Source organism: Amycolatopsis thermoflava N1165, assembly GCF_000473265.1.
In the GTDB taxonomy this organism is placed as follows: Bacteria; Actinomycetota; Actinomycetes; order Mycobacteriales; family Pseudonocardiaceae; genus Amycolatopsis_E; species Amycolatopsis_E thermoflava.
Genome location: NZ_KI421511.1, coordinates 4,949,785 through 5,062,676, shown reverse-complemented (window position 1 = coordinate 5,062,676; position 112,892 = coordinate 4,949,785). Strand labels below are relative to the sequence as shown.

The window sequence follows — 112,892 nt, the reverse complement described above, 5'->3', positions numbered from 1 at the left end:
AGTCGCCGGGCGACCTGATCCTGGTCAACGGCAAGCAGTTCAAGACCTACCGCGGCATGGGGTCGCTGGGCGCGATGCAGTCCCGCGACGGGCGCAAGTCGTACTCGAAGGACCGCTACTCGCAGGACGACGTGCTGAGCGAGGACAAGCTGGTGCCGGAGGGCATCGAGGGCCGCATCGCGTTCCGCGGACCGCTGGCCAACGTCGTGCACCAGCTCGTCGGCGGGCTGCGCTCGGGCATGGGCTACGCGGGCGCGGAGACGATCGAGCAGCTGCAGAAGGCGCAGCTGGTGCGGATCACGGCCGCGGGCCTCAAGGAGAGCCACCCGCACGACGTCACCATGACGGTCGAGGCGCCCAACTACACCTCTCGGTGACCCCCTGCGCGCGGGTCACACCGATGGCCTAGCGACAATGGGCCGTCAACTACTGGCGGCGAGAAGGGACCTGACGTGCGCGATCTGGTCGAGATCGGCATGGGACGCACCGCGCGGCGGGCGTACGACCTCGATGACGTGGAGATCGTCCCGTCCCGGCGGACCCGGTCGTCGGCGATCGTGTCCACCGCGTGGCAGATCGACGCCTACCGGTTCGACATCCCGCTGGTCACCCACCCGACGGACGCGGTGGTGTCGCCGGACACGGCGGTCGAGATCGGCAAGCTGGGCGGGCTGGGCGTGCTGAACGCCGAGGGCCTGTGGGCCCGGCACGCCAACGCCGAGCAGGCGCTGCTTCGCCTGGTGGACGCCGCGAAGGACGAGGACCGCACCGCGCTGGTCCGCACCCTGCAGGAGCTGCACTCCGCGCCGGTGCTGCCGGAGCTGCTGACCGAGGCGATCCGCCGGGTGCGCGAGTCGGGCGTGACCGTTGCGGCGCGGGTGAGCCCGCAGCGCGCGGCCGAGCTGACGCCGCACCTGATCGCGGCCGGGGTCGAGATCCTGGTCGTGCAGGGCACGATCATCTCCGCGGAGCACGTCGCCCACGACGACGCCGACCCGCTGGACCTCAAGGACTTCATCGGTGGCCTGGACGTGCCGGTGATCGCCGGTGGCGTGTCCGACTACCGCACCGCGATGCACCTGATGCGCACCGGCGCGGCGGGCGTGATCGTCGGCCACGGGTACACGCCGGGCGTGACGAGCACCGACCGCGTGCTGGGCATCGGGGTGCCGATGGCGACGGCGATCATCGACGCGGCCGCTGCCCGGCGTGACTACCTCGACGAGACCGGCGGCCGGTACGTGCACGTGCTGGCGGACGGCGGGATGACCAGCTCGGGCGACATCGCGAAGGCGATCGCCTGCGGCGCCGACGCCGTGGTGGTGGGCGCCCCGCTGGCCGCGGCGTCCGAGGCGCCCGGCCACGGCCTGTACTGGACCGCGGCGGCCGCGCACCCGAACCTGCCGCGCTCGCGGGTCGCCGCCGGGCCGGACATCGAGGTGGACCTGAAGACGCTGTTGTTCGGCCCGTCGTCCGACGCGGAGGGCTCGATCAACCTGTTCGGAGCCCTCCGCAGGGCGATGGCCAAGACGGGCTACTCGGACCTCAAGGAGTTCCAGCGGGTGGGCCTGTCGGTGCGCGGCTGACGGTCGCTGGTCCCCTGCGCGTCACGGCCGCGTCAGCGTGCCCTCGACGAGCGTCGTCTGGCCGGTGACGTACTCGCTCCACACGCCGGCCGCCACTTCGGACCCCGGCTTCGCAAAGCTCTGCACGAAGCTGTGTCCGTTGTGGACCGCGCCGAACGTCACGGCGAACGCCGACGTGCTCGGCCGGTCCTGCGGCGGCGTGTCGTTCGGCGGCACGATCTCGTTCAGCCCCCAGCCGTAGTCGTCGCGGTAGTCGCCCACCACGCGCTCCAGCGTGTTCTCCAGGATGGCCCCGCTGACCGGGATGTGGATCAGCACGCCGCGCCTGCCGTGGTCGAACGTGGTGTTGAAGACCAGCACCTCGCCCGCCCCGCCGCGGTAGAACTCCGCCCGCCCGGAGCCGACCAGGGAACCGTCCGGGCACGCCGCCGCGCCCTGCGTCTCGATCACCGACCGGTCGCACGTCGGGAACAGGTGCGGGTTGAAGCGCACCGACCGGTCGAACAGGAACACGAACTCGCGCGGGGCGGCCGGCTCCACGCCGGTCGTCGTCGAGCGCCGGGCGTCGAACGTGATGGTCACGCCGAACCGCGAACCGCCATCCGGGGCGTACACCGCGGTGCCGGTGTCGATGTTCACCGGCCCCGCCACGTCGGGCTCGTACGGCCGCTGCGGGCCGTAGGGCGTCGGGTGCGGGTGCGTCTCGGCAGCCGCGGCCGGGGCGATGGTGAAGGCGAGGGCGGCGGCCGTCAGGCCGGTGAGCAGACGTGCACGCATGATCGGTTCCTCCCAGTCTGTCTGTTTTCGACGTGTCTCGAATAGTCCTCCGGAGCAGTAGAGTCTTCGTTAAGTGTCGAAGAGAGCTGAGAACATCTTCAGGAGGACAAGCCCGTGCCACTCGGCCGCTGGTCCGGCATCGCGCACCCGGAGCTCGACGAGATCACCGTCGACGACGTGCTGCACGCGCTCGCCGACCCCACCCGACGGGCGATCATCCGCCTGCTCCAGGCCGAGGGCGACCGCCCCTGCGGCACCTTCGGCCTGCCGGTCGCCGCGTCCACGCTCAGCCACCACTTCCGGGCCCTGCGCAAGGGCGGCCTGATCCGCCAGTACGACGAGGGCAGGCAGCGCATGAACACGCTGCGCACCGCCGAGCTGGAGAAGAGGTTCCCCGGGCTCGTGGACGCGGTGCTCGCCAACGCCGGCTGAGTCAGCCCCGCACCTCCGCGCACGGCGCCACCACCGCGAACAGCAGCGGCTCGCCGGGCGGCGGCACCGGCGCGACGACGATCGTGACGTCGCCCGGTCCCGGGACGATCGGCACGGCGTAGCGGCCGTCTTCCTCCGCCACCAGCGGCACCGGCTGCGGCGGACGGATGGGCGTTGCGCACGCAGCCCGCGCGTCGGCCACCGAAGCACGCCACGACGGCCCGCCCGTGCGCACGCTCGGAGCCGCCCAGTCGCTCAGCACCTGCACGCCGAGGAACACCGCGACCGCCCCGCCGACGACCGTCCGCGGCCGCAGCCGGTCCAGCAACGCCGCCACCGCGACCCACAACAACAGCAGCGGCACGATCGTGTAGCGCGACCCGTTCAGCGAGAACTCCGCGCGCTCCAGGAACCCGCCCGTGCCACGCAACCCGACCGGCACCACCAGGTACGCCACCGAGCACACCAGACCGACCGCCGCGACCTGTCGCGCCACCCGGTCCGCGCGCCACAGCAGCAAACCCGCCACGAGCGCGGCCACCGCACCGACGACAGCGACCAGCACGAGCCCGGCCCACTGGTACAGCGGCCCCAGCAACCGGTCCCCGGTCAGCGCGCTCAGCAGCACCCGCAGCCCGTAGATCGACGGCAGCTCGCCCAGCACCGTCTCGCTCGCCCGGTACCCGGCCGCGCGGGTCAGGTGCACCCAGCCCTGCACGGCCAGCGCCACCAGCATCACCGCGGGCGTGACGCACGCGAGCAGCCGCCGCGGCGACCGCACGATCCCGACGATCGCCGCCGGCAGCACCAGCGCGGTCAGCGGATCGGACAGCGCCGCGAGCGCCACCACCGCCGCCGAACCCACCTGCCCGGCCGCCGACCGCGGAGGCGCCAGGAGCACCCAGAACGCCGCGTACGCCAGGTACCAGTGCAGGTCGTTGACCGCCGCGTTCACCTCGAACCCGGCCTGCGGCAGCAGCGGCACGACCACGGTCACCAGCACCCGCGCCCACGGCGACCGCAGAACCCGTCCACTGTGGAACCACACCAGCAGTGAGATCAACGCGACCACCAGCGCCGCGCCCGCGGCCAGTGCGGCCGCCGCCCACGCGAGCGGCAGCGCCGCGGCCGGCTGCGCGATCAGCTTCGCGATCACCTGCAGGTACCCGGCGTGCGGCGTGACCAGGTTGTGCCACAAGGAATGCCGCATCGCCTGGTTCAGGAAGACGCCGCCGTCCTCCGCCCACACCACGTCGTAGGCACGCAGCCCGGGGCCCCGCATGAGCTGCAGCCAGGTCGCCGCCAGCACCCAGGCCACGCTCGCCGCGATCGTCGCGGTGCGGGTCCGGTTCACTGCCGTCGCAGGACGCGGTCGGCCAGCGTCGCCGGACGCTCGTCGAGCTGCGCCCGCAGCCGTTCGTTCTGCCTGCGCAGCTCGTCGGCCTCGGCACGCAGGTCCGCGGCCTCCGTCGCGAGCCGGTCGAGCTCACGCCGCTGCGCGGCGATCGTCTCCGCCATCGAGTCCGCGTTCTCCGCGTGCGCCACCGCGTCGAACTGCAGCTGCAGCAAGCGGGTGTAGAGGGCGATGCGGTTGTTCTCCAAGGTGTAGAGGAGCCGCGAGTCGCGGTAGGGCCGCAGCGCGTCGAGCAGCGCCTCGTCCCGGGTGACCACGCCGACGCCGAAGATCGCCGGGATGATCGCGAGCTGCCAGCCCTCGGTCAGTGCGTCCTCGACCGCGGTGAGCACGCCGTTGCGCTCGCCGCCGGCCTCCTGCGCGCACGTGAACGCGCCGAGGCCGACGAACCCGGCGCGGGTCAGCTCGTCGTGCCACACGGTCGGCCCCTCCGAACTGGACGGATGCCGGTCCTCGGGGCGCAGCCGGGACGGCAGGTAGTACTGGTCCCGCCGCGAACACGGCCACAGCACGTCGTGCAGCACCGCGACCGCGTCCGGCGCGTTCGCCAGCACCCAGGCCAGCTCTGCGCGCACGGTCGCGTAGTTGTGGTCGCCGTCCAGCACGTAGAGGTCCGCGACCGGCAGGTGCGGCAGCACGTCCGGCGAGCGTTCCTCGACCAGGTGCAGCGCCGGGTTCCCGGCGATCGCCGCGCGCAGCGACTCGGTCGGGGCCGGGTCGACGCAGTACACCGCGCGGGCGCCGAGTTCCGTGTAGATGCCGCTGACCTGGCCGGACTCGACGCCGACCTCGACCACCGTGGAGATCGGCCGGTGCGCGTAGACGACCTCGAAGACCTCCCGGAAGCAGGACAGCGAGTGCAGCAGCAGGGGTGTCTGCCGGGCCGCGCGGGCCTGGGCGTGCGGATCGGTGCGGGTGCCGTAGTCGTTCACTTGCCGCTCCGCAGCTGCCGCACGGCGATGCGCGCCGCCGACGTGGCCAGGCCGACCGGTCCGTGCGTGCGGATCTCCTCCCGCACCCGGCTGCGCATCCGCGTCAGCCGGGGCGCTGACGGCGGGTGGGCGCCGAGCCCGGTCCGGGACTTCGGCAGCACCGCGAAGGCGACCGTCACCTGCCCGGACGTCACCGGCGCGCCGAACCGGGCGGCGACCGGGAACCACACCGCGCCCTCGTCGGCCTCGAACTCGAACAGCGTGCCGCCCAGCCACCGGCACGCGGCGTGGATCAGCCCGGCGAAGTCGGCGGGGTGTTCCCAGCGCTCCACCCGCGGCACGCTCTGACCGGGCACGATCGCCTTGACCTCGACCCAGTCGATCCGCACCAGCGCGGGCCGCCCCGGCACCGCGAGAGCCACGTCGGTGACGTCGGCGGAGCGGAAGTCCAGGCGCGCGAACGAAAGCCCGTTGTGGTTGATCCGCACCCGGCGGCGCGGGCCGTCGTGCCATTCGCCGTCGCCGGTGCGGAAACTCAACCTGGTCTCGGCCGGATCGTCGGACGGCTCGAACAGGTCCGCGTCCACCTGTCTGTCGGCCAGCGCGCGAGCGCCCGCGGCCAGCCGGGTGTCCGAGGCCGCGAGCAGTGCGGGCCAGAACGCGTCGCGCATCTCCAGATCGGCCAGGTCGGCGGGGGAGAGGTAGGGGATCGCGGGCAGCAGGTCCTCCGGCACGACCCGGGTGATCAGCGCGGACCCGAAGTTGTCCTCGTGCGCCCAGTTGCCGAACACCGCGGCTTCGGCGGCTGTCGGCGCCTTCAGCGCGGACACCAGGATGTTCGCCAGCCGGTGCCGCGCGGTGCCGGTCAGGTCCGGCCAGCCGCCGTCGGCGTAGCGGTACCACTGGGTCTGGAACTCGCGGATGCCGTCCTGGACCGCGCGCCGTTGCGCCAGCTGGGCCTCGCCGTCGGAGGCCGGGCCGAGCACGGGGGAGCCGTCGTCGGCGAAGTCCAGCAGCGAGCCGCAGAAGTCGTTCACCGACTGCTCCAGCACCTCGGGGCTGCGGCTGATGGTCCGGGCGATCTCGGGCGGCTGCCCGCCCTGGCTGAGGTAGCTCTCGATGCGCAGCCCGGCCCGGTACACGCGCACCGACCGGTCGTCGGTGGCGAGGTAGAAGCCGGCCGGGCGGACCTGCGCGCCGGCCACGTCGAGCAGCCGCCCCAGGTAGTACTGGATGGTCCCGCCCCAGCCCAGGTCGACCAGCGCGGGCTCGGGCGCGTCGAGCATCCCGGCCCGGCGCAGCTCGCCCAGCACCCGCTCGCGGATGCGGGTGACCGTGACGGCCAGCCGGTTGCGCAGGTGGGCGGTTTCGGTGAGCACGTCGGTGACCAGGTCGATCTCCCGGTCGTTGTCCAGGACGGTGTCCAGGGCCTCGGCCAGCGGCGGCACGTCACCGGGGCGCAGGTGCAGGGCCTGCATCAGCTGGCGGACGGTGAGCCCGTGGCGCTGCTGGATGAACTGCCGCAGCGAGTCCGGGTCGGCCGGGTCGAGCGCGGCCAGCGAGGTGACGTGCCGGGACAACCAGACCGGCCGGGCCTCGACGTTCCAGCCGCGGGCCTGCGCGGCGTTGTTGATCAGCGCCGAGAGCAGGGTGCCCTCGCGCATCGGGCACCACAGCACCGGGATCCCGGACTGGTGGGCGCGCAGCGCGACCCACTCGGCGAACCCGGTCAGCACGGGGCCGAGCACCGCAGCGCCGTACCGCCAGGCCGTGCGGACCGGGGTTTGGGCCGCCTGGTCCACCCGCTGGAGCGTCTTCGCGCGCAGGCTGGTGATGCCGTAGTCGCCCTGATCGGTGTCGAGGTGCTCGCCGAGCGGGTCCTCCAGGCCGAGCGGCTCGCGCTCCCGCTCCAGCACGGCGAGGAACTCCTCGTCGAGCCGCTCGTAGTAGACGGTCCGGACACCCAGCTCCTGCGGCACCTCGATGTCGGCGACCGCGTTGTCCCCGATGTGCACGACCTGCTCGGGGTGCACGCCGAGGTTGTCCAGGACGATCTCCCACAGCCCGGACGCCTTGTCGAGCCCGTGCTGGTGCGAGCGGAAGACCCGGGCTTCGCGCAGCGCGCCGAGGCCGGGGCGGTCGAGCAGTTCGGTGAGGTGCTCCTCGGTGAAGTAGGTGTCCGACACCAGCACGGTCGGCACGTGGTGCTTCGCGGCCAGTTCGACCAGCTCGGCGATGTCCAGGTCGGGCACCGTGAAGTCGCGCTCGCAGGTCACCTCGGCGCGGACCAGCTCGGGCAGCTCGGCGCCGAAGATCCGCATCGGCATGTGCTGCCAGATGTCGAACAGCGACACCTCGGTGCCCAGCGCCTCCTCGCTCTGGCGCGCCCGCTGTTCCGCGACGATCCGCATGCGCCGGAACGCGGCGGGCGTGACCCAGTCCGGGCACCGGCCGTCCCGCACGAGCCGCGCCCCCAGCACGGCGAACACGTCGGTGGGCCTGGGCGTGCGCCGCCACAGGATGGTGTCGAAGACATCCAGCGACAGCACGGCGCAGGAGCCGTCGGTGATCAGCCGGCGGACCCGGTCGAGCGAGGGCGGCAACGACAAGGCATCTCCCCAGATTTGTGATGTGATTTACAACGATAATCACTCCGATGGGGGAAATACGTTACGCGCGGCGAAGAGGTTGCCCGAACTGATCGGTAACTTACTACTGGTCAGAACCCTGTGGTGGTGGTTACGCTTTACCTGTGACCACGCGTAACAGCAATGCGGCTGACTATGACGTCATCGTGGTCGGATCGGGGTTCGGCGGCAGCGTCGCCGCGCTCCGGCTGACCGAAAAGGGCTACCGGGTGGCCGTCGTCGAGGCGGGCCGCCGGTTCGCCGACGACGAGTTCGCCAAGACGTCCTGGGACCTCAAGCGGTACCTGTGGGCGCCCGCGCTCGGCTGCTTCGGCATCCAGCGGATCCACCTGCTCCGCGACGTGATGATCCTGGCCGGCGCCGGTGTCGGCGGCGGGTCGCTGGTCTACGCCAACACGTTGTACCGGCCGCTCAAGCCGTTCTACCAGGACAAGCAGTGGGCGCACATCACCGACTGGGAGTCCGAGCTCGCGCCGTACTACGACCAGGCGAGCCGGATGCTCGGGGTGGTCACGAACCCGAGCGTCACGCCGTCGGACGAGGTCATCCAGAAGGTCGCCGCCGACATGGGCGTCGCCGACAGCTACCACCCGACGCCGGTCGGGGTGTTCTTCGACAAGCCGGGCGAGCGCGTGCCGGACCCGTACTTCGGCGGGGCCGGGCCGGAGCGGACGGGCTGCACCGAGTGCGGCTCGTGCATGACCGGCTGCCGCGTCGGCGCGAAGAACACGCTGGTCAAGAACTACCTCTACCTCGCCGAACAGGGCGGCGCGCAGGTCATCCCGCTCACCACGGTCACCGCCGTCCGCCCGCGCGGGGACGGCTCGTTCGAGGTCGACGTCCGCAAGACCGGCACCAGGTCGAAGCGTTTCCGCACCACGCTCACCGCGGGCCAGGTCGTGCTCGCCGCGGGCACCTGGGGCACGCAGCGGCTGCTGCACGAGATGCGCGACCAGGGCACGCTGCCCCGCCTGTCGTCGCGCCTGGGCGAGCTGACCCGCACCAATTCCGAAGCCATCATCGGCGCGGGCCGCCCGACCGTGGACCCGGAGCGCGACTTCAGCCGCGGCGTGGCGATCACGTCGTCGTTCCACCCGGACGAGTCGACGCACATCGAGCCGGTGCGCTACGGCAAGGGCAGCAACGCGATGAGCCTGCTGCAGACGATCGCGACCGACGGCTCGGTGCCGACGCCACGCTGGCTGCAGGCGGTGCGGTTCCTGGTCAAGCACCCGGTGCAGAGCGCGAAGCTGCTCAACGGCTACCGGTGGAGCGAGCGGACCGTGATCCTGCTGGTGATGCAGAGCCTCGACAACTCGATCACCACCTACACCAAGCGGGGCCTGTTCGGGCGGCGCAAGTACACGTCCAAGCAGGGGCACGGCGAGCCGAACCCGACGTTCATCCCGGCCGGGCACCAGGCCAACGAGCTGACCGCGAAGCACATCGACGGCACCGCGGGCGGCACGTGGGGCGAGGTGTTCGACATCCCGCTCACCGCCCACTTCATCGGCGGCGCGCCGATCGGCACCAGCGCCGAGGACGGCGTGATCGACCCGTACCACCGGGTGTTCGGCTACCCCGGACTGTCCATCGTGGACGGCACCGCGATCACGGCCAACCTGGGCGTGAACCCGTCGCTGACCATCACCGCGCAGGCGGAGCGGGCGTTTTCGTTCTGGCCCAACAAGGGCGAGGCCGACAAGCGGCCGGACCAGTCGAAGGGCTACCGGCGGATCAAGCCGGTCCCGCCGAAGGACCCGGCGGTCCCGGCCGACGCGCCGGCCGCCCTCCGACTGCCGCTGGTGTCTACAGGTCGATCCCGGCGAACACGGTGACCCGCTCCTCGGTGAGGTCGTGCATGGCGGCGAGCACGCCTTCGCGGCCCACCCCGGAGCCCTTCACACCGCCGTAGGGCATCTGGTCCGCGCGGTAGGACGGCACGTCGCCGATGATCACGCCGCCGACCTCGAGCTCGGCGGAGGCGCGGAACGCGAGGCGGACGTCGCGGGTGAAGACGCCGGCCTGCAACCCGTAGGCGGAGGCGTTGACCGCGGCGAAGGCCTCGTCGGCGTTCTCGACCACGGACACGGCGAGGACCGGGCCGAAGATCTCCTCGGACCACGCCTTCGTCTCGGCGGGCACGCTGGTGAGCAGCGTGGGTTCGACGGTCGCGCCCTGGCGCGACCCGCCGGCCAGCAGCTTCGCGCCGGCGGCGACGGCCTCGTCGACCCAGGCGACGATCCGTTCCGCGGCCGCCTCGTCGACGACCGGGCCGACGTCCACCGTGGAGTCGTACGGGTCACCGGTCCGCTGCGCGGCGATGGCTTCGGCGAGCGCGGGGATGAACTCGTCGGCCACCGAGCGTTCGACGATGACCCGCTGCACCGCGATGCACGACTGGCCGGCCTGGTAGTTGCCGAAGGTCGCGATGCGCTGCGCGGCGCCGGTCAGGTCCGTCCAGTCGCCGAGCACGACCGCGGCCGCGTTGCCGCCCAGTTCCAGGACGACGTGCTTGCGCGGGGCGGCGTCGGCCAGCGACCAGCCGACCGGGCCGGAGCCGGTGAACGACACGACCGGCAGTCGCGGGTCCGCGACCAGTTTCGCGGTGTCCTCGTTGCCCAGCGGGAGGACCGAGAACGCGCCCTCCGGGAGGTCGGTCTCGGCCAGGATCTCGCCGAGGACCAGCGCGGACAGCGGGGTGCGCGGGGCGGGTTTGACGATGATCGGCGCGCCGACGGCCAGCGCGGGAGCGACCTTGTGGGCGACGAGGTTGAGCGGGAAGTTGAACGGCGCGATGCCGAGGACGGGGCCGCGGGGCACGCGGCGGACCATGGCGAGGCGGTTCTCGCCCGCGGCGTCGGTGTCCAGGCGCTGGAGGTCGCCGGAGAAGCGGCGGGCCTCCTCGGCGGCGATGCGGAAGACCGACACCGCGCGGCGCACCTCGGCTTCCGCCCACTTCAGGGGTTTGCCGTTCTCGGCGGTGATGAGTTCGGCGAGCTCCTCGGCGCGCGCGGCGAGTTGTTGCGAGGTGTGTTCCAGCGCGGCGGCCCTGACGTGGGCCGGTGTCCGGCGAAGCACCGGCGCGACGGCGACCGCGGCGGCCACCGCACGCTCGACCTGATCCGGCCCCGGCACGGCGACGGTCGCCACGTCGCTGCCGTCGAAGGGGTGGTGCACGTCCAGGGTGGCCGTCCCCTGCTCCGCCCAGCCGGCGATCCAGGCCGGCCGCGGTTCCGGCGTGATGGTGTCCATGCGGACCAACTTAGAGCGCCGGAGGAAAGGTCGTTTCACGTTCCACGCGTGCCGCGAGCATCGCCCCGATCGGGTGATCAGCGGGGAGGTTCCCGAGCCGGATTGCGCGCTGGAGGTGGTTCCGGTGCCCGGGGCGGAATACCCGGCGCACCGCCCCCGTTGTACGTGCTGGTCGGTGCGGTCCGTGTCCCCCGGGCCTCACCTGTTTCGCCGTCAGGGAATACCGGTGTGAGCCGGAGCCCTGTTCGGACCTTTCGCCGAGAGGCGACCGCCGTGCCGGCCATCCATACGTCAGACAGGCCCCGGGCCACGCGTCCGGGGCCTTCGTCGTTACCACGTCCCCGGGCGCACGTGACCCAGCCCACCTGGGACGATGGAAGACACACGTCGTCCTGATGGAGGTCCGGTGTCCAATCCGAGCGGTCCGGTGCTCGTCGTCGACTTCGGCGCGCAGTACGCGCAGCTGATCGCCCGCCGTGTCCGCGAGGCGCAGGTCTACTCCGAGGTGGTGCCGCACACCGCCACGCGCGACGAGATCCTCGCGAAGAACCCCTCGGCGATCGTCCTGTCCGGCGGCCCGGCCAGCGCCTACTCGCCGGACGCCCCGGGCATGGACCCCGAGCTGGCCAAGTCCGGCGTCCCCATCTTCGGTATCTGCTACGGCTTCCAGGTCCTCGCCCAGGCGCTCGGCGGCACCGTCGAGGCCACCGGCAACCGCGAGTACGGCCGCACCGAGGTGCACATCCCGGCCGACGGTGGCATCCTGCACCGCGAGCTGCCCGAGCGGCACCAGGTGTGGATGAGCCACGGCGACAGCGTCACCAAGCCGCCGGCCGGCGCGAAGGTCACCGCGACCTCCGAGGGCGCCCCGGTCGCCGCCTACGAGAACGTCGACGACCGCATCGCCGGCGTCCAGTACCACCCCGAGGTCCTGCACTCGCCGCACGGCCAGGAGGTCCTGCGCCGCTTCCTGCACGACATCGCGGGCATCAAACCGCAGTGGACCACCGCCTCGATCGTCGAGGAGCAGATCGCCCGCATCCGCGAGCAGATCGGCGAGGACGGTCGCGCGATCTGCGGCCTGTCCGGCGGGGTCGACTCCGCCGTCGCCGCCGCGCTGGTCCAGCGCGCCATCGGCGACCGGCTGACCTGCGTCTTCGTCGACCACGGCCTGCTCCGCACCGGCGAGCGCGCCCAGGTCGAGCGCGACTTCGTCGCCGCCACCGGGGTGAACCTGGTGACCGTCGACGCCCGCGAGCGCTTCCTCGGCGCCCTCGCCGGCGTCACCGACCCGGAGCAGAAGCGCAAGATCATCGGCCGCGAGTTCATCCGCGTGTTCGAGCAGGCCGAGCGCGACCTCAAGGCGCAGGGCGACTACCGCTTCCTCGTCCAGGGCACGCTGTACCCGGACGTCGTCGAGTCCGGCGGCGGCACCGGCGCGGCCAACATCAAGAGCCACCACAACGTCGGCGGCCTGCCGGAGGACCTGCAGTTCGAGCTGGTAGAGCCGCTGCGGCTGCTGTTCAAGGACGAGGTCCGCCGCGTCGGGCTGGAGCTGGGCCTGCCGGAGACGATCGTGCACCGGCAGCCGTTCCCCGGCCCCGGCCTCGGCATCCGCATCATCGGCGAGGTCACCGCGGACCGGCTGGAGACGCTGCGCGCCGCCGACGCGATCGCCCGCGAGGAGCTGACCGCGGCGGGCCTGGACCGCGACATCTGGCAGTGCCCGGTGGTGCTGCTCGCGGACGTCCGCAGCGTCGGCGTTCAGGGCGACGGCCGCACCTACGGCCACCCCGTGGTGCTGCGCCCCGTGTCCAGCGAGGACGCCATGACAGCCGACTGGACCCGCCTGCCCTACGACGTGCTGGAGCGCATCTCCACCCGCATCACCAACGAGGTCCCCGAGGTCAACCGGGTCGTGCTGGACGTGACCAGCAAGCCGCCGGGCACCATCGAGTGGGAGTGATCCGGGACTGACCTGGGGGCGGCGTGTCGCTGGCCGGCATCGCGTTGATCGTCGTGGCGGTGTTCCTGTTCCGCCGCGCGCGCAAGGCGGGCGCGCAGATCCGGGCCATGACCGCCACGCCCACCCTCACGGTCGCGCAACTGGAGCAGATGCGGCGGATGGTCCCGCGGCCGCGACCCGAGGGCGGCTTCCGCAAGATCACCGAGGTGATCGGCGGCGCTCAGCCGGGTGCCGGCGGACTGCTGACGTCGGAGCTCAGCAAGACCCCGTGCGTCTGGTACAGCTACCGCGTCCGGCGGCGCTGGTACTACCGCACCCGCAAGGGGCACCGTCGGGTGCGCTGGGACACGGTCGCCGAAGGGCAGGCGCCGCCGAGTTTCGTGCTCGTCGATCCGCAGCGCCGCCCGATCGAGCTGGTCGTGGACGGCGCCCGGCCGGAAGCCGTGGAAAAGCCGGTCGATTCCTACCAGACCGATTTCCGGGCCGAGACGGTCGAGTTCCTCGGTCTCGAGTGGCCGCGGGGCCGGGGCACCCTCGGCTTCCACTACGAGGAGTGGATCATCCGGCCCGGCACCTGGCTCTACGTCCTCGGCGAAGCGCGCGACGTGACGGGCTCGCTGGTCATCGGGAAGCCGGAGGACGGCAGCGATTTCATCATCGCCGCGAAACCGGAGGGCGAGCTGCGTGCAGGCCGGGGCCGTCGCCACCGCCTGCTCGGAGCCGCCGCCTGCGCGCTGGTCCTGGTGGGCCTCGCCCTGATCGTGACCGAATTCTGGATCATGGCCTGAAAAAAGGGAGCCGCGGACACATCCGCGGCTCCCTTCTGGCCTGGCAGTCTCCGGCGTCAGTCCCGCCGGCCTCCCCGCATCGACGCGCCCAGCATCAGCACCCCGACGAGCACCGCGCCGCCGGCGAGCACCCACTTCAGGTCGAAGGAGGGCAGCCACGTGGCGCCGTCGGACAGGACGTAGGCCGACACCAGGAGCGTCGCGATGCCGAGGATCAGCGTGACGACGTCCACCCCGCGTCGCCGCTCCGGCGGCGCCGGCGTCTCCGTGTCGTGGGCGTAGGGGTTCTCAGCCACGGCGCACCTCCAAGCTCCCGACGCCCTGGTCGGCCTTCAGCGTCAGCTGCAGCCCGCCCGGACCGTCGATCCCGTAGTCCACTCCGGTGATCGGGGCGATCCCGACCCCGTTGCTTTCGCGGCCGAAGCAGCTCACGTCACCGGCCTGCGACTCGCAGGAGTACGTGACGTCCGCCGTCGCGGGCACGCGGATCGTCGTGTCGCCCGCGCCGAGGTGCACCTCGGTCGTCACCGGCACGTCGGCGGGCAGCCTGGTCAGGTCCAGGTCCACGGTCCCGGCCGTGCGCTGGTAGCTCGGCAGCACCTCGGCCGCGCTCACCGGCGTGGCCCGCAGGTCGCCCAGCCCGCCGGAGTAGTCGGCGACGGGGACCGTGGTCAGCGCGACACCCGCGATCGACAGCGGCACCGCCAGGATGGCCAGCTTGCGGCCGCCACCGGCGAACGCGCCTGCCACCATCCCGACGCCCAGCACCCCGAGCACCAGCCCGATGACGTGCTGCGGCGAGAACCACGCGTCGCCGGACGAACCGATCGCCGCGCCGATCCCGGCGACCAGCAGCGCGATGCCGAAGGTCGCGACACCGATCTTGCTCGTCCGCCGCGGCGCCCGCGGCGGTGGCGGCGGGGCCGGCGCCGGAGGCGGAACCGGGTCCGGCAGGTCCCACGCCATCGGGTCCGCGCCCAGCGGATCCCACCCGGACTCGGCCCGCTCCGTGGTGCCCGGCGCGCTCATCGAGAACGCGGCGGGGCCGACCTCGGTGGCCACGCGGGTCACCGGCGCCGGCCGGTTGACGTGCCCGCGGCCGCGGTGCAGCAGGTACAGCGCGGTGACCATCATCGCCGCGCCGATGATGCCGCCCCCGTCGAACCAGCCGCCGGCGAACGCCCAGCTGGACAGCGGGAAGAACAGGATGGCCAGCACGATCGTGATGTGTTTGGACATCGAGCTGCGGCCCTGCCCGAACAGCGACTCGATGGGTGACACCTCGTCGCCCTCGGCCGGGAACAGCAGCCAGCACAGCAGGTACAGCGAAGCGCCGACGCCGCCGAACACGGTCGCCGTCACGAACGCCACCCGCACGATCACCGGGTCGATGCCGTACCGGTTGCCGATGGCCGCCGCGACGCCGCCGATCTTGCCGCCCCTGGCGGGACGGCGCGGCCGGCTGGCCCAGAAGTCCTTCACGGTCTCCTCGAAACCGCCCAGGCCTTGCGGTTTCGGAGCCTCTGCCGTGTCGTTCATGGTGCCCAGCATGCGTCAGCGGTCCCGCGCGCACATCGGGGAACGACCCTGAGTTTGCGGCGGCCGCGATCCCCGGGGTTTTCCCCGATGAATCGTGGTTGCGGCCGTGTGACCATGGCAGAACCATGGATCACGTGCAGGAGAAGCCGCGCACCGAGACCGGCATGCCGCTCCCGCGCCCACCGGGCGAGGGCGCGGTCGTGCCTGCTGCCGGGAGCACGCTGGCGGAGGTCGACGAGCGGCCCAAGATGTACCGGCGCCGGTCGAGCCGCGTGGTGGCGGGTGTCGCCTCGGGCCTGGCCGACCACCTCGGCATCAAGGTGCTGTGGGTGCGCGCCACGTTCGCGATCCTGGCCGCGTTCGGCGGGGCCGGGATGGTGGCCTACGGGCTGTTGTGGGTGTTCGTGCCGCAGCGGCGGCGCGAGGAGACCGAGGCCCCGGCCACGCCGAGGGAGAAGCAGCAGGCCATCGGTCTGCTCATCCTGGGCGTCGGGCTGCTCGTCGCGGGTGGGGCGATCACCGGCGCGATCAACGGGTGGGTCGCGGTGCCACTGGCGCTGGCCCTGGTCGGCGCCGCGGTCGTGTGGCGGGAGGCCGACGAGTCGCAGCGCCGCCGCTGGCGGGACGGCGCGCGGTCCGGCGTCGCGGGCATGGTGCTCGGCGGCGGCGGGTGGTCGGCCGCGATCCGGATCCTCGCCGGTGTCGCGCTGGTGATCACCGGCATCGGTGTCGTCGTGCTGCGCAGCGGATCGCTCGATCAGGTGCAGTTCGCGCTGCTCGCCGTGCTCGCGACGCTGGTCGGGGTGGCGGTGCTGACCGTGCCGTTCTGGCTGCGGATGGGCCGCGACCTGGGGGAGGAGCGCCGGGCCCGCATCCGCACCGAGGAGCGCGCCGAGATCGCCGCGCACCTGCACGACTCGGTGCTGCAGACCCTGGCGCTGATCCAGAAGCAGTCGGAGTCGCCGAAGGAGGTCGCGCGGCTGGCCCGCAGCCAGGAGCGCGAGCTGCGCGGCTGGCTCTACGGCCCGTCCGGCTACGGGACGCCGGAGAAGAAGGGCGAGGACCGGTCGGTGGCCTTCTCCCAGGCGATCGCAAACGCTTGCGGCGAGGTGGAGGACACCTTCGCGATCTCGGTGTCGCAGGTCGTGGTGGGGGAGGCGCAGCTGGACGACCGGCTCACCGCGCTGGTGCTCGCGGCTCGCGAGGCGATGGTCAACGCGGCCAAGCACGCCGGGGTCGACGAGGTGAGCGTCTACGCCGAGGTGGAGCCCACCGCGGTCACCGTGTTCGTGCGGGACCGGGGCAAGGGTTTCGACCCGGAGACCGTGTCGGAGGACCGGCATGGCCTCGCCGACTCGATCCGGGGGAGGATGGAGCGCAACGGCGGCACGGTACGGCTGCGCACGGCGCCGGGAGATGGGACCGAAGTGCAGCTGGAGATGCCGGTGAAGGCCGATTCTGGAGGGACGCGTTGAGCGAGACACCGCAGCCGAAGGCCCCGATCAGCGTGTTCCTGGTCGACGACCACGCGCTGTTCCGGGCCGGGGTGCGTACCGAACTGGACTCGATCACCGACGAGGTGCGGGTGGTCGGCGAGGCGGGTTCGGTCGCCGAGGCGGTCGCCGGCATCGCCCGGACGAAGCCGCAGGTCGTGCTGCTCGACGTGCACATGCCGGACGGCGGTGGCGCGGAGGTGCTCCGCCGGGTCCGCACCGACCTGCCCGACGTCGTGTTCCTGGCGCTGTCGGTGTCGGACGCGGCCGAGGACGTCATCGCGGTCATCCGCGCCGGCGCCCGCGGGTACGTCACCAAGACGATCTCGTCGAAGGAGCTGGTGCGGGCCATCGCGCGGGTCGCCGAGGGCGATGCGGTGTTCTCGCCGCGGCTGGCCGGGTTCGTGCTGGACGCGTTCGCCGACCGCCCGGGCTCGGCGCCGATCAGCGACCCCGAGCTGGACCTGCTGACCCCGCGCGAGCGGGACGTGCTGCGCCTGCTCGCGCGGGGCTACGCGTACAAGGAGATCGCGTCGGAGCTGTTCATCTCGGTGAAGACGGTCGAGACGCACGTGTCCAGCGTCCTGCGCAAGACCCAGCTGTCCAACCGCTACGAGCTTTCGCGCTGGGCCTCGGACCGCAGGCTGGTCTGAACGAGGACCCGGCGCCGCACGCGGGTCAGGGCGACTCCGGCGAGCACGACGGCGACTCCGGCGAGGATCCGCGGGTTGAGGTCCTCGCCGAGGAAGACCGCGCCGAGCGCCAGCGACACGATGGGCATCAGGTAGCCGACGGTGGATGCGGCGACCGCGCCTTCGGTCGCCAGCAGGCGATAGCTCAGCGCGAACGCGACGCCGGTGGAGAACACCCCGAGGATCACCACGGCGATCACCGGACCCGCGGACAGGTGCACCGGCGTGGTGCCACCGGCGGGCATCGCGAGCAGCGTGAACCCGCTCGCCGCGGTCATCTGCGCGCCCGCCAGCGCAACCGGCGACGAGCCGGTGCCGGACAGGTGTTTGCCCTCGTAGACGAAGACGAACCCGTAGCTCACCGCGGCGGCGACGCAGGCCAGCGCACCCCAGCTGAGCAGGCCGGATTCCTGCCACGGCGCGAAGATCAGCACGGTGCCGGCGAGCCCGGCGAGCAGGCCGACGAGCTTCGGCGGGTCGAGCCGGCGTTCGACGCCCATCAGCATGGCCATGAGCAGCGTCCACAGCGGCGTGGTCGCGTTCAGCACGCCGGTCACACCCGAGCTGACGGTCTGCTCGCCGATCGCGAACAGCAGGAACGGCAGCGCGTTGTGGAACAGGGCGGCGACGAGCAGGTGCTTCCAGATCCGTCGTCCGGCCGGCAGGCGGTCACGAGCGGCGTAGCAGAGCCCGACGAGGACGGCGCTGCCCAGGACGGTGCGGATGAGCACGATCTGGACCGGCGTGAACGCCTGCAGCCCGATCTTGATCCACAGGAAGCTCGATCCCCACATGAGTGCCAGCGCGGCCAGGCGCAGCAAGGTTTTCGTTTCGGCCACGGCCTTCACGATCGCGCCGGTGATCTGTAAGGACAAGCGAAAATCCCTACACGGTGCTGTTAGCAGAACTGTATCCTCGGGGGATGCTCGACGTCCGCCGGCTGTAGGTGCTGCGGGCCGTGGTTTCCAGCGGGTCGATCAGCGCGGCCGCCCGGAACCTCGGCTACACCCCGTCCGCGATCAGCCAGCAGTTGTCCACTTTGGAGCGTGAGGCAGGCACGGCGCTGCTGGAGCGGGTCGGCCGCGGAGTGCGACCCACACCCGCGGGCGCGTTGTTGTCCCAGCATGCCGAGGTCGTGTTCGCGCAGCTGTCCAAGGCCGAGTCCGAGCTGGCCGACCTGAAGGCGGGCCGCACGGGCAGCCTGGCGATCCGTTATTTCGCGACGGCCGGAGCGTCGCTGGTGCCGCCCGCGGTGGCGGCCATCCGCCGCGACTACCCAGGCGTGAAGCTGGACCTGCGGCTCCTGGAGCCCGGCGAGGCGTTGCCGCAGGTGGAGAACGGTGACGCCGACGTGGCGATCGTGGTGTTCTCGGGCTCGTACTCGAAGCCGGGTGTCGAGCTGTGCCACCTGTTCGACGACCCGTACCGCGTGGCGCTGCCGACGAGCCACCCGCTGGCCCGCAAGCGGGTCGTGGACCTGGGCGACCTGGCCGACGAGCCGTGGATCAGCAACGAGGGCGTGCCCGGCCCCTGCCGGGACGTGCTGATGGCCGCCTGCGGGGCCGCCGGTTTCGTGCCGAACTTCGTGATGGAGTGCGAGGACTACGCGACCGCGCAGGGCTTCGTCGCGGCCGGTCTCGGCATCAGCCTGGTCCCGGTGCTGGGCCTGGGCGCACCCCAGCCCGGCGCGGTGATCCGCCGGATCCGCAACCCGGAGCCGATCCGCCCGATCCACGCCGCCGTGGCCACCCGCTCACGCGACCAGCCCGCCGTCCGCCACCTGTTGCAGGTGCTCAAGGACATCAAAACCGACGTCGCCGCATAAAAGCGCCACCCAACACACAAACCGCCACCCGGCAACGCAACGCGCCAACCCCCCGAGCCACCCCTCTCCCGCAACCCGATCCCCAGCCAAATCGGTTGCCGAGCCACCGGGTCAAGGCACGCTTTCCCGCCTTGACGCGGTGTCTCGGCAACCGAACACTGAAAGATCGGGTTCGGAAGGGGCCCTCTCAATCCGGGCGTAGCGAAGCGAAGCCGGTGCAGTAGAAACCCGCGTAGCGCCACCTCAAAGAAAAAGAAGCTGCGTAACCCCGATCCCAATAGCAGCCGCAACCAGCACAGCCATGGTCGCGAGGATCAACTGCCGCGCCCGGACCGGCGAGATCCGCACCAATGGTTGCTTCGGCGGAGGAGGCGGCGGCGACGGCGGCCGGAACGCGGGCACCGTCGGCAGCGCGGGCGCGGTGGGCGGGATGAACGCCGTCTGCCGTCCCTGCGTGATCGCCTGGAACGAGGTGATGCTGTCGCCGAGTGTGGGCCGGCTCAGTGGGTCCTCGCGCAGCAGCTTCATCAACGCGGGCGCGAGCACACCGGCCTTCTCCGGCTGGCGCAGCGGCCCGCCGCCGTGGTCGCCGTAGGGCGGCACGCCTTCGACAGCCGTGTAGAGGGTGGCGCCGAGCGAGAACGCGTCGGTGGCCGGCGCGGCGGTCGCGCCCCGCGAGAGTTCCGGCGCCCGGTAGGCGGGGTTGAAGCCGGCGCCGGTGAACCCGATGTCGGTGACCTTGACGCCACCGTCGTCGGCGAGCAGCACGTTGCCCGGCTCCAGCCCGCGGTGCACCACGCCGGCCCGGTGCGCCGCGGCCAGCGCGGAGGCGAGCTGGATGCCCAGGAACGCGGTCTGGTCGGGCGTGAGCGTCCCGTACTCGGCGAGGAAGTCCGCCATGTTGCGGGAGGGCACGTACTCCATGACCACCCACGGGTCCGGCCCGTCGCGGAGCACGTCGTAGACCCCGATCGCACAGGCGTGCTGGATCCGCATCGCGGCGCGGCCCTCTTCCAGCGCCGCGGCGATCGACTGCTCGCTGTGCCCCGGCGCGACCGGCATCTTCTTGGCCGCCACCGTGCGGTTCAGCTGCGTGTCGTACGCCAGCCACACGATTCCGGCGCGGCCACGACCGATCGGTTGGTCCAACCGGTACCGGCCGCCGACGAGTGCGCCCTCAGTACCCACAACACCCTCTCGTCGTCCCGGCCTGTCGGATAGTCACCCACCACCCTACTGACCGATCCTGAACGTTTCCGGCAGTCGACTCAGCCGTTGGCCCCGGACGTCGGGGTCTCCTCCGGCGTGCTCGTGGGGGTCCTGCTCGACGAGGACGACGAGGAGGTCGGGCTCTTGCTGGAGCTGGGTTTGCTCGCCGAAGTCTCCTCGCTGGAGCTGCGCCGCGAGGGGGAGGACTTCGTCGGCTCGTTGGCCTGGCTCGACCGCGTCGCGGTCGGCGTCGAGCTCTCCGTCGTCTCCACCGACGAGCTGGTCACCGGCGGCGGGAGCACCGGCGGGCTGGTCTCGGTGGTGTTCGTGGTGTTGTTGTTCGCCGGCGTGAACAGCCAGATGCCGAGCGCCACGAGACCGGCCACCACGACGGCGCCGATCGCGGCCGGCACCTTCCACCTGCCCGGCTTCTCGTCCTCGTCGTCCGCCGCGGCGGCCCGGGGCTCGTCGTCGTAGCCGTCGTACCCGGCGGGCACCGCGCGCGTCGCGCCCTGGCGGTCGTAGTCGTCCGTCGGGTACGCGGCGGTGGCGGCGTACGGGTCGTCCGAGTAGTCGTCGTACTCGTCGTAGAACTGGTCGCTCGCGCCGCCGGCCAGTGTGCCGGAGTGCGCGCCGAGCTCGTCGCCGCGGAAGGCCCGCGTGGCGCCCGCGCCTGCCGCTGCGCCCAGCGCCCCGGCCGCGAGCGCGCCACCGGCGAGCGCTCCGCCGGACGGCGAGAACTGCGTCTCGTCCGAATTCCCGCCCAGCGGTGTCTCACCGCGCGCCACGGCCGCGAGCAGCTCCTCGGCCTCCGCGGCGGTCGGGCGGTGCTGGACCTCCGGGTGCAGCAGCACGGCCAGCACGCTGGCGAGCGGACCGGACTGCCGCGGCGGGTTGATCTGCCCCGCGGCGACCGCGTGCAGCAGGCTCAGGGTGTTCTCGCTCAAACCGAACGGCGGCTGACCCTCGCACGCCGCGTACAGCGTGGAGCCCAGCGAGAAGACGTCCGCCTCCGGGCCCGGATCGCCACCGATCGCGACCTCCGGCGCCAGGTAGGCGGGGGTGCCCGCGATCATGCCGGTCTTGGTGACCGTGACGTCGTCCTTGGCCCGCGAGATGCCGAAGTCGGTGATCTTCACCACGCCGTTGTCGGCGAGCAGGATGTTGCCGGGCTTGATGTCCCGGTGCACGATCCCGACCGCGTGCGCCTCCTTGAGCGCGGCCGCGATCTGGGCGCCGATGCGCGCGACCTCGCGCGGCGGCAGCGTCTTCCGGTCGCGCAGCAGCTCGGCGAGGCTCGTCGACGGCAGGTACTCCATCACCAGGCACGGGTGGCCGTTGTCGTCGGTGACGACGTCGAAGACGGAGATCGCGTTCGGGTGGTGCAGCCGGGCGGCGATGCGGCCCTCGCGCATCGTGCGCTGCTTGGCGTCCTCGGCCTCGTGCTGGTCCAGCCCCGGTTGCAGAAGCAACTGCTTGATCGCGACCGAACGGCCGAGTACGTCGTCGTGCGCCTGCCACACCGCACCCATGGCGCCGGTGCCGATTCGCCGCTCGATCCGGTACCGGCCGGCGACCAGGCGACCCTCGTCGCTCACGCGACCTCCTTCGGGGGCTGTTTCAGGGCGCGACAGTGCCGCACGCCTGGAAGCCTATGCACGTAGCTCGGCCCGTGGGCCGGGGGTTGGGCCAGATCCGTCAATCAAGGCTAGGGTGCTCACTCTGCGCGCATGCATCCGGCACTGTATGGGGCGGCCCGACCACGCCTGGTATGGCGTCCGCTACAGCTCCTCGGCGGCCAGCAGGACCGCTTCGGAAATGCTGTGTCCGGCCTGGTCGAGACCCAGCTGCTGCGTCACGCGGAGCCGGGTGCCGTCGTCACGGCGCATCAGCACCACGGCGAGCACGGACCCATCCGGCTGCACGCGCGCCTCGACCACCTCGACCTGACGCATGGTGCTCCACGCCCGCACCAGGTCGCCCGCCTCCTCACCGGCCAGCGCCGGGCTGAGCAGGTCCAGCGCCTTCTCCGGTGCGGAGTCGACCCGCCGGTAGAACTCGTTGACCACCGCAAGCCTCTCCGCGTCGGTCAGCGTGGGTGCGGTGGTCGTCGCGGTCGCGGAGCCCTCGGCCGTCTGGGGCACGGCGGTCTCCGCGGGCTGTGTCTGGGCCACCGGCACCTGCGCGAGCGGGGTGCTGGTCGCCTGGGCGTGACCGACGGTGTTGCTGCCCTGCTTGCCCCCCGGCGTGCCGCCGACGGCGAAGCCGCCCAGCGCGGCCGCACCGGTGATCTGCGGCGGGGCCGGGCTGACCGGCGCGGCCGACTGGTCCCGGCCGCGGGTGAGCACCGACGACGCCACGACCGCGCCCACGAGCAGTGTGCCCGCCATGGTGAGCCCGGTGAGCTTGGCGAGCTTCGCGCCGCGGCTCTCCGGCTCCCGCTGCGGCTCGGTCCTGGGGCGGACGCGCGGCGGCGGCAGGTACTTCCGCGGCTCGCGGAACACCTGTGTGAGGTACTCGCGGTCGACCATCTCGTTGTCGAGGATCTCGGGGGAGATCAGCTCCTCGACGTGGAGTGCGTCCGGCGTGCGGGTGGCGCGACGCCGTTCGTGTGCGACTCTCATGGACCTGTCGTCTGGATCTTCCGTCTCGGGGACTGGCCGGGGCTGTCTAGCTGTTAATCAGCGAACCCCCGTACCGCGTTACCGGCCAACCCCCGATCGGTGGAGGGGCACCGGGGAACGACGAACGGCAGTTACCGTCACCCACCTGGCGCAGTCCGGTGGTCAGGCACCGTCACTGGTGATCTTGTCGCCGGAGAACTCCAGCGTGCGCTCCTCGGTGACCTCGCGGCCGTCCTTGTAGACGGTCTGCACGGTGCACACCGTCTTGCCGTCGTACTGGTGCACGCGGATGTGCTTGACCTGGAAGTACGCCACCTCGGCGTACTTGCGCTCCAGCCCCTGCGGGCCTTCCTGCTTCAGCTCGCCGTCGGTCAGGCTCGCGGCGGCCTCGGGGTTCTCGGTGACCGTGTCGAGGTAGGTCTGCGAAGTGCTGGCCAGCGTCTTCGGGTCCTCGTCCGGGTACATGGTGAACCGGTACGGGTCCGCCTCGTAGGGCGCGGGGGAGGGCGCCGGCTTGGGCGGCACGCTGCTGGTGGTCGGCGTCGCGGTGGTCGTGCCGCTCGCCGGGCCGCCGGTCGCCGAGGTGTCGCGGACCGTGGTCGAGCCCGACGGCGCGCGCACGCCCGCGCTCTCGGTCGGCCGGACACTCGTCGCGCCGGTGTCCGGGATGTCGTCGCGGGACGTGCTGGACGTGTCGCTCCCGTCGCCGCCGGAGCTGGGCGGGGCGATCTGCTCGCCGGAGAGGGTGGGCACCCCGCCGCCGAGACCGGGCACCCACGCGCCCCCCGCCTGGTCCGGCGCCGGTTTCGCGACGAACGCCGAGCCGGCGAACATCAGCGCGACGACGACGCCGCCCGACGAGGCGGTGGCGAACCAGGCGGCCTTGCGCCAGCTCCGCGGCGGGGTGACCGACGCGGGCACGTTGCCGAGGTCGAAGGAGCCGAGGCCGGTCACCGGAGCGGCCTCGTACACGCGCACGTCGGTGTCCTCGGCCTCGCGGCGGCGTGGCGGGGTGAGCTTGACCTTGGTCCGCTGGGGCCGCTGCGACGGCTTCGCGGCAGGCGGCGCGGACTGCTCGGGCAGGGCGACCGGCTCGGGCAGGGGCAGCTCGCCGTGCGCGGCGGGGAAGACGTCAGTGGTGGAGATGCGCTCGGTCAGCGGCAGCGAGCCGCGGGCGGGGGCGTCGAACGGCTCGGCGCGGACCGGGTTCACCGGCATCGGCCGGAACGGCTCCGGCGCGCGGCGGCCGGCCTGCCGGTGCGCCGGGACGACCGGGGTCCAGGTTCCGGCACCACGGCGGTGCCGGCCGGTCCGGGAACGAGAGCTTTCCGTGAAATCGGCCCCGCTTGTCATGCCGTGTGGACACCGCCCTCTGCGTCATCTGACGCCGGAAGGGGGCCGATTCGACCGAATGGAGCAGGGCGTGCATGTGCGGGTGCACGTTCATCTGCACGCGCACGGCCTGTCGCCGGGCGCGCGGAGCCGAATCTGGGGCATCCCACGCCCTAAAGAGTAAGAGCCCACGCCGGTCGTCAAAGCGTGATCCCGCAAGTTCACTCTGTTGGGGCGTCGGCGCTCCCGTCACCCACCGCTTCGGTAGCGTGCCTGGGTCGACTGCAGCGCCTTGGTGGCGACGGCGCCGCTGCCCGCGGCGACGATGATCGCGAGGATGTCCATCCCGGCGTTGCCCGAGGTGAACAGCCACGCGAGGAGCGACGCGGCGGTCGTCCCGCCGGCGAGCGCCCACCGGCTGCGGACGTACTGCGCGACCGGCGCGCCGCCGGCCCGCTTGTTCGCCGCGTTGTTCAGCAGCGCCAGGTAACCCACATGGGCTAGCGAGGCGAGCACACTGGCGATCGCGATGATGACCGCGATGACGTTAATCATGTCTCCAGTGTGCCCGTCCGCCGAGCCGCCGGGCCTCCGGGAAGCCCCGGAAATCGGACGATTTTCAGCGGCCGAGCCGGCCGCGCCCCAGGTTCAGCAACGCCATCGCGAGCTGGCGGCCGTCCGGGCCGAGTTCGCGGTAACGGGCGAGCACGTCCATCTCGCGGTTGTAGACGATCCGGGTGCCGCCCGCGGCCATCCGCGCGGCGCCGATCGTCTGGGAGACCTCGACCCGGCGCTTGACGAGCCGCAGGATCTCGGAGTCGAGCCAGTCGATCTCCTTGCGCAGCTCGGCGATCTCCTCGGCCGAGGCGACGGGTTCGCCGGAGGTCTCCGGCGGGGTGGCTTTCTCGTTCGTCTGTGCGTTCATCGGGCCCTCCGGTCGGTTCCCGGACCCGCACGGCCCCGAAGCCGACGAAAGCCCCGGGTCCGTGGACTCCGGGGCTTGTGGTGACGGTTTGGTGTGGGCACCTACGCGATCACGGGAGCCGGAGTCCGGGTCCCGTAGAAAAATCGGTACGCGTGGTGCTGCACGAGATCAGTATGGCACAACTCGCCCCCGTGCGCGGACGGCCGCGTGTGCGACCAGGCTCACGCCGAGCCAGAACAACGGGAACACCGGCCAGAAGAACTCCGCGCCGGACACCACGAACCGCGCGATGAGCAGCGCGGACAGCACGGCCACCGCCGCGGCGTGCACCCGCAGGGGCACGGGGAAGCGGGAGGGGCGCGGCGGCGTTGGTTCCGGTAGGTCCCGCGTGAGCGCGGACAGTTCGTCGACGTAGGTCGCGGCGTAGGCGGCGGCGAGGCGATCTTCCGCTTCGCCTAGGGTCAGCCTGCCCTCGCCGCTCGCTTCCTGCAGCCGGGTCGCCACGCGCTCCCGGTCCTGGTCCCCGGCGCGGATCCGGTTCGATGGTGCGTCCATGCCGTCGATCCTCCGCCGCGGCGAGCGGGCGCGCGTCCGTCCGCCGACGACACCTGGCGGTACGTCCGGCGCGGTAAACCGTCAGTGCCCCCGAGTAGCGTGGAGAACCGATGAGCACCCTGTTCGACCTCCCCGCCGAGCCGCCCGCGCGCCCAGCGCCGGGCCGCCACGCCGACCTGCTCGCCGACCTCAACCCCGCGCAGCGGGAGGCGGTCACGCACGCGGGCGCGCCGCTGCTGGTCGTCGCGGGCGCCGGGTCGGGCAAGACCCGGGTGCTGACCCGCCGGATCGCCTACCTGCTGGCCGAACGCGGCGTGCACCCCGGCGAGATCATGGCGATCACGTTCACCAACAAGGCCGCGGCCGAGATGCGCGAGCGCGTCAGCGACCTCGTCGGCAGGCGGGCCAACGCGATGTGGGTCTCCACGTTCCACTCGATGTGCGTGCGGTTGCTGCGCCGCGAGGCCAAGACGCTGGACATGTCGTCGAACTTCTCGATCTACGACGCCGACGACACGCGGCGGCTGGTCACGCTCGTTGCGCGCGACCTGGACGTCGACCCCAAGCGCTACCCGGCCCGCGCGCTGGCCGTGCACATCTCCAACCACAAGAACGAGCTGACCGATCCGGAGGACGCCGCGGCGAAGGCGTCCAACGACCTGGAGCGCCGCGTCGCCGAGGTCTACGCCGAGTACCAGCGGCGGCTGCGGCTGGCCAACGCGTTCGACTTCGACGACCTGATCATGCGCACCGTCGAGCTGTTCCAGGCCTTCCCGGACGTGGCCGAGCACTACCGCCGCCGGTTCCGGCACGTGCTGGTCGACGAGTACCAGGACACCAACCACGCCCAGTACACGCTGGTGCGGGAGCTGGTCGGCACGTCGACGAGCGAGTCCGGCGTCGAGCCGGCGGAGCTGTGCGTGGTCGGTGACGCCGACCAGTCGATCTACGCCTTCCGCGGCGCCACGATCCGCAACATCGAGGAGTTCGAGCGGGACTTCCCGGACGCCCGCACGATCCTGCTGGAGCAGAACTACCGCTCCACCCAGACCATCCTGTCCGCGGCCAACGCGGTCATCGCGCGAAACCCCAACCGCCGGGACAAGCGGCTGTGGACCGACTCGGGCGACGGCGAGAAGATCGGCGTGTACGTCGCCGACAACGAGCACGACGAGGCGGCGTTCGTCGCGGGCGAGATCGACGCGCTGGTCGACCAGGGGCAGGCGAAGTACTCCGACGTCGCGGTCTTCTACCGCACCAACAACCAGTCCCGCGTGTTCGAGGAGATCTTCATCCGGCTCGGCCTGCCCTACCGGGTGGTCGGCGGCGTCCGGTTCTACGAGCGCCGCGAGGTCCGGGACGCGCTGGCCTACCTGCGGGTGCTGGCCAACCCGGAGGACACGGTCAGCCTGCGCCGCATCCTGAACGTGCCCAAGCGGGGCATCGGCGACCGGGCCGAGGCGTGCGTGGCGACGCACGCCGAGCGCGAGCGGATCTCCTTCGCGGCCGCGCTGCGCGACGCCGCGGCGGGCCGGGTGGCGCTGCTCAACCCGCGCTCGGCCAAGGCGATCGCCGGGTTCGTCGAGCTGCTCGACGGGCTGATCGAGCTGGTCGACAGCGGCGCCGAGGTCGCGGACGTGCTCGAAGCGGTGCTCGAGCGCACCGGGTACCGGGCCGAGCTGGAGGAGTCCGACGACCCGCAGGACGCCTCGCGCGTGGACAACCTGACCGAGCTCGTCACCGTCGCCCGCGAGTTCACGGAGCAGGCGGCCGAGATGGCGCCGCTTGCCGAGGACGACGACGGGGTGCCCGAGCCGGGCTCGCTGGCGGCGTTCCTGGAGCGGGTGTCGCTCGTCGCGGACGCCGACTCGGTGCCGACGCCGGACGAGGACGGCGAGGAAGAGGACTCCGGCGTGGTCACGCTGATGACCGTGCACACCGCCAAGGGGCTGGAGTACCCGGTCGTGTTCTGCACCGGCTGGGAGGACGGGGTGTTCCCGCACCTGCGTGCGCTGGGCGAGCCCGCCGAGCTGGCGGAGGAGCGGCGGCTGGCGTACGTGGCGATCACGCGGGCGCGGCAGCGGCTGTACCTGAGCCGGGCGATCACCCGGTCGGCGTGGGGGCAGCCGATGACGAACCCGGCGTCCCGGTTCTTCGACGAGGTGCCGTCCGAGCTGCTCGACTGGCGCCGCGAGGAGCCGTCGTCCGCCGCCGAGTCGTCGTTCGGGTCCCCGCGCGCCGCGACCACCTGGGGCCGCCGCTCGCGCTTCGGCGAGGATTCCGCGCAGGCAGGCATCGCGGCCCGCGGCATGCGGTCGACGCCGTTCAAGGGCTGGCAGAACACGGTCGCGCTGAAGCTCGAGGTGGGCGACCGGGTCAACCACGACAAGTACGGGCTCGGCACGGTGGTCGAGGCGTCCGGCGAGGGCCCCCGCGCCACGGCGACGATCGATTTCGGCAGTGCGGGCAAGGTGAAGCTGATGCTGATCGGCAGCGTGCCGATGGTGAAGCTGTAGGTCCTGTTCGCCGCGGTGGCGTGCCGTGCGCCGGCCGCCGCCGTGGCGGTCTTCTTTGCCGCCGTGATGTGCCGTTCGCTGGCTGCCAAGCTGTTGGTTGCTTGTGCGGTGCTTGCTGCCGACCGCGGCCTGCGATCCATGCTGTTGGGCCCTCTGCGCCGCGGTGGCGTCCCGCTCCCCGGCAACCACCACAACCGGCTGCCTATGCCTGCCTGACCACCCGCAACTCGAGCGTGCGCCCGGACCGTTAACCCGTTCGAGCGAACGTCGAGCCCCGCTGCCCGAGCACGCCAAAACTGTCAGACCCCTCCGATACAACTGTCTCGAACGAAAGTTCGAACCCTCGGGAGGTCATGGTGTGGGCAGGCAGTGGTTCCCGTACGTGCGGGCGGGCGTCCTGGAACGCGTCGAGCGCATGGTCGCGCGTGCGGCTCGCGACGGTGCACTACCGGCCGCGGAGGCTCTCGTCGTCCTCGGAGCCTGGCAGGCGCTGCTGGAGCGGCACGGCGGGCCGGACGGCCGGTGCGTCCTGTGCCGGCGCACTTCGCGGCGGCTGTGCGGGGTCTGGCAGGTCGCGGTGGCCTATTTCGTGCGGCCGGACGCCCCGTGAACGAGCACGGGAGGGGCCGTCACAGGTAGACGCCGCGGGCGGCGAGCCAGGTGCGCGGGTCGACCTTCTTGGTGCCGTTGAGCCACACCTCGAAGTGCAGGTGCGGGCCGGTGCTCTGGCCGCGGTTGCCGATCTCGGCGATCTTTTGGCCGCACTTGACCTTCTGGCCCTCGCGCACCGAGTAGCTGTTCATGTGGCCGTACACCTGCACGGTGCCGTCGTCCAGCTGGATCTTCACCCACAGGCCGAAGCCGCTGGCCGGGCCGGCCTCGATCACGGTGCCGTCGGAGGCGGCGTAGATCGGGGTGCCGATCGAGTTGGCGATGTCGATGCCGTAGTGGCTGGTGCCCCAGCGGGCGCCGAAGCCGGAGGTGTACGTGCCCTTCGCGGGCAGGCAGGTCTTCGGGCGGGCGGCCTCTTCGGCGGCGGCGCGGGCGGCTTCGGCGTCCCGGGCCTGGCGGGCCATCGTGACGTTCTCGCTGTCGGTGAGGCGCTGCACCTCGGCCGACGCGTCCGTGAAGTTGGCCGCGGGAAGGATCTCGGGAGCGCCGGTGGGAGCGTCACCACCGACGGCGAACGACGCGCTGGCGTCCTCGGCGTTGGCCAGCGGGGTCACACCGGCGTCGGAGGTCTGCACGGCCTGGAGGGTCTGTCCTGCGGCGGCAGCGGCGAACGCGCCGGCCGCGACAGCGGCGACGACGACCCGGCCGCGCAGCGCCGACGAAGGCGCGGGGAGCCGGTGGGCGCCCCGGACCCGGACGACGGCGCCGTCCTGAGCGTCGTCGTCGAGTTCCGGGGAAGGAGCTTGGCCGCCGGGGGAGCGGTATCGAGCCAAGTCAGGGCCTTCCGTTGCTCGGGGGGTCAGACCGTAGGCGCCGGGCGGGGGATCCCGGTGGGCAACCGTTCGGGGGGTTGGCTGCCCGTCGCCCACATCGTGACCTGACCGTGATGGGGACCGGGGGACAGTAACGAAGGGATGTGGTCGTCGGCAAGAACCGGCCGCCGTCTGGGCCGAACGTGGGGCGCGGGCCGGCCGTCCAGCAGCGGCGATGACACTGGGTAGAGGGGATATTCCGCCGTTGGTGTGACGTCCGACACGGTTTGTTAGTTCGTGGGGTTCCGGGGGCAACCTCGGAGGCTTGCTAGCGTCGGCGCCGGTGTCGGTAGCGAGACCGCGCGGGCCCGCGCTCGTCTGTGAGGCGGTGGTGCCGGGCGCCGGTGTCAGGCACAGGCTGCGGTGCGCCGCGGCTCTCGGACGCCGAGGCCGGCCGTCCCGACCGCTCCTCCGACCCTCGACGACGTGAGAACACATGGACACTGACAGCACCGGCGGCGCGGCTGCCGTGCAGCTCGACGCCATCCCCGACACGGCCGCCGCGGGCCGCTCCCCGTCAGTCGCGGCCTACGTGGTGGGTGCGGTCTCGGCCGTGCTGCTCGCCGTGGGTGCCGCCGTGCCCGTTGTGAACGGCGTGGCGCGGGGTTTCCACAGCGTGCCGTTGCTGGTGGTGCTCGCCGTCGCGCCGATGGCCGTGGTCGCGGTGCTGGCGCTGAAGGGACGCCACCAGACGGCGGCGGGAGTGCTGGCCGCCGTGGCGGCGCTCGCCCCCGGGCGGCTGGTGCTCGACCTGATCCTGCTGACGGACCCGGTCCGCGCCGCGCGTCCGGAGCTGTTCCGGCTGCACTCACTGGCCGACCCCGGCACCGCGCCCGGCCTGTGGCTCCTGCTGGCCGGCCACCTGGCGGCGATCGCCGCGGGGGTGATGGCAACACGAGCCGCTGCCCCGAAGGCGGACACCCCGTGGACGCCGAGGGCCTCCGCCGCAGCCGAGGCCGCCGCCGCCCGAGCCGGAGGCCCTGGCCCGGGCGGCCCCAGCACCGATCCCGTGGCCGATCCCGGCAGCATCGCCCGGACCGCCGACGGTGACGCACCCGGCGGTGCTGCCGCAGTGAACGGGGGAGCCGCAGGCGGCGAGGGCGAGTCGCGCTCGATCGACGAGCCGGCTGGTGACAGTGCTGACGAGAAGGCGGCTGGTGAGCCGGACGCAGTCAGCGCGGGAGACGCGAACGACCGCGCCGGCGCAATCCCTGCTGTGAAGCCGAACACCGAATACACCGCCCGGATCGGCAGCTCTGGCCGCGCCCCCGCCGCCAGCCCGGGCCGAGCCGCCACCCCCGCCGACGCCGCTGACCAGGCCTCTGCCCCTGACGACGACTCTGGTCGGGCTTCTGCCTCGGGCGGTGGTTCTGCCGGGGCTGCTGGTGCCCGCCGTTGCCCGCGCCCCCGCCGCCGACTCTGGCGGAGCCGTCACCCCCGCCGACGCCGCTGATCAGGCCTTTGCGCCTGACGATGACTCTGGTCGGGCTTCTGTCTCGGGCGGTGGTTCTGCCGGGGCTGCTGGTGCCCGCCGTGGCCGCGCCCCCGCCGCCAGCCCTGGCCGAGCCGCCACCCGTGCCACCCCGGCTGACCAGCCCGCTGCCTCCGAGGGCGCCTGGCCCGAGGCGGCCGACGTGAGCCGCGCGGGGCTGATCTTCGGGATGTTCGCCGCGGTCGTCGCGGGCGTCGGGGTCATGATGGCGCCCTTCACCTCGACCGACGCGTTCCTGCCCGCGGGCAGCGCGTTCGAGAGCCCGGGCCTCGTCCTCGCCGGCAGTCTGCTGCTCGCCTTCGCGCTGCCCGTCGCCACCGTGTTGCTCGCCGGCTCGGGCACGGCCGTCGCCCGGGGTGGGTTGCTCGGGCTCGGCGTCACCGCCGCCGTCGTCGGGTTGCCGAACCTCGTCTCCGGGCTCAGCCTGCCCGGGGTGCGCCTCGCGGCGGGGCCGATCCTCGTGCTCGTCGGGGCGGCCGGGATGATCGCCGCCGCGTTCCTGCCCACCGCCACCACCCCGGACGCCGCCCAGGACGACGAGGCGGGCGAGATCACCCTGCCCGGCATCCGCCGCCTGCGGATCGTCACCGGCGTCCTCGCCGTGCTCACCGCCGCCGCGGCCATCGCCGGCGCCCTCACGCCCCAGGTGGTCATCACCGAGACCCTCAACGGCCCGCAGAGCCCCTCCCGCTCCGCACTGCTCGTCGCGGGGCTGCTGGTCGGCCTGCTGGGCCTCGTCATGTTCACCGCCGGCCCGGCCGCCTACGCCCGGCCCGCCCTCTCGGTCGCCTGGGTCACGATCCCGCTCGCCGGCACCGCCGTCCTGACCATGGCCGTCACCGCCACCGAGCTGGGCGCCGGCCTCACCCCGGGACCCGGCGTGCTCTGGACCGCGCTCGCGATCGTCGGGTCGGCCATCACCGCCTGCTGCTCCGTCGTCGCGGGCATGGTCGAACGCGACGAGACGACCGACCCGGCCACCGCGTTCGGCGACGGCCCCGCCCTGCCCGGCGCGGACCTGCTCACCCCGCTGGTCGCCGCGGGGATACTCGCCATCGGCGCCTTCGGCACGCCCTCGATCCTCGCGCCGGACTACGTTGAGCCCGCCCTGTGGTCGAGCTTCGGCACCCCCTCGTGGGGCCTGCTGGTCGCGCTGCTCACCGTGCTCGGCGCGTGCGTCCTCGCCCCGCGTTGCCGTCCCGCCCGCGCCGCGGCGCTGCTCGCCGGCGCCGCCTGCGTCGCCGGGCTGCGTGCCGCGGAGTTGCCACTCGTGGGTGATGAGATCGCCGGCGCGCACGCCGGGCTGGGCTGGTGGCTCGCGCTGGGCTGCGCACTCGCCCTGGTCATCGCCGCCGTTCTGGCCGCGCGTGGCTCGATTCACACCCCGAAACCACGCTCTGGATCCATACGGTGACCGAGTTCACCGGATGCGCCGCCCCGAGCCAAAGCCCAGGTCGCTAGGGTCGTCTCCGTCCGGCAGCATGGTTTGCAACAAGCACCCGCCTGCGGATCGCCCCTCGCGAGACGACCGGTGACTCAGGCGGTGTGTGTCGTCAGGAGACTGGAGTAGTGGACCTCTACGAATACCAGGCGAAGGACCTCTTCGCCGCCCACGGCGTGCCGGTACTGCCCGGCGCCGTAGCGAGCACCCCGGAAGAAGCCCAGGCCGCCGCCGAGAAGATCGGTGGACAGGTCGTCGTCAAGGCCCAGGTGAAGACCGGTGGCCGCGGCAAGGCCGGTGGCGTGAAGCTCGCCAAGGACCCGGCCGAGGCCAAGGAGAAGGCCGAAGCCATCCTCGGCCTCGACATCAAGGGCCACATCACGCACCGCGTGCTGGTGACCGAGGCGTCCGACATCGCGGAGGAGTACTACTTCTCCTTCCTGCTGGACCGCGCCAACCGCACCTTCCTGGCCATGGCGTCCGCCGAGGGCGGCATGGAGATCGAGCAGCTGGCCGTGGAGCGGCCCGAGGCGCTCGCCAAGGTGCCGGTCGACGCGATCGCCGGTGTCGACAAGGCCAAGGCGCTGGAGATCCTGACCCAGGGCAACTTCCCCGAGGCCATCCGCGACCAGGCGGCCGACGTGGTCGTCAAGCTGTGGGAGACCTTCGTGGCCGAGGACGCCACCCTGGTCGAGGTCAACCCGCTGGTCCGCGACCCGCAGGACAAGATCGTCGCCCTCGACGGCAAGGTCACCCTGGACGAGAACGCCGCCTTCCGCCAGCCGAAGCAGGAAGAGCTCGTCGACAAGCAGACCGAGGACCCGCTGGAGGCCAAGGCCAAGGCGAAGGACCTCAACTACGTCAAGCTCGACGGCGAGGTCGGCATCATCGGCAACGGCGCGGGCCTGGTCATGTCCACCCTGGACGTGGTCGCCTACGCCGGTGAGAAGCACGGCGGCGTCAAGCCCGCCAACTTCCTCGACATCGGCGGTGGCGCCTCGGCCGAGGTCATGGCCGCCGGCCTGGACGTCATCCTGAACGACCCGGCCGTCAAGTCGGTGTTCGTCAACGTCTTCGGTGGCATCACCGCGTGCGACGCGGTCGCGACCGGCATCGTCGAGGCCCTCAAGATCCTGGGCGACGAGGCCACCAAGCCGCTCGTGGTCCGGCTCGACGGCAACAACGTCGAGGAAGGCCGCCGGATCCTCAACGAGGCCAACCACCCGCTGGTCACGCAGGTGGACACCATGGACAACGCAGCGGACAAGGCTGCCGAGCTGGCCGCGGCAGGAGCGTAAGAGACATGTCGATCTTCCTCGATTCCAGCAGCAAGATCATCGTTCAGGGCATCACCGGGTCCGAGGGCACCAAGCACGCGACCAAGATGCTGCAGGCCGGCTCGAACATCGTCGGCGGCGTGAACGCCCGCAAGGCGGGCCAGACCGTCACCATCGCGGGCAAGGACCTCACCGTGTTCGGCACGGTCGAGGAGGCCATGAAGGAGACCGGCGCCGACGTGTCGGTCATCTTCGTGCCGCCGAAGTTCGCCAAGGACGCGGTCATCGAGGCCATCGACGCCGAGATCCCGCTCGCCGTGGTGATCACCGAGGGCATCCCGGTGCACGACTCGGCCTACTTCTGGGCCCACGCGGTCGCCAAGGGCAACAAGACCCGCATCATCGGCCCGAACTGCCCGGGCGTCATCTCGCCGGGCAAGTCCAACGCGGGCATCATCCCGGCCAACATCACCGGCCCTGGCAAGATCGGGCTGGTGTCGAAGTCGGGCACGCTGACCTACCAGATGATGTACGAGCTGCGTGACATCGGCTTCTCCACCGCCGTCGGCATCGGTGGCGACCCGGTCATCGGCACCACGCACATCGACGCTCTGGAGGCCTTCCAGGCCGACCCGGAGACCGAGGTCATCGTCATGATCGGTGAGATCGGTGGCGACGCCGAGGAGCGGGCCGCGGCCTACATCAAGGAGAACGTGACCAAGCCGGTCGTCGGCTACGTCGCGGGCTTCACCGCCCCCGAGGGCAAGACGATGGGTCACGCGGGCGCGATCGTGTCCGGCTCGGCCGGCACCGCGCAGGCGAAGAAGGAGGCCCTCGAGGCCGCGGGCGTGAAGGTCGGCAAGACGCCGTCCGAGACCGCCGCGCTGGCCCGGGAGCTGTACGAGAACCTGCACTGACCTAGCGGTCCACACGCCGGCCGGGCACCGTTCGCGGTGCCCGGCCTGCGTGCTTCCCGGCCCCCGAAATTCGACGCAACCGTTTGCCGCCCCGGCACGTCGGATAGCCGGATGGGGTGACCGGGAACCCCGGGACGTGTTGCATCGTTCCCGGACATATCGGCACCCCGGTTCGGGCGAAGACAGGAGAGCAAGCGCGATGACGTTCCCCAGTGGTGGACCGGGATACCCGCAGCAGGGCGGCGGTGGCCAGCCCCCGGGGACCGGCGGGGTTCCCCCAGCAGCAGCCCCCGGCGCAGCAGGGCCCGAGCCTGTCGCCGGCGAACCTGAGCATGATCCTGACGCTGTTCATCGCCCTGCTGGGCCTGGTGAACTACTTCATCGGCTTCTCCGAGGAGGCGCAGGGCGCCGACCAGCCGGTCCTGTTCCTGCTCGTGGGCGGCCTGCTGGCCGGCCTGGCGGTGCTGCCGAGGGGCCCGCGGACGCTCCCGTTCGCGGTGCTGTTCAGCGTGCTCGGCGCGCTCACCGCGATCCTGGTGGTCGTGCACATCCCGGAGCAGGCCGAGACCCCGGGCATCTACACGGTGATCCTGATCCTCGGCATCCTGCAGATGCTGGTCGCGGTCGCGGCGCTGCTGTTCGACGCGGGTGTGCTGAAGATGCCGCAGCCGCAGCAGCCGCAGTACGGCCAGCCCTACGGTCAGCCGGGCCAGTTCGGCCAGGGCCCCGGTGAGCAGAAGGGCGGCCCGTCGGGCACCCAGTACGGCCCGCCGGTGACGCCGCCGCAGCAGCAGTCCACGGTGTACGCCCCGCAGCAGGGCCAGTTCTACAACCCGGCGGCCAAGCCCGAGGGCCAGCAGGGCCAGCACCCCGGCACCCCGCCCGGTGGCAGCCCCCAGGGTTGATCTTCCGCGCAGGAGCGCCCCTTCCCGGTCCGGGAAGGGGCGCTTTTCAGTTCGCGTGTGACACCGCCGTCGTGTGGCTTAACCCGCATGAGGGAGGAACGGCGTGGCTCACCCGGGCGGAGCAGTGTTGGTGCGAGGGTGCGAAGCATGCAGGTGCTCACCTCGTACCGCCGATCCGGGAAAGGGGTGACGGACCCGGGACACCGGGGCGAGCGCTCACCGGTCGTCCGGGCGAGGGTGTTCGCCGCGGCGGTCCTCGGTCCCATCGTCGCCGGGTACGTCGTGGTCGCGGCCCTGTTCGGGCTGGTCACGGCCATGGCCCCGGCGGGGGAGTTCGCGATCGGCGGGGTGCTGCGTGCGGCCGGGCCGGGCTGGCTCGCCGCCTACCAGGTGCCCGTGGAGATCGCCGGGCGCCCGCTCGGCGTGCTGCCGTTGCTGGCGACGATCGGCGCGCTGGCGCTGGTCGCCCGATCGGCGGCGACTGCGACGCGGCGTCTCGGCTATGCCGAGCCCGGCGCCACCGTGCCGTTGATCGCCGCGGTGACCAGTGGGCACGCCCTCGCCGGGCTGGGGATCGCGTTGTTCGACGACAGCGCCGGGGTACGCGTCGAGCCGCTGTCCGCGTTCGCCGTGCCCGCGGTTCTCGCGGGTGTCGCCGCCGCGGCCGGCGCGGCGTCGCAGTCCGGTGGCGCGGCAGCTGCCCGCGACTACCTGGACCCGCTCGCGGTGCGCGGGCTGCGTGCCGGCGCGCTGGGCCTGGCCGGGCTGCTCGCGGTCGGCGCGCTCGTGCACACCGTTGCGCTGGTCCTCGCCTCGGGCACGATCCGCCAGCTGTTCGCGGCGAACGCGCCGGGGTTCGGCAGCGGCGCCGGGATGCTGTTGCTGTCGCTGGGGTACCTGCCCAACGCGGTCGTCGGCGGCCTGGCCTTCGTCACCGGTCCCGGCTTCTCGATCGGGTCGTTCTCGGCAGGCGCGTTCTCGTTCACCGGGGGTCCGGTGCCCGGCCTGCCGGTGCTGGCCGGCGTTCCCGAGCACGCGGCGCCCTGGTGGCCGGTCCTCATGCTGCTGCCGGCCGGGGTCGGCGCGCTGCTCGGCTGGTCGCTGCGCCGAGCCGACGAGAACCCGTTCGCCCGGCTGCGGATCGTCGGCATCGCGGGCGCGCTCGTCGGGTTCGGATGTGTGTTGCTCGGCACTCTCGCCGGCGGCAGGCTCGGCGGCGGCGCGTTCGACCCGGTGAGCATCCCGGTCGGGCTGGTGTCCGTCGCCGCGTTCGGCTGGATCGCGGTGCCCGGCGGTCTGATCGCCTGGTTCGCCGGCCCGCACGCGCGTCCCGAGCCCGCGCCCGAGCCGGAAGAACCCGAGGTGGAGCCCGAAATCGAGGCCGAATTGGAGAACCTCGACGCCGAGCTCGAAGAGCTGGAATCCGAGGCCGAGGAAGAGGCCGGAGAGCCTGCCGAGGAGGACCCGGAATTGGACTCCGAAGAGGAGCCCGAGGACGAGCCGGACGACAGCGAGGAGCAACCGCCCACCGACGGGAAGCCCGACGAGCCCAGTTAGTCTGGTCGGGACATAGGCACGGGCGAAGGAGAGGCGTTGAACTCCAGCCGGTTGGAACTGCCCGTCCCGGTCAAGCTGGTGGTGCTCGCCTCCGGATCGGGCACGCTGCTGCAGTCGCTCCTGGACGCGACCGAGCGCATCGACTTCCCGGCGAAGATCGTCGCCGTCGGCACGGACCGCACGGGCGTCGAGGCGCTGGCCCGCGCCGAGCGCGCCGGGGTGCCGTACTTCACCGTCCGGCTGAGCGACCACCCGGACCGCGACGCCTGGGACAAGGCCCTCACCGAGGCGGTCGCCGCCTACGAGCCGGACCTGGTCGTGTCGGCCGGCTTCCTGAAGATCCTGGGGACGAACTTCCTCACGCGCTTCCCGAACCGCGTGATCAACACCCACCCGGCCCTGCTGCCGTCGTTCCCGGGGATGCACTCCGTGGCCGACGCGCTGGAGCTGGGCGTCAAGCTGACCGGCTGCACGGTGCACTTCGTGGACGCCGGGGTCGACACGGGTCCGATCATCGCCCAGGAGGCGGTGGCGGTCGAGCCGGACGACGACGAGGACAGGCTGCACGAGCGGATCAAGGTCGTGGAACGACGGCTGCTCGTGGACGTGGTGGAACGACTCGGCCGGGCCGGTGCCACGGTCGAGGGACGGAAGGTGAGGTTGCGGTGACGGTGGAAGACCGGCGTCCGGTGAAGCGCGCGCTGATCGGCGTTTCGGACAAGACGGGCCTGCTGGAGCTGGGCACCGCGCTGCACGCGGCGGGTGTGGAGATCGTTTCCACCGGCGGCACGGCGAAGGCGCTGGCCGACGCCGGGGTGCCGGTCACGCCGGTCGAGCAGGTCACCGGGTTCCCGGAGTCGTTCGACGGGCGCGTGAAGACGCTGCACCCGCGGGTGCACGCGGGCCTGCTGGCCGACCGCGACCGGCCCGAGCACGTCGAGCAGCTGCGTGAGCTGGACATCGCGCCGTTCGACCTGCTGGTCGTCAACCTCTACCCGTTCCGGGAGACCGTCGCCTCCGGCGCGAGCCCCGAGGACTGCGTGGAGAACATCGACATCGGCGGTCCGGCGATGGTCCGCGCCGCGGCGAAGAACCACAACAACGTCGCCGTCGTGGTCGACCCGGCCCGCTACGACTGGGTGCTGGAGCAGGTCCGCGCCGGCGGCTTCGCGCTGGCCGACCGCAAGCGCCTGGCAGCCCAGGCGTACGCGCACACCGCCAGCTACGACATCGCGGTCGCGTCGTGGTTCGCCAACGCCTACGCCCCGGCCGACGACTCCGGCTTCCCCGACTTCACCGGCGCCACCTGGGAGCGCGGCGAAGTGCTGCGCTACGGCGAGAACCCGCACCAGCGCGCCGCGGTCTACCGGCACTGGCGCGGCGGGCTGGCGCACGCCGAGCAGCTGCACGGCAAGGCCATGTCCTACAACAACTACGTCGACACCGACGCCGCGCGCCGGGCCGCCTACGACTTCGAGGGCCCCGCGGTCGCGATCATCAAGCACGCCAACCCGTGCGGCATCGCGGTCGGCCTGGACATCGCCGAGGCGCACCGCAAGGCCCACGCGTGCGACCCGGTGTCGGCCTACGGCGGCGTGATCGCGGCGAACCGGCCGATCACCCGTGCGGCCGCCGAGCAGATCGCCGAGGTGTTCACCGAGGTCGTGCTCGCGCCGGACTTCGAGGACGAGGCGCTGGACGTGCTCAAGCGCAAGAAGAACGTGCGTCTGCTGAAGCTGCCCGCGCTCACCGACGCGGACCCGATCGAGTTCCGGCCGATCTCCGGCGGCGTGCTCGTGCAGACCGTCGACCGGATCGACGCGCCCGGCGACTCGCCGGCGAACTGGACGCTGGCCACCGGCGAGGCCGCCGACGCCGACACGCTCGCGGACCTGGTGTTCGCGTGGCGGGCGATCCGCGCGGTGAAGTCGAACGCGATCCTGCTGGCCAGCGGCGGTGCGACGGTCGGCGTCGGCATGGGGCAGGTCAACCGCGTCGACTCGTCCCGGCTGGCCGTGCAGCGCGCCGGTGACCGGGTCAAGGGCGCGGTGGCCGCGTCCGACGCGTTCTTCCCGTTCCCGGACGGGCTGCAGGTGCTGATCGACGCCGGCGTGAAGGCCGTCGTCCAGCCCGGTGGCTCGGTGCGGGACGCCGAGGTGATCGCGGCGGCCGAGGAGGCCGGCGTGACGCTGTACCTGACGGGCACGCGCCACTTCGCCCACTGACGGCTTAGAGCCGGGTGGCGGTCCCGGTGATCGTCACCCGCTCGTCGCCGGGGTGGACGTCGACGAGCAGTTCGCTGCGCCGCCCCATGTCCTCGCCCTGCACGATCGTGAGGCGCCGGGGTTCGGTGACCTTGCCGAGGGCTTTCAGGTAGCCGCCGAAGGCTGCGGCTGCCGCGCCCGTCGCGGGGTCCTCGACGACGCCGCCGACCGGGAACGGGTCGCGGGCGTGCACGACGTTCTCGTCTTGCGCGTGGAACAGGTGCACGGTGGTCCAGCCGTGCTCGCGCATCACGCCCGCGAGGCGGTCGAAGTCGTAGTCGAGGCGGGCCAGGCGGTCCCGCGTGGCGGCGGCGAGCACGAGGTGGTCGTTGCCCGCGAAGGCGACGTGCGGCGGCCAGGCCGGGGCGAGGTCGTCGCGGGACCAGCGGAGCGCGTCCAGAGTCTGGCTCAGTTCGTCCTCGGTGGCGGGCCGGGAGCGTGCGGGGACGCTGGTGAAGCCGGCGGTGATCGCGTCTCCGCCGCTGGTCCGGAGCGTGATCGGGCCGGCCGGGGTGTCGAAGAGCAGGTCGCCGGTGCCCGTCCGTTCGGCGAGCGCGACCGCGGTGGCGATGGTGGCGTGCCCGCAGAAGGCGACCTCGGCCAGCGGGCTGAAGTAGCGCACGCGGTAGTGGCGGGGGCCGTCCGGGATGGCGAAGGCGGTCTCCGAGTAGCCGACGTCCGCGGCGATCTTCTGCATGTCGTTGTCGGTGAGCCCGGTGGCGTCGAGGACGACACCGGCCGGGTTGCCGCCGGTGGGGTCGCTGCTGAACGCGGTGTAGCGGAGGACCTCGGTCATGAGGTCGATTCTGCCGGATGGAGGGGCGCGATGGTCGGTATTATCATACCGTCCAAACAATACCGTTCCCTGAACAAGAGGTACCCGTGATCGAACTGAAGACGCCTGCGGAGATCGAGCGCATGCACGTGACCGGGCGTTTCGTGGCCGAGGTGCTCACCGAGGTCGGCAGGCTCGCCGACGTGGGCGTCAACCTCCTGGACCTGGAGCACCACGTCCGCGGCATGATCAAGCGGCGCGGGGCCGAGTCCTGCTACTGGGACTACGCCCCGTCCTTCGGCGAGGGCCCGTTCCGCAACGTCATCTGCCTGTCGGTCAACGACGCCGTCCTGCACGGCCTGCCGCACGACTACACGCTGCGTGACGGCGACGTGCTCACTGCGGACCTCGCGGTGACCATCGACGGCTGGGCGGCGGACTCGGCGCGCACGGTCGTCGTCGGGACCGCGGCCGAGGAGGACCTGCGGATCATCCGCGCCACCGAGGAGGCGCTGGAGGCCGCGATCGAGGCGGCCCGCCCCGGCAACCGCCTCGGCGACATCTCGGCGGCGATCGGGTCCGTGGCCGAGGCGTACGGCTACCCGGTGAACACCGAGTTCGGTGGTCACGCCATCGGCCGCACCATGCACGAGGACCTCCATGTCCCCAACAAGGGCCGGGCGGGCCGCGGTCTGAAGCTCCGGCCCGGGCTGACCCTCGCGCTCGAACCGTGGTTCGCGCGCACCACCGACCGCATCGTCCACGACCCCGACGGCTGGACGATCCGGTCGGCCGACGGCTCCCGCACGGCGCACTCCGAGCACACGGTCGCCATCACCGAGGACGGCCCGCTGGTGCTCACCCGGCGTGACGAGGAGGGCCGCGCCTCGGCTTGACATCGCACAGGTGTTCGAGGCAAACTAGGCGCATCGAACAGCAGTTCGAACAGTCGCCGGCTTCCCCACGGTGACGTCCGCAGGTTCTCGCAGGCGCGTCGTGGGGAGGTGGCATGTCGGTCGCGACACTGGCAGCTCTGCCCGGGGTGAGCACGGCGAGCGGGGTGGCCGCCGCGGCGGAGCACGCCCAGCTGACCGGGCGCGTCCTGCCGGTGCTGCCGGAGTTGCGCCGCCTGCTGCCGTCGGCGGGCCTGCGGCGCGGGAGCACGATCGCGGTGCGCGGATCGACGTCGTTGCTCCTGGCGCTGCTGGCCGAGGCGACGGCGACCGGATCGTGGGCCGCGGCGGTGGGGATGCCGGACCTCGGTCTGGTGGCCGCCGCGGAACTTGGGGTCGAGGTGAGCCGGCTCGCGCTGGTGCCGCGGCCAGGGGCCGAGTTCGCCGCGGTCACCGGCGCGCTGCTGGACGGGGTGGACGTGGTGGCGGTCGCCGCTCGGGGCGCGGCGCCGCAGGAGGCACGGCGCCTTTCGGCGCGGGCACGGCACCGGGGCGCCGTGCTGCTCTCCCTCGGGCCGTGGCCAGGCGCCGAGGTGGAGCTGAACTGCGTGGCCGGCCGCTGGGCCGGTCTCGAAGGCGGGCACGGGTACCTGCGTGAGCGGCGGGTCCGTGTCCAGGGTGCCGGCCGGGGCGCGGCGACGCGGCCCCGGCGGGCGGATCTGCTGCTGCCGGGGTCTGCGGGGGCCCCGGCAGCAGCACCCGAGCCGGTGCTCGAACTGGCCAGGGAGGTGGGCTGATGCGCGGCGATCTTCCGGGGACGAGCGCCGTTGCTTCGGGCCACGGGCCGAGGCGCGCAGGCGGCTCGGGAACGGCGGTGGCGCGGCGCGGCGCCACCGGTGGGGTGGTGTGCTGTGGCGCGGCCGGTGGGGTGGTGTGCTGCGGGGCTGCCGGTGGGGTGGTGTGCTGTGGCGCGGCCGGTGGGGTGGTGTGCCGCGGGGCTGCCGGCGGGATGGCCTGCCGTGGCGCGGCCGGCGGGGTGTGCCGCGGGGTCGCCCGGCGCGGGAGGTGCGCCGGGCGGCCCCGGTCGGCCGGATCGCGAGTCCTGCTTTCGGTGGCGCGAGTTCTGCACTCCCGCCCGGGAGTTCTGCCTTCGGTGGCGCGAATTCCGCGCTCGGGCGCGCCAGTCCTGCCCACGGGTGGGCGGGCGCCGGATCGCGGCGCGCGAGTCCCGCAGTGTGGTGCGCGAATTCCGCGCTCGGGCGTGCGAGCGGCCCGAGCTCGAAACCCCAAGCCGGCGCAACGCCCCGGCGCGAGGAGCGCGCTATGTCCACTGTAGACAAACCGCCGCGCATGCTGGTTCTCTGGTGCCCGGACTGGCCCGCGGTCGCCGCGTGCCTGGCCGACGGCGCGCCCCTGCACCTGCCTGCCGCGGTGTTCCACGCCAACCGCGTCGTCGCGTGCACCGCTGTCGCCAGGGCGGCCGGCATCCGGCGCGGCATGCGCCGCCGGGACGCGCAGTCCCGCTGCCCGGAACTCCAGGTCTTCGGCCCGGACGAGGACCGCGACGCGCGCCTCTTCGAGCCGGTCGCGGCCGCCGTGGAGGAGCTGGTCGTCGGGGTCGAGGTGGTCCGCCCCGGCCTGGTCGCGGTGCCCGCCGACGGCGCGTCCGGCTACTTCGGCGGCGAGCTGCGCCTCGCGGAACTGCTCGTCGAGCACGTCTCCCACCAGGTGGAGTGCCAGATCGGGATCGCCGACGGCTTGTTCGCCGCGACGCTGGCCGCCCACCGGTCCCGCATCGTCGACCGCGACCGGGCCGCCGACTTCCTCGCGCCCCTGCCGGTCGACGAGCTGGACCAGCCGACCGCCGACCGCGCCGAGCTGGTGGACCTGTTGTGCCGCCTGGGTTTGCGCACGCTCGGCGCGTTCGCCGACCTCGCCGAACGGGACGTCGCCGCACGGTTCGGCCGCGCGGGCCTGATCGCGCACCGGCTGGCACGCGGTCTCGACGAACGGCCACCGCACCGGCGACGGCCGCCGCCCGAGCTCACCGTCACCAAGGCCTTCGACCCGCCGCTGGACCGGGTCGACGCCGCGGCCTTCATGGCCCGCACCCTCGCCGAGCGGTTCCACGGCGGCCTGGCCCGGCACGGCCTGGCCTGCACGCGCCTCGGCATCTACGCCACCACCGAGAACGGCGAGGAACTGAGCCGCGTGTGGCGGTGCGCGGAACCGCTGACGCCGCAGGGCATCGCGGACCGCGTGCGCTGGCAGTTCGAGGGCTGGCTGCGCGCCGCGCCCGGCGAACGGCCCAGCGCCGGGGTGGAACGGCTGCAGCTGGCGCCCGAGGAGACCGTCGAGGGGCACTCGCTGCAGCTGGGGCTGTGGCAGAAGGGCCTGCGCGGCCTGTCCGACGAGACCACCGAGCGGGCCGGCCGCGCGCTGGTGCGGGTGCAGGGCCTGCTCGGCCCGGACAACGTCTTCACCGCGGTGCTCGACGGCGGCCGCGGCCCGGCCGAGCGCGTCCGGCTGGTGCCGTGGGGCGACCCGCGGACCCCGCAGAGCCCGCCGGACGTGCCGTGGCCGGGCCGGCTGCCCGCGCCGTCCCCGGCCACGGTCTACGCGCAGCCGCTGCCCGCGCGCGTCCTCGACGCCTCGGGCGCGGAGGTGCACATCACGCGGCGGCGGGAGCTTTCCGCGCCACCGCACCGGGTTTCGGTGGGCGACGGCCCGCCGCGGGAGGTCCTGGACTGGGCCGGCCCGTGGCTGGTCGACGCGCACTGGTGGACGCCGGGTGGCGACGGGGTGCGCACCCGGGTGCAGGCGGTGCTGGCCGGGGAACCGGAAACGGCGGTGCTGCTGACGAGAGTGGGCGGATCGAGTCCGCATTGGACAGTGGAGGGAGTGTACGACTGATGGACGACGAGTACTTCCGGGACCTGCAGCACTGGCTGGCCCTGCCGCGCAAGGTGGTCGAGTCGCTCGACCCGGTCGAGGACGAGCAGATGCTGCTGCCGATCCCGGTGCCGCGCCGCCCGGTGGACTGATGGGCTTCAACAACCCGCCCGTCCCCTGGGAGGAGCTGGAGCGCAGGCTGGCGGGCAGACCGGAGACGGCCGACGGCGGGGACAGCCCCGCCTGGAGCCGGAAACGGGAGGGCTACGTCCGGCCGAGCACCGTCGAGGCCCCGCGCGGGGACGACCACGCGGGCGGGCGGCGCCGGGTGCCCTACGCCGAGCTGCACTGCCACTCCAACTTCAGCTTCCTGGACGGCGCGAGCCACCCCGAGGAGCTGGTCGAGGAGGCGGCGCGGCTGGGGCTCGACGCGATCGCGCTCACCGACCACGACGGCATGTACGGCGTGGTGCGGTTCGCCGACGCGGCGCGCGACCTGGGCGTGCGCACGGTGTTCGGCACCGAGCTGAGCTTCGGCCTGTCCGGCCCGCAGAACGGCGTCGCCGACCCGGAGGGCGAGCACCTGCTCCTGCTCGCCAAGCAGCAGGACGGTTACGCCGCCCTGTGCCGGGCGATCACCGCGGGGCAGCTCGCCGGGCACGACCACGCCGCGTCGGCGGACCGGGCGGAGAAGGGCCGCCCGGTGTACGACCTGGACGCCGTCGCGAGCGAGGTCGCGGGCAAGGTCGTGGTGCTCACCGGCTGCCGCAAGGGCGCGGTCCGGAAAGCGCTGGCGCGTGGCGGCCCGGAGGCGGCCGGACGCGAACTGCACCGGCTGCGCGACCGGTTCGGCTCGGTGTACGTCGAGCTGACCGACCACGGCTACCCCGAGGACGGGGTGCACAACGACGTCCTCGCCGCGCTGGCCGCCGAGCAGGGCCTGCCGACCGTGGCCACCACCGCCGCCCACTACGCCACCCCGGACCGGGGACGGCTGGCCGGCGCGATGGCCGCGATCCGCGCCCGCCGCGGCCTCGACGACATGGCGGGGTGGCTGCCCGCGTCCGGCATGTCGTTCCTGCGTTCCGGCGAGGAGATGGCGCAGCGGTTCGCGCGTTACCCCGGCGCGGTGCAGCGGGCCGCGCTGCTCGGGCTGGAGTGCGCCTTCGATCTGAAGCTGGTCGCGCCCGAGCTGCCGCCCTACGACGTCCCCGCCGGCTACACCGAGGCGTCCTTCCTGCGCGAGGAGGTCTACCGCGGCGCCGCGCACCGCTACCGCGACCGGCCGGAGGCGCTGGACCAGATCGAGCACGAGCTGCGGATCATCGAGCAGCTGGGCTTCCCCGGCTACTTCCTCATCGTCTGGGACATCGTCGAGTTCTGCCGTCAGAACAACATCCTGTGCCAGGGCCGCGGCTCGGCGGCGAACTCCGCGGTCTGCTACGCGCTCGGCATCACCAAGGTCGACTCGGTGCGCTGGAAACTGCTGTTCGAACGCTTCCTCGCGCCGGACCGGGACGGCTACCCGGACATCGACCTGGACATCGAGTCCGACCGCCGCGAGGAGGTGATCCAGTACGTCTACCGCAAGTACGGGCGCACTCGCACCGCGCAGGTGGCGAACGTGATCACCTACCGCGCCAAGTCCGCGATCCGGGACGCGGCAAGGGCTTTCGGGTACTCGCCCGGCCAGCAGGACGCGTGGAGCAAGCAGATCGACCGCTGGGGCCCGCTGCACGACACCAAGGACGACACCGATCACGACATCCCGCTGCCGGTGCTGCAGGTGGCCGCCGCGCTGGAGGACTTCCCGCGGCACCTGGGCATCCACTCCGGCGGCATGGTGATCTGCAACCGGCCGGTGAGCGAGGTGTGCCCGATCGAGTGGGCGCGCATGGCCGATCGCAGCGTGCTGCAGTGGGAGAAGGACGACTGCGCCTCCGTCGGTCTGGTCAAGTTCGACCTGCTCGGCCTCGGCATGCTCTCCGCGGTGCACTACATGCTCGACCTGGTGCGCGAGTTCGAGGGCGTCGAGGTCGACCTCGCGAACCTGGACCTGGAGGACCAGGAGGTCTACCGGATGCTGCAGCGCGCGGACGCGATCGGCGTGTTCCAGGTGGAGAGCCGGGCGCAGATGGCGACCCTGCCGCGGCTGAAGCCGAAGACGTTCTATGACCTGGCGATCGAGGTCGCGCTCATCCGGCCCGGCCCGATCCAGGGCGGCTCGGTGCACCCCTACATCCGGCGCGCCACGAAGAAGGAGAAGTGGCAGCATGACCACCCGCTGCTGTCCAACGCGCTGGACAAGACCTTGGGGGTGCCGCTGTTCCAGGAGCAGATGATGCAGATCGCCCTGGACGTCGCGAACTTCACCGCCGCCGAGGCCGACGAGCTGCGGCACGCGATGGGCTCGAAGCGGTCCACGCGGAAGATGGAGCGGCTGCGGGAACGGTTCTACGACGGCGCCCGGCGCAACGGCCTCGACGACGAGCTGATCGCGCGGATCTTCCACAAGCTGATGGCGTTCGCCAACTTCGGCTTCCCGGAGAGCCACGCGCTGAGCTTCGCCTACCTGGTGTTCGCCAGCGCCTACTTCAAGCGCTACCACCCGGCGGCGTTCTGCGCGGCGCTGCTGCGGGCCCAGCCGATGGGGTTCTACTCGCCGCAGTCGCTGGTCGCCGACGCCCGACGGCACGGCATCACGGTGCACGGCCCGGACATCAACGCGAGCCTGCCGCACGCGACGCTCGAACCCGGGGAGTCCGGGTTGGCGGTGCGGATCGGGCTGGCCACGGTGCGGATGATCGGGCAGAAGCTCGCCGAGGAGATCGTGGCGGAACGGCAGCGGGGCGGGGCGTTCGCCGACATGGCCGACCTGGCGCGGCGCGTGCGGCTGACCACGCCGCAGATCGAGGCGTTGGCGACGGCGGGGGCGTTCGGCCGGTTCGGCGAGATCGACGGCGACCGGCGGCGCGCGCTGTGGGCGGCCGGGGCGGTGGCGCAGGAACGGCCGGAGAAGCTGCCGGTCACGCTGGCCGGGGCGCACGCGCCGACGCTGCCCGGCATGGACCACATCGACGAGGCGGTCGCCGACGTGTGGGCGACCGGGCTGTCGCCGGACAGCTTCCCGACGGAGTTCATCCGCGAGCGGCTGGACGCGCTGGGCGTGGTGCCCGCCGCAAAACTGATGGACGTCGAAGACGGCGCCCGGGTGCTGATCGGCGGAGCGGTGACGCACCGCCAGCGCCCGGCGACCGCGGGCGGGGTCACGTTCCTGAACATCGAGGACGAGACAGGGATGGTCAACGTCGTGTGCAGCGCCGGGTTGTGGCGCCGGTACCACCGGGTGGCGCGGGGCAGCGCGGCGATGCTGATCCGCGGGGTGGTCGAACGGGCGGACGGGGTGGTGAGCGTGCGCGCGGACCGGTTGCAGCACCTGTCGATGCGGGTGCCGTCGAAGTCGCGGGACTTCCGGTGAACGGCCTGCCGATCACCGACGCGCGCGGGAACACCCTGGTCAGCGTGCGGTTCGGGGTGTCGACGGATCCCGCGGTGCCGATGCCGCTCGCGCTGGTGGTCGTCGAGGTGGACGAGCGTGTGCTGCTCGTGTTCGACCGGCGGCGCGGGCAGTGGGAGCTGCCCGGCGGGATGATCGAACCGGGGGAGACGTCGCACCACGCCGCGGTCCGGGAACTGGCCGAGGAGACCGGGATCGTCGTGACCGGGCTGCGGTTCGCCGCCGTGGCCCGGTTCGTGCTGAGCGACCCGGCGCGCCGCGAGTACGCCGCGGTCTACCGGACGGGGTTCGCGACCGAGCCCGCGGTGACGCCGCGGGAGGACGAGGTCTCCGCGATCGCGTGGTGGAACCCCCGCACGCCCCTGCTGCGGGACCAGGGCGTGCTGGACGCCGAGATCGCCCGGCGGGTCACCGGGTTGAGCTGAGGGCCCGGACCGCCGCGGTCTCCTCGCGCCACACCAGGCTCCACTCCACCGGTGGCGCGTCCGAGAACGGCACGAACGCCAGGTTCGGGCGCGCGAAGTACCGCGTCGCGTGCTCGGCGAGCGGGCTGATGCCCTCACCGGCTTCGACGGCGAGGAACAGTTCCTGGATCGTCCCGGGCGCGGGGCCGAGTTCGATGGGACGGCCCGCGGGCGTGGTCCACGGCAGCTGTGGCGGCCAGAGGGCGCGGAGCACGGTGTCGCGCGCCAGGTCCTCCAGCGACACGGATTCCTTGCGGGCGAAGGGATGTTTCGCGGCCACGGCCAGCACCAGCGGCTCGGTGTGCATCACCACCCCCGGTTCCGGCAGCAGCGTGACCAGGGCGTCGACGTCGCCGTCCCGCAGCGACCGCAGGGGATAGTCGAACGCGGCTTCCTTGACCTGCACGTGGAAGCCCTGTGCGCGCACGGTTTCCAGCCGGTCCGCGATGAGGTCGGCCACCGCGGGCGCCGCGAAACCCAGGCGCAGAACGGTGTTCCGCTCGCGCCCGGCGGCTCTGGCCCGCTCGAACGCCTCCTGGATCTGCCGGTGGGCGGGCGCGACCTCGTCCCGCAGCCGCTGCCCGATGGCGGTCAGGGCGACCCGCCGGCTGGTCCGGTCGAACAGCCGCGCGCCGATGCGCCGTTCCAGCGTGCGGATCGTCTGGCTGACCCGCGCCTGCGAGACGCGCAGCAGCTCGGCTGTGCGGCCGAAGTGCAGTTCCTCGGCGAGCACGAGGAAGATCTCGATGTCCCGCCGCTCCACATCCATAACACCCAGGTTATCGATCGCGCCCGGTTTTGTCGTTGGTCGGCGCGTTCGGGACGGCGAGAGTGAAGGCATGAACTTGATTCGCGCCACCGAAGCCGAAGTCCTCGCCGACGCCCCGGGCAGCCGCATCACGCTGCTCACCGACACGGCCACGCTGACCAGCAACCGGGCGACGTTCGAGCCCGGCGCCACCGGCGCGCCGCCGCACTTCCACACCAAGGCCACCGAGGTCTTCTTCGTGCTGAGCGGCCGCTTGGACGTCCTGCTCGACGAGGAGGTGGTCACCCTCGGGGAAGGCGACTTCCTCACCGTGCCGCCGCGGGTGCCGCACGCCTTCGCGCCCGCGGCCGGTTCTCCCGCGGACGTGCTCGTGACCTTCACGCCCGGGATGGACCGGTTCGACTACTACCGGCTGCTGCACCGGGTCAACCGCGGCGAGGCGGACCCGCGGGAGATCCGGGAGTCGCAGGAGCGCTACGACAACCACTACGTCGACAGCCAGGTGTGGCGGGTGTGATTAGCTCGCCGGATGGAGATCGCCGAGGACTACCGGGACGCCGTGCTGCCTGGGACGACGTGGGAGAAGCGGCAGTTCAGCCGGTGTGACTTCAGCGGCGCCGACCTGCGCCGGCTCGTCACGCAGGGCTGTACGTTCGACGAGTGCGACTTCTCCGGCGCGGACCTGGGGGAGTCCCGGCACCAGGCGTCGGCGTTCCGGTCGTGCGTGTTCGACCGGACGGTGCTGGCGGACAGCACGTGGAGCGCGTGCTCGTTGCTCGGATCGTCCTTCGTGGACGGTGGGTTGCGTGGGATGTCGGTGCGGGACAGCGATTTCTCGCTGGCGAACTTCAGCCGGGCGAACCTGCGGCGCCGGTCGCTGTCCGGGTTGCGGTTCCGGGAGGCCAGTTTCGTGGACGCGAACCTGACCGAGGCCGACCTGCGGGACAGCGACTTCCGCGGCGCCCGGTTGGGCGGCGCGGACCTGACCGGCGCCGACTTGCGTGGCGCCAAGCTCGACGCGAACGCCCTGGTGCAGGCGAAACTGCGCGGCGCGCGGGTCGACCTGGAGACGGCGGTCGCCTTCGCCGCGGCGCACGGCCTGGTGGTCGACTGACCCCGGGCCGCACACCGGGCCGGAGCTGGGCGTTTCGGAAAGGCCTGCGTGGCGGTGCGGGTCGCGGTCCGAGCCCGCCACCGCCCTCAACGGACACGCTGCGCGCCGCGGCGCACAGGCCGTGCGCCAGGGCGGGGCTAGTCGATCGGCGGTTCGCCCGGGTCGAGCTCGATCAGGTCGCCCGAGGCGAGCAGGTCCTCGATCGACGCGGGCAGCAGGTACGCCGCGCCGCCGCCGGGCTGGTTGAACCACGGGATCGCGACGCCGGCGAGCGCCTCGATCGGCCGCTGCACCCGGTACACGTGGTACGGGCGGGTCACCCACTCCGGCACCAGCGAACGTTCCTCGAACGGGGTCCCGGCCGCGTAGGTCAGGTTGCCGTTCGGGCCGCCGAAGCGGTCGAGTTCGCTGCCCGCGGGCAGTTCGCGCATTTCCTTGCCGCGGAACAGGGTCAGCGGCGGCTCGCCGGGCAACGGCTGGATCGGCCACTGCTGGTTGCCGCCACCGGAGGCCGCCGAGGCCGTGGCTGCCACGGGGGCGGGCGCGGCCGGTTCGACCCGTCGCGGCGGCGGTTCGCGTCGCGGCGGGGCGGGCGGGGGCGGCGCGACCGGGGGCGCGGCCAGCACGGTGGGCGGGCCCGCGGGGTCCGGCTCGTCGAGGCGGTCGCTGAGGGCGCGCTGTGGGAGGTCGTGCCGCTGCGGCTCGGCCTGTTCCTGGGCCGGGGTGAGCGGCACCTCGGTGGCGTCCATCTCCGGCCGCGCCGGTGGGGCGGTGCGGCCGCCCGGGTTGAGCAGCAGCTTGCCGAGCATGAACGCGGCGGCGTCGTCGGCGTCGCCGAAGACCGCGGGGCTCGTCAGGGCCTCGTCGTACCAGCCGACGCGCCAGCCGTCGTCGACCTTCTCGAGGCTCCAGCCGTGCTCGGCCGGCTCGCCGATGCGATAGGCCCCGTCCGGAACGCCGAGGTCGGCGAGCTTCGAGCGCAGGTTGTCCAGCGCCGGCTCGGTGGGGCCGGACGGCTTCGGCTCGGCCGGGGTGGGCGGCGGGGGCACCCGGGCGGGCCAGCATGGTCGGCGGACCGTCGGCGCTCGAGGGCCGCTCACCGCGCGGCGCCTGCCCCGCGAACGCCCTGGACCCACCGCGCGGGTCGCCGCCCCGCTCGAAGCCCGGACGCCCCTCCAGCGAGCGACCGTCCGCGCCGGGGGGAGTGTCCTCCGGGCTTTCGGGGCTGGTGAAGGCGCGTTGGTCGGGGCCTTCGGGGCCGGTGAAGCTGCGCTGGTCCGGGCCTTCGGGGCCGGTGAAGGCGCGTTGGTCGGGGCCTTCGTGGCCGGTGAAGCTGCGCTGGTCCGGGCCTTCGTGACCGGCGATGCCGCGTTGGTCGGGACCTTCGGGGCCGGTGAAGGCGCGTTGGTCGGGACCTTCGTGGCCGGCGAAGGGGCGCTGGTCACGGCCTTCGGGGCCGTCCGGGCCGGTGAAGCCGCGCTGGCCGCGGCCTTCCGGTGCCTCCGGCCCGAAGCCCTCCGAACGGCGGGCGTCCAGCCCCGCGGCGGGCATCTGGCCGGGGGCTTGCCCCTCCGGGCCGAAGCGCTCCGGGCCACGCGGGTCGAGGCCGCGCCCCTCGGGAGCTTCCTGCCCGAAGCGCTCCGAACCGGCGAAGCCGCGCTGGCCACGCCCTTCCGGCGCCTCCTGTCCGAAGGCGTGCGGTTCGGACCGGGGGCCTTCGTGGGGCACGCCGTGGTGGCCGCGCCCCTCGGGTGCTTCTTGGGCGAAGGCGCGGGGTTCGGACCGGGGGCCTTCGTGGGGTATGCCGTGCTGGCCGCGCCCCTCGGGCCCCTCTTGACCGAAGGCGTGCGGTTCGGACCGGGGGCCTTCGTGGGGCATGCCGTGGTGGCCGCGCCCCTCGGACGCCTCCTGACCGAAGCCGCGGGGGTCGGACCCCGGGCCCTCGTGGGGCATACCGTGCTGGCCGCGTCCCTCGGGCGCCTCCTGGCCGAAGCCGCGGGAGTCGGGTCCAGTGCTGCGCCCCTCCGGGCCTTCCTGCCCGGCGAAGCCGCGCCCTTCGGGGCCGGCAAAACCGTGCTGGCCGCGCCCCTCGGGCGCCTCCTGGCCGAAGCCGTGGGACTCAGGCCCAGCGCCACGGCCTTCCGGCGCTTCCTGGCCGAAGCCACGCGATTCGGGCCCGGCGCCGCGGCTTTCCGGGGCTTCCTGGCCGAAGTTACGGGACTCCTGCCCGCTGCCACGGCCTTCCGGACCTTCGTGGCCGAAGCCGGGCCCGGCGAGCCCCTCCTGGCCGGGGATGCCCTCGGGGCCCGCCTGGCCGAAGCGTTCCTGGCCCCGGGATTCCGGTCCGGGCCGTCCTTGCGGCAGCCCGCGTCCCTCGGGGGCTTCCTGGCCGAAGCGCTCCGGCCCGCGAGCCTCGGGGGTGAGCCCGCGCCCCTCCGGCCCCTCCTGACCGCCGAAGCCGCGCCCCTCCGAGCCGAAGCCACGCGCTTCCGCACCCTCCGAGCCGACGCCACGCGCCTCCGGCCCCTCCGGACCAGCACCGCGAGCCTCGGAACCAGCCAAACCACGCGCCTCAGCGCTTTCCTGCGCGGCGTACGCCTCGCGGCCGTCCCAGCCCCGGCCCTCCGTGGGCTCCTCGTCGGCGGCGGAACCGTCCCGCGGCTCCCAGGACGGCTCCCACGTCCGGCCTTCCGGCGCCCCTTCCGCGTCGTGCGGCGAGTCCGTGAACGCCTCGCGCGCGTCCCAGCTGCGGGTCTCGTCGCCGGCCTCGTCCGCGGGCTCCGGCTCGGCGTCCTTCACCGGCGGCTGCACCAGCATGGTCGGCGGCCCGGCGTCGGGGTCGATCACCGGCGTCAGCGTCGTCGGCTGCTCGACCGGCTCCCCAACGGCGGGCTCGGCAGGCGGCGGCGCGGCCTGCTCCGGCACCCGGCGCGGCGGCTGCGCGGGACCGCGGTTCAGGTACGCGCCCGCGGCCTGCACGGTCTGCTCCGGCACCTCCGGCAGCGTGTGCCCGGCCGCGGCGATGTGCGCGACCAGCTCGGCCTCCGGCGCGACGCCGTACTCCTGCAGGTAGTAGTTGACCGCGGCGGGCCAGATCCACACGCCGTCGGTGTGGAAGGCCACCGGCACGGTCGCGGCGGGCTGCTGCGCCAGCCGGTCCAGGTCGAACCCGCGCTCGGCGCGCACGACCGGCGCGTTGTTCAGGTATTCGAGCACCCGCTGCTGCTCGTCGGCGTCCAGCTCGGGGCGGTTGAGCACCGGGCGGCCGTTCGGCTCGTGGCCGTCGAAGATCCGGGCGATCCGGAAGCGCGGGCCGGGCTGCTCGGGCGCGAGCCCGGCCATGCGGCGCATCAGCCACTCCGGCACGTTGTCCTCGGAGCGCGGGAACATCCGCAGCTCGTCGGCGTAGGCCTGCGGCGGGGGCATCAGGTCCCACCGCGGCTCGTCGCGGTCGTACTCCAGGTTGTAGCTCGATGGGTGGTCGAGCTGGTAACGCGCGTTGAACCAGGTGCCGCGGCCCTCGCGGTACATCCCGGCCCGCAACCGGCCGAACAGCGTGGCGATGTCGTGGGTGGCCATCCACTCCTGGGCCGACCCGTCTTCGAGGAGCACCTCACCGGACAGCTCGTGGTAGCGGCCGACCGCCCGGTAGGTCGCGGTCACCCGCCGCCAGTCCCGCGGAGCGGCCCGCAGCAGGGCCAGTCCGATCTGCTTGACCAGGGTGTCCTGCTCGGTCGCGTTCAGCTGGGTCGTCGGTTGCGCCACCAGGCCATTTTGACTGGTCACTGATCCGATTGCACACCACCCGCACCAATAGGGGCAATGACCAGTGCAGATACATCAATCGAGGTACTAAGCGTTTCAGCGGAACTACCCATAGTGTCCTCCGCCGTCCTCGCGTGAGGCCCCGTTCATTCCTTTGCCAGAATGGGGGCCGTGACTGCGACGGTTCTCGACGGCAAAGCGACCAAGAACGCCATCTTCGAAGAGCTCAAGCCGCGGGTGGCCGCCCTGGCCGAGCGGGGCGTGACGCCCGGGCTGGGAACCGTCCTGGTCGGCGACGATCCCGGCTCGCACTCGTACGTGCGGATGAAGCACGCGGACAGTGCGAAGATCGGGGTCAACTCGATCCGCCGCGACCTGCCCGGCGACATCAGCCAGGACAAGCTCGAGGCCGTCATCGACGAGCTCAACGCCGACCCGGCCTGCCACGGCTACATCGTCCAGCTGCCGCTGCCCAAGCACCTCGACGCGGGCCGCATTCTGGAGCGCATCGCGCCGGAGAAGGACGCCGACGGCCTCGCCCCGGTCAGCCTCGGCAGGCTGGTGCTCAATGAGGCAGGCCCGCTGCCCTGCACCCCGTACGGGATCCTCGAACTGCTCAAGCGCCACGACGTGCCCATCGCCGGTGCGAACGTCACCGTCGTCGGCCGCGGCGTCACCGTGGGCCGCACGATGGGGCTGCTGCTGACGCGCCGCAGCGAGAACGCCACCGTGACCCTGTGCCACACCGGCACCAGGGACCTGGCGGCCGAGGTCAAGCGCGCGGACATCGTGATCGCCGCGGCCGGGGTGCCGCACCTGATCAAGCCGGACATGGTGAAGCCGGGCGCCGCGGTGTTGGACGTCGGCGTCTCGCACGTCGACGGCAAGCTCACCGGCGACGTGGACCCGGCGGTCGCCGAGGTCGCCGGGTGGCTGTCGCCCAACCCCGGCGGGGTCGGCCCGATGACCAGGGCGATGCTGGTCACCAACGTCGTCGAGGCGGCCGAGCGTGCACTCGCCACGGCGTAACCGCGCGGCTCTCCTGGAGCAGCTCCCGTTCGCACTGGTGATGCTGCTGGTGGCGGTCGCGGGCGTGCGGATCTGGCAGTACCACTGGCGGCAGGGCGCCGCGATCATCGGCGGCGCCCTGCTCGTGGCGGCGATCCTCCGGGCCGTCCTGCCGGGCGTGCGAGCCGGCCTGCTGGCCATCCGCGGCCGCCCGGTGGACGTCCTCAGCTACGCCGGGCTCGGCGTGCTCATCCTCTTCCTGGCCTTCACGATCACCGACGGGCCGTTCGGCACCTGACTCACGCCTCGGCCATCGCCGGGGCGCGCGTGGCCTCCTCGCGGCGGTCCAGCGAGCCGGACACCACGGCGATCGTCAGGCCCACGATGGCCAGCCCGGCGCCGACCCAGTTCGGCGAGACCAGGCCGAGGCCGCCCGCGATCACCAGGCCGCCGAGGTAGGCGCCGATTGAGTTGGCGACGTTGAAGGCGGACTGCACCGCCGCCGACACCATCGACGGCGCGCCGCCGGCCTTGACCATGACGCGGGTCTGCATCATCGGGCCGATCATGAAGCCGGCGACGCCGACCAGGAAGATCGTGATCGCCGCGCCGACCTTGTTGTGCGCGGTGACCGTGAAGACCGCGAGCACCGCGGCCAGCGCGAGCAGCGCCACGTACAGGCTCGGCATCAGCGCCTTGTCGGCCAGCCGCCCGCCGAGCAGGTTGCCGATCGTCATCCCGACACCGGCCAGCGCGAGCAGCAGCGTCACCGCCTGCGGGTCGTATCCGGCGACGTCGGTCATCATCGGCGTCACGTAGGACAGGCAGGCGAACACGCCGCCCAGACCGAACGTGACGATCGCCAGGGCCAGCCACACCTGCGGGCGGCGGAACGCGCCCAGCTCACCGCGCAGGGACGGGGATTCGGGGCGGCCCTGGTGCGGCACCAGCTTCGCGATCGCCAGCACGGCGACCAGCCCGATCACCGCGACCACGGCGAACGTGGCGCGCCAGCCGACCTGCTGGCCGAGCAGCGTGCCCAGCGGCACGCCGACGACGTTGGCCAGGGTCAGGCCGAGGAACATCAGCGACACGGCCTTCGCGCGGTCGCCTGGCTTGACGAGGCTCGACGCCACGACCGCGCCCGCGCCGAAGAACGCGCCGTGCGGCAGCCCGGCGAGGAACCGGAAGACCACGCCGAACTCCTGGTTCGGCGCGACGGCGAACAGCAGGTTGCCCGCCGTGAACAGCGCCATCATCGCCAGCAGCATCGTCTTGCGCGGCAACCGGACGGCGACCGCCGTCAGCAGCGGCGCGCCGACGACCACGCCGAGCGCGTAGGCGGAGATGAGGTGACCGGCGGTCGGGATGTCCACCCCGAACGTCGCGGCCGTCTGCGGAAGGACACCCATCATGACGAATTCCGTGGTGCCGATACCGAAGGCACCGACGGCGAGCGCGAGCAGCGCGATGGGCACGGTTCTCCTCTCCAGGGTTGTCTGCATCGATACAGTCAACGGACATGAATAAGGACAGCCCATCGCCGTCCATGGCGGCACGAGCTGTCCCTCGATCAGTGTCAACCAGGCGGGAGCCCGGTGTCATCCCGCCGGCTGGGTGACCATGCCCACGTGCGGGGCGCGGTCAGGCGTTGTGCTCCTGCTTTTCGTGACTGACCTCGCAGTCCGAGCCGGGGAAGATCAGGCCTTCGTGGCCGTCGGCGAAGCGCACGAGGTAGGGCGGCCCGCCGTTCTCCCCGCGGACTTCGACGATCTCACCGCGCTGCTCGGCCGCTCCGACGGTGCGACCGTGGACGAGGATCCGGTCTCCTACGGTTGCGTGCATCATCGACCACCTCCCGCGGGAACCAGGGTAAATCGGGCTCCCGGCAATTGTCACTGGACCGGGAATTGATCAAGTTGCCGGGTTTCCGGGAGGCGAGCAGGCTTCGATTCATCCCGACGCGAAAAGGAGTTCTGGCGATGGCTAGCTGCGTGGTCTGTGGAAACGACTACTGGATGTCCTTCGAGGTCCGGACGGTCAGCGGGGACACCTACACGTTCGACAGCATCGAATGCGCGGCGCAGAAGATCGCGCCGTCGTGCGAGCACTGCGGGTGCCGGATCCTCGGGCACGGCGCCGAGGTCGAGGGCCGGTTCTTCTGCTGCGCGCACTGCGCACGGGAGAGCGGTTCGGGACTGGGCGCCGAAATCCGCGACACGGTCGGCGCCCACCCCGGCTGATCAGTTCTTCGCGGCGGCCTTGGCGGCTTTCTTGAAGGCGCGGACCTCGGCGAGCGTCTCCGGGCTGACGACGTCGGCGATGGAGCGGCGCGAGCCCTCCTCGCCGTACGCGCCCGCGGCCTCCCGCCAGCCCTCGGGCTGGACCCCGCGCTGCTTGCCGAGCAGGGCGAGGAAGATCCGCGCCTTCTGGTCGCCGTAGCCGGGCAGCTCCTTGAGGCGGCGCAGGACTTCCTTGCCGTCCGGCTTCCCCTGCTTCCAGATCCGGTCGGTCTTGCCGTCGTAGTGCTCGACGATGTGGTTGGCGAGCGCGTGCACGCGGCGCGCCATCGAGCCGCCGTAGCGGTGGATCGCAGGCGGGGTCACGCACAGCTCGACGAACTCGTCGAGGTCGGACTCGGCGATCTTGCGCACGTCGAAGCCGTCCATGCGGTCGGCGATCTTCTTCGGCCCGATGAACGCGGTCTCCATCGCGATCTGCTGATCCAGGAGCATCCCGGTGAGGAGGGCGAACGGGTCCTCGGAGAGGAGCTTGTCCGCGTCGGCGTCACCGGTGAGACGGAGCTTCTTCGGCATGGGCCAATGGTCGCACCAGTGCCCGTCAGCGCGCACTTCCCGACCTGATCAGCGCGTCCGCGAGTGGCTCGAGCAGGTCCGGCCCGGCGCGGTGGGGCAGGTTCAGCACGACCACGTCGACCCCGGCCTCGCCGTACGCCGCCGCCTCCTCGGCCGCCGCTTCGATGCCGTCGTCCAGCCGGACGTTCACCGAGCACGCGATCTCCGCCGGGTCCCGGCCCACCTCCGCGCAGCGCTCGAGCAGCACCGACCGCAGCTCCAGCCACTCCGCCGGGCTGCGCGTGATCGCGTGCCACTCCTGCGCCCACAGCGCCGCCGCGCGCAACGTCCGCTTGGGCCCGCGTCCGCCGATCACGATGGGCGGGTGCGGGCGCTGCACGGGTTTCGGCTCGCAGTAGGCCTCCGTCAGCCGCACGTACCGGCCCTCGAAGGTGGTCACCGGGTCGCGCAGCAGGCCGATGATCGCCTGCACGCCCTCGTCGAACCGGTCGAACCGCTCCTTCAGCGGCGGCAGGTCGATGCCGTAGGCGTCGCACTCCTGCTGGTTCCACCCGGCGCCCAGGCCCAGTTCCAGCCTGCCGCCGGAGATGATGTCGATCGTCGCGGCCATGTTCGCCAGCACCGCAGGGTGCCGGTAGATCATGCCGGTGACCTGGCAGCCGAGCCGGATCCGCCGGGTCGCCTCGGCCAGCGCGGCGAGCATCGACCAGCCCTCCAGGTTCGGTCCCGACGGCTCACCGGAGAGCGGGTAGAAGTGGTCCCAGTTCCACGCCGACTTGAACAGTTCGACGTCGTCGGCCGCCACCCACACGTCCCGGATCTCCTGCCAGGTGGTGTGCTCGGGCCGGGTCTTGATCGCGAACCGCATGCCAGGGAACCTACTCCGCGAGGGGCGTGACTTCTGCCACTTCGGGCCTTTGCGAGACTGAGGTACGTCACCACCTAAGGCGTTCGTCTCCTAATAGCAGTACGCTTGTACCGCATAGACGTGCTGCACAGACACGCGCAGATCCGCGAGAGGAGCACCGCGGCTCATGGCCAAGATCAAGGTCGAGGGCACCGTCGTAGAACTCGACGGCGACGAGATGACTCGCATCATCTGGAAGTTCATCAAGGACAAGCTGATCCATCCGTACCTCGACATCAACCTCGAGTACTACGACCTGGGTATCGAAGAGCGCGACCGGACCGACGACCAGATCACCGTCGACTCCGCGAACGCCATCAAGAAGCACGGCGTCGGCGTCAAGTGCGCCACCATCACGCCGGACGAGGCCCGGGTCGAGGAGTTCGGCCTGAAGAAGATGTGGCGGAGCCCGAACGGGACCATCCGCAACATCCTCGGTGGTGTCGTCTTCCGTGAGCCGATCATCATCCAGAACATCCCGCGGCTGGTCCCGGGCTGGACGAAGCCGATCATCATCGGCCGTCACGCGCACGGTGACCAGTACAAGGCCACCGACTTCAAGGTTCCCGGCCCCGGCACGGTGACCATGACGTACGTGCCCGAGGACGGCTCCGAGCCGATCGAGTTCGAGGTCGCCCGCTACCCGGAGGGTGGCGGCGTCGCGATGGGCATGTACAACTACCGCAAGTCGATCGAGGACTTCGCGCGCGCCTCGCTGCAGTACGGCCTGGACCGCGGCATGCCGGTCTACATGTCGACGAAGAACACCATCCTGAAGGCCTACGACGGCATGTTCAAGGACACCTTCCAGGAGATCTTCGAGACCGAGTTCAAGGCCGACTTCGACGCCAAGGGCCTGACCTACGAGCACCGCCTGATCGACGACATGGTCGCCGCCTCACTGAAGTGGGAGGGCGGCTACGTCTGGGCGTGCAAGAACTACGACGGTGACGTGCAGTCCGACACCGTGGCGCAGGGCTTCGGCTCGCTGGGCCTGATGACCTCGGTGCTGCGCACGCCGGACGGCAAGACCGTGGAGGCCGAGGCCGCGCACGGCACGGTCACCCGGCACTACCGGCAGCACCAGCAGGGCAAGCCGACCTCGACGAACCCGATCGCGTCGATCTTCGCGTGGACCCGGGGTCTCGAGCACCGCGGCAAGCTGGACGGCAACTCCGAGCTGGTCGGCTTCGCCAACAAGCTCGAGCAGGTCGTCATCGAGACCGTCGAGAGCGGCAAGATGACCAAGGACCTGGCGCTGCTCGTCGGCAAGGACCAGCCGTTCCAGACGACGGAGGAGTTCCTGGCGACCCTGGACGAGAACCTGGCGGCGAAGATCGCCCAGGGCTGAGTCCGCGTTTTTCCGGCCACAGCGAGAGGCCCGGTCACCGCACGGTGACCGGGCCTCTTCTTCGTTCGCCGGTGGTCTCGGGTATGACTGCGCGGGTGCAGGTGATCCACCCCGACGACCACGTCTGGACGCTGACGCGCCGCTTCGCGCCGTGGAAGCGCGTCGTCCAGCCGATGAACATCGCGTCCGGCGAGTACGACCGCTACCGCGCCGTGCGGACTGATCCGAGGCGCACCCCGTCGGAGTGGCGCCAGGAGCGCCGGGAGCAGCGCAAGGCCAAGGACCGGGAGATCCGCGGCTGGGAGTGGCTCTACCTCGCGCCGCTGCTGCTGGTCGCCGGGCTCGCCGGGCAAGCCCTGGAGGCGGTCGTGGCCGGCCTGCAGCTCCTCGTCTGGCTCGTGCTCGTGCCGTTCGCGCTGCTGGAGATGCTCGCGCAGCTACTGTGCGGGCTGGTGCTCGGCGCGTTGCGGCTGACCGGCGCCGCGCGCAGCCGCCTGGACGTGGTCTGCCGCGTGCCGGGCGACCGGATCGTCTCGCTCACCGTCCTGACCGTCCGCGGGTCCGGGGCGGCCGGACAGCTGGCGAAGGTCCTGTCCGGTCACCTGTGGCAGGCGCAGCGTCCGTTCGATCCGTACCGGGATCCGGTGGTCGTCGCCCTGCTGGCCCGCGCCGGCACTCACGTGGTGCGCCACGACAGCGTCTGGCAGACCGTTTCGTCACCGAGCGTGCCCGCCTCGTGACGCCTCTCGGGTGGTTCGCCCGCGCGGGCCTGTCGGGGGTGCTGAAGTGTGGCTACCCTTACCCGGAACGAACTTTCGGCTGGTGAGGAGCACCCGTGTTCCTGGGCATCCCCAAGCGCGCACTGATCATCGTCGCGATTCTGGCCGGCGTCGGGCTGATCTACGTGATGGGCAGCGACAAGCAGGTCTCGGAGGGCGCCACCGGCGGCTCGGGCGGCTGCCGCGTGACCGTCACCGCGGACGTGCTCAACGTGCGGGCGGCGCCGGACGCCGGTGCGGACATCGTGGGCAAGTTCAACCAGAACGCCGAGACCGACGCCCAGGCCGAGGTCCAGAACGGGTTCCGCAAGATCGCCGAGAACAAGTGGGCGAAGACGGAGTATCTGCAGCCGGTCAGCGGCAACTGCTGACCTCAGAGGGCCACGACCAGACGCTCCTCGGCGACGATCACCTCGCCGCCGAACACGGCGCGCGCCTGTGCCGCGGAAATCGCCCGATCGCTGCCCGGCCAGAAGTGGGTCAGCAGCAACCGGCGCGCGCCCGCCGCAGCCGCCCAGGTCGCCGCCTCCGTGGCGGTCATGACCCCGCGCGGGCTGCCCGGCGGGGGTTCTTCCTGCAGCGTCGCGTCGGCGATGAAGAGGTCGCTGTCGCGCGCCAGCTCACGCAGCGCCTCCGTCGGTCCACAGTCACCGGTGTAGGCAACGGTGAGGCCCGGCGCCGCCAGACGCACGCCGTAGTTCGGAACGTGGTGCGGAAGCGGGAACGGGGTCAGTGAGAACGGCCCGACCCGCGCCGGGCGGCCGAGGTCGTGCACCTCGAACACGGTCGCCGGATCCGGCCGGGGCTCCAGGGCGCGCAGGACGTCGAGCACACCCGGCTCGCAGTAGACGGGGATCCTCGGCGAGTCCGGGGCCTCGTAGTGCCGCACGCGGGCCAGTGCGCTGAGGTCCACGCAGTGGTCCGGGTGGCGGTGGGTGACGATCACGGCGTCGACCTCGCCGCGTGGGCAGTGGTCCAGCAGAGCACCGACGGTGCCGTAACCCAGGTCCAGGACGACGCGGAAGTCCTCGTGCGTGAGGAGGAAGCCGGCGCACGCGCGGCCCGGCTCCGGCCACGCGCCGCAACTGCCGAGGACGATGAGTTCGCTCATGGCAGCAGTGTCCGGGAACGTCGGTGGGGGCCGGTAGCGTGCTGGGCGTGTTCACCGTCTCCACAGTCAACGTCAACGGCATGCGCGCCGCCGCCAAGAAGGGGTTCGTCGAGTGGCTCGCCGCCAGCGGGTCCGACGTGATCCTCTGCCAGGAGGTGCGCGCCGAGGCCGGGCAGCTCCCCGAGGACGTCGTCGCCCCGGCGGGGTGGCACGCGCACCACGCGCCGTCCGCGGTGAAGGGCCGCAACGGCGTCTCCGTCTACAGCCGGGCCGAGCCGTCGGAGGTGCGGGTCGGCTTCGGTGAGGCCGAGTTCGAGGACAGCGGGCGCTACCTCGAGGTGCACCTGCCCGGCGTGGTCGTGGCCAGCCTGTACCTGCCGAGCGGCGACGTGGGGACGCCGCGGCAGGACGAGAAGGAACGCTTCATGGCCGCGTTCCTGCCGTACCTGATCGAGCTGCGCGGCAAGGCCGAGGCGGCCGGCTGCGAGGTCGTCGTCGGCGGCGACTGGAACATCGCGCACGCCGAGATCGACCTGAAGAACTGGAAGGGCAACCAGAAGAACTCCGGCTTCCTGCCCGAGGAGCGGGCCTGGATGAGCCGCGTGTTCGGCGAGGCCGGGTACGTCGACGTGCAGCGCAAGCTCGACCCGGAGGGGCCCGGCCCGTACACGTGGTGGTCCTACCGCGGCAAGGCCTTCGACAACGACGCGGGCTGGCGCATCGACTACCTGGTCACGACGCCCGGCCTGGCCGAGAAGTGCACGTCGGTGGTGGTGGAGCGGGCGCCGAGCTACGAGCTGCGCTGGTCCGACCACGCCCCGGTGACGGCGACATTCGACTTTTCCCCGGAATAGCCGGAATGTCTGGATGAGCACGGGCGTTGCCCCTGGCACACCGACTGATTGGGGGCAGCTCGTGTCGTTCGTGATGACCGCTTCCGAGCGCGAGGACTTCCTGGCCGGCGTGCACATCGGCGTGCTGGCAGTCGAGCGGGACGGACGGGCGCCGCTGGCCGTGCCGATCTGGTACGACTACCGGCCCGGCGGCGACGTCCTGCTGTGGATGGAACGCGGGACGGTGAAGGAGAAGCTGGTGCGCAAGGCGGGCCGGCTGAGCCTGACCGTGCAGAACGAGAACTGGCCGTACAAGTACGTGACGGTCGAGGGCCCCGTCGTGGCCAACGACGCCCCGCCGACGCGCGAAGAGGCCCTCGCGATTACCGCCAGGTACCTCCCGGAGCCCGACGCGCGCGCCTACGTGGACGGCGCGCTGGGGGAGAAGTCACTGCTGGTCCGCGTGCGCCCGGAGAAGTGGCTGAGCAACGACCAGAGCAAGTCCTGATTTGCCGCTCGCTGGGCAAGCTGCGGGTGCCCGGACGTTGCGGGTGCACCGCCGCGCGGCGGACGAAGAGGACCTCGTCCTGACCACGTCGAGCCGGGCCGAGCAGGCGGACGAAGCCGCGTCCGCCACCACCCGGCTGTTCCTGGCGCTGATGAAGCACGACGACCAGATCCGGTCCCTGGTCACCGAGGTCGTGCCGGAAGCCTTCCCGTGGGTGCGTTTCCTGCCGCGCGAGGACGTGCAGGCCTTCGTCGTCGAACTCGTCGACGCGCTCGAAGGCGCGGAGGCCTTGCGCAACCCGGCTCCGGTGGCTCAGGTCATCACCTCGTGGCGGCACACGGCGGAGGTCCACGCCGACCCCGAGCTGGTCGCCGTGCTGCAGCGTGACGGAGACGACTTCGGTCCGGTGCCCGCGCCGGGGGCAGCGGACGCGTGAGCCCCAAGCTTGGTGACCCGGTCGCTCCGCCTGCCGTCGGCGGCGAGTGGGAGATCAGGTTCGGCACCACGGAAGCCGTCAAGGGCTGGCCCGAACTCGAAGCGGCCGCTCGGGGGGACCTGCGGAAGGCCGGGGAGACCATGCGGACGGACCCCGGTCCGGGCCCCGGAAAGCCGACCAGCCGCCACCACCAGCTCAAGGGCGTACTCGCGCACGGGACGCACCAGGGGCGCAGTCTCCCGCGGTGGCAGTTGGAGGTGACCGGCGCGGCCCGGGTCTGGTACCTCCTCGACGAACCGCGGCAGACGGTCTGGGTCCAGCACGCGGGGGTCGGGCGCCCCAAGCAGACCGACCAGCTCCAAGCCGTCTGAGCTGGCACGTCGTCCCCGGGGGTGGCCAGGGTGTGGCCCCCGTGTCCCCGGCACTCCGATGGGCGCTACTCTCTGCCCCGCACGTGATCAAAAACGATCGGCCTTGACACGGTCGGTAGTTTTCACGCTGGTAACCGTCGCCCATTAGGGTGACGGCCACCTTGGAACGGCAGTCTCGTCTCAGGAGGCACACCGGTGCGCAACCGAACAGTGCACGTACTGCGGGCCGGCCTGGTCCTGGCGGTCCTCGCGACCGCGACCACCACCGGCGTCGCCGCCGCGTCGCCGGCCACCCAGGCCGAACCGACCGGCGTCTCGTTCGGCCTGCTCGGCCCCGTCGGCCTCGCCGCGGTCCTGCTCGGCATCATCGGCATGGCACTGGGCATCGTGCGCCAGCGCCGCAAGGCCCAGGCGGAGGCCGTCGTCCCCGTCGTCGTCGAGACCCCCGAAGAGCCCACGCGCCCGGCCCTGACCCCCTACCGGCGTCCCCAGGTCTGACCCGTCCGCAGTACGACGGTTACCCAGGCGCCCACGAGCAAAACGTAGAGCGCCACCGCGGCCCCGCCGAACAGCGCCGAACCGGTCACCGCGGCCAGCGCGCTCGTGCCGGTGACACAGGTGCCGACGGGGAACGTGAAGCTCCACCAGGTGAGTGAGAACGGCATCCCGGCGCGCACGGTCCGCAACGTCACCGCCGCCGCGATCGCCAGCCACAACATCGCGAACCCCCACGCGGCGAGGCCGTAGAACAACCCGAACGCCTCCGCCGCGGCCCCGAACGGCAACACCCCGGGCGCGGCCGCGCCCAGCAGGTTCGCCGCGGTGATCGACTGGCCCAGCGGTCCCAGCACGATCCACAGGGCAGGCACCCGGGCGGCTTCCGTCCCCGCGGTCACCAGCCGGTGCCAGATCTGCGGCAGCAGCACGACCGTCGCGAACAGGCTGATCCCGAACATCGCGTAGCACGCCAGCAGCAGCGCCAGCCGCGGCTGCCCGGCAGGCAGGTGCGGCACGAGCGCGGCGCCGGTGGCCGCCGAGACCATCGGCGGCACGACGGGCATCAGCCACCCGGCGAACGGTTCGGCGGCCGGGATGCGGCCGGTGATCATCCGGTACGGCACGCCCACCGCGGTCACCAGCCCCAGCGCCGTGCCCGCGGTCCACAACACCGCGCCGGCCACCAGCGCCGGGCCGGTGCCGATCCAGTCCCGGCCGAGCGCCACCGCGCCCGCGCCGATCGTCAGCAGCGCCATCGGCGGCGCGCCCCAGAAGTGCACCAGCACCGGGTCGCGCAGGTGCCGGTGCTGCCGCCGCCGGTCCGCGACCAGCTGCCAGACCAGCACCACCAGCCACACGGCGGCCAGCGCCCACACGACCGTGACCACCGGCCGCAGCACCGACAGCGGCGCGGGCAGGGCGGTCGCGACGATGCCACTGCCCATCACGGAGGCGAACCAGTTCGGGGTGGTGCCGGGGCGGGACAGGCGCGGCGCGCGTTCGAGCATGCCTCCACGTTCGGTCCACGACGCCGCATCCGGTAGGGATCACCGGCCGATGAGCTCATAACCTGTGCCTATGCCCCTGCGTGTCACCGACCTCGCCGGCTTCGAGCTGCTGCTGTCCGTCGCACAGCTCGGCAGCATCGGCGCGGCGGCGCGCGCCCACGGGATCTCCCAGCCCGCGGCCAGCGCCCGGATCCGGCAGCTGGAGGCGCAGATCGGCGTCGCGCTCGTCGACCGGTCGCCGCGGGGCTCCCGGCTCACCGACTCCGGCGCGCTGGTCGCCGACTGGGCCCGGCCGGTCGTCGAGGCCGCCACCGACCTGGAAGCCGGGATCGCCGCGCTGCGTGCCCGCCGCGACGAGCACCTGCGCGTGGCGGCCAGCCTCACCGTCGCCGAGTACCTGCTGCCCCGGTGGCTCGCCGCGCTGCGCCGCGTCGACCCGGGGACTGCGGTGGCGCTCACCTCGGGCAACTCGGGGGAGGTCGCGGCGCAGGTCCTGGCCCGCGAGGTCGACCTCGGGTTCGTCGAAGGGCCCGACCTGCCCGCGGGACTCGATGCCGAGACGGTCGCCGTCGACGAACTCCGGCTGGTCGTCGCGCCCGGCCACCCGTGGGCCCGGCGACGGCGGCCGACGCGGCCGGACGAGCTGGCCGCCACGCCGCTGATCAGCCGGGAACGCGGCTCCGGCACCCGCCGCGCGCTGGAAGTCGCGCTGGCGCCCGCGGAGCTGGCCGAGCCGCTGCTGGAACTGTCCTCGACGACGGCGATCAAGTCGGCGGTCATGGAGGGCATCGGCCCGGCGGTGCTGGGCGCGCACACCGTCGCCGCGGAAGTCACGGCGGGCACGCTCGTCGCCGTCGACGTCGGCGGACTCGACCTGCACCGCGAGCTCCGGCTGGTCTGGCGCGCCGGGTCGCGGCTGCGCGGCCCGGCGGCGGACCTCGCTGCGATCGCCGTCCGCGGGGCCTGAGACAATCGGGGTCGTGTCCGAAGCGCCAGAAACCACCGCCCGCCCGCGCGTGCTCTCCGGGATCCAGCCGACCGCCGACTCGTTCCACCTCGGCAACTACCTCGGCGCGCTCCGGCAGTGGGTGCGCATGCAGGACACGCACGAGACCTTCTACATGGTCGTCGACCTGCACGCGATCACGGTCGAGCAGGACCCGAAGGTGCTGCGGCAGCGCACCCGCGTCTCGGCCGCGCAGCTCCTCGCGCTGGGCGTGGACCCGGAGCGCAGCGCGTTGTTCGTGCAGAGCCAGGTGCCCGAGCACGCGCAGCTGTCCTGGGTGCTGGAGTGCCTGACCGGATTCGGCGAAGCCAGCCGGATGACGCAGTTCAAGGACAAGGCCGCCAAGCAGGGCACCGACCACGCCAGCGTCGGCCTGTTCACCTACCCGGTGCTGATGGCCGCGGACATCCTGATCTACCAGGCGGACGCGGTGCCGGTCGGTGAGGACCAGCGCCAGCACCTGGAGCTGACCCGCAACCTCGCGCAGCGGTTCAACCAGCGCTTCGGCAAGACGTTCACCGTGCCGGAGCCGCACATCGTGCAGGGCACGGCGAAGATCTACGACCTGCAGGACCCGGCGGTGAAGATGAGCAAGTCGGCGTCCTCGCCGAACGGCATCATCGAGCTGCTGGAGGACCCGAAGCGCTCGGCGAAGAAGATCCGCTCGGCGGTCACCGACACCGGCCGCGAGGTCAGGTTCGACCGCGAGAACAAGGCGGGCGTGTCGAACCTGCTGTCGATCTACTCGGCGCTGACCGACCGCACGATCGCGGACCTGGAGGCGGCCTACGAGGGCAAGGGCTACGGCGACCTGAAGAAGGACCTGGCCGAGGTCCTCGTCGAGTGGGTCACCCCGATCCAGGAGCGCGTCCAGTCCTATCTGGACGATGTGGCCGAACTGGACAAGGTCCTGGCCCGCGGCGCGGAGAAGGCGCGCGAGGTGTCCTCGCGGACGCTGGCGCGGGTGTTCGACCGCGTCGGATTCCTGCCGCCCGCGTCCTGACGTCCACAGTGGACCCGGCCCGGCCCCGAATTGCGAGGTCGGGGCGGGGTCGTTAGCGTTTTCCCGTGGCGGAAGAGAAGGAAAAGCTGGTCCCGCGGCTGCGCCGGAAGTACCCGTGGCTCGACCACCTGGTGCGGGCCAACGACGCGTTCGGCGAGCGCTACGGCAACCACTACGCGGCGGCGATCACCTACTTCAGCGTGCTGTCGTTGTTCCCGCTGCTCATGGTCGGGTTCTCGATCGCCGGGTTCGTGCTGGCGAACAACGAGGCGGCCCTGAACGAGCTGCGGGACGGGATCATCTCCTCGACGCCGCCGGGGATCGGCGACTTCGTCACCAAGATCGTCGACGCGGCGCTCGCCTCTCGTGGCGGCACCGGGGTGTTCGGTCTGCTGCTGGCGCTCTACTCCGGCATCGGCTGGATGAGCAACCTGCGTGACGCGCTGACCGCCCAGTGGGGCCAGGAGAAGAAGAGCCGCCCGATCGTCTCGACGACGATCAAGGACCTGCTGGCGCTCGGCGGGCTGGGGCTGGCGATGGTCGTGTCGTTCGGCCTGACCGCGGTCGGCGGCGGGGTGGGCAACTTCCTGCTCGGGCTCGTCGGCCTGGAGGACCAGTCGTGGGCGCGGTTCCTGCTCCGCCTGGCGACGATCGTGTTGTCCCTGCTGGCGAACATGCTGGTGTTCCTGTGGGTGCTGTCGCGGCTGCCGCGGGAGAAGGTGTCGGCGCGCAGCGCGATCAAGGGCGCCGCGATCGCCGCCGTCGGCTTCGAGGTGCTCAAGCAGGTCGGCTCGATCTACCTGGCGAGCGTCACCAGTTCGCCGAGCGGGGTGCTGTTCGGGCCCATCATCGGTCTGCTGGTGTTCGCCAACCTGGTGTCCCGGTTCCTGCTCTTCGTGACGGCCTGGACGGCGACCGCGCGGGAGAACCTCGTGACGACGGTCGAACCCCCGCCGCCCGCGGTCATCCGCCCGACGGTGGAGGTGCGGCGCGGCCCCGGCGCGGGCGCCGTGGCAGGCGCGTTCAGCGCCGGCGCCGCACTGGCCTGGCTAGGCCGGCGCCGCCGATAGCGCCAGGCACTGGGCAACTCGCAAGCCGGCAACGCAACAGCACCGACCATCGAACCAGACCTCCCCCGCCCCCGATCCACAGCCGATCTTTAGTCGCCGACCAGGGTTGTCAAGGCACGCTTTCCCGCCTTGACAACCCTGCTCGGCGACTGAAACACAATCAGGAATCGGGGGCGGGGGAGGTCGGCACCCACGGCGACCTCAGTACGACCGCCCCTTCTTGCGGTGGTGCCCGATCACGAACCCGGCCACGATGATCACCGCCACCACCAGCGTCAGGATCCACCCGGTCACCCCGAACGGATCCTTCTCCCCGGCGGCCCCGGCCTCGGAGACACCGGCGACGTCCGTAGTGCCGCCGTCCGCGGCCTGCTCCGACACCACCGGCGACACCAGGTGGCCCACCGGTGACGCGTTGGAGCGGGCCAGCGCGAAGCCGTAGTCCAGCAGCGCCTTGGCCTGGTTCACGACCGGCGCCGGGCGGTTCTCGGCCCGCATCAGGACCACCGCGACGCGGCGGCCGTTCTGCTCGGCGCCGCCGACGTAGGTGTGGCGGGCGTCGTCGGTGAAGCCGGTCTTGCCGCCGAGGAAACCGTTGTAGGTGCCGAGCAGCTTGTTGTCGTTGACGATCGAGAACGCCGGTTTGCCGGGCTGGTCCGGGATCTGCACCGCGCGGGTCGCGATCGAGTCGGCGAACTCGGGCTGCTTCATGGCGTAGTTGAAGATCAGGCTCATGTCGTAGGCCGACGCCGACATGCCAGGGCCGTCCAGGCCCGACGGCGTCGCCGCGCGGGTGTCCGTCGCGCCGAGTTCCGCGGCCAGCTCGTTCATCTTCCGCACGGTCGCGGGCACCCCGCCCAGTGCGGTCGCGAAGGCGTGGGCGACGTCGTTGCCGGAGTGCATCAGCAGGCCGTGCAGCAGCAGGTCGACGGTGTAGCGCCCGCCCGCGACGAGGCCGACGCAGGTGCACTCCTGGCTGGCGTCCTCGACCGTCGGGACGATCACCTGGTCCGGCTTCAGTTCGCGGATCACCACGAGCGCCAGCAGCGTCTTGATCAGGGATGCCGGGCGCTGCCGCGCATGCGGGTTCTTCGCGGCGAGCACCTCGCCCGTCTCGAGGTCCTGCAGCACCCAGGACGCGGCGGTGGTGTCGGGCGGAACCGCGGCGCCGGACGGGTAGACGACGCCGCATTCGCCCATCCGAGCCCCGCCGACGGCCGTCTTCGGCACCGGCAGGGGAGCGGGCGCGGCGACGCCGGGCGGCGGCTGTTCGGAGGTGTCCACCGGCGGCGGTGGCACGACCGCGTCGGGGCAGACGGAGGGAGCGGCCGTCGCGGTGCCGGCGAATGGCACGAGACCGGACAACACAACCAGAACGAGGGAGAGCAGGAAACCGCGTCGCACCAAAGCAGGCTAGAGGACGCGCGGACCGGTTCCCCGGCGCGGCGCCCCGATCCGATCGGGGGATACTCGGAGCATGTCTCGACGTGTGGCATGGTTCCTGCTGGCTTTCGGGATCTGGTCCTGGGTCATCTGGATCACGTTCGTGAAGAACCTGTGGGCCAGCGAGAACTCGTGGGGGCCGGACGGATCGGCCACCGGGTTCTTCGTGGTGCACCTCATCCTGGCGATCGTGAGCTTCACCCTGGGGACGATCATCGGGATCATCGGATGGCGCGGGCTCCGCACGAAGCACCCCGACAAGGTCGACGCCTGACGCGCACGCCGGAGGAGCGCCGGGACGGTGGTCGAACATCCTGAGCCCGCCCCGCGCCGGTGAGTCACCGGCCCCGGAGGTGCGCGCGGCGCGCACGCCACGGCTGACAACTCGGCGGAACCCATCCGTTTGCGATCGCATCCAAGCGGCATCGATCACACGGATGGGGGATCATGTTCCGGCTTTCCAAGCTCCTCCCGGCGGCCGTCGCGGGTCTGCTGGCCGTCGGGCTCGCCCCAGCCCTCGCGCAGCCCGAAGCGCAGCAACCCGCCTACGCGCCGACCATGCTCGTCCTCGACGGGTCCGGCTCGATGAAGCAGGCGGACGCCACCGGCACCAAGATGGACGCCGCGAAGAGCGCTCTGCGCCGGTTCATCGGGTCGGCTCCCGCGGAGGCACAGGTGGGCCTCACCGTCTACGGCACCCGCACCGGCTCGTCCGACGCCGAGAAGGCCCAGGGCTGCCAGGACGTCCAGGTCCTCAGCTCCCCGAAGACCATCGACAAGCCCGCCCTCACCGCGGCCGTCGACGGCATCCAGCCCAGCGGCTACACCCCGATCGGCACCGCCTTGCGCACCGCCGCCGCCGCGCTCCCGCAGACCGGTCCGCGCGCCGTCGTTCTCGTCTCCGACGGCGAGGACACCTGCGCCCCGCCCGACCCGTGCGAGGTCGCCAGGGAACTCACCGCCCAGGGCGCCAAGGTCGTCGTGCACGCGGTCGGCTTCGACGTCGACGCCAGGTCCCGCGAGCAGCTCACCTGCATCGCCCAGGTCACCGGCGGCACCTACAGCGACGCCCCCGACGGCAAGACCCTGGAGCGCATCCTGCCGCGCGTCTCCGCCACCGCGCTGCGCACCTACGAACCCGCGGGCACCCCGATCACCGGCGCCGCGAGCTGGGACACCGCGCCGGTCGCCGGCTCCGGCCAGCACCTGGACACCCTCGGCCAGAAGGAAACCCGCTACTACGCGGTCGACGTCCCGCAGGGCGCCACCGCCTACTTCAGCGGCACGATCTCCTTCCCCCGCCTGCCCGGCGTCGACCGGCTCGACGACATCAACTCGCTCCAGCTGCGCGTCTACGGCGCGGGCGGCGAGGACTGCCACGCCTTCCTGTCCGAGCAGGCGACCATGTCCAGCGACGGCGTCGCCCTCACGATCGCCAAGGCCTGGGACGGCGCGACCGAGCCGAAGAAGGGCAGCGGCAGCTCCGACAACTGCCGCGGCGCCGGGCGGTACTACTTCGCCCTGACCTGGGACCGCGTGTCGGCCGAGGTGCCCGAGCGGTTGCCGGTCGAACTGCTCGTCGGCGTCGAGCCCGCGGTCGCCGACGGCGGCCCCAAGGCCGTCCTGCCCACCACCGCGTTCACCGAACCCGCCGGTACCGGCACGCCGGTGACCGGCGGCGGCTCGTTCAACGTCGCCGCCCCGCTGACGGGCAGCGGCCGCTACACCGACACCCTCCAGCGCGGCGAGTACGTCTTCTACCGCGTCAAGCTGGGCTGGGGCCAGGGCCTGGCCTACCGCGTCCACTTCGGACAGGCCGGCGGCAGCGGCGTCGACAACGTCTCGAACATCGCCACCACCGCCTACAACCCGTACCGCGCGGAGATCGACTCCGACACCACGGTCTACACCGGCTCCGGAGGTGTGCTGCCGACCCGGAACGCGATCGCCACCGCGCCGGTGCGCTACCACAACCGCGAGGCCGACAACTCGAAGGTCCGCACCCAGGCTGTCGCGGGCTGGTACTACATCGCGGTCAAACTGGGCGCGACCTTCGACGAGGGCGACAACGTCCCGGTGCCGGTCACACTGGACCTCACGGTGGCAGGCACGCCGGAACCCGGCCCGGCTTACTCCGCCCCGAGCGGCGGCGTCTTCGGCGACGACCAGCCCACCGAAACCGCCGAGCCCACGCCCGTCGCCGCGGCCACCGGGAAGGGCGCGCCGGTCTGGCCGTTCTGGCTCGGCGGCGCGGGCGTCGTGGTCGTGGCCGCGATCATCGTGCTCGCCGTCCGCGGCCGCCGCTCCTGACACGAGAAGAGGCCCCCTCGCCGCCAGGGCGAGGGGGCCTCTTCCGCAGGAACCTCAGACGCGCTTGAACAGCAGCGCGCGCTTGACCTCCTGGATCGCCTTCGTCACCTGGATGCCACGCGGGCACGCGTCGGTGCAGTTGAAGGTCGTGCGGCAGCGCCACACGCCCTCGGCGTCGTTGAGGATGTCCAGCCGCTCCTCGGAACCCTCGTCACGGCTGTCGAAGATGAACCGGTGGGCGTTGACGATCGCCGCCGGGCCGAAGTACGACCCGTCGTTCCAGTACACCGGGCACGACGAGGTGCACGCCGCGCACAGGATGCACTTGGTGGTGTCGTCGAACCGCTCCCGGTCCGCCGCCGACTGGATCCGCTCGCGCGTGGGCTCGTTGCCGTAGGTGATCAGGTACGGCTTCACCGCCCGGTACGCCTCGAAGAACGGCTCCATGTCGACGTAGAGGTCCTTCAGCGTCGGCAGGCCCTTGATGGGGGCCACGGTGACCGTGGTCTCCTTGCCGTCCTTCGCCAGCAGGTCCTTGACGAGCACCTTGCAGGCCAGCCGGTTGATGCCGTTGATCTGCATCGCGTCCGAACCGCAGATGCCGTGCGCGCACGACCGGCGGAACGACAGCGTGCCGTCCACGTAGTTCTTGATGTTGAACAGCAGGTTCAGCACGCGGTCGGTGGGCAGCGCCGGGACCTCGTAGGACTCCCAGTGCGGCGCGTCGTCGATCTCCGGGTTGAACCGCTGGATCTTCACCGTGATGGTGACCGAGCCCTCCGGCGCGGGAATCCCGTTCACGGTGTTCTGTTCGGCTACCGCGGTCATGTCAGTACTTCCGCTCCATCGGCTCGTACCGGGTGAAGGTCACCGGCTTGTAGTCCAGCCGGATGTCGGCCATGAACCCGTTGATGCCCAGCGGGGCGTCCGGGTCCGGCGTTTCCGGCAGCATCTTGTACGACATCGAGTGCCGCATGAAGTTGACGTCGTCGCGGTTCGGGTAGTCCTCGCGGGCGTGCCCGCCGCGGGACTCCTTGCGCGCCAGCGCCGCGTTGACCAGCGCCTCGGCCAGGTCGAGCAGGAAGCCCAGCTCGATCGCCTCGAGCAGGTCGGTGTTGTACCGCTTGCCCTTGTCCTGGATCGAGATCCGGCCGTAGCGCTCCTTGAGCCGCTGGACGTCGGTCAGCGCGGTCTTCAGCGTGTCCTCGGTGCGGTACACGGCCGCGTTGGTGTCCATGGTCTGCTGCAGCTCGGTGCGGATGTCCGCGACCCGCTCGCCACCGTGCGCGGTGCGCAGGTGGTCGACCATGCCCTCGACCATCTTGGCCGGGTTCTCCGGCAGCTCGACGAAGTCGTGGTTGTTGGCGTACTCGGCGGCGGCGATGCCGGCGCGGCGGCCGAACACGTTGATGTCCAGCAGCGAGTTGGTGCCCAGCCGGTTCGCGCCGTGCACCGACACGCACGCGACCTCGCCGGCGGCGTAGGCGCCGGGCAGGACGGTGTCGTTGTCGAGCAGGGCCTCGCCGTGCACGTTCGTCGGGATGCCGCCCATCGCGTAGTGCGCGGTCGGGTACACCGGCACCGGCTCCTTCACCGGGTCCACACCGAGGTAGGTGCGGGCGAACTCGGTGATGTCCGGCAGCTTCGTCTCCAGGACCTCGGCGCCGAGGTGCGTGCAGTCCAGGAGCACGTAGTCCTTGTGCGGGCCGGCGCCGCGGCCTTCGAGGACCTCGAGGACCATCGACCTGGCGACGATGTCGCGCGGCGCGAGGTCCTTGATGGTGGGGGCGTAGCGCTCCATGAACCGCTCACCCGAGGCGTTGCGCAGGATCGCGCCCTCACCGCGGGCGCCCTCCGTGAGGAGGATGCCGAGGCCGGCCAGGCCGGTCGGGTGGAACTGGTAGAACTCGATGTCCTCCAGCGGCAGGCCCTTGCGGTAGTAGATGCCCATGCCGTCGCCGGTGAGGGTGTGCGCGTTCGACGTGGTCTTGAAGACCTTGCCGAAACCACCGGTGGCGAACACGACCGCCTTCGCCTGGAAGACGTGGATCTCGCCGGTCGCGAGCTCGTAGGCGACCGCGCCGGTGGCGACGGGCCCGTTCTCGGTCTCGGTCGTGATCATGTCGAGCACGTAGAACTCGTTGAAGAACTCGATCCCGTGCTTGACGCAGTTCTGGTACAGCGTCTGCAGGATCATGTGACCGGTGCGGTCGGCCGCGTAGCAGGCCCGGCGCACCGCGGCCTTGCCGTGGTCACGGGTGTGCCCGCCGAACCGGCGCTGGTCGATCTTGCCTTCCGGCGTCCGGTTGAACGGCAGGCCCATCTTCTCCAGGTCGAGCACGGCGTCGATGGCCTCCTTGGCCATGATCTCCGCCGCGTCCTGGTCGGTCAGGTAGTCGCCGCCCTTGACCGTGTCGAAGGTGTGCCACTCCCAGTTGTCCTCCTCGACGTTGGCCAGCGCGGCACACATGCCGCCCTGAGCCGCGCCGGTGTGGGAGCGGGTCGGGTAGAGCTTGGTGAGGACCGCGGTGCGGGCGCGCTGGCCCGCCTCGATGGCGGCGCGCATCCCGGCGCCACCGGCGCCCACGATCACCACGTCGTACTTGTGGAACTGCATGTCCGCTTCTTCCTCGGGTGGTGGTGGGTCAGCTGCCGGCCATGTCGGGGTCGAAGGTGAAGATCACCAGGGTGCCCACGAACAGGATGACGACCATCGACACGTAGAGCACGATCTTCAGCCAGAAGCGCGTGCTGTCCTTGCGTGCGTAGTCGTCGATGACCGTCCGGAGGCCGTTGCCGCCGTGCAGCTGGGCCAGCCACAGCATCGCCAGGTCCCAGAACTGCCAGAACGGCGAGGACCAGCGGCCTGCGACGAAGCCCCAGTTGATCCGGTGCACGCCGCCGTCGAGGATGTTCATGATGAACAGGTGGCCGAGCACCAGTACGACCAGCGCGAGGCCGGAGATCCGCATGAACAGCCAGCTGTAGAGCTCGAAGTTGCTGCGGCGGGCGGCGGGTCGCCGCGGCGAGCGCGGCTTGTCGAGTGCGAGGGTCTCGGTTGCCATCTCTCGCTCAGCCTCCGAACATTTCCGACACCGTGCGCCACATCATCGCGATCGCACCGGGAATCATGACGAGCACCCAGATGACGGCGACCGTCCACAGCATGTGCTTCTGGTACTTGGTGCCCTTCGACCAGAAGTCGACCAGCATGACCCGGATGCCGTTCAGCGCGTGGAACAGCACGGCGCCGACCAGGCCGACCTCCATGAGGTTGACCAGCGGGGTCTTGTAGGTCTCGATGACCTCGTTGTAGGTGTCGGGCGAAACCCGGACCAGCGCGGTGTCGAGGACGTGGACGAACAGGAAGAAGAAGGTGAGCACGCCCGTGATCCGGTGCAGGACCCAGGACCACATGCCCGGGTCGCCCCGGTAGAAGGTCCCGCTCCGGCGTGAGGCACCCGCCCGATCGCTCGCCTCCGCCGCCGTCTGGTCGGCGGCGGTGCTCGCCGTGGTGGACATCGGTGTACGGCCTCCAACGTCGTGGTTGGACTGTGCCCGGCTGACCTGCGAATCCACCGGGCCGCGGGAGCGTCCACCTGGGACTTCGCAGGCGCCCCGGCGGGGTGTTCAAGGCCATCGAGCTTGGATAAAGGGGATGCTAGACCTGGTCGCCATACCGCACTCAACCTGTGGTTGGTGTGTGTGATCGACCAGACACCCCCTGCGTGTCGCAGGTCTCATCCCCGTTAGCACGTCGCCCAAACTTCGCGAAGTGAGGTGAATCTCGCTCACTCGGTCGGGTGGGCGTGACTCAATGTGATTGAACTGTCGCCGTGCCGGAGAACAAGCAAACGTTTAGGTTACGTGCTGTGGCTCTGGCATGGCCATTTGCTCACAGGCGGGTACCGTTCGCCCGTCGAGCCCGGCAATGAGCCGGGTCGTTCTCGGGTCCGCTGGAACACCAGCGGGGAGGGAGAGACAGGGTGCGTAAGACGCGTGCCACCACACTGGCCGCCACCGCCATGGCGGCGGCGCTCGCGCTGGCGGGGTGTGCGAAGGACTCCGGCACCAGCGGGAGCAGCAACAACGACAACGCCGCGGCCGGTTCCTGCGTCACGGCACAGGCGCCCGCGGCCACTGCGGCGTCGACCAGTTCGAGCGCGGCCGGCCAGCGGGTCGATGCCAGCAAGCTGCGGGTCGCGCTCGCGTTCGACATCGGGGGCCGGGGTGACGCCTCGTTCAACGACGCCGCCGCCGCGGGTGTGGACAAGGCCAAGGCCGACATGGGGGTCACCGACGTCCGGGAGAGCACCGCGTCGCCGACCGAGGACGAGGCCGCCAAGGAGCAGCGCCTGACGCAGCTGGCCACGGACGGCTACAGCCCGATCCTGGCGATCGGGTTCGCCTACGCGAGCGCCGTGCAGGCCGTCGCGCCGAAGTTCCCGAACACCCAGTTCGCCATCGTCGACGACGACTCGGTGACCGCGCCGAACGTCACCCCGCTGGTGTTCTCCGAGGAGCAGGGCTCCTTCCTGGTGGGCGTCGCGGCGGTCTACAAGAGCAAGAACTGCCACGTCGGCTTCGTCGGCGGCGTGAACACCCCGCTGATCCAGAAGTTCGAGGCCGGTTTCATCGCGGGCGCGAAGGCCGCGTCGAACAAGGTCCAGATCACCAGCGACTACCTGACCCCGGCCGGCGACAACACCGGCTTCCAGGACCCGGCGAAGGGCAACATCAAGGCCGCCGCCGAGTTCTCCGCCGGCGCCGACGTGGTCTACCAGGCCGCGGGCGCCTCCGGGAAGGGCGTCTTCCAGGCCGCGAGCGCGGCCAAGGGCCTCGCCATCGGCGTCGACTCCGACCAGTACAACCAGGCGACCGTCGCCGAGTACAAGGACGTCATCATGACCTCCATGCTCAAGCGGGTCGACGTGGCCGTGTACGACTACATCCAGGCGCTGGCGAGCAACACGCTGAGCTCCCTGCCCAAGCGGTTCGACCTGTCGGTGGACGGCGTCGGCTACTCCACCTCCGGTGGCAAGATCGACGACATCAAGCCGCAGCTCGAGGGTTACAAGCAGGCGATCATCTCGGGCAGCATCACCGTCCCGACCACGCCGCAGAAGTAGATCTTTTCCAGCCGCGTCCGGGGCTCGGGAGGGTGATCCCTTCCCGGGCCCCGTGCGCCGTTTCCGGGGGTCTCATGACCAACTCTCCACCGGCCGTCGAGCTGCGCGGCATCACGAAGCGCTTTCCCGGCGTGGTCGCCAACTCCGACGTCAACCTGACGGTGGCGTCGGGCGAGGTCCACGCCATCTGCGGCGAGAACGGGGCCGGCAAGTCCACCCTGATGAAGATCCTCTACGGCATGCAGCCGCCGGACGAGGGCACCATCGCCATCAACGGCGAGCAGATCAGGCTGCGCAACCCGCAGGACGCGATCCGCGCCGGCATCGGCATGGTGCACCAGCACTTCATGCTCGCCGACAACCTGACCGTGCGGGAGAACGTCCTGCTCGGCGCGGAGAACCTGCACGGCATCGGCCGCGCGGCGCGCGCGAAGCTGGCCGAGCTGGAGAAGCAGGTCGGCCTGTCCGCGCCGCTGGACGCGCTGGTCGAGACGCTCGGCGTCGCCGACCGGCAGCGCGTGGAGATCATGAAGGTGCTCTACCGCGGCGCGCGGATCGTCATCCTCGACGAGCCGACTGCGGTGCTCGTGCCGCAGGAGGTCGACGCGCTGTTCGAGACGGTGCGCGGCATGCAGGCCCAGGGCTTCACCTTCATCTTCATCTCGCACAAGCTCGACGAGGTCCGCGCGATCGCCGACACGGTCACCGTGATCCGGCGCGGCACCACCGTCGGCACCGCCGACCCGAAGAAGATCTCCTCGCGGGAGCTGGCGGAGATGATGGTCGGGTCCGAGCTGCCCAGCCCGGAGACCCGCGAGTCGACCGTCACCGACCGGGACGTGCTGCGCGTGTCCGGCCTGCGGCTGACGGTCGAGGGCTCCGAGCGCGCGGTGCTCGACGACATCACCTTCACCGTGCACGCGGGCGAGGTGCTCGGCATCGCCGGTGTCGAGGGCAACGGCCAGACCGAGCTGGTCGAGACGATCATGGGCATGCGCAAGGCCAGCGGCGGGTCGATCGAGCTGGTCGACGCCGACGGCACCGCGCGCGACCTGACCGGTCTCGGCACGCTCGCCCGCCGGGAGGCCGGCATCGGCTACGTGCCGGAGGACCGCACCCGGCACGGGCTGCTGCTGACGCAACCGTTGTGGGCCAACCGGATCCTGGGCTACCAGACCCGGCGGCCGGTCTCCAAGGGACAGCTGCTCGACATCCCCGGCGCACGCAAGGACACCGAACGGATCGTCGCCGAGTACGACGTCCGCACGCCCGGCATCGAGGTGCCCGCGGCGGCCCTGTCCGGCGGCAACCAGCAGAAGCTGGTCGTCGGCCGCGAGCTGTCCGGCAACCCGGTGCTGCTGATCGCGTCGCACCCGACCCGAGGCGTCGACGTCGGCGCGCAGGCGCTGATCTGGGAGCAGATCCGCCAGGCCCGGCACGACGGCCTCGCGGTGCTGCTGATCTCGGCCGACCTCGACGAGCTGATCGGCCTGTCCGACACCATCCGCGTCATGCTGCGCGGACGTCTGGTGAGCGAGGCCGACCCGGCCACCGTCACACCTCAGGAACTGGGCTCTGCCATGACCGGAGCGGAGGAAGCCGCGTGACCTCCTGGCGCACCAAGGTGCTGCCGCCCCTGCTGGCGATCGTCTTCTCGGTGCTGATCTGCTCGATCGCACTGCTGATCTCCGGAGCCGATCCGCTGCAGGCCTACGGCACCATGATCGGTCAGCTGTTCAAGGGCACCACCGCCGTGGACACGGTGAACCTCGCGACGGTCTACTACCTGTCCGGGCTCGCGGTGGCCATCGGCTTCCAGATGAACCTGTTCAACATCGGTGTCGAGGGCCAGTACCGCTTCGCCGCCGTCGTCGCGGCGATCGTCGGCGGGGCGGTGGTCCTGCCGCCGGTGATCCACGTCGTGTTCATCATCCTGGTCGCGCTGCTGGCCGGGGCCCTCTACGCGGCCGTGCCCGCGATCCTCAAGGTGACCCGCGGCGTCAGCGAGGTCATCTCGACGATCATGCTCAACGCGATCGTCGGCGGCATCGTGGCGTTCCTGATCAACCCCGACCAGTTCGGCGTGCTGACCGGGAACAACCTCAAGACCGAGGAGATCGCCCCGTCCGGCCGGGTGCCGAGCATCCCGCTCGGCGACGGCGAGCTGTTCGGGTTCGTGATCATCGCCGCGGCCATCGGGTTCGCCTACTGGTTCATGCTCAACCGCACCCGGTTCGGGTTCGAGCTGCGGGCCAGCGGCGAGTCGACCACGGCGGCGGCCGCGGGCGGCGTCAACGCGAAGAAGATGACGTTGATCGCGATGCTGCTGTCCGGCGCGGTGGCCGGCCTGGTCGCCATCCCCGAGCTGGTCGGCCGCGACTTCACCTACGCCATCACCTCGACCCAGGGCTACGGCTTCACCGGCATCGCGGTCGCGCTGCTGGGCCGCAACCACCCCGGCGGCATCGCGCTCGGCGCGCTGCTGTGGGCGTTCCTGGACAAGTCGGCGGTGTCGCTGGAGCAGGTCGACGTGCCGAAGGAGATCGCGACGATCATGCAGGGCGCGATCGTGCTGTCGGTCGTCGTGGCGTACGAGATCGTGAAGCGGGCCGACCTGGCCGCCGCGCAGCGCCGCGTCGGCCGCGCGCTGTCGGGCGGCCGTCCCGCTTCGGTGAGTGAAGGGGGTGCGGTGTGACGACCGCGACGGATTTGACGTCCGCGCCCCTGGTGGTGCCGCCGAGCCCGCGCAGGCGCCGCCTGCCCGCGTGGGCCCGCGCCGCCATGTGGGCGATCGGGATCGTCGCGGTGCTGTCCACCGCGTCGTACCTCACCGGGGTCAACACGCTGACCTCGACGAACACCGCGCAGACCGCTTTGCGGCTCGCGCTGCCGATCCTGTTGTGCGCGCTCGGCGGTCTGTGGTCCGAGCGCGGCGGTGTGGTCAACATCGGTCTCGAGGGCATGATGATCCTCGGCACCTGGGGTGCGGCGTGGGGCGCCTACTACGGCGGTCCGTGGGCGGGCCTCGGCGCGGCGATCTTGTTCGGCGCGCTCGGCGGTCTGCTGCACGCGATCGCGACGGTGACGTTCAACGTCAACCACATCGTGTCCGGTGTGGCGATCAACCTGCTCGGGCTCGGCGTCGCGAAGTACCTGGCGACGCTGATCTTCGAGCCGCTGTCCGGCAACCCGCGGCAGTCGCCGACGGTGCCGACGTTCGACACCTACTCGGCGACGTTCCTGTCGAACTGGCTCACCGACCTGGAGGACCAGCAGCGGGTGTTCATCTCGGACGCGGCGGGCCTGCTCAACGGGCTCGTCACCGGGGTGGCGCCGCTGACGATGATCGCGATCCTGCTGGTGCCGGTGAGCTACCTGGTGCTGTGGCGGACGCGGCTGGGGCTGCGGTTGCGGTCGTGCGGGGAGAACCCGGTGGCGGCCGAGTCGCTGGGCATCAACGTGTACGCGCACCGGTACCTGGGCGTGCTGGTTTCCGGTGGCCTGGCCGGCATGGGCGGCGCCTCGCTGGTGCTGCTGCAGGGCGGCGGCGGTTACCTGGAGAACCAGACGAACGGCCGCGGGTACATCGGCCTGGCCGCGATGATCTTCGGTAACTGGCGGCCGGGGGGCCTGCTCGGCGGCGCCGCGCTGTTCGGGTACGCGGATGGTCTGCAGCTTTCCGGCGGTGGCCGGGCGGTGCTGGCCCTGCTGTACGGCGTGGTGCTGCTGCTGTTCGTGATCGTCGTGGTGCAGCTGATCCGGCGGCAGTGGATCGCGGCGGCGCTCGGCGTGGCCGGCGCCGGTGTCCTGTACTGGATCTACTGGTCCAACGACACGCTGCCGAGCGAGCTGACCCCGTACACCGCGCACGTGGTGACGTTGATCGTGCTGGCGGTGGCGTCGCAACGGCTGCGGCCGCCGAAGGCCGACGGCGCCCGGTATCGCCGTGGCGAGGGGGACTAGTGGGCGAGATCGACTGGGAGGCGCTGCGCGCTCAGGCCGTCGAGGCGGCGAAGAGCGCGTACGCGCCCTACTCGGGGCTGCACGTCGGGGTCGCCGGGCTGGTGGACGACGGCCGGGTGGTCGTCGGCTGCAACGTGGAAAACGCTTCCTACGGGCTCGGGCTGTGCGCGGAGTGCACGATGGCCGGGCAGTTGCGGTTGAGCGGCGGCGGTCGTCTGGTGGCGGTGGCGTGCCGGTCCGGCAGCGGTGACCTGCTGATGCCGTGCGGACGGTGCCGCCAGATCATCTTCGAGCTGGGCGGCGGTTCGTGCCTGGTGGACACCCCGTCCGGGGTCCTGCCGATGACCTCGGTGCTGCCGGACGCGTTCGGGCCCGCGGACCTGCCGTGAAAGCGTTTGCGGCGGTCGACGTCATCCGGGCCAAGCGGGACGGCGGCGCGCTGAGCGACGAGCAGATCCGCTGGGTCGTGGACGCCTACACGCGTGGCGAGGTGGCCGAGGAGCAGATGGCCGCGCTGGCGATGGCGGTGTTCCTGCGCGGGATGGACGCGCGGGAGACGGCGACCTGGACCGGCGCGATGATCGACTCCGGAACCCGGCTGTCGCTGCGCGTGGACCGGCCGACCGTGGACAAGCACTCGACCGGCGGGGTCGGCGACAAGATCACCTTGCCGCTGGCCCCGCTGGTCGCCACGTGCGGCGCGGCGGTGCCCCAGCTGTCCGGCCGCGGCCTCGGCCACACCGGCGGGACGTTGGACAAGCTGGAGTCGATCCCCGGTTGGCGTGCTTCGTTGTCGGTCGACGAGATCACCGCCCAGCTGAACTCGGTCGGCGCGGTCGTCTGCGCGGCGACGTCCGGGTTGGCCCCGGCGGACCGGAAGCTGTACGCGCTGCGGGACGTGACGGGCACGGTCGAGTCGGTGCCGTTGATCGCCAGCTCGATCATGAGCAAGAAGATCGCGGAGGGCTCGGCCGGCCTGGTCCTGGACGTGAAGACGGGGTCCGGGGCGTTCATGAAGTCGCGCGAGCAGGCGTCGGAGCTCGCCAGGACGCTGGTCGAGATCGGTTCGGCGCACGGCGTGGCGACGACGGCTCTGCTGACGGACATGAACACGCCGCTGGGGTCCGCCGTCGGGAACGCGGTGGAGGTCGCCGAGGCCGTCGAGGTGCTGCAGGGCGGCGGGCCGGCGGACGTGGTCGAGCTGACGGTGGCCCTCGCGCGGGAAATGCTGGAACTCGCGGGCATCTCGGTGGACCCGGCTCGGGTGCTGGCTTCCGGTGAGGCTTACGAGACGTGGTGCCGGATGATCACTGCTCAGGGCGGCGATCCTGGCGCGCCGTTGCCGCAACCTGGGCACGTCACGGTGTTCCCCGCACCGTCCTCGGGTTATCTGTCTGTTTTGGACGCCTATGCGGTTGGCGTCGCTGCCTGGCGCCTGGGTGCCGGGCGGGCGCGTAAAGAGGATCCGGTGCAGCACGCGGCGGGTGTCCGGTGCCTGGCCAAGCCAGGCGACCAGGTGACCGAAGGACAGCCCGTGCTGGAACTGCACACGGACACCCCGGATGCGGTGCCGGCCGCACTGGAGGCGTTGAGCAAGGCGGTCCAGATCACCGACACACCCCCGGAACCGGTCAACCTGATCCTGCACCGCATCGACTGAGCGGCACGAAGCCAGAGCTAAAAACACAAGGTAGCTGGGTGGTCATCCCGTCGCCTGACACGTGACGATCACCTTGAGCCAGGGCCGCAACCCGCGCTCGGTCCGGCGGCCGAGAACACAAAGCTTGCGGCCCTGGCTCAAGGTGATATGCACAAACCGGAAGGCGACGGGATGACCACCCGGCGACCACCCGCCCAAGGTGGGACGAGGCACCCAACCCCTGGTCATCCCGGAGCCTGCCCGTCCGGCGAGGACTTCTTTTGATCTTTAAAGCCGCGCCTTCGCGCGGAAACAGCGCCTCACGGCGCTCAAATGGTCACCTTCCGACCACCCCCGCCCCCGATGCCTGATTGTGTTTCAGTCGCCGAGCAGGCGTGTCAAGGCGGGAAAGCGTGCCTTGACACGCCTGGTCGGCGACTAAAGATCGGCTGTGGATCGGGGGCGGGGGAGGTCTGGTTCGATGGTCGGTGCTGTTGCGTTGCCGGCTTGCGTGTCGCTGGTGGGGGAGGTCTGGTTGGGGTAGTCGCTTGCTTTGCGTTGCCGGCTTGCGGTTCGAACACCCCGCAGAGCCGCCCTCAGCTGGCTGCATCGTGGCCCAGGTCCACGATGCAGAACACGTTTCCCTCCGGGTCGGCCAGCACCACGAAGTCCGGGTCCTCCGGGTAGCGATCCCACTCCACCTTCGATGCCCCCAAACCCACGAGGCGGTCCACCTCGGCGGCCTGCTCGTCCGCCGACTCCACGAACAGGTCGAGGTGGATCCGCGGATGGCGCTGCACGGGGGTCTCGCTGCGCATCAGCCCCAGCACCGGACCATCGTCGCCGCTGAGGGTGCGCCAGTTCGCGTTTCCCCACTCGCTCGTCACGTGCAGGCCGAGCGCCTCCGTCCAGAACGCCTCGGCCCTCGCGAGGTCGTCGACACCGAGCACCGGGATTCCCAACCGCAACATGCCCCGAGCCTAGACACGAGAACGGCCCCGGGCATGCCGTACGCCCGGGGCCGATCCACGAGAAACTCAGGCTTCGGTGTCGTCGCCCTCGGACTTGGGCTTCACGTCGGCGTTCTTCGGCGCCCGGCCGTTGCGGGCCCGGCGCGGCTGGCGCTGCGCGGGCGGCGGCGGGGCGATCTGCGGCACCGACGGGCCGCCACCCAGCATCAGCTCCGCGAACGTCGCCATCGCCTCGTCGAGCTGGCCGCCGATGCGCCGCTCCGACTCCTCGTTGCTGCGGCGCACCAGGGAGCCCACCGAGTCGGTGTCGGGGCGGCTGGACAGCGTGCCCTCGACCCGCGAGAAACCGCTCTTGACCGCGCCGCCGAGGTCGCCGAACTGCGCGGCCACACCCTCGTCGACCTTGTCGATCCGGTTGCCCAGGTCGTCCAGGCGGCCGGTGATCTGCTCCAGCCGGGCGGACAGCGCTTCCAGCCGCTCGGTCGGGTCCAGCATCTCGCCGGTCTCGTCGATCGCGCCGCGCAGGGCCTGCGTGGCCGCCTCGACGCGCTCGCGGTGCTGGTTGTCCGCCTCGTCCACGCGGCCGCGCAGGTCGGACAGGCCGTTCTCGACCCGCTCACGCAGCTCGCCGACGCCGTTGTCCACCCGCTCGCGCAGCTCGCCCAGGCCCGAGTCGACCCGGTCGCGCAGGATGGACTCGGCCATCTCGATGCGCTCCTTCACCGGGCCGTGCACGGCCTGCGGCAGCGCCTCGAGCTTCGCGTCCTGCTTGTCCAGGTGCCCGTTCAGGTCGTCGAGGCGGCGGTGGATGTTCTCCAGCTTGTCCTCGAGCCCGTCCATCCGGCCCGCGACACCCTCGAAGCGGGCGGCCACACCGTCGAGACGGCCGTCGAGCTGGGCGAACGGCTTCGCCAGCTTGTCGACGATGCTCTCCACCGCGCGCGCCAGGTCCGCCAGCGCGTTGTCCTGCGCCTCCAGGCGCGACATGGCCTCGTCCAGGCGCTCGGCGAGCACGCCGACCTCGGTGCGGTCGGGCAGCTCCGACAGCCGCTTGCGCACGGCGCCCAACGAGTCGACCGGAGCGAGCCGCGCGTAGATGTCGTCGAGCGCGTCGAAGATCTGCTGCTGCTCGCTCTCGCGGACTTCGGCCGCGCGCACCAGCATGTTGCGCATCCGGTCGAAGGACGGAGCTCCAATGTGGTTATCAGTGGTCACTTCGGTGTCCTTCGTCGGCGGGGAAAGAGGGACGTGGGCGAAGCTTAACCATTGCGGAATTGCTCTGGGTATCGCCCCCGTAAAGGCGGGAACGTCGTGGTCACCCCGACCGGCCGAATGCGAGCCGCCGGGCGGCGGTCTGAAGCTTGACTGGAGGCTGAGAGTCGCCACCGCGCGCGTCCATGTAGGTGACCGTCGCGGGGGTACCGTCGGAGCATGTCCGACAACGCCACCAGAGTGCCCCTGACCATGGAAAACATCCGGCGGGTGCCCAAGGTCCTGCTCCATGATCACCTCGACGGAGGACTCCGTCCGGGGACCGTGATCGAACTGGCCGACGCCCTCGGGTACCGCGATCTGCCCACGACGGACGTGGCCGAGCTGAGCCGCTGGTTCCGCGACGCCGCCGACTCCGGCTCCCTGGAGTCCTACCTGGAGACCTTCGCCCACACCTGTGGCGTGATGCAGACCGAAGAAGCGCTGGTCAGGGTGGCCGCGGAGTGCGTGGAGGACCTCGCCGAGGACGGCGTGGTCTACGCCGAGGTGCGCTACGCGCCGGAGTTGTTCGTCGAGCGCGGCCTGTCGCTGGACGCGGTCGTCGAGGCCGTCCAGGCGGGGTTTGCGGAGGGTGAGCGTCGAGCCGCTCAGCAGGGAAAAGTCATCCGAATGGGTACTTTGCTGTGTGCGATGCGTCAGCACGCCCGGGCGGCCGAGATCGCCGAGATCGCAGTGCGTTACCGGGACTCCGGAGTGGCCGGGTTCGACATCGCGGGACCGGAAGCCGGATTCCCGCCCACTCGCAACCTCGACGCATTCGAATATCTGCGCACCAATAACGCGCATTTCACCATTCACGCCGGTGAGGCGTTCGGACTCGCTTCCATTTGGGAGGCGATTCAGCATTGTGGCGCCGAACGACTCGGGCACGGTGTGCGGATCGTGGACGACATCAAACGCGATCCGGACGGCACGGTCCACCTCGGCCGGCTCGCGAGCTACGTCCGCGACCGCCGCATCCCGCTGGAGATCTGCCCGTCCTCCAACGTGCAGACCGGCGCCGCGGCGTCGATCGCCGACCATCCGATCGGGTTACTCGCGGACTTGCGCTTCCGAGTGACCGTCAACACCGACAACCGGCTCATGAGCGGCTGCTCGATGTCGAGCGAGTTCGCCGCACTCGCCGACGCGTTCGGCTACGGGTGGTCCGACTTCCAGTGGTTCACGATCAACGCGATGAAGTCGGCGTTCCTCGATTTCGATCAACGGCTCGACCTGATCAACAACGTGATCAAACCGGGCTACGCCGAGTTGGTCTGAAAGCCCCTTGTGATCGTTAGCGTCGGCAAGTAAGGTCCAAGATGTAAGAACAAGCTCTCACATCTTGGGATGGTCGCGATGAGCCGGGCAGCAGGGCTGGACACGAGGAGTAGGCGCCGGTGGGGCATCCTCGCGCTCGGCCTCGCGGCCCAGACCGCGAGCTGCTCGTTCCTCTACGGCATCCCGTTCCTGGTGCCGGAGATGCGCGCGGCCGGGCTGACGCTCGCGGAGGCGGGCACGATCGTCGCCGCGCCCAGCATCGGCCTGCTGTTCACGCTGATCGTCTGGGGCGCGGCGGCCGACCGCTACGGCGAGCGCCTGGTCATGGCGATCGGCCTCGGCGCGTCGTCGGCGCTGCTGCTGGTCACCTCGCTGGCCGCGCCGTCGACGGGGGTGCTGTTCGCGTTGTTCCTGCTCGCCGGGGCGCTGACCGCGTCGGTCAACGCGGCCAGCGGGCGCGCGGTGATGGGCTGGTTCGGCCCGGACGAGCGGGGCACCGCGATGGGCGTCCGGCAGACCGCGCAGCCGCTCGGCGTCGGCGTCGCCGCGCTGGCCCTGCCGCCGCTGGCGCAGCACTGGGGCTTCCGGTCCGCGGTGCTGTTCCCGGCGGTGTTCGGGCTGGTGGTCGCCGCGCTGGTGGCGTGGCTGGTGATCGACCCGCCGCGGCCGGAGAAGAAGCCCGGTGCGCCGAAGCCGGCGTCGCCGTACCGCACGCCGACGCTGTGGCGGCTGCACGGGGCGAGCGCGCTGCTGGTGGTGCCACAGTTCGCGGTGTCCGCGTTCGCGCCGGTGTACCTGGTGTCGGCGCACGGCTGGAGTGCGCTGGCGGCGGGCTGGTTCCTGGCCGCGGTGCAGGTGCTGGGCGCGGTCGGCAGGCTGGCCTCGGGCTACTGGTCGGACCGGGTGGGCAGCCGCCTGCGCCCGATGCGGCAGCTGGCGGTGGCGAGCGCGGCGGTCATGCTGCTGGTCGCCGTCGGCGACGTGAGCTGGATGTGGGTGGTGCTGTTCGCGCTGGTCCTGGCCGCGGTGATCACGGTGGCGGACAACGGGCTCGGGTTCACCGCGTCCGCGGAGCTGGCCGGGATCGACTGGGCCGGGCGCGCGATGGGGACCCAGAACACGGCGCAGAACATCGCGGCGTCCCTCACACCACCCCTGCTGGGCCTGGTGATCGGCGACTCGCGCTACGCGCTGGCGTTCTGCGTCGCCGCGGTGTTCCCGGTGCTGGCAGTCGGGCTTACACCGGTCCGAGCCGAGACTCGGTCGTCGTGATGGCCTGACGGAGCGCTGCCCGCGCGGCGGTCAGTTCCGCCGCGCGGGCGTCCAGCTCGGTGAGCCGGGCGCGCAGGGTGTCGAGGACGCCGGGGCAGGCGTCCAGGGTGCCGTCGGGGTGGGCGCAGTCGATGATGCGGCGGATCTCCCTGGTCGGCAGGCCGACGCTGAGCAGTTCGCGGATCTGCCGCACGCGCTCGACCGCGCCGGTGTCGTACTCGCGGTAGCCGTTGTCGCGGCGCTGAGCGGTCAGCAGCCCGACGCGCTCGTAGTACCGCAGCAGCCGTTCGGTCGTCCCGGCGCGCCTGGCGAGTTCACCGATCAGCATCACTTGACCTTCCCACCATGTCAGGGATCAACACTGCCGGAAGTACCGCGATTCCCGGAGGAAGACCTTGATCATCGACGCGCACAGCCACGTTCACGACCCCGTCGAGAAGCACCTCGCCCTCCTCGACGAAGCCGGTGTCGACAAAGCGATCTTGTTCGCGACCCGTCCGCACCCCGAACGCGCGGCGACGCTGGACGAGCTGAAGGGGGAGATGGCCGTGCTGTCGCAGAGCCTGGCCGGCAGCGGCGAAGGCCGGGCCGCGGCCCTGCGCGAACTGGACGACGCGGTGGCCGCGCATCCGGACCGGTTCGTCGGCTTCGGCTCGGTGGACCTGATGCGGCCCGGGGCTGAGGTGGCGGCCGCGGTCGAGGAGGCGGGCCGGAAGTGGCGCGGCATCGGCGAGCTGACCCCGCCGCCCGGCCGCGCCGATCTGCTCGAACCGGTGCTGCGCGCGGCAGGCGACCTGCCGGTGGTGGTCCACGGCGCGGCCCCGGCCACCGCCGCCGACCTGGCGACCATCGGCGCGCTCGCCCGGAAGTACCCGCGGACGCCGCTGGTGATCAGCCAGCTCGGCGGCGAGCACTGGATCGCCGCGATCGAGCTGGTCCGCGAGACGCCCAACCTCTGGCTCGAGCTGTCGACGGCGAGCCTGGTGTTCTCCGTGCGGCTGGCGATCGCGGAGGTGCCGGACCGGACGTTGTTCGGCTCGGACGCGCCCTACGGCGATCCGGTGCCGGCCCGCGCGCTGGTCGAGCGCGTCACGCCGTCGGAAACAGCGCGCGCCGCGGTCCTCGGTGGGAACGCGGCGCGCCTGCTCGGCCTGTGAAGCGTCAGTGGACCCGGAGTCGGTTCTCGAAGGCCTCCACCAGTTTGCGCCACTCGCTCTGCTCGGTGTCGAACGGCGCGCTCGGCGCGAGCCGGCTCGGGTCCGGCTTCAGCACGAACGACACCAGCCAGCCGAGGCTCTCCGAAGTGGACAGTGCGGCGGCCACCGTGTCGTCGCCCGCCCAGTCCGCGGCGTCGGTGAGCAGCTCGACCGCCAGGTCCAGCTGCGTCGGGTCGATCGCGTCCGGGCCCTCGGCCAGGTCCTCGTCCAGGCCGGCGAGCACGTAGGTGTTCTCGGTGTCGACCTCGACCTCCAGCTCACCCGCGGTGGCCTTGGCGAGCACCTCGTCCCAAGTGGACACCTCGGCCAGGTCGTTGTCGGCGAACGCCGCGGAGTCGGCCAGCGCGCGCGCGAGCGCCTTCTCCGACTTGAACACGTCGATCCGGCCGTCGCTGCCCAGGAAGACCGGCTCGTCGTCCAGGTAGCACCGCAGCGAGTAGTACTCGTCGCCGGCGGTGATGATCTTGATCGGGTCGATGCCGACCTCGCCCCAGAACCCGACCGGGACGTCCTCTTCTTCTTCCTCGTCGTCGGAGTCGGCGCTCTCGACCGTGTCGAGGTCCTCGTCGGCCTGCTCGGACTCGACCTCGGCCTCGGCCGACTCCTCCAGGAAGGTGGCCAGCTCCTCGGCGGTCTGCTCGAGCACACCGGCGTCCACGTCCGGCACCTTGACCAGGCCGTCGATGGCGTCCAGCACGGTGTCCCACTTCTCGGACACGGCCTCGGACAGGTCGTTCCACAGGCGCTCGCCCTCGCGGCCGGTGAACGGCAGGCGGCCCTGCTCCAGCAGCGAGAAGCCCTCGGTGGCGTCGAGCACCTCGTGGACCTCGTCGAGCTCGCACACGTCGGCCAGCGAGCGCACGATGCCGACGATCTCGGCCAGCTCGCTGATCGTCCACGAGTCCGGGTCCTCGGCGACCAGCTCGGGCACGCCGACCAGGTCGTAGGAGTGGTCGTCGTCGGGGATCAGCTCCGGCACGTTCAGCGCCGGGACCGCGTTCCACGCCGGGTGGTCGATCAGGTCGTGCTGCTCGGCGGTCCGGACGAACGCGGCCAGGTGCGCGGCGTCGGGGAAGGCGTACAGATCCTCCTCGTCGCCGAGGAAGGCCTCCCACTCCTCACCGTCCTCCCGCCAGCGCGGGGCCCACAGGGTCACCAGGTCCCCCTGCGGCAGCCCGAGTTCGATCGGGACGATGTCCTGTGCCATGCCAGCCCTCCGGATTACACCTGTGTGTGGGAAGCCTACGGCTTGACGGGACCGGCCGCGATGGGCCCCATCTGCTCTCCGGCCGCGGGTGGCACGATGGTACCCACGATGACGCTCACAGACCTGCTACCAGCGGATCCGGATCCCGACACGCTGTTCGAGACGTTTTCGGCCTGGACGGCCGAACGCGGGCTCGAGCTGTACCCGGCGCAGGAAGAGGCGCTGATCGAGGTCGTCTCCGGCGCCAACCTGATCCTGTCCACGCCCACCGGCTCGGGAAAGAGCCTGGTCGCGGTGGGTGCGCACTTCACCGCGATGGCCCACGGCAAGCGCAGCTACTACACCGCCCCCATCAAGGCGCTGGTCTCGGAGAAGTTCTTCCAGCTCATCGAGATCTTCGGCGCCGACAACGTCGGGATGATGACCGGCGACTCCGCGGTCAACCCGGATGCCCCGATCATCTGCTGCACGGCGGAAATCCTGGCGAACATCGCGTTGCGGTTCGGTGCCGACGCCCCGGTGGGCCAGGTCGTGGCCGACGAGTTCCACTTCTACAGCGAGCCCGACCGCGGCTGGGCGTGGCAGGTGCCGCTGCTGGAGCTGCCGAACACGCAGTTCGTGCTGATGTCGGCCACCCTCGGTGACGTCACCTTCTTCGAGAAGGACCTGACCCGCCGCACCGGGCGCACTACCGCGGTGGTCACGTCGGCGCAGCGGCCGGTGCCGCTGACCTACCGGTACGCGCTCACCCCGCTGCACGAGACGATGACCGAGCTGCTCACCGGCGGACAGGCCCCGGTGTACGTCGTGCACTTCTCGCAGGCCGCCGCGATCGAGCGGGCGCAGGCCCTGATGAGCATCAACGTCACCACGCGCGCGGAGAAGGACGCACTCGCCGAGGCCATCGGGGACTTCCGGTTCTCCGCCGGGTTCGGCAAGACCCTGTCACGGCTGGTTCGGCACGGCATCGGCGTGCACCACGCCGGCATGCTGCCCAAGTACCGGCGGCTGGTCGAGCAGCTCGCGCAGGCCGGGCTGCTGAAGGTGATCTGCGGGACCGACACGCTCGGCGTCGGCATCAACGTGCCGATCCGCACGGTGGTGTTCTCGGCGCTGACCAAGTACGACGGGGTGCGCCAGCGGCACCTCAAGGCACGCGAGTTCCACCAGATCGCCGGGCGCGCGGGCCGGGCCGGGTACGACACCGACGGGTACGTGGTCGTGCAGGCGCCGGACCACGTGATCGAGAACGCGAAGGCGCTGCAGAAGGCGGGCGACGACCCGAAGAAGAAGCGGAAGATCGTCCGCAAGAACGCGCCGGAGGGGTTCGTCAACTGGACGGAGAGCACGTTCGAGCGGCTGATCTCGTCGCCGCCCGAGCCGCTGACGTCGAGTTTCCAGGTGAGCCACGCGATGCTGCTGAACGTGATCTCGCGGCCGGGCAACGCGTTCGAGCACATGCGGCACCTGCTGGAGGACAACCACGAGGACCGGCCGTCGCAGCGCAAGCACATCCGGCGGGCCATCGCGATCTACCGGGCGCTGGTCGCCGCGGGGGTCGTCGAGCGGCTGTCCGAACCGGACTCGACGGGCCGGATCGTGCGGCTGACGATGGACCTGCAGCTCGATTTCGCCCTGAACCAGCCGTTGTCGCCGTTCGCGCTGGCCGCGATCGAACTGCTGGACACCGAGTCGCCGACGTATGCGCTGGACGTGGTGTCGGTGATCGAGTCCACAGTGGAGAACCCGCGGCCGGTGTTGTCGCAGCAGCAGTTCAAGGCGCGCGGCGAGGCGGTCGCGGCGTTGAAGGCGGAGGGCGTCGAGTACGAGGAGCGGATGGCGCTGCTCGACGAGGTGACGTACCCGAAGCCGCTGGAGGAGCTGCTGGAGGCGGCGTACGAGACGTACCGGCGCGGGCACCCTTGGGTCGCCGACTACGAGCTGAAGCCGAAGTCGGTCGTGCGGGACATGTACGAGCGCGCGATGAACTTCGTCGAGTACATCAACTTCTATTCGTTGGCGCGGTCGGAGGGCCTGGTGCTGCGGTACCTGGCGGACACGTACGACGCGCTGCGGCGGACGGTGCCGGACGAGGCGAAGACCGAGCCGCTGGAGGACCTGATCGCGTGGCTCGGCGAGATGGTGCGGCAGGTCGACTCGAGCCTGCTGGACGAGTGGGAGGCGCTGCGGCACCCGGGGGAGGAGCCGCTGCCTGCGGAGCGGCTGCCGGAGAAGCCGCCGCCGGTCACGGGCAACGAGCGGGCGTTCCGGGTGCTGGTGCGCAACCAGATGTTCCGGCGGGTCGAACTGGCGGCCCGGCGCGCGTATGCGGAGCTGGGGGAGCTGGACGCGGCGTCCGGCTGGAACGACATCGAGTGGGAAGCCGCGCTCGAGGCCTACTACGAGCAGCACGACCGGATCGAAACCGGCGCGGACGCCCGCGGCCCGGCGATGCTGATCATCGAGAAGGAGCCCGAGGTCTGGCGGGTGAGGCAGATCTTCGACGACCCCGAGGGCGACCACGACTGGGGCATCAGCGCCGAGGTGGACCTCCCGGCCTCCGACGAGGCCGGCGCAGCGGTGGTCCGCGTGACGGCGGTGGACCAGCTCTGAGGCCGGTCGCCGCACCGGGCGGCGCCAGCCGCGCCGGACGGCATTAGTCGCGCCGGGCACCGCCAGCCGCACCGCGGGCAGCACCGTCCACACCAGGCACCGCCAGCCGCGCCGCACGGCATCAGTCGCGCCGGGTGGCGTCAGCCGCGCCGGGCGAGATGCTCCCCGGCGCGGCTGGGGTGCCCGGCGCGCGGCGGACGGTGTTGCCCGGCCTGGTCCGGAGCTACTCGGATTTCCGTCTGGCGCGGCTCGCCTCGGCGTGCTCCCGCCGTATGCCCGGTGGTTCCTGGCCGCGGCAGGCCGCGGCCAGGAGCCACTCGTCAGCGCCGGTGCCGGGGGCCGGTGTCGAGCGGGCCGGGCTCGGGTGCCGCGGTCTCCGGGTAGCGCGGCAGGCCCGCGAACGTGCCCTGCTGCTGCGGGACCGCGGGCTGTTGCGGCGGCGGGTCCTGGTCGGTCTGGGGGAACGGCTCCGGGTTGCGGCGGTAAGCCGGCGTCGGTGTCGTGGGCGCGACGTCCATCGGCGAGGCGACCTGCGCCTCGCCTGCGGCGTAGACGGGCTGCCGCGCGGGCGCGTAGGGCTGCGCCGGGGACGGGATTTCGGGGGCGGGGTGTGCCCCGGAGGGCGCGTCCGTGCTCGCCCACGCCTGTGCCGCCGACGGCACGTCCCCGGAGGCGGGTGATTGGCCGGCGGGCTGGCCGTCCGCGGAGCCGTATGCCGGCCGCGTCCCATCCGCGGCCGCGTAGCTGGACGGCATGTCGCTGGAGCTGGAGGTCGCCGACCTGCTCTCGCCGGAGGCCATCTCGCCGGAGGCGTAGCCGGGCTGTGTTCCGGCGGGCATCTCGCCGGAGGTGAACGCCGTCGACCGGCCATCGCCGGAGCCGTAGCCGGGCTGTGTTCCGGCGGGCATCTCGCCGGAGGCGAACGCCGTCGACCGGCCATCGCCGGAGCCGTAGCCGGGCTGTGTTCCGGCGGGCATCTCCCCAGAGGTGACGGCCGCTGACCGGCCATCGCCGGAGCCGTAGCCGGGCTGTGCTCCGGAAGCCATGTCGCCGGAGGCGAACGCCGCCGACCTGCCATCGGCGGAGTGTGCTCCGGCGGGCATCTCCCCGGAGGTGTAGCTGGGCTGCGCCCCCGCGGGCATGTCACCGGAGGCGAACATCGCCGACCTGCCATCGCCGTACTGAGCCCCGCCGGGCATCTCGCCAGAACCGTAAGCCGCTCCCGTCGAGCTGTGCGCCGGCGCGGGCTGGTTCTCCGCGGAAGACGGCCAAGACGTGTACGACGGCATCGGCACGTCGGCCGGCGTCTTGCTGACCGGCCGTCGCGGGTCGGGCATCGGCGCGGCTGCCTCCTGCCGGTGGGCCCCGTCCATGGCGGCCGCGGGCGGGCGCTCGACCTGCGGGTTCTGCCCCGGCAGGATGTCCATCGGCGATCCACCGCGCGGCGCCGGGGCCTGGTGACGGCCCTGGGCCACCTCGTCCTCGCCGGAGTAGCCGGCCAGCGGATTCTTGGCGTTGCGCTTCGGCCCGCGCCGCGTCAGCCCCACCAGGCCGAAGAGGCCCAGCAACCCCAGCAGTCCCCACAGCCCCGGCGGCATGTTCCTGAGCTGCTCCTGCGCGAGCACGGTTTCGGCCGGCGCGGCGTTCGCCACCGCCGGACCGAACGGCAGGAGGACGCACACCGCGGCGGCGACCGTCCCGAGGCGGGCCCTGTCAGGCATTACGGCTCACTCCCCTGGTTGTCGTGACGCCACGATGTACCCGCGCCACCCGAGTCCAGACCAGACACCGACCTAGTGGGTGACCTGCACCACCTGCGCGAGTGACTTCTCTTGCGACGCCGGAATCGTCGGACTCCGCGTGTAATCTGCGGCCATGGGGCTTCGCGCACGTGTGGTTTCCTGGGTGGGCCGCCGTTACCTCGCCAGAGCGCAGAAAAAGGGCTTCGACCTCTCGGTCCTGCCGGATTCCGCGCTCATGCCGTTGCGCCGCGACGGCCTGGACCCCGTGCCCGAGCTGGGCGCGACCAGGGCGGAGGCGCCGGTCAGCCGGTTGCCGCTGCCCTTCGGCATCACCGCGTGGCTGGTCACCGGGTACGGCGAGGCGAAGGAAGTGCTCGCGGCCACGGACAAGTTCAGCAACGACTACACCAACCTGGTCGGCAAGGCGGGGCTTTCCGCCGAGCAGAACCCCGGCGGGCTCGGGTTCGCGGACCCGCCGGACCACACGCGCCTGCGCAAGATGCTGACGCCGGAGTTCACGATGCGGCGGCTGAACCGCCTCACGCCGCGCATCGACGAGATCATCGCCGAGCAGCTCGACGCGATGGAGAAGGACGGCGGCACCGTCGACCTGATGCAGTCGTTCGCGCTGCCGATCCCGTCGCTGACGATCTGCGAACTGCTCGGGGTCTCCTATGAGGACCGTGACGACTTCCAGCGGCTGAGCACGGTCCGGTTCGACCTGTTCGCCGGGGCGGGCGCCTCGTTCGGGGCGATCTCGGAGTCACTGTCCTATTTGCTCGAAATCGTGAAGAAGCAGCGCGCGGAGCCCGGCGACGGCCTGCTCGGCATGCTGGTCAAGGAGCACGGCGACAACATCTCCGACCAGGAGCTGGCCGGCCTCGCCGACGGTGTGCTGACCGGCGGCCTGGAGACCACGGCGAGCATGCTGGCGCTTGGCGCGATCGTGCTGCTGCGGGACCGGCGGACGTTCGAGCTGGTGCGGGACTCCGACGACGCGGCGCGTGATTTCGTCGAGGAGCTGCTGCGGTACCTGACGGTGGTGCAGGTGGCGTTCCCGCGGTTCGCGCGGGAGGACGTCACGGTCGGCGGGCAGGAGATCGCGAAGGGCGACATCGTGTTCGTGTCGCTGAGCGGGGCCAACCGGGACGCCGCCCTCGGCGACGACATGGAGTCCTTCGACCCCGCCCGCCCGGCGACGCAGCACCTGGCATTCGGCTGGGGCGCGCACCGGTGCATCGGGGCGGAGCTGGCGCGCATGGAGTTGCGTGCCGCGTACCCGGCGCTGGTGCGGCGCTTCCCCGACCTGCGGCTGGACGTCGAGCCGGAGCAGCTGAGCTACCGCCGGACGTCGATCGTCTACGGCGTGGACACGCTGCCGGTGCGGGTGAAGTAACCCGCTCGTCTCAGCCCTGTCGGAGGCGTAGCACGCCTTCGGCGGCAGGCGTGTCCGTGATGAGCGTCGACACCAGTCCCGACCGCAGCACGGCGTCGATGGCCGCCGCCTTCGGCGCCGTGTAGCCGAGGGCGATCACCTCGGGCACCTTCAGCAGCTCCGCCGTGTCGATCGCCAGCACGTGGTGCGCCAGCCCGGTCGACAGCGGCTTCCCCTCGCCGTCGAACAACCGCGCCGCGACCTCCGCCCGCGCGCCCCGCGCGGTGATCGCCTCGCGTTCGGCCGGGGACACCGCGTCGTACACCGTCGACTCGCCCGGTAGCCACGCCCCGATGCTCACCACGGCCTTCGTCAGGCGCGGGAACTGCGCGAACGTCTCCGCGATGCCCGGCTGCCGTCGCAGGATCTCCGTCGTCCGGCGGTCCGGCAGCACCAGCGGCCCGTAGATCGGGTACGCGTCCCCACCCGACACCTCCGCCACCTGCCGCACCGTCTCCACCGACCGGTCCCGCATGTCCATCCCGGCCTGCACGCCGCACAACTGCACGATCGGGCACTTCGGCAGCCGCCGCACCGCCGCCGCCATCGCGTTCACCGACCGCGCCCAGGACAACCCGACCACGTCGTCCTCGGTGACCGTCTCCGACAACAGCTGCGCCGCGAAGGCCCCGATCTGCCGTCGCACCTGTGGGCGTGGCCCGGTGCTCGCCGCTCGATTGAGCACAAACGCCTGCCGCAGCCCGTACGCCGACCGCAGCTCGTCGGACAGCCGCACGTCGACCGGCGCGGGGGGAGCGAACTCCACCCGCACCAAACCCTGGGACAACGCCGCGTCGATCAGCCGCGCCACCTTGAACCTGCTGATCCCGAAGTCGGCCGCGATTTCGATCTTGGACTGCCCCAGCACGTAGAACCGGTGCGCCACCAGCGTCGCGGTGAGCCCGTCCAGCATGCCAGCTTCGCTCATCTGAGCACTATAGCGCCAGCTCCGTTGACGAGAAACCACCAAAACCCCTCTAATGCATGACCAGACATGTGACCACAAAGTCGTGAGGCGCTCAGATGAGCGCAGGAAGAGGTGAGACGGCATGCGGGCCGCCATCGTCGATCAGCCGGGTTCCATCAGGGTCGGCGAGGTTCCCGATCCCACGCCAGGGGAGCGCGACGTCGTCATCAAGGTCGGCGCGTGCGGCATCTGCGGCACGGACCTGCACATCGCCGACGGGCACTTCCCCCCGACGCCCTACCCGATCGTCCCCGGCCACGAGTTCGCCGGCGAAATCGTCGAGATCGGCAAGAACGTCCCCGGCGGCTGGCAGGTCGGCGACCGGGTGGCCGTCGACCCCTCCCTGTTCTGCGGCTACTGCGACCCGTGCCGCGCCGGCCACGGCAACCTCTGCGCGAACTGGGGCGCCACCGGCGACACCGTCGACGGCGCCTTCGCCGAGTACGTGAAGGTGCCCGCGAGCACCTGCTACCGCCTGCCCGACCACCTGTCCTGGCAGGAGGGCGCCCTCGTCGAGCCGGTGTCGTGCGCGGTGCACGGCGTCCGGCGCATCGGGGTCGAAGCGGGTGAGCACTTCCTGGTCGTCGGCGCCGGGACCATGGGCCTGGTCATGCAGATGCTCCTGCAGCGGGCCGGCGCGCGGGTCACGGTCGTCGACCGCAACGCGTCCCGCCTGCCGCGGGCGAAGGACCTCGGTGCGCACGCCGTCGCCGCCGATGTGTCCGAACTGGACGGTGAGCGGTTCGACGCGGCGGCCGACTGCACCGGTGCGGCCCCGGCGATCGAGGCCGCGTTCGACGCGCTGCGCCGCGGCGGGCGTCTGCTCGTCTTCGGCGTCGCCCCGGCGGAGGCACGTGTCGCGCTTTCGCCGTTCCGGATCTACAACGACGAGATCACGGTGGTGGGATCGATGGCTGTTCTGCACTCCTACGGTGCCGCGCTGGACCTGGTGGCCTCCGGCGCGATCGACACGAAAGCCCTCCTGACCGACGCGTTGCCGCTGGAGCGGTTCCCCGACGCGCTGGACCTGATGCGCAGTGGTGCGGGTCTGAAGGTGCAGGTGCTGCCGGGGGCCACGGATGCGTAAGCGGCTGGCACTCCTCGCGGTCGCCGCGCTGCTGACCCTGACCGGCTGCGCGGGCGCCGGCGCGCTCGGCGCGGGCGGCAACACGCTGGTCATCGCGATCGTGGCGAACCCGCAGATGAACGACGCGATTTCGCTGTCGCACGAGTTCGAGGCGGCGAACCCGGGCGTCAAGCTCAAGTTCGTGTCGCTGCCGGAGAACCAGGCGCGCGCGAAGATCACCGCCTCGACCGCCACCCAGGGCGGCGAGTTCGACGCGGTGATGATCAGCAACTACGAGACCCCGCAGTGGGCGGCCAACGGCTGGCTGGAGAACCTGCAGCCCTACATCGACGCCAGCCCCGGCTACGACCCGGCCGACTTCATCCCGAGCATCCGCGACTCGCTGTCCTACCAGGGCTCGATGTACGCGGTGCCGTTCTACGGCGAGTCGTCGTTCCTGGCCTACCGCAAGGACCTGTTCGAACAGGCCGGGCTGACCATGCCGGAGCACCCGACGTGGCAGCAGATCGCCGACTTCGCCGCGAAGCTGGACAACAAGCAGGCCGGTGTCGCCGGCATCTGCCTGCGCGGCAAGCCCGGCTGGGGCGAGAGCCTCGCGCCGTTCACCACCGTCGCCAACACCTTCGGCGCGCAGTGGTTCGACCAGGACTGGAACGCGAAGCTGGACACGCCGGAGTTCCGCGCGGCCGCGAACTTCTACGTGAACCTGGTCCGCGAGCACGGCGAGGTCGGCGCTTCCAGCGCCGGGTTCTCCGAGTGCGGCACGCGCTACGGCCAGGGCCAGGCCGCGATGTGGTACGACGCGACCGTGATGGCCGGGACCAACGAGGACCCGGAGTCGAGCAAGGTCGTCGGCAAGTCCGGCTACGTCGCCGCGCCGGTGGTGAAGACCGAGGCGAGCGGCTGGCTCTACACCTGGGCGCTGGCGATCCCGAAGGTCGCGAAGAACAAGCAGGACGCCTGGAAGTTCCTGCAGTGGATGACGAACAAGGAGTTCGTGCAGACCGTCGGCAAGACCTACGGCTGGAACCGGGTCCCGCCGGGCTGCCGGTTCTCCACCTACCGGATCCCCGAGTACGCCGAGGCCGCGAAGGCCTACGCCCAGCCGACGCTGGACGGCATCGACGCGGCCGACCAGCGCAAGGTGATGACGCAGCCGGTGCCCTACCCGGGCATCCAGTTCGTGGGCATTCCCGAGTTCCAGGACCTGGGCACCCGGGTCAGCCAGGAGCTCTCGGCCGCGATCGCCGGTCAGATCACCGTCGACGAGGCCATCGAACAGTCGCAGGAGTACGCGCAGACCGTCGGCGATTCCTACCGGGAGACGAAATGACCGCCGTTGCGCCCACTATCGCAAGTGGACAGAGAGTCGAAGCGAAACCGGAGAAGCGCAAGGGCACCGGAGCCTGGGCCCGCCGGGCGCCCCTGCTGCCCGCGCTGTTGTTCACCATCGTGGTGACCCAGATCCCGTTCATCCTCACAGTGGTCTACTCGTTCCAGTCGTGGAACCTCGTGCGTCCGGGGTCGCAGCACTTCGTGGGGTTCCAGAACTACGCCGACGTGTTCGCCGACTCGCAGTTCCGCGGCGCGATGCTCAACACCGTCGTCCTGACCGTGGTGTGCGTGTTCGTCGCGCTGCTGCTCGGGCTCGGCCTGGCGCTGCTGCTGGACCGCAAGTTCCTCGGCCGCGGCGTGGTGCGGACGCTGCTGATCACGCCGTTCCTCATCCTGCCCGCGGCAGGCGCGCTGCTGTGGAAGACGACGATGTTCGACCCGACCTACGGGCTGCTCAACTTCGTCTTCGGCGGCGAAACCGACTGGCTGTCGGAGTTCCCGCTGGCCTCGGTCATGGCCCAGATCGTGTGGCAGTGGACGCCGTTCATGATGCTGCTGATCCTGGCCGGCCTGCAGAGCCAGCCGAAGGACGTGCTGGAGGCCGCGCAGGTCGACGGCGCGGGCCGGTGGCGGACGTTCGCGTCGATCACGCTGCCGCACCTGTCCCGGTACCTGCAGCTGTCGGTGCTGCTGGGCGCGATCTACATCGTGAACAGCTTCGACGCGATCTTCCTGATGACCCAGGGCGGTCCGGGCACCGCGAGCACGAACCTGCCGTATTACATCTACCAGCGGGCCTTCCAGGGCTTCGACATCGGCCAGTCCTCGGCGATGGGCGTGATCGTGGTGGTCCTGACGCTGATCGTCGCGACCTTCGCGCTGCGCCTGATGTTCCGCGCGTTCGACGTGAGCAAGGGGGTCGTGAAGTGAGCACCCTGCGCAGGCGGCTCGGTCCCGCCTCACTGACCACCGCGACGTGGGTGGTCGCGATCCTCTTCGTGTTCCCGCTGATCTGGATGGTGCTGACCGCCTTCAAGCAGGAGGCCGACGCCTACACCGATCCGCCGCGGATCGCGTTCACCCCGACGCTGGACCAGTTCGCCAGCATCTTCGAGCGCGGGTTCCTGCCCTACCTGGGCAACTCCGCGTTCGTGACGATCCTGTCCACGCTGATCGTGCTGCTCCTGGGCGTCCCGGCGGCGTACGCGCTGTCGCTCGCCCCGGTGCCCAAGACCAGCAACGTGCTCGGGTTCTTCCTGTCCACGAAGATGCTGCCGGTCGTGGCCGCGATCATCCCGCTGTACGTCATCTCGCAGCGAACTCAGCTGCTGGACAACGTGTGGGCGCTGGTCATCCTCTACACGGCGATGAACCTGCCGCTGGCGATCTGGATGATGCGCTCGTTCTTCCTCGAGGTGCCCACCGAGATGATCGAGGCCGGGCGCGTCGACGGGGCGAGCCTCCCGACACTGCTGTACCGGGTGATCCTGCCCGTGGTCGCGCCCGGCATCGCGGCGACCGCGTTGATCTGCGTCATCTTCTCGTGGACCGAGTTCTTCTACGCGGTCAACCTGACGGCGGCGCGGGCCGGCACGGTGCCGGTGTTCCTCGTCGGCTTCATCACCAGCGAGGGCCTGTACTGGGCGCAGCTGTCGGCGGCCGCGCTGCTGGCCTCGCTGCCGGTGATGATCGTCGGGTGGATCGCGCAGAACCACCTGGTCCGCGGCCTGTCGATGGGCGCGGTGAAGTAGCTACTCCTGCAGGGACAGCGCCATGGCGGGGCACAGCTTGACCGCTTCGCGGGCGCTGTCCACCTGCCCGCCCTCGGGGTGTTCGACCAGGACCACGACCGTGCCGTCGTCGTCCTGGTCGAACACCGCCGGGTCGGTCAGCACGCACTGGCCCGCGCCGATGCAGAGATCGGTGTCCGCGACGATGCGCATGGCTCCTCCTACCAGGTCACCGGGAACTCGTGGATACCGTAGACGCTCGCGTCGTCCTTGAACGGCAGGGAGTCCAGCGGCACGGCAGGCCGCAGGCCGGGGATCCGCCGGAACAGGGTGTCGAACACGATCTGCAGCTCCATCCGCGCGAGGTTCTGGCCGAGGCACTGGTGCGCGCCGAAGCCGAACGCGAGGTGGTGCCGCGCGCCCCGCTCGATGTCCAGCTCCTCGGGGTGGTCGAACGCGTCCGGGTCGCGGTTGGCGAGGTTGCTCAGCGGCACCACGCCCTCGCCGGCCTTGATGAGCACGCCGCCGAGCTCGACGTCCTCCACCGCCACGCGGGAGACCGCGAACTCGGCGATCGTGAAGTACCGCAGCAGTTCCTCGACCGCGGGCAGTGTCTTCGACGGGTCCTCCTGGATCTTCCGGATGTCCTCCGGGCGCTCCAGGAACGCCATGGTGCCCAGCGAGATCATGTTCGCTGTGGTCTCGTGCCCGGCGACGAGCAGCAGGAACGCCAGGCTGACCAGCTCTTCGCGGTCGTCCTGCTTGTCGAGCTGGCGGCTCAGCAGGTCGTCGGCCGGTTCCTGCGCCTTCCGCTCGATCAGCTCGCCCAGGTAGTCGCGCAGCGCGTCGATCGACGCCTTGCGTTCCGCGGGCGGCGTGACCCGGCTGAGCAGGCGGGACGAGTGCAGCTGGAAGAACTCGTGGTCGGCGTACGGGACGCCGAGCTGCTCGCAGATGACCAGTGACGGCACCGGCAGGGAGAGCGCTTTCACCAGGTCGGCCGGTTTGGGGCCGGCGAGCATCGCGTCGATGTGCTGGTCGACGATCTCCTGGATGCGCGGGCGCAGCGCCTCCATCCGCCGCACCGTGAACTCGCCGACCACCTTGCGCCGTGCCGGGCCGTGTTCCGGCGGGTCCATGCCGATCAGCGACGCGCGGAAGCCGGTGTTGATCCGCTGTCCCTTGACCAGCAGCGGGAAGTTCGGGTTGCGCCGGTCGGAGCTGAACCGCGGGTCGGTCAGCATCGCCCGGATGTCCTCGTGCCGGGTGATCGCCCACGCCGTCTCGCCGCTGGGCAGCGTCACCCGCTGGATCGGCGCCTCGTCCCGCAGTCTGCGGTGCTCATCCGGCGGCGCGTACGGGCAGCCGCGGGTGATGGGCAGTGTGGCGGGAAGCTGAGCGGTCACGGTGTTGCCCCCAATCCGGACAAATGTGGAAGGATGTCGTCCACTTATCGCCAACGTACTGATGTGGAAGTTTTTCGTCCACCTGCGTTCGGGTGAGAGAATCTCGCGGGGGTGACGGAGAGGAACGACATGACGGCTTCGGAAACGCGGCTGCGCGCGGACGCCCAGCGCAACCGCGACCAGATCGTCGCCGCCGCCCGCCAGGTGTTCGCCGCAGCGGGACCGGACGTGCCGATGGAGGAGATCGCACGCGCCGCGGGAGTCGGCGTCGGCACGCTCTACCGGCGCTTCCCCGACCGGGAGGCGCTGATCCGGGCCGTCGCGCGGGAGAGCTTCGCGCAGGTCCTCGCCGACGCGCGGGAAGCCGCGGCCGAGGAACCCTCGGCGTTCGACGCGCTGGTGCGCGTCGTCGGGCGGTCGCACCAGCTGCAGGCCAGCGTCCAGCTCGCGCTGGTTTCCGAGCGGGCGAGGGAAATCCTCAAGGGCGACCCGGAAACCGCCGCGTCCCGCGACGCGCTGATCGCCGAGCTGGACGCGATCGTGCAGGCGGCGCAGGCCGAGGGGTCGATCCGCGCCGACGTCGGGACCGGCGACGTCGCCATCCTGTTTTCCCTGGTGCTGCGCCAGCCGCCGGCGGTGGACGACCCCGCGCTGCTGGCCTTCGAACGCGCCGCGGCGATCATGCTGGACGGGCTCCGGTCGAGCCCCGGAAGCCCGTTGCCGGGCCGTCCGATCACCGGCGAGGACCTCCGGATTTCTTGACGGGTACCGGTATGGTGCTCGCGATGGTGATGCCTCCGCCCCGCCTCGACCTGGCGCGCTACCGCGCCCCGGTCTGGGCCGACGTGCCTGCGCGCGCCGGGCGGAAGGTGCGGCTGCGGGTGATCACGCCGGCCGATCAGCGCAGGCTGGCCGGGTTCGACCGGGAGGCCGCGGACACCCGCCGCGTCGGGGAGTACCGGCACTGGGCGGCGCACCGCGCCGAAGCCGACTTCCACTTCGCGATCGAGACCCTGCGCGGCGGTCTCGTGGTGGGCTCGCTGTCGGCCACCGAGGCGGATTCCCCGGACCGGTTCAGCTACGGCATCGGGATCGGGCCGCAGCACCGGCGCTGCGGTTACGCGGGCGACGCGGTGATCACGTTGCTGCGCTTCATGTTCGGTGAGCGCGGCTACCGGAAGTGCGAGGTCAGCATCTACGGCGGCAACGTGGCGTCGCTGTCGATGCACGCCGGGCTCGGCTTCCGCGAGGAGGGCCGCGTCCGGGACACCGAGCTGTCCCGCGACGGCGTCAAGTACCTGGTGCTGATGGGCATCACGGACACCGAGTTCGCGGAGATCCACCCGGACTTCCCGGCCACCAGCCCGCGGGGACGCCACTGGCGCCCCCGCGGACGGCACCGCGACCGCTAGTCCGGCCGCGTGACCGCCGGACCGCCCGGCAGCCACGCGGCCGCGCCGCTAAACACCCATCGGGTGCCAGACGGTCTTCGCCTCCAGGTAGCGCCGCAGCCGGGCGATGTCCGGGCGCTGCGTCCAGTCCGGCTCGTCCGCGGGCACGGCCAGCACGCGCTTCACCGTCCCGGCCGCCTCGCGCGCCAGTTCCGCGCGGTCCTCGGCGCCCGTCGGGTCCAGCGCGTTCACGTCGCCGTGCGAGGCCAGCCACGGGCCGAGCTCCGCGGCGCGCCCGGTGAGGATGTTGGCCACCCCGCCCGGCAGGTCGGACGTCGCCAGCACCTCGGACAGCGTGATCGCGGGCAGCGGCCGCTCCGCGCTGCTCACCACGACCGCCGTGCAGCCGGTCGCCAGCGCCGGCGCCAGCACGCTCACCAGCCCGAGCAGCGATGACTTCTGCGGCGCGAGGATCCCGACCACCCCGGTCGGCTCCGGCACGGTGAACGAGAAGTACGGCCCGGCGACCGGGTTCGCCGCGCCCAGCACGCTCGCCACCTTGTCCGTCCACCCCGCGTACCAGACCCAGCGGTCGATCGCGGCGTCCACGACCGCCTCGGCGCGACGCCCGGACAACCCCTCGGCGGCCCCGACCTCGGCGACGAACTGGTCGCGGCGCCCCTCCAGCACCTCCGCGACCCGGTACAGCACCTGCCCGCGGTTGTAGGCGGTCGCACCCGACCAGCCGGGGAACGCCTTGCGCGCGGCCACCACCGCGTCCCGCACGTCCTTGCGCGAGGCGTGCGCGGCGTTGGCGAGGAAGTTGCCCTTGCTGTCGGTCACCGGGTACACCCGGCCGGACTCCGAGCGCGGGAACTTGCCGCCGATGAACAGCTTGTACGTCTTCGCGACGGTCACGCGCTCAGACACTGAGGTACCCCTCCAGACCGGTGCGGCCACCCTCGCGGCCGAAGCCCGACTCCTGGTAGCCGCCGAACGGCGCCGCCGGGTCGAAGCGGTTGAACGTGTTGGCCCAGACCACCCCGGCGCGCAGCCGGTTCGCCGTCCACAGGATCCGCGAGCCCTTCTCGCTCCAGATCCCGGCGGACAGCCCGTAGGGCGTGTTGTTGGCCTTCGCGACCGCCTCGTCCGGCGTGCGGAACGTGAGCACCGACAGCACCGGCCCGAAGATCTCCTCGCGCGCGATCCGCATCGACTGGTGCACGCCGGAGAACACCGTGGGCGCGAAGAAGAACCCGCGGTCGGGCACCGGGCACGGGCTGGTCCACCGCTGCGCGCCCTCGGCCTCGCCGGAGTCGGCCAGTTCGCGGATCCTGGTCAGCTGCTCGGCCGAGTTGATCGCGCCGACGTCGGTGTTCTTGTCCAGCGGGTCGCCCAGCCGCAGTGTGGAGATCCGGTGCCGCAGCTTGTCCAGCAGCTCCTCGGCGACGGATTCCTGCGCGAGCAGCCGCGAACCGGCGCAGCACACGTGGCCCTGGTTGAAGAAGATGCCGTTGACGATGCCCTCGACGGCCTGGTCCAGCGGCGCGTCGTCGAAGACCACGTTCGCGGCCTTCCCGCCCAGCTCCAGCGTGAGCCGCTTGGGCGTGCCCGCGACCTGGCGCTGGATGAGCTTGCCGACCTCGGTCGAGCCGGTGAACGCGATCTTGTCGATGCCCGGGTGCTCGACCAGCCGTGCGCCGACGTCCCCGGCGCCCGGCAGGATGTTCACCACCCCCGGCGGCAGCCCGGCCTGCTGGCAGATCTCGCCGAACACCAGCGCCGTGAGCGGGGTCGTCTCGGCCGGCTTGAGCACCACGGTGTTGCCGGTGGCCAGCGCGGGCGCGATCTTCCACGCCAGCATCAGCAGCGGGAAGTTCCACGGGATGATCTGCCCGGCGACGCCCAGCGGCTTCGGGTCCGGCCCGTAGCCGGCGTAGTCGAGCTTGTCGGCCCAGCCCGCGTGGTAGAAGAAGTGCGCCGCGACCAGCGGCAGGTCCGAGTCGCGGGACTCCTTGATCGGCTTGCCGTTGTCCAGCGTCTCCAGCACAGCCAGCTCACGCGAGCGTTCCTGGATCAGCCGCGCGATGCGGAACAGGTACTTCGCGCGCTCGCTGCCCGGCATCGGGCCCCACGTCTTCTCGAACGCCTTGCGCGCGGCCTTCACCGCGGTGTCGATGTCGGCGGCGCTCGCGGTCGAGACTTCGGCGAGGACCTCCTCGGTGGCCGGGTTGACGGTCTTGAGCGGCTCGCCGCCGCCGTCGACGAACTCGCCGTCGATGAACGGCCGGTAGCTGGGCTTGAGGTTCGCCAGGTCGCGCGACTCGGGCGCGGGCGCGTACTCGAAGGCAGGCATCAGTCCACCGCCACGTAGTCGGGGCCGCTGTAGTGGCCGTCGTGCTGGGTGCGCCGCTGCAGCAGCAGGTCGTTGAGCAGGCTGGACGCGCCGAAGCGGAACAGCTCCGGCGTGAGCCACTGCTCGCCCGCGACCTCGTGCACGGCGACGAGGTACTTGATCGCGTCCTTGGTGGTGCGGATGCCGCCGGCCGGCTTGACACCGCGCAGCTCGCCGGTGGTGGTGAACCAGTCGCGGACGGCCTGCAGCATCACGTGCGTGACGGGCAGCGTCGCGGCGGGGGAGACCTTGCCGGTGGAGGTCTTGATGAAGTCGCCGCCCGCCAGCAGGGCCAGCCAGGAGGCGCGGCGCACGTTGTCGTAGGTGACCAGCTCGCCGGTCTCCAGGATGACCTTCAGGTGCGCGTCGCCACAGGCGGCCTTGACGGCCTGGATCTCCTCGAACACCTCGCCGTAGCGGCCTTCGAGGAACGCGCCCCGGTCGATCACCATGTCGACCTCGGTCGCGCCGGACTCCACGGCCAGCGCCACGTCGGCGAGCTTCACCTGCCGGGACGACCGCCCCGACGGGAAGGCCGTGGCGACGCTCGCGACGCCGATGCCGGTGCCCTTGAGCCCGTCGACGGCCGTCGCGACGAGGTCCGGGTACACGCACACCGCGGCGACCTGCGGCGTGTCCGGCCGCTCCGGGTCGGGACGCCGCGCCTTCGCGGTCAGCGCGCGGACCTTGCCGTGCGTGTCGGCGCCCTCGAGCGTGGTGAGGTCGACCATCGAGATCGCGGTGTCGATGGCCCAGAGCTTGCTGGACTTCTTGATGCTGCGGGTGGCCAGGGCGGTGGCCCGGGCTTCGACCCCGACCTGGTCCACACCGGGCAGGCCGTGCAGGAAGCGCCGGAGGCTCGCGTCGTCGCGGGTGGCGTCGGCGAGAGCGGCCGGCAGGGTGGGTGCGCTCACCCGCCCAGGCTAGCTGGGCTGCCGCGGGAATGGCCGCACCTCCTCCGCGCCCGGAGGAGGTGCGGCCTGCGGGCGGAGCTACGGGTGCGGCCCCGCCCGGTCGACGAGCCCGCCGGCGAGCAGCGCCGTCCCGGACGCGCGGCCGTATCCGTCGGCAGGGTCTCCAGGTAGTCGTAGGTGGTGTTGTACAGCGAGGCTTCGCCGATCTGCAGGAGATCGTCCCGGGTCTCCGGGGCGCCGCTTGTCGAACGCGACGAGCATCGTCTGGGTCAGCCCTCGATCTGCCCCTGGCCCTTCCGCGGCTTGCGCACGACCGTGACCGCGCCCCAGAACGCGAGCCCGGTGACCTTGACGACCGGCGCGCCCGGCGGCGGGGGCTGCGTGGACGCGCCGCCGCGGTCCTGGCTCTCGAACGCTCCCATGAAACCGACGCCGGTGACCTCGACGATGATGTCGTCGGGCACCACGATGTCGATGCCGCCCATGATCGCGACGGCGGTGATGGTGGTGTGCCGTTCGCTGAACCGGGCGCTGCGCAGGTCCATCTCGACGCCGCCCCAGAACGCGACGCTGGTGTGCTCCGGCGGCACGGTCCACGGGCCTTTGCGGTTGACGCCGGACATGACGGCGACGGAGGCCTTCGAGCCGGGCACCCCGCCGATCCGGTCGTCCGGGGTGAGCGCACGCGGCGCGGCGGGCTGCACGGCAGCCGATGACACCCCCGGCAGGTCCGCGACCGGCGGCTCCAGTTCGGCGAGCGTCTTGGCGGCGTACACGGTGTCGAGCCGCTCTTCCAGTTCCTGCACGGTGATCCGCCCCTCGGCGAGCGCGTTGTGCAGGATCTGCGCGACCCGTTCCCGGTCCGCGTCGGAGGCCCGCATCGGCGGGCGCTCGGGGGTCCCAGGCTGTTCCACCGCGCGAGCCTATCGGGGTGCGCCTGCTTCCGGGTCACCTTCCGGAGACTGTTCCGGCGTGCTACCCAGGTCCGCGGCCGATTCCCAGCGCCGCGACCGCGGTGCGCATCCGGACCACCCCCGTTGTCGGCTACCGTGACGCTCCATGGACGTGCTTGTCGTCGATCACCCGCTGGCCAAGGCCAGGCTGTCGACCATGCGTGACGCCCGCACGGACAGCGCGGCCTTCCGGGCGGCCCTGCACGAGCTGACCGTCATGCTGATCTACGAGGCCACCCGCGAGGCGCCGGTGCGCACCGAGCGCATCCACACGCCGGTCGCCCGCACCGACGCGTACCGCCTCGCGAACCCGCCGCTGCTGGTGCCCGTCCTGCGCGCCGGGCTGGGCATGGCCGACCAGGCGCACAAGCTGATCCCCGAGGCGCAGATGGGTTTCGTCGGCCTGGCGCGCGACGAGGAGACCCTCCAGCCGACCCCGTACATGGAGTCGCTGCCCGACGACCTGTCCGACCGCCCGGTGTTCGTCCTCGACCCGATGCTCGCCACCGGCGGCTCGATGGAGTACACGATCCGGCTGCTGACCGGCCGCGGCGCCACCGACGTCACCGCGATCTGCGCACTCGCCGCGCCGGAGGGGATCAAGCACCTGGAGGACAGCGGCCTGCCGGTCCGCGTGGTCACCGCGAGCATCGACGAACGGCTCAACGACTCCGGCTTCATCGTTCCTGGCCTGGGCGACGCGGGTGATCGTCAGTACGGTGCCCGCTGACTGGAACGGCAACGTCGCTACTCCCGGACCTGGGTCGAGCGCCAGCCGTCGGCGTGAGCGCGCAGCGCCGTCTCGTAGGAGGCGGCCACGTCGAAGTCCCGCGGCAGGTTCCCGTTCAGCTCCAGTGACACCAGCCCGTGCACGATGCCCCACGCGCTGACCGCGATCACCTCGGGCGCGACCGCCCGGAACACGCCGGCGGAGATCGCCGCGCGCACGGTGTCGACCAGCGGCGCGAGCGAGTCCCGCGCGGTCCGCGTCGCCTCCGCGCCGGGCTCGAACCCGGGCAGGGCCTTGGTGAACATGATCGAGTACAGGTGGGGGTCGGCCAGCGCGCTCTCCCGGTAGGCGAGCCCGAGCCGCACGAAGTCCTCCACCGGGTCGCCGGAGCGCGAGATGCCCCGCAACCGCGCCCCGAAGCGCCGGAACCCCTCCAGGTAGACGGCGTTGACCAGCTCGGGTTTGCCGCCGAACAGCGAGTACACCGCGGTGGTCGAGGTGCCCACGTCGGCGGCGAGCTTGCGCAGGCTGAGCGCCTTCGGCCCGTCCGCCGACAGCAGTTCCCCGGCCCGGTCGAGCAGTTTCAGCCGGAGTGCTTCGTCGTGGGTCCGGGGTCGAGGCATGCCCCCAGGCTATCGCGACACCGTTATCGTTCCCCTCGTTCCGGAGTTGACCTGGAGTGCACTCCAGGTCGTAGTGTCGGCAGCATGAGCTACTCGATAGCGGAAGCCGCACGTCGCAGCGGGCTGTCGATCGACACCCTCCGCTACTACGAGCGCATCAAACTCCTCGACCCGCCCGCCAGGGACACCGCGGGCAGGCGGGCCTACTCCGACGCCGACCTCGCGTGGCTGGAGTTCCTCACCAAGCTCCGCACCACGGGCATGCCGATCAAGATGATGCGGGAGTACGCGCAGCTGCGCGCCGCCGGTGACGCCAGCGCCGGCCGCCGCCGCGCGATCCTGCTCGAACAGCGCCGGTCGGTCGCCGAGCGCATCGCCGAACTCCAGGCCTGCATGGACGTCCTGAACTACAAGATCGAGAACTACGACCGCATCTGCGCCCGCGTCCCGGGCGGCGTGGTCCGGGAGGAGATCTCCGCGTGATCGGCACCAGGAAGCTGGGCGAGCTGGAGGTCGGCGCGCAGGGTCTCGGCTGCATGGGCATGAGCCAGGCCTACGGGGTGCGCGACGACGACGCGGAGTCGATCGCGACGATCCACCGCGCGCTGGAGTTGGGCGTGACGCTGCTGGACACCGCGGACGTCTACGGCCAGGGGGCCAACGAGGAGCTGGTCGGCCGCGCGATCGCGGGCAAGCGGGACCAGGTCGTGCTGGCCACGAAGTTCGGCATCGTCCTCGGCGCCGAGGGGCAGCAGGTGCGCGGTGACGCCGCCTACGTCCGCCAGTGTGCCGAGGACTCGATGCGCCGCCTCGGCGTCGACCACATCGACCTCTACTACCAGCACCGGGTCGACCCGGCCGTTCCGGTCGAGGAGACCTGGGGCGCGCTGTCCGAGCTGGTCGCCGAGGGCAAGGTCCGCCACCTGGGCATCTCCGAGGCGTCCGCGGAGACGATCCGCAGGGCGCACGCCGTCCACCCGGTGACGGCGCTGCAGAGCGAATGGAGCCTGTGGACCCGCGGGATCGAGGACGAGGTGGTGCCGGCGTGCCGCGAGCTGGGCATCGGGATCGTGCCGTTCTCGCCGCTCGGCCGCGGGTTCCTGACCGGCAGCATCACCAAGGTGGACGAGCTGCCGTCCGACGACATGCGCCGCAACCTGCCGCGTTTCGCCGAGGGCAACCTGGACCGCAACCTGCGCATCGTCGAGGCGCTGCGGAAGCTGGCGGCGGAGAAGGGCGTGACCGCCGGTCAGCTGGCGCTGGCCTGGGTGCAGAGCCGGGGCGCGGACGTCGTCCCCATCCCGGGCACGAAGCGCCGGAAGTACCTGGAGGAGAACGTGGCCGCGGCCGCGCTCGAACTGTCCGAAGCGGACATCCGGAGCATCGAGGCGGCCGTTCCGGCCGAGGCCGTGGCGGGGGAGCGCTACCCGGCGGCACTGGCCCGCAACGTCGGCAAGTGAGGCAGGTGGCCTGATCAGGCCACCGCCACACCGACCGCCGTCGTGATCATCGCGGCGGCGAGCAGCACCGCGCCGCTGACGGTGACGCCGTGCGCGAGCGGCTTCCGGCCCGGCAGCAGGTTGAGGAACATCCCGCCGGACTGCGCGAGGATCCCGACCAGCAGCAGGAGGCAGACCACCCACTGCCCGGCCGCGCCGAGCCCGCCGGCGGCGACGAGTTGCAGGGCGATCAGCGCCAGCACGAGCAGCACACCGGCGTGCGCGTGCCCGGCGCGGAAGTACGCCCGCTGCTCGTCGGTGAGCTTGCGCTTGCGCAGCAGGCCGAGCAGCGAGTAACCGCCGAACATCACCGTCGGCAGTGAGACCAGCGCGATCACGGTGAACAGCTGGGTGGGACCGGACAGGACGATCATCGCGAGCTTCCTCCCTGGGAGCGTTCCACGACAATCGTAACAGTGTTACGTAACGCGGTTATTCCATTAGTCCCGCAGCGACCGTCGCGCCCAGCTCCCAGCAGCGTTCGAGGTCCGCCTTCGACGGTTCGCCAGTGACGGTGACGATCTCCGCCGCCTTCTCCCACCCGAGACCGGTGGTGATCGACTCGATGCCGCGGACCGTCCCGGAGACGTCACTGCCGCCGTGCACGTAACACCCGAACGGGCGGCCACGCGTCGAGTCCAGGCACGGGTAGTAGACCTGGTCGAAGAAGTGCTTGAGCGCACCCGACATGTACCCGAGGTTGGCCGTGGTGCCGAGCAGGTAGCCGTCCGCGTCGAGCACGTCGGTGGCGGTGGCCGCGAGAGCCGCCCGCCGCACGACGGTGACCCCTTCGATCTCGTCGGTGGTCGCGCCTGCGACGACAGCTTCGAACATGGCCTGCAGGTTCGGCGAGGGCGTGTGGTGCACGATCAGCAAGGTGGGCACGCCTGAGGAGCGTGCCGTGGCCGGTCCGCCGGTGCAACCGCGTCGGGGGTGCCGAGCAGTCGCAACGCCTCCTGGCCGGGCTGCCGGGCTCGGCGGTGTGGCGGATGACCCGCCGGCCGTGGTCGGGGACCAGCACCATTTCGCCCGAGCGGCCTCCAGGCAACCGCCCGGTCGCGCCGTGGTGCGGCCGTCGGAGCGCCATTCCGGGCCCAAAGGGCACTTGATCAGCGCTTTTACCGTTAAGGGACCCCCCTGTTCGAGCCCCATTTCGGGGCATGTAATCTTCTCTTCGTCGCCAGGGAGACCGGGCCGGCGGGGAAGAAAAGCCCCAAGGGAACGGGATTCGGGCGGGGGGTCACGAACCAAGCTCCCACCGATGGTGGTAGAGTGGGTGACCGCCGCCGGACGAAACCACAGCGAAATTGGAGTCGCGAGACTTCGCGCGCTGGTGGGGTCGTCGGGTGACACAACAAAACGTGTTGTTTGAGAACTCAACAGTGTATTGATGAGCTAAAGCCAGTTGATTAGCTAGAACCCTTTGTGGGTTCCTTTGAGGCTATGAGAATAGCCGGGTTTGATTTTCTGACATTGTTGGAGAGTTTGATCCTGGCTCAGGACGAACGCTGGCGGCGTGCTTAACACATGCAAGTCGAACGCTGAAGCATCTTCGGGTGTGGATGAGTGGCGAACGGGTGAGTAACACGTGGGTAACCTGCCCTGTACTTTGGGATAAGCCCTGGAAACGGGGTCTAATACCGAATATGAC

Annotated in this window: 107 protein-coding genes, 1 rRNA gene and 2 pseudogenes (2 of these 110 only partly in view); 64 read left to right on the top strand and 46 right to left on the bottom strand. The window is 71.5% G+C overall.

The features are described 5' to 3' along the window. Positions 1-377, top strand: the final stretch of a protein-coding gene (gene guaB, locus AMYTH_RS0124900) for an IMP dehydrogenase (RefSeq protein WP_027932577.1). Its footprint begins 1,126 nt before the window's first position; the window shows 377 of its 1,503 coding nt (coding positions 1,127-1,503); the start codon falls outside the window, past its left edge; it ends in the stop codon at positions 375-377. Between the two features lie 75 nt (positions 378-452). Next, on the top strand, positions 453-1,586 hold the full coding sequence (locus tag AMYTH_RS0124895) for a GuaB3 family IMP dehydrogenase-related protein (RefSeq protein ID WP_027932576.1): 1,134 nt from the start codon (positions 453-455) through the stop codon (positions 1,584-1,586). Positions 1,587-1,607: 21 nt separating this feature from the next. On the opposite strand, the gene AMYTH_RS0124890 is transcribed toward AMYTH_RS0124895, so the two are convergent. Further along, entirely contained in the window at positions 1,608-2,363 is a 756-nt protein-coding gene (locus AMYTH_RS0124890) for a hypothetical protein (protein WP_027932575.1), read from the bottom strand. A 114-nt stretch (positions 2,364-2,477) separates the two neighbouring features. Here AMYTH_RS0124890 and AMYTH_RS0124885 point away from each other — a divergent pair, with 114 nt between their 5' ends. After that, complete coding sequence (locus tag AMYTH_RS0124885; protein WP_027932574.1) at positions 2,478-2,795, top strand: ArsR/SmtB family transcription factor; 318 nt, start codon at positions 2,478-2,480, stop codon at positions 2,793-2,795. Between the two features lies 1 nt (position 2,796). Here the strand turns inward: AMYTH_RS0124885 and AMYTH_RS0124880 are convergent, their stop codons facing one another. The 3 genes from AMYTH_RS0124880 to AMYTH_RS0124870 are packed head-to-tail and all read right to left on the bottom strand — an operon-like array spanning position 2,797 to position 7,750. Beyond that, the gene (locus AMYTH_RS0124880; RefSeq protein WP_027932573.1) at positions 2,797-4,149 is read right to left on the bottom strand and encodes a hypothetical protein; all 1,353 of its coding nucleotides are present in this window, start codon (positions 4,147-4,149) and stop codon (positions 2,797-2,799) included. After that, positions 4,146-5,141, bottom strand: coding sequence for a class I SAM-dependent methyltransferase (locus AMYTH_RS0124875; protein ID WP_027932572.1), 996 nt, complete (start codon positions 5,139-5,141; stop codon positions 4,146-4,148). The genes AMYTH_RS0124880 and AMYTH_RS0124875 overlap by 4 nt, the downstream gene beginning before the upstream one ends. Continuing rightward, positions 5,138-7,750, bottom strand: coding sequence for an HAD family hydrolase (locus AMYTH_RS0124870; RefSeq protein ID WP_027932571.1), 2,613 nt, complete (start codon positions 7,748-7,750; stop codon positions 5,138-5,140). The genes AMYTH_RS0124875 and AMYTH_RS0124870 overlap by 4 nt, the downstream gene beginning before the upstream one ends. A 143-nt stretch (positions 7,751-7,893) precedes the next feature. Between AMYTH_RS0124870 and AMYTH_RS0124865 the strand changes: the two genes are divergently transcribed. After that, positions 7,894-9,627 carry a GMC family oxidoreductase N-terminal domain-containing protein gene (locus tag AMYTH_RS0124865; protein ID WP_027932570.1) on the top strand — a complete coding sequence of 578 codons (1,734 nt, stop codon included), beginning with the start codon at positions 7,894-7,896 and terminating at the stop codon, positions 9,625-9,627. Here AMYTH_RS0124865 and AMYTH_RS0124860 read toward each other — a convergent pair. Next, the gene (locus tag AMYTH_RS0124860) at positions 9,599-11,044 is read right to left on the bottom strand and encodes an aldehyde dehydrogenase family protein (protein WP_027932569.1); all 1,446 of its coding nucleotides are present in this window, start codon (positions 11,042-11,044) and stop codon (positions 9,599-9,601) included. The two genes, AMYTH_RS0124865 and AMYTH_RS0124860, sit on opposite strands and share 29 nt — an antisense overlap. Positions 11,045-11,450: 406 nt before the next feature. Here AMYTH_RS0124860 and guaA point away from each other — a divergent pair, with 406 nt between their 5' ends. Continuing rightward, complete coding sequence (gene guaA / locus AMYTH_RS0124855) at positions 11,451-13,010, top strand: glutamine-hydrolyzing GMP synthase (RefSeq protein WP_027932568.1); 1,560 nt, start codon at positions 11,451-11,453, stop codon at positions 13,008-13,010. Positions 13,011-13,033: 23 nt separating this feature from the next. Further along, positions 13,034-13,798: a GIDE domain-containing protein gene (locus tag AMYTH_RS0124850; RefSeq protein ID WP_027932567.1), complete on the top strand. Its 765-nt coding sequence runs from the start codon at positions 13,034-13,036 to the stop codon at positions 13,796-13,798. A 56-nt stretch (positions 13,799-13,854) separates the two neighbouring features. Here the strand turns inward: AMYTH_RS0124850 and AMYTH_RS0124845 are convergent, their stop codons facing one another. Further along, positions 13,855-14,094 carry a hypothetical protein gene (locus AMYTH_RS0124845; protein ID WP_017986702.1) on the bottom strand — a complete coding sequence of 80 codons (240 nt, stop codon included), beginning with the start codon at positions 14,092-14,094 and terminating at the stop codon, positions 13,855-13,857. Then, positions 14,087-15,349 carry a PspC domain-containing protein gene (locus tag AMYTH_RS0124840; protein ID WP_027932566.1) on the bottom strand — a complete coding sequence of 421 codons (1,263 nt, stop codon included), beginning with the start codon at positions 15,347-15,349 and terminating at the stop codon, positions 14,087-14,089. The genes AMYTH_RS0124845 and AMYTH_RS0124840 overlap by 8 nt, the downstream gene beginning before the upstream one ends. Before the next feature lie 113 nt (positions 15,350-15,462). Between AMYTH_RS0124840 and AMYTH_RS0124835 the strand changes: the two genes are divergently transcribed. Beyond that, a complete protein-coding gene (locus AMYTH_RS0124835) occupies positions 15,463-16,812 on the top strand; it encodes an ATP-binding protein (protein ID WP_027932565.1) in 1,350 nt (449 codons plus the stop codon). Beyond that, complete coding sequence (locus AMYTH_RS0124830) at positions 16,809-17,483, top strand: response regulator (RefSeq protein WP_020420055.1); 675 nt, start codon at positions 16,809-16,811, stop codon at positions 17,481-17,483. Before AMYTH_RS0124835 ends, AMYTH_RS0124830 begins: the two co-directional genes overlap by 4 nt. Here the strand turns inward: AMYTH_RS0124830 and AMYTH_RS45695 are convergent. After that, the gene (locus AMYTH_RS45695) at positions 17,441-18,361 is read right to left on the bottom strand and encodes a DMT family transporter (RefSeq protein WP_037324052.1); all 921 of its coding nucleotides are present in this window, start codon (positions 18,359-18,361) and stop codon (positions 17,441-17,443) included. The two genes, AMYTH_RS0124830 and AMYTH_RS45695, sit on opposite strands and share 43 nt — an antisense overlap. Positions 18,362-18,468: 107 nt before the next feature. Here AMYTH_RS45695 and AMYTH_RS45690 point away from each other — a divergent pair, with 107 nt between their 5' ends. After that, a complete protein-coding gene (locus tag AMYTH_RS45690; RefSeq protein ID WP_228684946.1) occupies positions 18,469-19,347 on the top strand; it encodes a LysR family transcriptional regulator in 879 nt (292 codons plus the stop codon). Positions 19,348-19,590: 243 nt separating this feature from the next. Here the strand turns inward: AMYTH_RS45690 and AMYTH_RS0124815 are convergent, their stop codons facing one another. The 7 genes from AMYTH_RS0124815 to AMYTH_RS0124785 all read right to left on the bottom strand — a co-directional run bounded on the left by AMYTH_RS0124815 (position 19,591) and on the right by AMYTH_RS0124785 (position 25,992). After that, positions 19,591-20,535 carry a serine/threonine-protein kinase gene (locus AMYTH_RS0124815; RefSeq protein ID WP_027932564.1) on the bottom strand — a complete coding sequence of 315 codons (945 nt, stop codon included), beginning with the start codon at positions 20,533-20,535 and terminating at the stop codon, positions 19,591-19,593. Between the two features lie 80 nt (positions 20,536-20,615). Continuing rightward, positions 20,616-22,154 (bottom strand): serine/threonine-protein kinase, encoded by a 1,539-nt coding sequence (locus tag AMYTH_RS0124810; protein WP_027932563.1) that lies wholly within the window; start codon positions 22,152-22,154, stop codon positions 20,616-20,618. Between the two features lie 183 nt (positions 22,155-22,337). After that, positions 22,338-23,180 (bottom strand): hypothetical protein, encoded by an 843-nt coding sequence (locus AMYTH_RS0124805; RefSeq protein ID WP_027932562.1) that lies wholly within the window; start codon positions 23,178-23,180, stop codon positions 22,338-22,340. 162 nt (positions 23,181-23,342) lie between these two features. Next, complete coding sequence (locus tag AMYTH_RS0124800) at positions 23,343-24,533, bottom strand: hypothetical protein (protein WP_228684944.1); 1,191 nt, start codon at positions 24,531-24,533, stop codon at positions 23,343-23,345. A gap of 228 nt (positions 24,534-24,761) precedes the next feature. Then, on the bottom strand, positions 24,762-25,067 hold the full coding sequence (locus AMYTH_RS0124795) for a hypothetical protein (RefSeq protein ID WP_017986712.1): 306 nt from the start codon (positions 25,065-25,067) through the stop codon (positions 24,762-24,764). 64 nt (positions 25,068-25,131) lie between these two features. After that, complete coding sequence (locus tag AMYTH_RS0124790; protein WP_017986713.1) at positions 25,132-25,437, bottom strand: chorismate mutase; 306 nt, start codon at positions 25,435-25,437, stop codon at positions 25,132-25,134. A gap of 168 nt (positions 25,438-25,605) precedes the next feature. Beyond that, complete coding sequence (locus AMYTH_RS0124785; protein ID WP_027932560.1) at positions 25,606-25,992, bottom strand: DUF1707 SHOCT-like domain-containing protein; 387 nt, start codon at positions 25,990-25,992, stop codon at positions 25,606-25,608. Between the two features lie 110 nt (positions 25,993-26,102). Here AMYTH_RS0124785 and pcrA point away from each other — a divergent pair, with 110 nt between their 5' ends. Together pcrA and AMYTH_RS0124775 are read left to right on the top strand one after the other, a co-directional pair. Continuing rightward, positions 26,103-28,508 carry a DNA helicase PcrA gene (gene pcrA, locus AMYTH_RS0124780; RefSeq protein ID WP_027932559.1) on the top strand — a complete coding sequence of 802 codons (2,406 nt, stop codon included), beginning with the start codon at positions 26,103-26,105 and terminating at the stop codon, positions 28,506-28,508. A gap of 358 nt (positions 28,509-28,866) precedes the next feature. Continuing rightward, the gene (locus tag AMYTH_RS0124775; protein WP_020420065.1) at positions 28,867-29,118 is read left to right on the top strand and encodes a hypothetical protein; all 252 of its coding nucleotides are present in this window, start codon (positions 28,867-28,869) and stop codon (positions 29,116-29,118) included. A gap of 19 nt (positions 29,119-29,137) precedes the next feature. Here AMYTH_RS0124775 and AMYTH_RS0124770 read toward each other — a convergent pair whose 3' ends face one another. Then, complete coding sequence (locus tag AMYTH_RS0124770; RefSeq protein ID WP_027932558.1) at positions 29,138-29,953, bottom strand: M23 family metallopeptidase; 816 nt, start codon at positions 29,951-29,953, stop codon at positions 29,138-29,140. Between the two features lie 475 nt (positions 29,954-30,428). Between AMYTH_RS0124770 and AMYTH_RS47190 the strand changes: the two genes are divergently transcribed. From AMYTH_RS47190 to purH, 8 genes and pseudogenes are all read left to right on the top strand, one after another. Continuing rightward, positions 30,429-31,445 carry a hypothetical protein gene (locus AMYTH_RS47190; protein ID WP_027932557.1) on the top strand — a complete coding sequence of 339 codons (1,017 nt, stop codon included), beginning with the start codon at positions 30,429-30,431 and terminating at the stop codon, positions 31,443-31,445. A gap of 181 nt (positions 31,446-31,626) precedes the next feature. After that, positions 31,627-32,898: a hypothetical protein gene (locus AMYTH_RS45680; RefSeq protein ID WP_051362815.1), complete on the top strand. Its 1,272-nt coding sequence runs from the start codon at positions 31,627-31,629 to the stop codon at positions 32,896-32,898. A 155-nt stretch (positions 32,899-33,053) separates the two neighbouring features. Continuing rightward, positions 33,054-34,223, top strand: a complete 1,170-nt coding sequence (gene sucC / locus AMYTH_RS0124755) for an ADP-forming succinate--CoA ligase subunit beta (RefSeq protein ID WP_020420068.1) — start codon at positions 33,054-33,056, stop codon at positions 34,221-34,223. A gap of 5 nt (positions 34,224-34,228) precedes the next feature. Continuing rightward, a complete protein-coding gene (gene sucD, locus AMYTH_RS0124750; protein WP_017986721.1) occupies positions 34,229-35,119 on the top strand; it encodes a succinate--CoA ligase subunit alpha in 891 nt (296 codons plus the stop codon). 199 nt (positions 35,120-35,318) lie between these two features. Further along, positions 35,319-36,024 (top strand): annotated as a pseudogene (locus AMYTH_RS45675) (DUF5336 domain-containing protein). 147 nt (positions 36,025-36,171) lie between these two features. Continuing rightward, on the top strand, positions 36,172-37,581 hold the full coding sequence (locus AMYTH_RS0124740) for a cell division protein PerM (protein WP_027932556.1): 1,410 nt from the start codon (positions 36,172-36,174) through the stop codon (positions 37,579-37,581). A gap of 51 nt (positions 37,582-37,632) precedes the next feature. Then, positions 37,633-38,250, top strand: a complete 618-nt coding sequence (gene purN / locus AMYTH_RS0124735; RefSeq protein ID WP_027932555.1) for a phosphoribosylglycinamide formyltransferase — start codon at positions 37,633-37,635, stop codon at positions 38,248-38,250. Next, entirely contained in the window at positions 38,247-39,806 is a 1,560-nt protein-coding gene (purH, locus tag AMYTH_RS0124730; RefSeq protein WP_027932554.1) for a bifunctional phosphoribosylaminoimidazolecarboxamide formyltransferase/IMP cyclohydrolase, read from the top strand. The genes purN and purH overlap by 4 nt, the downstream gene beginning before the upstream one ends. A 4-nt stretch (positions 39,807-39,810) precedes the next feature. Here the strand turns inward: purH and AMYTH_RS0124725 are convergent, their stop codons facing one another. Continuing rightward, entirely contained in the window at positions 39,811-40,641 is an 831-nt protein-coding gene (locus AMYTH_RS0124725; RefSeq protein ID WP_027932553.1) for a PhzF family phenazine biosynthesis protein, read from the bottom strand. 86 nt (positions 40,642-40,727) lie between these two features. Between AMYTH_RS0124725 and map the strand changes: the two genes are divergently transcribed. The 6 genes from map to AMYTH_RS0124695 all read left to right on the top strand — a co-directional run bounded on the left by map (position 40,728) and on the right by AMYTH_RS0124695 (position 48,347). Further along, positions 40,728-41,516 carry a type I methionyl aminopeptidase gene (map, locus tag AMYTH_RS0124720; protein WP_027932552.1) on the top strand — a complete coding sequence of 263 codons (789 nt, stop codon included), beginning with the start codon at positions 40,728-40,730 and terminating at the stop codon, positions 41,514-41,516. Positions 41,517-41,629: 113 nt separating this feature from the next. Beyond that, positions 41,630-42,310 (top strand): hypothetical protein, encoded by a 681-nt coding sequence (locus AMYTH_RS0124715; protein ID WP_020420075.1) that lies wholly within the window; start codon positions 41,630-41,632, stop codon positions 42,308-42,310. A 553-nt stretch (positions 42,311-42,863) separates the two neighbouring features. Then, on the top strand, positions 42,864-44,426 hold the full coding sequence (locus AMYTH_RS0124710) for a DNA polymerase Y family protein (protein ID WP_051362814.1): 1,563 nt from the start codon (positions 42,864-42,866) through the stop codon (positions 44,424-44,426). Further along, the gene (locus AMYTH_RS50945) at positions 44,426-44,557 is read left to right on the top strand and encodes a hypothetical protein (protein ID WP_020420077.1); all 132 of its coding nucleotides are present in this window, start codon (positions 44,426-44,428) and stop codon (positions 44,555-44,557) included. Before AMYTH_RS0124710 ends, AMYTH_RS50945 begins: the two co-directional genes overlap by 1 nt. Then, positions 44,557-47,883, top strand: a complete 3,327-nt coding sequence (locus tag AMYTH_RS0124700; protein ID WP_027932550.1) for an error-prone DNA polymerase — start codon at positions 44,557-44,559, stop codon at positions 47,881-47,883. The genes AMYTH_RS50945 and AMYTH_RS0124700 overlap by 1 nt, the downstream gene beginning before the upstream one ends. Next, entirely contained in the window at positions 47,880-48,347 is a 468-nt protein-coding gene (locus AMYTH_RS0124695) for an NUDIX hydrolase (protein ID WP_027932549.1), read from the top strand. Before AMYTH_RS0124700 ends, AMYTH_RS0124695 begins: the two co-directional genes overlap by 4 nt. On the opposite strand, the gene AMYTH_RS0124690 is transcribed toward AMYTH_RS0124695, so the two are convergent. Continuing rightward, positions 48,331-49,155, bottom strand: a complete 825-nt coding sequence (locus AMYTH_RS0124690) for a LysR family transcriptional regulator (protein WP_084022671.1) — start codon at positions 49,153-49,155, stop codon at positions 48,331-48,333. The two genes, AMYTH_RS0124695 and AMYTH_RS0124690, sit on opposite strands and share 17 nt — an antisense overlap. Before the next feature lie 70 nt (positions 49,156-49,225). On the opposite strand from AMYTH_RS0124690, the gene AMYTH_RS0124685 reads away from it, so the two are divergent. Both AMYTH_RS0124685 and AMYTH_RS0124680 read left to right on the top strand, forming a co-directional pair. Further along, entirely contained in the window at positions 49,226-49,672 is a 447-nt protein-coding gene (locus AMYTH_RS0124685; protein WP_027932547.1) for a cupin domain-containing protein, read from the top strand. 12 nt (positions 49,673-49,684) lie between these two features. Continuing rightward, on the top strand, positions 49,685-50,269 hold the full coding sequence (locus tag AMYTH_RS0124680) for a pentapeptide repeat-containing protein (RefSeq protein WP_027932546.1): 585 nt from the start codon (positions 49,685-49,687) through the stop codon (positions 50,267-50,269). Between the two features lie 137 nt (positions 50,270-50,406). Here the strand turns inward: AMYTH_RS0124680 and AMYTH_RS50540 are convergent, their stop codons facing one another. Then, the gene (locus tag AMYTH_RS50540; protein ID WP_027932545.1) at positions 50,407-51,318 is read right to left on the bottom strand and encodes a TNT domain-containing protein; all 912 of its coding nucleotides are present in this window, start codon (positions 51,316-51,318) and stop codon (positions 50,407-50,409) included. A 1,573-nt stretch (positions 51,319-52,891) separates the two neighbouring features. Continuing rightward, a pseudogene (locus AMYTH_RS50535) lies at positions 52,892-54,034 on the bottom strand (hypothetical protein); the annotation flags it as partial. A gap of 162 nt (positions 54,035-54,196) precedes the next feature. Between AMYTH_RS50535 and AMYTH_RS0124665 the strand changes: the two are divergent. Both AMYTH_RS0124665 and AMYTH_RS0124660 read left to right on the top strand, forming a co-directional pair. After that, on the top strand, positions 54,197-55,063 hold the full coding sequence (locus AMYTH_RS0124665) for a bifunctional methylenetetrahydrofolate dehydrogenase/methenyltetrahydrofolate cyclohydrolase (protein WP_208722364.1): 867 nt from the start codon (positions 54,197-54,199) through the stop codon (positions 55,061-55,063). Next, on the top strand, positions 55,044-55,340 hold the full coding sequence (locus AMYTH_RS0124660; RefSeq protein WP_027932543.1) for a DUF3017 domain-containing protein: 297 nt from the start codon (positions 55,044-55,046) through the stop codon (positions 55,338-55,340). The genes AMYTH_RS0124665 and AMYTH_RS0124660 overlap by 20 nt, the downstream gene beginning before the upstream one ends. A 1-nt stretch (position 55,341) precedes the next feature. Here the strand turns inward: AMYTH_RS0124660 and AMYTH_RS0124655 are convergent, their stop codons facing one another. Both AMYTH_RS0124655 and AMYTH_RS0124650 read right to left on the bottom strand, forming a co-directional pair. Further along, a complete protein-coding gene (locus AMYTH_RS0124655) occupies positions 55,342-56,520 on the bottom strand; it encodes an MFS transporter (RefSeq protein WP_027932542.1) in 1,179 nt (392 codons plus the stop codon). Between the two features lie 166 nt (positions 56,521-56,686). Continuing rightward, a complete protein-coding gene (locus tag AMYTH_RS0124650) occupies positions 56,687-56,887 on the bottom strand; it encodes a DUF1918 domain-containing protein (protein WP_026153779.1) in 201 nt (66 codons plus the stop codon). Positions 56,888-57,024: 137 nt separating this feature from the next. On the opposite strand from AMYTH_RS0124650, the gene AMYTH_RS0124645 reads away from it, so the two are divergent. After that, a complete protein-coding gene (locus AMYTH_RS0124645) occupies positions 57,025-57,285 on the top strand; it encodes a hypothetical protein (RefSeq protein ID WP_026153780.1) in 261 nt (86 codons plus the stop codon). On the opposite strand, the gene AMYTH_RS0124640 is transcribed toward AMYTH_RS0124645, so the two are convergent. Together AMYTH_RS0124640 and AMYTH_RS0124635 are read right to left on the bottom strand one after the other, a co-directional pair. Then, positions 57,286-57,858: an HhH-GPD-type base excision DNA repair protein gene (locus tag AMYTH_RS0124640; RefSeq protein ID WP_027932541.1), complete on the bottom strand. Its 573-nt coding sequence runs from the start codon at positions 57,856-57,858 to the stop codon at positions 57,286-57,288. A 25-nt stretch (positions 57,859-57,883) separates the two neighbouring features. Beyond that, positions 57,884-58,726, bottom strand: coding sequence for an LLM class F420-dependent oxidoreductase (locus tag AMYTH_RS0124635; RefSeq protein WP_027932540.1), 843 nt, complete (start codon positions 58,724-58,726; stop codon positions 57,884-57,886). A 166-nt stretch (positions 58,727-58,892) separates the two neighbouring features. On the opposite strand from AMYTH_RS0124635, the gene AMYTH_RS0124630 reads away from it, so the two are divergent. The 3 genes from AMYTH_RS0124630 (at position 58,893) to AMYTH_RS0124620 (ending at position 61,266) form a co-directional block, all read left to right on the top strand. Next, complete coding sequence (locus tag AMYTH_RS0124630) at positions 58,893-60,116, top strand: NADP-dependent isocitrate dehydrogenase (RefSeq protein WP_017986747.1); 1,224 nt, start codon at positions 58,893-58,895, stop codon at positions 60,114-60,116. 83 nt (positions 60,117-60,199) lie between these two features. Continuing rightward, on the top strand, positions 60,200-60,856 hold the full coding sequence (locus AMYTH_RS45670) for a hypothetical protein (RefSeq protein WP_051362813.1): 657 nt from the start codon (positions 60,200-60,202) through the stop codon (positions 60,854-60,856). A 95-nt stretch (positions 60,857-60,951) separates the two neighbouring features. After that, the gene (locus AMYTH_RS0124620) at positions 60,952-61,266 is read left to right on the top strand and encodes an SH3 domain-containing protein (RefSeq protein ID WP_027932539.1); all 315 of its coding nucleotides are present in this window, start codon (positions 60,952-60,954) and stop codon (positions 61,264-61,266) included. A gap of 2 nt (positions 61,267-61,268) precedes the next feature. Here the strand turns inward: AMYTH_RS0124620 and AMYTH_RS0124615 are convergent, their stop codons facing one another. After that, positions 61,269-62,006: an MBL fold metallo-hydrolase gene (locus AMYTH_RS0124615; RefSeq protein WP_027932538.1), complete on the bottom strand. Its 738-nt coding sequence runs from the start codon at positions 62,004-62,006 to the stop codon at positions 61,269-61,271. Positions 62,007-62,029: 23 nt separating this feature from the next. On the opposite strand from AMYTH_RS0124615, the gene AMYTH_RS0124610 reads away from it, so the two are divergent. From AMYTH_RS0124610 to AMYTH_RS0124590, 5 genes are all read left to right on the top strand, one after another. Further along, positions 62,030-62,860: an exodeoxyribonuclease III gene (locus AMYTH_RS0124610; protein ID WP_378335383.1), complete on the top strand. Its 831-nt coding sequence runs from the start codon at positions 62,030-62,032 to the stop codon at positions 62,858-62,860. A 73-nt stretch (positions 62,861-62,933) separates the two neighbouring features. Beyond that, positions 62,934-63,347: a pyridoxamine 5'-phosphate oxidase family protein gene (locus AMYTH_RS0124605; protein WP_027932536.1), complete on the top strand. Its 414-nt coding sequence runs from the start codon at positions 62,934-62,936 to the stop codon at positions 63,345-63,347. 43 nt (positions 63,348-63,390) lie between these two features. Further along, positions 63,391-63,783, top strand: coding sequence for a DUF6247 family protein (locus AMYTH_RS45665; RefSeq protein ID WP_037322669.1), 393 nt, complete (start codon positions 63,391-63,393; stop codon positions 63,781-63,783). After that, positions 63,780-64,154: a hypothetical protein gene (locus AMYTH_RS0124595; protein ID WP_027932535.1), complete on the top strand. Its 375-nt coding sequence runs from the start codon at positions 63,780-63,782 to the stop codon at positions 64,152-64,154. The genes AMYTH_RS45665 and AMYTH_RS0124595 overlap by 4 nt, the downstream gene beginning before the upstream one ends. A 195-nt stretch (positions 64,155-64,349) precedes the next feature. After that, positions 64,350-64,652, top strand: a complete 303-nt coding sequence (locus AMYTH_RS0124590; RefSeq protein WP_378335386.1) for a hypothetical protein — start codon at positions 64,350-64,352, stop codon at positions 64,650-64,652. On the opposite strand, the gene AMYTH_RS0124585 is transcribed toward AMYTH_RS0124590, so the two are convergent. Continuing rightward, complete coding sequence (locus AMYTH_RS0124585; RefSeq protein WP_020421782.1) at positions 64,631-65,659, bottom strand: TDT family transporter; 1,029 nt, start codon at positions 65,657-65,659, stop codon at positions 64,631-64,633. The two genes, AMYTH_RS0124590 and AMYTH_RS0124585, sit on opposite strands and share 22 nt — an antisense overlap. 70 nt (positions 65,660-65,729) lie before the next feature. On the opposite strand from AMYTH_RS0124585, the gene AMYTH_RS0124580 reads away from it, so the two are divergent. The 3 genes from AMYTH_RS0124580 to yhjD all read left to right on the top strand — a co-directional run bounded on the left by AMYTH_RS0124580 (position 65,730) and on the right by yhjD (position 68,738). Then, the gene (locus tag AMYTH_RS0124580; RefSeq protein ID WP_027932533.1) at positions 65,730-66,626 is read left to right on the top strand and encodes a LysR family transcriptional regulator; all 897 of its coding nucleotides are present in this window, start codon (positions 65,730-65,732) and stop codon (positions 66,624-66,626) included. Between the two features lie 13 nt (positions 66,627-66,639). Continuing rightward, entirely contained in the window at positions 66,640-67,668 is a 1,029-nt protein-coding gene (gene trpS, locus AMYTH_RS0124575; RefSeq protein ID WP_027932532.1) for a tryptophan--tRNA ligase, read from the top strand. Positions 67,669-67,733: 65 nt separating this feature from the next. Further along, a complete protein-coding gene (gene yhjD / locus AMYTH_RS0124570) occupies positions 67,734-68,738 on the top strand; it encodes an inner membrane protein YhjD (protein WP_027932531.1) in 1,005 nt (334 codons plus the stop codon). A 201-nt stretch (positions 68,739-68,939) separates the two neighbouring features. Here yhjD and AMYTH_RS0124565 read toward each other — a convergent pair whose 3' ends face one another. Beyond that, positions 68,940-70,142, bottom strand: coding sequence for a D-alanyl-D-alanine carboxypeptidase family protein (locus tag AMYTH_RS0124565; RefSeq protein ID WP_027932530.1), 1,203 nt, complete (start codon positions 70,140-70,142; stop codon positions 68,940-68,942). A 73-nt stretch (positions 70,143-70,215) separates the two neighbouring features. Here AMYTH_RS0124565 and AMYTH_RS0124560 point away from each other — a divergent pair, with 73 nt between their 5' ends. Together AMYTH_RS0124560 and AMYTH_RS0124555 are read left to right on the top strand one after the other, a co-directional pair. Beyond that, positions 70,216-70,455, top strand: a complete 240-nt coding sequence (locus AMYTH_RS0124560; protein WP_037322668.1) for an SCO4848 family membrane protein — start codon at positions 70,216-70,218, stop codon at positions 70,453-70,455. A gap of 173 nt (positions 70,456-70,628) precedes the next feature. Beyond that, the gene (locus AMYTH_RS0124555; RefSeq protein ID WP_037322667.1) at positions 70,629-72,491 is read left to right on the top strand and encodes a vWA domain-containing protein; all 1,863 of its coding nucleotides are present in this window, start codon (positions 70,629-70,631) and stop codon (positions 72,489-72,491) included. 54 nt (positions 72,492-72,545) lie between these two features. On the opposite strand, the gene AMYTH_RS0124550 is transcribed toward AMYTH_RS0124555, so the two are convergent. Genes AMYTH_RS0124550 through sdhC form a run of 4 tightly spaced genes read right to left on the bottom strand, consistent with a single transcriptional unit; the run spans position 72,546 to position 76,013 of the window. Then, the gene (locus AMYTH_RS0124550; protein ID WP_017986767.1) at positions 72,546-73,319 is read right to left on the bottom strand and encodes a succinate dehydrogenase iron-sulfur subunit; all 774 of its coding nucleotides are present in this window, start codon (positions 73,317-73,319) and stop codon (positions 72,546-72,548) included. A gap of 1 nt (position 73,320) precedes the next feature. Next, entirely contained in the window at positions 73,321-75,108 is a 1,788-nt protein-coding gene (gene sdhA / locus AMYTH_RS0124545) for a succinate dehydrogenase flavoprotein subunit (RefSeq protein WP_020421791.1), read from the bottom strand. Between the two features lie 28 nt (positions 75,109-75,136). After that, entirely contained in the window at positions 75,137-75,556 is a 420-nt protein-coding gene (locus AMYTH_RS0124540) for a succinate dehydrogenase hydrophobic membrane anchor subunit (RefSeq protein ID WP_017986769.1), read from the bottom strand. A gap of 7 nt (positions 75,557-75,563) precedes the next feature. Further along, a complete protein-coding gene (sdhC, locus tag AMYTH_RS0124535) occupies positions 75,564-76,013 on the bottom strand; it encodes a succinate dehydrogenase, cytochrome b556 subunit (RefSeq protein ID WP_017986770.1) in 450 nt (149 codons plus the stop codon). Between the two features lie 503 nt (positions 76,014-76,516). Between sdhC and AMYTH_RS0124530 the strand changes: the two genes are divergently transcribed. From AMYTH_RS0124530 to AMYTH_RS0124505, 6 genes are all read left to right on the top strand, one after another. After that, positions 76,517-77,620 (top strand): BMP family lipoprotein, encoded by a 1,104-nt coding sequence (locus AMYTH_RS0124530; RefSeq protein WP_037324043.1) that lies wholly within the window; start codon positions 76,517-76,519, stop codon positions 77,618-77,620. Between the two features lie 74 nt (positions 77,621-77,694). Next, positions 77,695-79,227 (top strand): ABC transporter ATP-binding protein, encoded by a 1,533-nt coding sequence (locus tag AMYTH_RS0124525; RefSeq protein WP_017986772.1) that lies wholly within the window; start codon positions 77,695-77,697, stop codon positions 79,225-79,227. Further along, a complete protein-coding gene (locus AMYTH_RS0124520; protein ID WP_027932526.1) occupies positions 79,224-80,315 on the top strand; it encodes an ABC transporter permease in 1,092 nt (363 codons plus the stop codon). Before AMYTH_RS0124525 ends, AMYTH_RS0124520 begins: the two co-directional genes overlap by 4 nt. Next, positions 80,312-81,583, top strand: coding sequence for an ABC transporter permease (locus AMYTH_RS0124515; protein WP_017986774.1), 1,272 nt, complete (start codon positions 80,312-80,314; stop codon positions 81,581-81,583). The genes AMYTH_RS0124520 and AMYTH_RS0124515 overlap by 4 nt, the downstream gene beginning before the upstream one ends. Next, positions 81,583-81,972, top strand: a complete 390-nt coding sequence (locus tag AMYTH_RS0124510) for a cytidine deaminase (RefSeq protein ID WP_017986775.1) — start codon at positions 81,583-81,585, stop codon at positions 81,970-81,972. The genes AMYTH_RS0124515 and AMYTH_RS0124510 overlap by 1 nt, the downstream gene beginning before the upstream one ends. Continuing rightward, entirely contained in the window at positions 81,969-83,243 is a 1,275-nt protein-coding gene (locus tag AMYTH_RS0124505) for a thymidine phosphorylase (protein ID WP_027932525.1), read from the top strand. Before AMYTH_RS0124510 ends, AMYTH_RS0124505 begins: the two co-directional genes overlap by 4 nt. Positions 83,244-83,818: 575 nt before the next feature. On the opposite strand, the gene AMYTH_RS0124500 is transcribed toward AMYTH_RS0124505, so the two are convergent. Both AMYTH_RS0124500 and AMYTH_RS0124495 read right to left on the bottom strand, forming a co-directional pair. Then, complete coding sequence (locus tag AMYTH_RS0124500; protein ID WP_027932524.1) at positions 83,819-84,193, bottom strand: VOC family protein; 375 nt, start codon at positions 84,191-84,193, stop codon at positions 83,819-83,821. Positions 84,194-84,259: 66 nt separating this feature from the next. After that, positions 84,260-85,408 carry a coiled-coil domain-containing protein gene (locus AMYTH_RS0124495; protein WP_027932523.1) on the bottom strand — a complete coding sequence of 383 codons (1,149 nt, stop codon included), beginning with the start codon at positions 85,406-85,408 and terminating at the stop codon, positions 84,260-84,262. A gap of 216 nt (positions 85,409-85,624) precedes the next feature. Here AMYTH_RS0124495 and AMYTH_RS0124490 point away from each other — a divergent pair, with 216 nt between their 5' ends. After that, entirely contained in the window at positions 85,625-86,725 is a 1,101-nt protein-coding gene (locus AMYTH_RS0124490; protein WP_027932522.1) for an adenosine deaminase, read from the top strand. Between the two features lie 78 nt (positions 86,726-86,803). Further along, positions 86,804-87,997: an MFS transporter gene (locus AMYTH_RS0124485; protein WP_167344607.1), complete on the top strand. Its 1,194-nt coding sequence runs from the start codon at positions 86,804-86,806 to the stop codon at positions 87,995-87,997. On the opposite strand, the gene AMYTH_RS0124480 is transcribed toward AMYTH_RS0124485, so the two are convergent. Continuing rightward, positions 87,963-88,325 carry a MerR family transcriptional regulator gene (locus AMYTH_RS0124480; RefSeq protein ID WP_027932520.1) on the bottom strand — a complete coding sequence of 121 codons (363 nt, stop codon included), beginning with the start codon at positions 88,323-88,325 and terminating at the stop codon, positions 87,963-87,965. The two genes, AMYTH_RS0124485 and AMYTH_RS0124480, sit on opposite strands and share 35 nt — an antisense overlap. Before the next feature lie 67 nt (positions 88,326-88,392). On the opposite strand from AMYTH_RS0124480, the gene AMYTH_RS0124475 reads away from it, so the two are divergent. Beyond that, complete coding sequence (locus AMYTH_RS0124475) at positions 88,393-89,154, top strand: amidohydrolase family protein (RefSeq protein WP_027932519.1); 762 nt, start codon at positions 88,393-88,395, stop codon at positions 89,152-89,154. A 4-nt stretch (positions 89,155-89,158) separates the two neighbouring features. Here the strand turns inward: AMYTH_RS0124475 and AMYTH_RS0124470 are convergent, their stop codons facing one another. Next, a complete protein-coding gene (locus AMYTH_RS0124470; protein ID WP_027932518.1) occupies positions 89,159-90,421 on the bottom strand; it encodes a hypothetical protein in 1,263 nt (420 codons plus the stop codon). Between the two features lie 108 nt (positions 90,422-90,529). On the opposite strand from AMYTH_RS0124470, the gene AMYTH_RS0124465 reads away from it, so the two are divergent. After that, on the top strand, positions 90,530-93,034 hold the full coding sequence (locus AMYTH_RS0124465; protein ID WP_027932517.1) for a DEAD/DEAH box helicase: 2,505 nt from the start codon (positions 90,530-90,532) through the stop codon (positions 93,032-93,034). 320 nt (positions 93,035-93,354) lie between these two features. On the opposite strand, the gene AMYTH_RS50530 is transcribed toward AMYTH_RS0124465, so the two are convergent. Further along, a complete protein-coding gene (locus tag AMYTH_RS50530) occupies positions 93,355-94,755 on the bottom strand; it encodes a hypothetical protein (RefSeq protein WP_027932516.1) in 1,401 nt (466 codons plus the stop codon). A 154-nt stretch (positions 94,756-94,909) separates the two neighbouring features. Here AMYTH_RS50530 and AMYTH_RS0124455 point away from each other — a divergent pair, with 154 nt between their 5' ends. Then, positions 94,910-96,172, top strand: a complete 1,263-nt coding sequence (locus tag AMYTH_RS0124455) for a cytochrome P450 (RefSeq protein WP_037322666.1) — start codon at positions 94,910-94,912, stop codon at positions 96,170-96,172. Positions 96,173-96,182: 10 nt separating this feature from the next. On the opposite strand, the gene AMYTH_RS0124450 is transcribed toward AMYTH_RS0124455, so the two are convergent. Beyond that, on the bottom strand, positions 96,183-97,124 hold the full coding sequence (locus AMYTH_RS0124450) for a sugar-binding transcriptional regulator (protein ID WP_027932514.1): 942 nt from the start codon (positions 97,122-97,124) through the stop codon (positions 96,183-96,185). A 136-nt stretch (positions 97,125-97,260) separates the two neighbouring features. Here AMYTH_RS0124450 and AMYTH_RS0124445 point away from each other — a divergent pair, with 136 nt between their 5' ends. The 4 genes from AMYTH_RS0124445 to AMYTH_RS0124430 are packed head-to-tail and all read left to right on the top strand — an operon-like array spanning position 97,261 to position 101,351. Next, positions 97,261-98,265 carry a zinc-dependent alcohol dehydrogenase family protein gene (locus AMYTH_RS0124445; RefSeq protein WP_027932513.1) on the top strand — a complete coding sequence of 335 codons (1,005 nt, stop codon included), beginning with the start codon at positions 97,261-97,263 and terminating at the stop codon, positions 98,263-98,265. Next, positions 98,258-99,598 carry an ABC transporter substrate-binding protein gene (locus tag AMYTH_RS0124440; protein WP_027932512.1) on the top strand — a complete coding sequence of 447 codons (1,341 nt, stop codon included), beginning with the start codon at positions 98,258-98,260 and terminating at the stop codon, positions 99,596-99,598. Before AMYTH_RS0124445 ends, AMYTH_RS0124440 begins: the two co-directional genes overlap by 8 nt. Next, positions 99,595-100,530 carry a carbohydrate ABC transporter permease gene (locus AMYTH_RS0124435; protein WP_027932511.1) on the top strand — a complete coding sequence of 312 codons (936 nt, stop codon included), beginning with the start codon at positions 99,595-99,597 and terminating at the stop codon, positions 100,528-100,530. The genes AMYTH_RS0124440 and AMYTH_RS0124435 overlap by 4 nt, the downstream gene beginning before the upstream one ends. Positions 100,531-100,535: 5 nt before the next feature. Next, positions 100,536-101,351: a carbohydrate ABC transporter permease gene (locus tag AMYTH_RS0124430; protein WP_027932510.1), complete on the top strand. Its 816-nt coding sequence runs from the start codon at positions 100,536-100,538 to the stop codon at positions 101,349-101,351. Here AMYTH_RS0124430 and AMYTH_RS0124425 read toward each other — a convergent pair whose 3' ends face one another. Together AMYTH_RS0124425 and AMYTH_RS0124420 are read right to left on the bottom strand one after the other, a co-directional pair. Beyond that, the gene (locus tag AMYTH_RS0124425; protein ID WP_027932509.1) at positions 101,352-101,543 is read right to left on the bottom strand and encodes a ferredoxin; all 192 of its coding nucleotides are present in this window, start codon (positions 101,541-101,543) and stop codon (positions 101,352-101,354) included. Positions 101,544-101,551: 8 nt separating this feature from the next. After that, positions 101,552-102,736, bottom strand: coding sequence for a cytochrome P450 (locus AMYTH_RS0124420; RefSeq protein WP_027932508.1), 1,185 nt, complete (start codon positions 102,734-102,736; stop codon positions 101,552-101,554). Between the two features lie 129 nt (positions 102,737-102,865). On the opposite strand from AMYTH_RS0124420, the gene AMYTH_RS0124415 reads away from it, so the two are divergent. After that, on the top strand, positions 102,866-103,498 hold the full coding sequence (locus AMYTH_RS0124415; protein ID WP_027932507.1) for a TetR/AcrR family transcriptional regulator: 633 nt from the start codon (positions 102,866-102,868) through the stop codon (positions 103,496-103,498). Positions 103,499-103,509: 11 nt separating this feature from the next. After that, a complete protein-coding gene (locus AMYTH_RS0124410; RefSeq protein ID WP_037322664.1) occupies positions 103,510-104,148 on the top strand; it encodes a GNAT family N-acetyltransferase in 639 nt (212 codons plus the stop codon). A 48-nt stretch (positions 104,149-104,196) separates the two neighbouring features. Here the strand turns inward: AMYTH_RS0124410 and AMYTH_RS0124405 are convergent, their stop codons facing one another. The 4 genes from AMYTH_RS0124405 to AMYTH_RS0124390 all read right to left on the bottom strand — a co-directional run bounded on the left by AMYTH_RS0124405 (position 104,197) and on the right by AMYTH_RS0124390 (position 108,317). Continuing rightward, positions 104,197-105,057 (bottom strand): aldehyde dehydrogenase family protein, encoded by an 861-nt coding sequence (locus tag AMYTH_RS0124405; RefSeq protein WP_027932505.1) that lies wholly within the window; start codon positions 105,055-105,057, stop codon positions 104,197-104,199. Then, positions 105,050-106,483, bottom strand: a complete 1,434-nt coding sequence (locus AMYTH_RS0124400; protein WP_027932504.1) for an aldehyde dehydrogenase family protein — start codon at positions 106,481-106,483, stop codon at positions 105,050-105,052. Before AMYTH_RS0124400 ends, AMYTH_RS0124405 begins: the two co-directional genes overlap by 8 nt. Continuing rightward, on the bottom strand, positions 106,483-107,436 hold the full coding sequence (gene deoC / locus AMYTH_RS0124395) for a deoxyribose-phosphate aldolase (protein WP_027932503.1): 954 nt from the start codon (positions 107,434-107,436) through the stop codon (positions 106,483-106,485). Before deoC ends, AMYTH_RS0124400 begins: the two co-directional genes overlap by 1 nt. Before the next feature lie 269 nt (positions 107,437-107,705). Further along, positions 107,706-108,317: a DUF1707 SHOCT-like domain-containing protein gene (locus tag AMYTH_RS0124390; protein ID WP_027932502.1), complete on the bottom strand. Its 612-nt coding sequence runs from the start codon at positions 108,315-108,317 to the stop codon at positions 107,706-107,708. Positions 108,318-108,495: 178 nt separating this feature from the next. Here AMYTH_RS0124390 and upp point away from each other — a divergent pair, with 178 nt between their 5' ends. Continuing rightward, positions 108,496-109,119 (top strand): uracil phosphoribosyltransferase, encoded by a 624-nt coding sequence (gene upp / locus AMYTH_RS0124385; RefSeq protein ID WP_027932501.1) that lies wholly within the window; start codon positions 108,496-108,498, stop codon positions 109,117-109,119. A gap of 17 nt (positions 109,120-109,136) precedes the next feature. On the opposite strand, the gene AMYTH_RS0124380 is transcribed toward upp, so the two are convergent. Next, complete coding sequence (locus AMYTH_RS0124380) at positions 109,137-109,742, bottom strand: TetR/AcrR family transcriptional regulator (RefSeq protein ID WP_027932500.1); 606 nt, start codon at positions 109,740-109,742, stop codon at positions 109,137-109,139. An 84-nt stretch (positions 109,743-109,826) separates the two neighbouring features. Between AMYTH_RS0124380 and AMYTH_RS0124375 the strand changes: the two genes are divergently transcribed. Beyond that, positions 109,827-110,225: a MerR family transcriptional regulator gene (locus AMYTH_RS0124375; RefSeq protein ID WP_027932499.1), complete on the top strand. Its 399-nt coding sequence runs from the start codon at positions 109,827-109,829 to the stop codon at positions 110,223-110,225. Further along, a complete protein-coding gene (locus AMYTH_RS0124370; RefSeq protein WP_027932498.1) occupies positions 110,222-111,202 on the top strand; it encodes an aldo/keto reductase in 981 nt (326 codons plus the stop codon). Before AMYTH_RS0124375 ends, AMYTH_RS0124370 begins: the two co-directional genes overlap by 4 nt. Before the next feature lie 14 nt (positions 111,203-111,216). Here AMYTH_RS0124370 and AMYTH_RS0124365 read toward each other — a convergent pair whose 3' ends face one another. Both AMYTH_RS0124365 and AMYTH_RS0124360 read right to left on the bottom strand, forming a co-directional pair. Next, on the bottom strand, positions 111,217-111,606 hold the full coding sequence (locus AMYTH_RS0124365) for a hypothetical protein (protein WP_027932497.1): 390 nt from the start codon (positions 111,604-111,606) through the stop codon (positions 111,217-111,219). Between the two features lie 67 nt (positions 111,607-111,673). Next, positions 111,674-112,126, bottom strand: coding sequence for a flavodoxin family protein (locus tag AMYTH_RS0124360; protein WP_017986804.1), 453 nt, complete (start codon positions 112,124-112,126; stop codon positions 111,674-111,676). Between the two features lie 588 nt (positions 112,127-112,714). On the opposite strand from AMYTH_RS0124360, the gene AMYTH_RS0124355 reads away from it, so the two are divergent. After that, positions 112,715-112,892, top strand: a 16S ribosomal RNA gene (locus AMYTH_RS0124355); it runs 1,345 nt beyond the window's last position.

Coding starts and splice junctions, on each gene's coding strand:
- AMYTH_RS0124890 (WP_027932575.1), bottom strand. CDS start 2,363: ATGCGTGCACGTCTGCTCACCGGCCTGACGGCCGCCGCCCTCGCCTTC.
- AMYTH_RS0124860 (WP_027932569.1), bottom strand. CDS start 11,044: ATGGACACCATCACGCCGGAACCGCGGCCGGCCTGGATCGCCGGCTGG.
- AMYTH_RS0124840 (WP_027932566.1), bottom strand. CDS start 15,349: ATGCTGGGCACCATGAACGACACGGCAGAGGCTCCGAAACCGCAAGGC.
- AMYTH_RS0124835 (WP_027932565.1), top strand. CDS start 15,463: ATGGATCACGTGCAGGAGAAGCCGCGCACCGAGACCGGCATGCCGCTC.
- AMYTH_RS0124805 (WP_027932562.1), bottom strand. CDS start 23,180: ATGAGAGTCGCACACGAACGGCGTCGCGCCACCCGCACGCCGGACGCA.
- AMYTH_RS0124800 (WP_228684944.1), bottom strand. CDS start 24,533: ATGACAAGCGGGGCCGATTTCACGGAAAGCTCTCGTTCCCGGACCGGC.
- AMYTH_RS0124795 (WP_017986712.1), bottom strand. CDS start 25,067: ATGATTAACGTCATCGCGGTCATCATCGCGATCGCCAGTGTGCTCGCC.
- AMYTH_RS0124790 (WP_017986713.1), bottom strand. CDS start 25,437: ATGAACGCACAGACGAACGAGAAAGCCACCCCGCCGGAGACCTCCGGC.
- AMYTH_RS0124785 (WP_027932560.1), bottom strand. CDS start 25,992: ATGGACGCACCATCGAACCGGATCCGCGCCGGGGACCAGGACCGGGAG.
- pcrA (WP_027932559.1), top strand. CDS start 26,103: ATGAGCACCCTGTTCGACCTCCCCGCCGAGCCGCCCGCGCGCCCAGCG.
- AMYTH_RS47190 (WP_027932557.1), top strand. CDS start 30,429: ATGGACACTGACAGCACCGGCGGCGCGGCTGCCGTGCAGCTCGACGCC.
- sucD (WP_017986721.1), top strand. CDS start 34,229: ATGTCGATCTTCCTCGATTCCAGCAGCAAGATCATCGTTCAGGGCATC.
- AMYTH_RS0124740 (WP_027932556.1), top strand. CDS start 36,172: ATGCAGGTGCTCACCTCGTACCGCCGATCCGGGAAAGGGGTGACGGAC.
- AMYTH_RS0124725 (WP_027932553.1), bottom strand. CDS start 40,641: ATGACCGAGGTCCTCCGCTACACCGCGTTCAGCAGCGACCCCACCGGC.
- AMYTH_RS0124715 (WP_020420075.1), top strand. CDS start 41,630: ATGTCGGTCGCGACACTGGCAGCTCTGCCCGGGGTGAGCACGGCGAGC.
- AMYTH_RS0124710 (WP_051362814.1), top strand. CDS start 42,864: ATGCTGGTTCTCTGGTGCCCGGACTGGCCCGCGGTCGCCGCGTGCCTG.
- AMYTH_RS50945 (WP_020420077.1), top strand. CDS start 44,426: ATGGACGACGAGTACTTCCGGGACCTGCAGCACTGGCTGGCCCTGCCG.
- AMYTH_RS0124700 (WP_027932550.1), top strand. CDS start 44,557: ATGGGCTTCAACAACCCGCCCGTCCCCTGGGAGGAGCTGGAGCGCAGG.
- AMYTH_RS0124690 (WP_084022671.1), bottom strand. CDS start 49,155: ATGGATGTGGAGCGGCGGGACATCGAGATCTTCCTCGTGCTCGCCGAG.
- AMYTH_RS0124685 (WP_027932547.1), top strand. CDS start 49,226: ATGAACTTGATTCGCGCCACCGAAGCCGAAGTCCTCGCCGACGCCCCG.
- AMYTH_RS0124680 (WP_027932546.1), top strand. CDS start 49,685: ATGGAGATCGCCGAGGACTACCGGGACGCCGTGCTGCCTGGGACGACG.
- AMYTH_RS0124665 (WP_208722364.1), top strand. CDS start 54,197: ATGGGGGCCGTGACTGCGACGGTTCTCGACGGCAAAGCGACCAAGAAC.
- AMYTH_RS0124650 (WP_026153779.1), bottom strand. CDS start 56,887: ATGCACGCAACCGTAGGAGACCGGATCCTCGTCCACGGTCGCACCGTC.
- AMYTH_RS0124645 (WP_026153780.1), top strand. CDS start 57,025: ATGGCTAGCTGCGTGGTCTGTGGAAACGACTACTGGATGTCCTTCGAG.
- AMYTH_RS0124640 (WP_027932541.1), bottom strand. CDS start 57,858: ATGCCGAAGAAGCTCCGTCTCACCGGTGACGCCGACGCGGACAAGCTC.
- AMYTH_RS0124635 (WP_027932540.1), bottom strand. CDS start 58,726: ATGCGGTTCGCGATCAAGACCCGGCCCGAGCACACCACCTGGCAGGAG.
- AMYTH_RS0124630 (WP_017986747.1), top strand. CDS start 58,893: ATGGCCAAGATCAAGGTCGAGGGCACCGTCGTAGAACTCGACGGCGAC.
- AMYTH_RS45670 (WP_051362813.1), top strand. CDS start 60,200: ATGACTGCGCGGGTGCAGGTGATCCACCCCGACGACCACGTCTGGACG.
- AMYTH_RS0124615 (WP_027932538.1), bottom strand. CDS start 62,006: ATGAGCGAACTCATCGTCCTCGGCAGTTGCGGCGCGTGGCCGGAGCCG.
- AMYTH_RS0124605 (WP_027932536.1), top strand. CDS start 62,934: ATGACCGCTTCCGAGCGCGAGGACTTCCTGGCCGGCGTGCACATCGGC.
- AMYTH_RS0124585 (WP_020421782.1), bottom strand. CDS start 65,659: ATGCTCGAACGCGCGCCGCGCCTGTCCCGCCCCGGCACCACCCCGAAC.
- AMYTH_RS0124580 (WP_027932533.1), top strand. CDS start 65,730: ATGCCCCTGCGTGTCACCGACCTCGCCGGCTTCGAGCTGCTGCTGTCC.
- AMYTH_RS0124560 (WP_037322668.1), top strand. CDS start 70,216: ATGTCTCGACGTGTGGCATGGTTCCTGCTGGCTTTCGGGATCTGGTCC.
- AMYTH_RS0124555 (WP_037322667.1), top strand. CDS start 70,629: ATGTTCCGGCTTTCCAAGCTCCTCCCGGCGGCCGTCGCGGGTCTGCTG.
- AMYTH_RS0124550 (WP_017986767.1), bottom strand. CDS start 73,319: ATGACCGCGGTAGCCGAACAGAACACCGTGAACGGGATTCCCGCGCCG.
- sdhA (WP_020421791.1), bottom strand. CDS start 75,108: ATGCAGTTCCACAAGTACGACGTGGTGATCGTGGGCGCCGGTGGCGCC.
- AMYTH_RS0124540 (WP_017986769.1), bottom strand. CDS start 75,556: ATGGCAACCGAGACCCTCGCACTCGACAAGCCGCGCTCGCCGCGGCGA.
- sdhC (WP_017986770.1), bottom strand. CDS start 76,013: ATGTCCACCACGGCGAGCACCGCCGCCGACCAGACGGCGGCGGAGGCG.
- AMYTH_RS0124530 (WP_037324043.1), top strand. CDS start 76,517: ATGGCGGCGGCGCTCGCGCTGGCGGGGTGTGCGAAGGACTCCGGCACC.
- AMYTH_RS0124525 (WP_017986772.1), top strand. CDS start 77,695: ATGACCAACTCTCCACCGGCCGTCGAGCTGCGCGGCATCACGAAGCGC.
- AMYTH_RS0124500 (WP_027932524.1), bottom strand. CDS start 84,193: ATGTTGCGGTTGGGAATCCCGGTGCTCGGTGTCGACGACCTCGCGAGG.
- AMYTH_RS0124490 (WP_027932522.1), top strand. CDS start 85,625: ATGTCCGACAACGCCACCAGAGTGCCCCTGACCATGGAAAACATCCGG.
- AMYTH_RS0124485 (WP_167344607.1), top strand. CDS start 86,804: ATGAGCCGGGCAGCAGGGCTGGACACGAGGAGTAGGCGCCGGTGGGGC.
- AMYTH_RS0124480 (WP_027932520.1), bottom strand. CDS start 88,325: ATGCTGATCGGTGAACTCGCCAGGCGCGCCGGGACGACCGAACGGCTG.
- AMYTH_RS0124470 (WP_027932518.1), bottom strand. CDS start 90,421: ATGGCACAGGACATCGTCCCGATCGAACTCGGGCTGCCGCAGGGGGAC.
- AMYTH_RS0124465 (WP_027932517.1), top strand. CDS start 90,530: ATGACGCTCACAGACCTGCTACCAGCGGATCCGGATCCCGACACGCTG.
- AMYTH_RS50530 (WP_027932516.1), bottom strand. CDS start 94,755: ATGCCTGACAGGGCCCGCCTCGGGACGGTCGCCGCCGCGGTGTGCGTC.
- AMYTH_RS0124455 (WP_037322666.1), top strand. CDS start 94,910: ATGGGGCTTCGCGCACGTGTGGTTTCCTGGGTGGGCCGCCGTTACCTC.
- AMYTH_RS0124450 (WP_027932514.1), bottom strand. CDS start 97,124: ATGCTGGACGGGCTCACCGCGACGCTGGTGGCGCACCGGTTCTACGTG.
- AMYTH_RS0124445 (WP_027932513.1), top strand. CDS start 97,261: ATGCGGGCCGCCATCGTCGATCAGCCGGGTTCCATCAGGGTCGGCGAG.
- AMYTH_RS0124440 (WP_027932512.1), top strand. CDS start 98,258: ATGCGTAAGCGGCTGGCACTCCTCGCGGTCGCCGCGCTGCTGACCCTG.
- AMYTH_RS0124435 (WP_027932511.1), top strand. CDS start 99,595: ATGACCGCCGTTGCGCCCACTATCGCAAGTGGACAGAGAGTCGAAGCG.
- AMYTH_RS0124425 (WP_027932509.1), bottom strand. CDS start 101,543: ATGCGCATCGTCGCGGACACCGATCTCTGCATCGGCGCGGGCCAGTGC.
- AMYTH_RS0124415 (WP_027932507.1), top strand. CDS start 102,866: ATGACGGCTTCGGAAACGCGGCTGCGCGCGGACGCCCAGCGCAACCGC.
- AMYTH_RS0124410 (WP_037322664.1), top strand. CDS start 103,510: ATGGTGCTCGCGATGGTGATGCCTCCGCCCCGCCTCGACCTGGCGCGC.
- AMYTH_RS0124400 (WP_027932504.1), bottom strand. CDS start 106,483: ATGCCTGCCTTCGAGTACGCGCCCGCGCCCGAGTCGCGCGACCTGGCG.
- AMYTH_RS0124390 (WP_027932502.1), bottom strand. CDS start 108,317: ATGCGGGCCTCCGACGCGGACCGGGAACGGGTCGCGCAGATCCTGCAC.
- upp (WP_027932501.1), top strand. CDS start 108,496: ATGGACGTGCTTGTCGTCGATCACCCGCTGGCCAAGGCCAGGCTGTCG.
- AMYTH_RS0124380 (WP_027932500.1), bottom strand. CDS start 109,742: ATGCCTCGACCCCGGACCCACGACGAAGCACTCCGGCTGAAACTGCTC.
- AMYTH_RS0124375 (WP_027932499.1), top strand. CDS start 109,827: ATGAGCTACTCGATAGCGGAAGCCGCACGTCGCAGCGGGCTGTCGATC.